The organism is Stenotrophomonas sp. FR012 (assembly GCF_047520565.2).
GTDB lineage: Bacteria > Pseudomonadota > Gammaproteobacteria > Xanthomonadales > Xanthomonadaceae > Stenotrophomonas > Stenotrophomonas sepilia.
Genome location: NZ_JAXBQL020000004.1, coordinates 57,672 through 173,014, shown reverse-complemented (window position 1 = coordinate 173,014; position 115,343 = coordinate 57,672). Strand labels below are relative to the sequence as shown.

The window sequence follows — 115,343 nt, the reverse complement described above, 5'->3', positions numbered from 1 at the left end:
CTCGGTCGGCACCACGGCCATCAGGGCATTGCCCGGCTGCACGCGCTGGCCGACCTGCACCGAACGACGGGCGACGTAGCCGGAGACCGGCGCAACGATGCCGGCGCGGGCATTGTTGAGGAAGGCCTGGCGCAGCTGCGCAGCGGCGGCCTGCACATCCGGCTGGGTGGCGATCACGGTGTCGTCGACCAGCGCACGGTTGCGCTCGACGGTCTCGCGTGAACCGGCCACGGCGGCTTCGGCCGCGGCCAGCTCGTCGCGGGCATGGGCCAGTTCTTCGTTGGAGATGGCGCCGGTGGCGGCCAGGTCCTTGCGGCGGGCGTAGTCTTCGCGCACGCGCTTCAGGGTCACCTGGCGGGCGTTCAGGTCCGCCTGCGCGCCTTCCACGCTGCGGTACAGGCCGCGGGTCTGGCGCACGGTCTTGGCCAGGTTGGCTTCGGCCTGCTGCAGCGCCACTGCGGTGTCGGACGGGTCCAGCTGCACCAGCAGCTGGCCGCGCTCCACGCGCATGCCGTCATCGGCATTGATGGCGACCACGGTGCCGGCCACCAGCGGGGTGATCTGCACCTGGTTGCCCTGCACGTAGGCATCGTCGGTCTCTTCGAACCAACGGCCGAACATGAAGTACCACAGCGCCAAAGCGGCAAGCAGCAGCACGACGATCACGAACAGGCCGCGCAGCAGGTTGCCGCGGCGGTTGGGGGCGGCCGGGGCCGCGGTGTCTTGGGTCTGGCTCATGTCGGAGATCTTCAGGAATGCGAGGAATCGGAATGGGAGGCGATCGGTGCGCGGTCGGCGTCAGTGGGCTGGAAACCACCGCCCAGCGCCTTGCTCAGGCGCACCGAGGACTGCACCTGCTGCGACTGCAGGCCGGCCAGCTGCTGCTGCGACTGCAGCAGGGTGGACTGCGCGGTCAGCACGTCCAGGTAGCTGCCGATGCCGGCACGGTAGCGCTGCTGGGCCAGGTCGAAGGCAGCGCGTGCAGTGTCCACCGCCTGCTGCTGCGACTGCGCCTGCTGTGCCAACGAGCGCACCGCGTTGACCTGGTCGGCCACATCACGCAGCGCATCGAGCACGGTCTGGTTGTAGTTGGCCACCGCCAGGTCGTACTGCGCATCGGTATTGGCCAGGTTGGCGCGCAGCTTGCCGCCCTCGAAGATCGGCAGGCTCAGCGCCGGGCCGATATAGGCAAAGGTGGAGCTGCTCTTCAGCAGGTCGCCCACGTTCGGGGCGACCACGCCGGCCAGCGCGGTCAGGTTGAAGCTCGGGTAGAACTTGGTCTTGGCAACCTTGATCTGCTTGTCGGCCGCTTCAACGCGCCAGCGTGCGGCGACGATGTCGGGGCGGCGGCCAAGCAGTTCGCTGGGCAGCACGCCCGGCAGCTGCAGTGCCACCGGATTCAGCGGCTGCGGGCGCTGGATCGACAGGCCACGGTCCGGGCCCTTGCCGACCAGCGCGGCCAGCGCGGTGCGGGCGGCGTCGATACGCTGCTGGGCGGCCTGCACCTGCTGCTGCGCGGCCGGCACACGGGCCTCGGCCTGGCGCACCTGCAGATCACTGTCGATGCCGGCGCTGCGGCGCTGGCGGGTCAGTTCAAGTGACTTCTGCGAACGGCTCAGCTCTTCCTCGGCCACGTCGTTGAGCTGCCACGCGTAGGCCAGGTCGGCATAGGCCTGGGTGATGCCAGTGGACAGGTTCAGGCGTGCAGCCTGCGCTTCAACGGTGGCGGCGTGCGCACCGTCCACGGCGGCTTCCCAGGCGGCGCGCTTGCCGCCCCACAGGTCCACGCCATAACTGAAGTCGAAGGCGACCTGGCTGCTGCCGCCGTAACGGCCACCCATCTCGCTGCCGACCATCGATTCGGGCAGGCGCAGGCCGGTGTAGCCACCGGACACCGACAGGCTCGGCAGTTCGTCGGCACGTGCGGTGCCGACCTGGGCCTGGGCCTGGCGCAGGCGGGCATCGGCGGCGTCAAGGCTCGGGTGGCCGGCCAGGCCCTCGGCGACCAGCGCGTCCAGCTGCGCATCACCCAGTGCCTTCCACCAGTCCTGCGCCGGGAAGCCGGTGGCGCTCAGGTCGGTGTCGGCCAAGGTGCGTTCGCTGTGCAGGCTGTCCACGTCAAGCACGTGGCCCTGCGGGTTGAGGCCACGACTGCTGGCGCAGCCGGCCAGGGCCAGGGCCAGCGCTGACACCAGCAGCGCGCGCCCGGACCGGCGGAGAGTGGAATGCGGGATCGGGTTCATGGGGTCGTCAGTGAATCGCGGATTCGGGTAAGGAGGGACAGCAGCAGCGTGCGCTCGTCGGCGGAAAGATCACGCAGGGCGTAATCCATCACCGCGTCGCCACGCAGCTTCAAGCGTGCCCACAGCGCGCGGCCTTCGTCGGTCAGCACGATCTGCAATGCCCGCCGGTCCTGCGCATGCGGTTCGCGGCGGACACAGCCCAGCGCTTCGAGCTTGTCCAGCAGCCGGGTCACCGCGCTGGGCACCTGATCGATGGCCTGGGCCAGTTCGTTGGCGGTGCACGGCGCCATGTTCGAAAGCACCTTCAACCCGATGTAGTGGGTGAAGCCGATGCCCAGATCTTCTTCAGCCATGGACGCGTCGAGTTGGCGGACCAGGCCGTCGCGCACCTGGCGCAGCAGCAGGCCGAAGCTGGGGGGAGTGGTTGCAGGACAGATCATGGGGGAGCATTCTCTTCCAAAAAAAATATTTCTCAATGGAAATATTTGATCTGGCATCGAATGCTGTGTTGCAGCAGTGGGCTGGATCAGTGAAGGCGCCTACCTTAATGACCTGGCCAGGTGGCCCGGTAGTACAATCTAGCCAATGGATGACACATTTCAGCCAGCAGACATGATGAACAAGGCAGAAATCCCCGCTCCCAAACGCCTGCTCAGGGACGAGGCACTGGACTGGTTCGAGCGCAACGACGGTCCCCCGGTGGTCGGTTTCCGTTTCGACAGCCCGCAAGGGCTGGTCCGTGAAGTGGATTGGCATCATCACCAGCGCGCGCAGCTGATCTGCGTCGAGCGCGGCCTGCTGACCACCCGTACCTCGCACGGCACCTGGTCGCTGGCGCCGGGCTCGGCCGGCTGGATGCCACCGCTGGAGCCGCACACGGTCACCCTCGACGGCCCCCTGCGTGGCTGGGGCATGGCGCTGGCGGCTCCGGTCTGCGCCACCCTGCCCTCCGATCCCTGCGTGCTGGGCCTGTCCAAGCTGGCGCAGGCGCTCGCCGACCGCATCTGTGACTGGCCACCGGGCTACGACACCACCTCCGAACGCCAGCACATCATCGAGGTGCTGGTGGACGAGATCCGCACAGCGCCACGCCAGCGCATGCACCTGCCGATGCCGCATGACCGGCGCCTGCTGAAGATCGCCTCGCAGCTGCTGGCCGACCCGTCCGACGAACGCAGCCTGGCCGAATGGGCGCACTGGGCCGGCCTGTCACCGCGCAGCCTGACCCGCCACTTCCGCGACGAGACCACGCTCAGCTTCGCCCAGTGGCGGCAGCAGGCCCGGCTCTCCGAAGCCCTGCGCCAGTTGACCGATGGCCGCAGCGTCGCCGACATCGCCCACGCACTGGGCTTCAGCAGCGCCAGCGCCTTCGTCACCGTGTTCCGCCGCCACTTCGGGCTGCCACCGGGGCGCTACCTGGCGCGGGCCGGCCACGGCCTGGAAACCGGGCTGGACCCTGCGCGCGGCTTGGCATCCCCCGCCGCATCCGGATAATCACAGGATTGCGAGCGGCGACCGCCGTCGCCGCCTCCCGACATAGGTAACAACGCCGCATGACCGAACTTGCCCGCCCCGTGTTCCACGGATTCGAACAACTGCCGCTGCGCGAGTACGCCGAACGCGCCTACCTCGACTACTCGATGTACGTGGTCCTGGACCGTGCCCTGCCGTTCATCGGCGACGGCCTGAAGCCGGTGCAGCGCCGCATCATCTATTCGATGAGCGAGCTGGGCCTGAATGCCGCGTCCAAGCCGAAGAAGTCCGCGCGCACCGTCGGCGACGTCATCGGTAAATACCACCCGCACGGCGACAGCGCGTGCTACGAGGCGCTGGTGCTGATGGCGCAGCCGTTCTCGTACCGCTACCCGCTGATCGAGGGCCAGGGCAACTTCGGCTCCAGCGACGACCCGAAGTCGTTCGCGGCGATGCGTTACACCGAATCCAAGCTGACCCCGATCGCCGAAGTGCTGCTGGGCGAACTGGGCCAGGGCACCACCGACTGGGCACCGAACTTCGACGGTACCCTGCAGGAGCCGACCTGGATGCCGGCGCGGCTGCCGCACCTGCTGCTCAACGGCACCACCGGCATCGCCGTGGGCATGGCCACCGACGTGCCGCCGCACAATCTCAACGAGATCGTCAGCGCGCTGCTGCACCTGCTGGACAACCCCGACGCCACCGTGCGCGACCTGTGCGAACACGTGCAGGGCCCGGATTACCCGTCCAGCGCCGAGATCATCACTGCGGCCAATGACCTGCGCAACATCTACGAGACTGGCAACGGGAGCGTGCGTGCACGCGCGACCTTCACCAAGGAAGCCAGCAACATCGTGATCACGGCGCTGCCGTTCCAGGTGTCGCCGTCGAAGGTGATCGAGCAGATCGCCGCACAGATGCGCGCCAAGAAGCTGCCGTGGCTGGAAGACATCCGCGATGAATCCGACCACGCCAACCCGGTGCGCGTGGTGCTGGTGCCGCGTTCGAACAGGGTCGACGCCGACCAGCTGATGGGCCACCTGTTCGCCACTACGGACCTGGAGCGCAGCTACCGCGTCAACCTCAACGTGATCGGGCTGGACGGCCGTCCGCAGGTGAAGAACCTGAAGACGCTGCTCAGCGAATGGCTGACCTTCCGCAGCAACACCGTCACCCGCCGCCTGCAGCACCGCCTGCAGAAGGTCGAGCGCCGCCTGCACCTGCTGGAAGGCCTGCTGGTCGCCTTCCTCAACCTGGACGAGGTGATCCACATCATCCGTACCGAGGACGAACCGAAGGCGGCGCTGATCGCGCGCTTCGGACTGTCCGAGGAACAGGCCGAGTACATCCTGGAAACCAAGCTGAAGCAGCTGGCCCGCCTGGAAGAGATGAAGATCCGCGGCGAGCAGGAAGAGCTGGCCAAGGAGCGCGAGAAGATCCTCGGCATCCTCGACAGCAAGGCCAAGCTGAAGAAGCTGATCCGCGATGAACTGACCGCCGACGCCAGGAAGTTCGGCGACGCACGCCGTTCGCCGCTGGTGCAGCGCCAGGCGGCGCAGGCCATCGACGAGACCGAGCTGGTGCCGAGCGAACCGATGACCGTGGTGCTGTCGGAGAAGGGCTGGATCCGTGCCGCCAAGGGCCACGACGTCGATGCATCTGCCCTGTCCTACCGTGAAGGCGACGGACTGCAGGGCGCGGTTCGCGCACGCAGCACCCAGCAGGTCGCGTTCCTCGACAGCGAGGGCCGCGCCTACTCGACGCCGGTGCACACATTGCCCTCCGCGCGTGGCAATGGTGAACCGCTGACCGGCCGCTTCTCGCCGGCACCGGGCACCAGCTTCGTGACCCTGGCCAGCGCCGAGCCGGACACCCGCTTCGTGCTGGCCTCCAGCCACGGTTATGGCTTCGTCACCCGCTTCGAGAACCTGATCGGCCGCAACAAGGCCGGCAAGGCGATGCTGAACCTGTCTGCAGGTTCGTCGGTGCTGACCCCGTCGGCAGTGGCCAACGTCGCCACCGACCGCATCGTGGCAGTGACCAGCTCCGGCAACCTGCTGGCGATCGCCGCCAACGACCTGCCGGAACTGGACAAGGGCAAGGGCAACAAGATCATCGAGATCCCGAAGGCCAAGCTCGCCACCGAACGCGTGGTCGCCATCGTGGCGATCAGCCCGGGGCAGACCCTGCAGGTCCGCGCCGGCCAGCGCACGATGGGGCTGAAGTTCAACGAGCTCGACGCCTACCTCGGCGCCCGCGCCACACGCGGCCACCTGCTACCGCGCGGCTGGCAGAAGGTGGAAGGGTTGTCGGTGGAGTGAGGAGCACCGGGGTCGGATCCCTTTCCACCGGAAAGGGCTCTGACCCCGGACACCGCCCCTGGCAGGTGTCAACATTGGTTGACACGCATTACCCCGGTCCACGCCAACCTCGGTTGGCGATTTCCATCCCAATGGGGTCAGAGCCGTTTTCGTCGAAAACGGATCTGACCCCGGACACGAAAAAGCCGGGGATTCCCCGGCTTTTTCGTTGTCGGCTGGCGGGCGGTGGAGCAGCTGGCGGGCGAAGGCTGGCTGGCGGTGCTCCGGTGCTGGCGGGCGACATTGCTTTGTGCGCCTGGTAGAGCCGACCGGATCGGGGTGCCGGCTCAGTGCGCCGGGGCGCCGCTGCCGTCGATCTTGCTCAGCTGGTACAGCTCCAGGCCGATGCGCTTGATCAGGCCCAGCTGCTGTTCCAGCCACCAGGCGTGGTCTTCTTCGGTGTCCTTCAACTGCGCCAGCAGGATGTCGCGGCTCACGTAGTCGCCCTTCTCCTCGCACAGCTTCATGCCGGCGGCGAGATTGTTCCGAACGGCGTATTCAGTGTCGAGATCCTTCTGCAGCATCTCTTCGACGGTTTTGCCCGGCTCGGTGGCATGCGGGCGCATGTCCGGGTCGCCGCCCAGGAACAGGATCCGGCGCAGCAGCGCATCGGCGTGCTGGGTTTCCTCTTCCATCTCGTGGTTCAGGCGTTCGTAAAGTGCGAACAGGCCCTGATCCTCGTAGCGGCGGGAATGGATGAAGTACTGGTCGCGGGCAGCGAGCTCGCCACGCAGCAGTTCCTTCAGGCAGGCGATGACGTCCGGGTTGCCTTTCATGGGGGGGCTCCTGTGAATCGATATGGCATAGGGTGCCGCATTTCAGAATACGGTGATCTAATCGGAATCAGTCGCAGTTGCGCCTGCGGCTACAATCGGCCCACAAGTTCGGAAAGGACGTGCGATGCGACGTACATGTCGTTGGGTGCTGGGCGTATTGATCGCCATCGTCCTGGTCACCGCCCTGGTGCTGTGGCTGCTGCTGCGCGGCAGCCTGGCCGATCTGGACGGCGAGCATGCGTTGCCGGGACTGGCCAGGCCGGTCACCCTCGAACGCGATGCGCTGGGCGTGGTCACCATCACGGCCGGCAGCCAGGCCGACGCGATGCGCGCACTCGGCCGCGTACACGCGCAGGAACGCTACTTCGAGATGGACCTGATGCGCCGCAGCGCCGCCGGCGAACTGTCCGCACTGTTCGGACCGAAGGCCATCGACGCCGACAAGCGCATGCGCGTGCACCGTTTGCGCGCACGCACCGAGGCACACATGGACGCTGCATTGGGCGACAACGGCGATGCCGTGCGCGCCTACGTGGACGGCGTCAACGAAGGCCTTGCCGACCTCTCCGTGCGGCCGTGGGCGTACCTGCTGCTGCGGCAGTCACCGCAGCCTTGGCAGGCCAGCGACAGCGTGCTGGCCGGGCTGGCCATGTACGCCGACCTGCAGGATCCCGGCAACCAGACCGAGCTTGCGCTCAGCCGCATCCGCGCGGTGGTGCCGTCGGCGCTGTACGCACTGATCGCCCACGACGGCACTGAATGGGATGCACCGCTGTTCGGCGAACCGACCGGCAACGCCACGCTGCCCGATGCCAGCCAGCTGGACCTGCGCACACTGAAGGGAAAACCGGGCACCGGGCAGGAAGAAGCCGACGCCGTCGGCAGCAACAACTTCGCGGTGGCCGGTGCGCTCACCGCCGACGGCCGCGCCATTGTTGCCGACGACATGCACCTGGGCCTGCGCGCACCCAGCCTGTGGTTCCGCGTGCGCCTGCGCTACCCCGACCCGCAGGCCGCTGGCGGCCAGGTCGACGTCACCGGCCTCTCGCTGCCGGGCCTTCCGGCCGTGATCGTCGGCAGCAACGGGCACGTCGCCTGGGGTTTCACCAACAGCTACATTGACACGGCGGACTACCGCACCGAACCGGCCAATGCCGCAGTGACGGTGCATGAAGAACGGATTGCGGTGGCCGGCCAGGCCGATGTGCGGTTCCCGGTACGCGAAACCGCCTGGGGACCGATCCTGCACACGCATGCCGATGGCAGCGGCGACGCGCTGCGCTGGGTCGCCCAGCTGCCCGGTGCGGTGCGCCTGGACTTCGGTGACCTGGCCCGCGCCGGTGATCTGGACGCAGCCCTGCAGTTCGCCGACCACGCCGGCATTCCCGCACAGAACCTGGTGATCGGCGACCGCACCGGACGCATCGCCTGGCGCCTGATCGGCGCCCGCCCGGATCGCGGTCCGGGCTGCGCGCCGGCCGGCTTCAACGCCGCCCACAACCAGGACTGCGCCCCCTGGCCGATCCGCAGCGATGCCTCGCCGGCATTGATCGATCCCCCCAACCATCGCCTGTGGACCGCCAACGGCCGCGTCCTCGACGGCGAGGCGCTGGCTACCGTCGGCAATGGCGGTTATGACCTGGGTGCCCGTGCGCGGCAGATCCGCGACCTGCTGGCGATCCAGGAGCGCTTCGATGAACACGACCTGCTGGCGATCCAGCTCGACGATCGCGCGGTGTTCCTGCAGCGCTGGTGGGCGCTGCTGCACGACGTCATCGAACGCAGTGACGACCCTGCACTGAAGCGCTTGAAGGAGGCCAGCCATCAATGGGGCGGCCGTGCCTCGGCCAGCTCGGTCAGCTACCGGGTGGTGCGTGAGTTCCGTACGCAGGTGATGAAGACACTGTCCGATGCACTGCTGGCACCGGCCAATGCGCAGCTGGGCGATGACTATCTGGAGCCGCGCCTGGCGCAGCTGGAAGCCGTGGCCTGGCCGATGCTGCAGCAGCGGCCGGCCAATCTGCTGCCACCGGCCTTCGACAGCTGGGATGCACTGCTGATCGACGCCGCACGCCGTACCGAAAACGAGCTGACCAAGCAGGGACCGCTGGCCAAACGCAGCTGGGGCGAACGCAACACCGCGGCGATCTGCCATCCCATCGCACGGGCGCTGCCGGACATCGCCAAACGCTGGCTGTGCATGCCGGCCGACCGCCTGCCCGGCGACCGCGACATGCCGCGCGTGCAGACGCCGGGCTTCGGTGCTTCCGAGCGCATGGTGGTTTCGCCCGGGCACGAGGCCGACGGCATCGTGCATATGCCCGGCGGCCAGAGCGGGCACCCGCTGTCGCCGTACTGGGGCGCCGGCCACGAAGACTGGGTACATGGGCGGCCGACGCCGTTCCTGCCCGGCAAGGCGCAGCACACCATGACGCTGGTGCCAGCGCGGTAGTGCCGGCCGCTGGCCGGCATCCATGCAGGTGCATCCAGCATCATGAGGTTGCCGGCCAGCGGCCGGCACTACCGTTCAACGCTCAGCCCCTGCGCCGCTCGATCAGGTTCAACAGTGGCCCGGTCATCGCCGTTGTCACCAGCGCCATGATCACCAGCACCGCGAACAGCCGGTCACCGAGCAGGCCAAGTTCGTAACCCAGGTTGAGCACGATCAGCTCCATCAGGCCACGGGTGTTCATCAGTGCACCCAGCCGCCACGCCTCACGGGTGGGCATACCGGCACTGCGTGCGGCACTGAAGGTACCCAGCAGCTTGCCCGTCGTGGCTACCGCGATCACCACCACGCACAACAGGACATCGCTGGCCTGCAGCGTATCGGCGCGCATGCGCAGGCCGGTCATGGCGAAGAACAGTGGCAGCAGCAGCGTCACCGCGAACGGTTCGACGCGCGCCATCAGCAGGCCGCGCAACTGTGCGTTGGACGATACCGCTACGCCCGCCGCGAACGCACCGAACAGCGCATGGATGCCGAGCATTTCAGTGACCAGCGCACTGCCCAGCGACAGCAGCAGGATGCCGAGCAGCCAGCGTCCCTCACGGCCCGGCGCGATCTGCTGGCGGGCGAACCACGGCTTCACCAGCCCCAGCATCAGCGCCACGAACGCGACCACGCACAGCAGGTTGAGGCTGGCCGGCAGCCATCCGCTGGCCTGGGCGGCGGCCACGATCAGTGCCAGCAGGCACCATGCGGTGGCATCGCCCAAAGCCGCGCAGGCAATCGCGGTCTGGCCCAGCGACGTCTGCGTGATGCCACGGTCGGCGAGGATGCGCAGCAGCACCGGGAACGCGGTGATGCTCATCGAGATGCCGACGAAAAGTGCGAATGCGGTGAAGCCCCCCCCCTGTGGGCCGTGCTGCGGGTACAGCCAGATCGCCAGGGCGACGCCAAGCACGAACGGCACCGCGATGCCGGCATGACTGACCGTAAAGGCAAAACGCCGGCGTCCACGCAGCGCCGCCAGGTCCAGCTCGGCACCGGCCACCAGCAGGAACATCAGCACACCCAACTGGCTGAGCATGCCCAGCGGGCCCAGCGAGCTGGGCGGGAACAAGGCTCCATGCAGCGGCGGCAACAGGCTGCCGAGCATCAATGGGCCCATCATCAGGCCGGCGGCCATCTCGCCGATCACCGCCGGTTGTCCAAAGTGCTTGAGCAGCGCGCCTGCGCCCTTGGCCACCAGCAGCAGCACCAGCAGCTGCAGCAGGAACAGGCCCAGCGGCGACGCCAGATGCTGCACCCAGGTGGCTTCAGCCGTGGCCGTGGCACGGGCAACAGCTTCGGGCGCCGCCGGCCCGGCATAACGGGCCAGCAGCACGCCAGCCAGCAGCGGGACCCCGGCCCAGGCCAGGTAGCGCCATCCCCACTTCGTCGGTGGCGCCGGGCCCCCGCTGTGTACGTCCATGAACATTCCCCAATGTGCAGGGGGGCGATCATACAAAAAGGGGACGGAGGGGATTAAGTCGTTGGTGGCACAAGCGCCCCGGCCCCCCTCCGTCCCTTTTTCAGGGCTTATGCCAGTGCCTGCTCGTGCACGCCAGCGATCGCGCGCCCCGACGGATCTGCAGCAGCGGCGAAGCTGGCATCCCACGCGATCGCCGCCGGCGACGAGCAGGCGATGGACTTGCCACCCGGCACGGTCTCGGCGGCCGCACGGCTCGGGAAGAACTGCTCGAACAGATGACGATAGTAGTAGGCCTCCTTGGTCTGCGGCGGGTTGTGCGGGAAGCGCTTGTCGGCCGCTGCCAGCACACGGTCGCTCACCTGAGCTTCGGCATGCGCCTTCAGCCCATCGATCCAGCCATAGCCAACGCCATCGCTGAACTGCTCCTTCTGCCGCCACAGGATGCTGTCCGGCAGGTAGCCTTCGAACGCCTCGCGCAGCACCGCCTTCTCGATGCGGCGGCTACCAAAGCCTGCACCGACCATCTTGTGCGCGGCGTCGAAGCGCATCGCCACATCGAGGAATTCGCGATCCAGGAACGGCACCCGCGGCTCCACACCCCAGGCCATCATCGACTTGTTGGCGCGCAGGCAGTCGTAGTTGTGCAGCGCGTCGAGCTTGCGCACCAGCTCGTCGTGGAACTCACGCGCATCCGGCGCCTTGTGGAAGTACAGGTAACCACCGAAGATCTCGTCGCTGCCCTCGCCGGAAAGCACCATCTTCACCCCCATGGCCTTGATCCGCCGTGCCAGCAGGAACATCGGCGTCGATGCGCGGATGGTGGTGACGTCGTAGGTTTCGATATGGCGGATCACTTCCGGCAGTGCATCAAGGCCCTCCTCGAAGGTGTACTCGAAGCCGTGATGCACGGTGCCCAGCGCCTCGGCGGCGATGGCGGCAGCGGCCAGATCGGGAGAGCCCTTCAAGCCGATCGCGAATGAGTGCAGGCGCGGCCACCAGGCTTCGGTCTGCCCCCCATCCTCGATGCGACGACGTGCATAGCGCGCGGCCACCGCCGCCACCAGCGACGAGTCCAGGCCACCAGACAACAGCACGCCGTACGGCACATCGCTCATCAGCTGGCGTTCCACCGCATGCTCGAAGGCCTGGCGCAGTTCGGCCAGATCGGCCTGGCGACCCTGCACGTCAGCGTAGTCGCGCCACGGCTGCTGGTAGTAGCGCACCAGCTCACCGCTGGCACTGTCGAAATAGTGACCCGGCGGGAACTGGGCGACGTCGGCACAGGTATCGACCAGTGCCTTCATTTCCGAGGCCACTCGCAGACGTCCCTGGGCATCGTGGCCCCAGTACAGCGGCACCACGCCGACCGGGTCGCGCGCCACCAGCACACGACCGGCACCACGGTCCCACAGCGCGAACGCGAAGATGCCATTGAGCTGCTCCAGCCACTGCGCCGGCGAAGCGCCCTGGCGGTACAGCGCATTGATCACTTCACAGTCCGAACCGGTCTGGAAGTCATAGGCGGTGGTCAGTGCGGCCTTCAGTTGCTGGTGGTTGTAGATCTCGCCGTTGACCGCCAGCGCCAGCTGGCCGTCGGCCGACAGCAGCGGTTGCGAGCCGCCGGCCGGGTCGACGATGGCCAGCCGCTCGTGGACCAGCAGCGCACCTTCGTCAAGATACACGCCGCTCCAGTCCGGGCCGCGGTGGCGCTGGCGCTGCGACAGTTCCAGCGCATGGCGGCGCAGGGCCGGAAGATCGTCACCGGCCTGCAGGCCGAAGATTCCGAAGATCGAACACATGGGGGAGCTCCTGTTGGGGGAATTTCACGGGTGGGAGGGTGTTCGACCGGCCATCCAGGCCCGGGTGGGGCTGCGCCCGGGCACAAAAAAAACCCGCATCGACCGATGCGGGTTTTCTGGTGTCCGGGCGTGTGTTGCTGTCTATCTACCCAGGGCGCAGTCCCGCATCGGCCGCGCACGATTATTCGCGCGCAGATTATTGCGGTTGTTGTTATTGACGGCGGTGGCCAGGCGGATCGACATGGCATCGACCCTACCCCGGTTTCCGGCACGGCGCAACCGTTGCGTTGGCAACCAGGTGAAGGTGTGCCGACCAACGGTCGGCACCCAGCAGTCGGCCCACAGGGGTAGCGCCGGGCCGTGCCCGGTGCCATGCCTCACACCAGCAGCCGCTCCACCAGCCGCTGGTACAGCCCCGGCAGTGCTTCCAGATCGTCCACGCGCACGTTCTCGTCCACCTGGTGGATGCTGGCGTTGACCGGCCCCACTTCGATGCACTGCGCGCCCAATGGCGCGATGAAGCGGGCATCGGAGGTGCCGCCGCCAGTGCTTTCCTCCGGTGCACGGCCGATGTGCTCGGCCAGCACCGCACGCGCAGTGGCGCGCAGCGTGCCTTCCGGGGTGTAGAACGGTTCGCCGCTGCGATGCCACTTCAGCGTGTACTGCAGGGCATGCCGATCCAGCAGCGCGGTGATCTCCGCTTCCAGTTTCGGCGCATCCCAGTGCGGGTTGTAGCGGATGTTGAAATCCACCTCGAGCTCGCCGGGAATCACATTGTTGGCGCCCGTACCGGCATGGATGTTGGAGACCTGCAGGCTGGTCGGCGGGAAACTCTCGTAGCCGTCATCCCAGCGCCGTGCGCTCAGCTCGGCCAGGGCGGGCGCCGCTTGGTGGATCGGGTTGCGTGCCTTCTCCGGGTACGCCACATGGCCCTGTACGCCCTGCACCCGCAGCTTGGCCGACAGGCTGCCACGACGGCCCACGCGCAGCAGGTCACCCAGCGTCGCGGTCGACGACGGCTCGCCGGTGATGCACCAGTCGATGCGTTGGCCGCGCTCGGCGAACAGCCGTGCGACGTGGCGCACGCCATCGATGGCATCGCCCTCCTCGTCGCTGGTCAGCAGCACCGCCAGCGTGCCGGGATGATCGGGATGCGCGGCCACGAACTGCTCGGCCGCCACCACGAACGCCGCCACGCTGCCCTTCATGTCGGCGGTGCCACGGCCGTACAGCACGCCGTCACGGATCTGCGGCGTGAACGGGTCGCTGGCCCAGGCCTCGCGCGGGCCCGCCGGCACCACGTCGGTGTGGCCCAGCAGCACCAGCACCGGCGCGCCCTGGCCGTGGGTCGCCCACAGGTTGTCGACCTCGCCCAGCCGCAGGTGATCGCACTGGAACCCGGCCTGCTTCAGGCGTGCCGCCAGCAGTGCCTGGCAGCCGGCATCGTCCGGCGTCACCGAGGGCCGTGCGATCAGTTCGCAGGTCAGGTCGAGGACCGCGCTCATGCGTCACCCACGCCGAAGCGGGCCTTGAAGCCATTGTCACTGAAACCCTGGCTGACCGTGCAGTCGGCGGTGACCACCAGCGGGCGCTTGATCAGCTGCGGGTACTCGCGCAGCAGCAGCTTCCATTCCGCTTCGGAATCTGCGGCCTTGCGGTTGTCCGGCAGCTGCCGCCAGGTGGTTGAGGACCTGTTGACCATCGCGGCCAGGCCACCCAGCTGCTCAGCCCACGCCAGCAGTGTTTCCGCGCTCGGCTTGTTGTCGCGGTAGTCGACGAAGGTGTACGGCACGCCGAAGCGGTCCAGCCACTTGGTCGCCTTCTTGCAGGTATCGCAGTTCTTCAAACCGTAGACAGTGGTACTCATGGCCATCTGTGATGCTGGAAAACAGAGGCGCAGAATCTCACAACAGGCGCTCGGACACGACCCGGAACGGTACCCTTGGCAGCCGGAAGGCCAGCCCCTCGTGCAGCGCCACGTCCATCGCCTGCAGGCGCGGGCACTGCAGTTCGCCTTCCAGCTGCAGCGGCTGCAGGCTGTCGACATCCACCTGCAGTGCGATGCGGGTGCTGGCCCAGCGCCGGTCGCAGGTGCGCGCAATGGCCTCATCCTGGCAGGTCAGGAAGCGCAGCAGGGCCTGATGGCCCCCGAAGCCCCCCCGCCACGCCCCGTCCTCCCAGCCCGCAGCGGCCCGCCACTGCAGGTGCAGCGCAGGCGCACTCCCCTGCCCGCCTTCGATCAGGGTGTGCCCATCGCCATCGACGCGCACCACATGCTCGAAGCGCGTGGACAGGTGGGGCTGCATGGCATCGCTGAAAGCGCGCGCGCCGGCGACGAAGGCCAGCTGGTCCATCACGTTGCGATCGAACAGCACGACCGGGGTCCCGCCCGGATCATCGTCACGGCGCAGGTACCAGCGCCAGTTGCTCTGCCCTGGCGACGGCATCAGGCAGCGCAGCGGTCCCGCCAGCGCCGGCCCGAAGTGGCCATGGCGATAGCTGAGAACGGTGTAAGGCGTGCGTCCGGCATGGACCACGTAGTGATGGCCTGGTGGCGCTGGCGGGGCATGGCGCACATCGACCCACCAGCTCGCGTAGACCACGTCGCGCACGTCGCTTACCAGCACCGGCATCGGCCAGCGCCGCGACAGTGCCCGGCGCAACCGGGTCCAGCGCGGAGCGTGCAGCAGGCGCGGCAGCATCCGTCCGAACGCGTTGTCGGACGGATGCCGGTAGATCGCGGACTGCGCCAGGTCCTCCGGCGCACTCACCTTCAGTCGGCCAGGCCGCGCAGCAGGTCGTTGACGCTGGTCTTGCTGCGGGTCCTGGCATCAACCTGCTTGACGATCACCGCGCAGTACAGCGAGTGGGTGCCGTCCTTGCTCGGCAGCGAGCCGGACACCACCACGCTGTACGGCGGGATGTAGCCGTAGCTGATCTCGCCGGTGGCGCGGTTGTAGATGCGGGTGCTCTGGCTGAGGAACACGCCCATGCCGATCACACTGTGGTGGCCCACCACCACGCCCTCCACCACTTCCGAACGCGCACCGATGAAGCAGTGGTCCTCGATGATGGTCGGGCTGGCCTGCAGCGGCTCCAGTACGCCGCCGATGCCGGCGCCGCCGGACAGGTGGCAGTGCTGGCCGATCTGCGCGCAGGAACCGACGGTGGCCCAGGTATCGACCATGGTGCCTTCGCCGACGTAGGCGCCGATGTTGGTGAAGCTCGGCATCAGCACTACGTCCTTGCCGAAGTACGTGCCGCGGCGGGCGATCGCACCGGGCACAACGCGCACGCCGCCACGGCGGAACTTCGCTTCGTCATAGCCGGCGAAGCGCGATTCGACCTTGTCCCAGAACGGTGCCGGTCGTGCATCGACCACCGCCATGTCGTTGACGCGGAAATACAGCAGCACGGCCTTCTTCAGCCACTCGTTGACCTTCCAGCCGCCCTGGCCGTCCGGCTCGGCGACGCGGAATTCACCGCTCTCGAGACCGTCGATCACGCGGTTGACCAGCGGCCTGGTCGAGCCTTCCAGCTCATGCAGGGTCAACGTGGCGCGGCGCTCGAAGGCGCTTTCGATGCCGAACCTGAGTTCTTCCACGCCGGGTGCCGACGGCTTGCGCAGCGACTTGCGGGCGATGGTTTCGGCGCGGACGGCTTCGGCGCTCTTGGCCGGGGCCGGCTTCTTCACAGCACGCTTGACCGCAGCCATTTTCTTCGCCGGGGCCTTCACCGCAGCGGCCTTCTTCGGCGCAGTGGCCTTCTTTGCGGCCGGTGCGGCTGCAGCAGGTTTCCGGGCCGCTGCGCTCTTGGGGGTCGCGGCGGTCTTCTTGGCGGGCTTGGTGGCCATCAGGCGGGGTCTCCGGCGTTTCGATCAGGGTCCAGGCAGGCCAGCATTGCGTCATGCAGCTGCTGCCGGGCAGGTTCAGTCAGGGGGAGGTCGTGTTCGTCACTGATCACGAAGGTGTCTTCGGCGCGCTCGCCGAACGTGGCAATGCGCGCATCATGCACGCGCAGGCCCTGGTTGCGCAGCACGAACGCCACATCGGCCAGCAGGCCGGGACGGTCGGGAGCGACCAGGGCAAAACGGGTTGCGCCCGGTTCATCGCGGAACTCGATGCGCGGAGCGAAGCGGAAGTGCCGCAGTTGCCGCGGTACCACACGGCGCGACGGCCGCAGGCGCGCCAGGTCACCACTGAGTGCCTCGCGCAGCGCCGCCTCCAGGTTGGCACTGCTGCCATCGGCAAACGTGTCGGCCGGGTTCACTTCGAAGGTATCGAAGATGGTATCGGCCGGACCGTCCAGCACGCGTGCGCGGTGAATGCCATAGCCCTTGCGGTCCAGGGTCATCACGATCGCGGCGAACAGGCCGTCGCGGTCGGGCGAGTGCACGAATACTTCCAGCGCCGGGTCATCCACACTGATCCGGCGCACCTTCACCAGCGCCTGGCCCTGCTTCACCGGTACCAGCGCAGCTGCTTGCCAGGCCAGCTGCTCGGGGCGCAGACGAATGAAGCCCTCATCCGGCATCACCGCGAACTGGCGATCGATGGTGGCATCGTCGTAACCCTGCTCGCGCACCAGTGCGCGCACGCTGTCACGTGCCTCGGCCACGCGTTCGGCGGCCGGTACCGGATGCTCCAGCCCCTCGCGCAGCGCGCGCCGGGTGGCGAAGTACAGGTCGGCCAGGAGGCGGTCCTTCCAGGCATTCCACAGCTTCGGGCTGGTGCCGGCGATGTCGGCACAGGTCAGCAGGTACAGGTAGTCCAGGCGGTCGCGGCTGCCGACCAGAGTGGCGAAGCGATGGATCACCACCGGATCGGCGATGTCCTGCTTCTGCGCGGTCACCGACATGCGCAGATGCTGTTCGACCAGCCATGCCACCAGTTCGGTATCGGTGCCACTGAGCGCATGCGCCTGGCAGAACGCACGCGCGTCCACCGCACCCAGTTCCGAGTGGTCGCCGCCGCGGCCCTTGGCGATGTCATGGAACAGGCCAGCCAGCAGCAGCAGTTCCGGCTTGCGCAGGCGTGGCCACACTTCGTGCGCGATCGAGAAGCGCTCGTCGGCACGGCTGCTGGCGAACTGGCCGATGTTGCGCAGGACCATCAGCGTGTGCTGGTCGACCGTATAGACATGGAACAGGTCGAACTGCATGCGCCCGCTGACCTGAGCAAACGCGGGGATCCACTGGCCAAGCACGCCCAGCCGCGCCATGCGCGAAAGCGTGTCGACCGGGCGCTGGCCGCGCAGCAGGGACAGGAACTGCTCGCGTGCATCGGCATCGGCCTGGTCGTAGGCCGGCAACAACGGCAGCGCTTCGGCCAGCGCGCGCGCGGTCAGCGAATGCAGGCCTCGCACCTGTGGATTGTTGGCCCAGCTGGAAAACAGGGCGAACACCTGGCCGATGTCACCGCGCGGCCAGTCGGCCTCGTTGGCGGCCAGGTAGCCGCGGCGCAGGGAGAAGCCCACGGTCAGCGGTTCCGGCTGGGCCTCGCCATCGAACTGTTCCTCGAAGCGCTGCAGCAGGCGGTCGCTGATCCGGCGCACCACCAGCGCGGCGCGGTAGAAGCCCTGCATCATTTTCTCGACACCGAGATTCTCGGCATCGTCTTCGAAGCCCAGGCGCGCGGCCAGGGTCTTCTGGTAATCGAAACGCAGGCGCTCTTCCGGGCGGCGCGCGACCAGGTGCAGGCCGAAGCGCAGCCGCGCCAGCACCGCACGCTCGCGCTTCAGCGCAGCCGCTTCGTCGGCACCCAGGTGGCCCAGGCCGACCAGCGCTTCCAGGTCGCGTACGCCGAAGGCGCGCAGCGCCATCCAGCCCAGCGTGTTGAGATCGCGCAGGCCGCCGGGACCATCCTTGAGATCCGGCTCCAGGTTGTCGGCAGTGTCGCCGAAGCGCTGGTGGCGGTTGCGCAGCTCTTCCAGCTTGGCCAGGAAGAAGGCACGCGCCGGCCACAGCTCGCGGTCGTCGATGGCCTCGCGCAGCGCACGGCGCGCTGCATCATCAGCCAGGATCGGACGCGCCTCGATCAGCGCGGTCAGCACGGTCTGGTCAGCCGCCGCCTCGCGGCACTGCAATGCAGAACGCACCGCATGGCTGACCGCCAATCCGCAGTCCCACAGCAGCGCGAACAGGCGTGCCAATGCCGCTTCATGCGCCCGTTGTGCGGGCGGGTCGCCGAACACCAGCAGGTCGATGTCCGAACGCGGAAACAGTTCCCCCCGGCCATAGCCACCGACCGCGAACAGCGACAGGCCGCTGTCGGCCGGCAGGCAACGCTGCCAGGCCAGGCGGATCAGATGGTCGGCCGCGCGCGCCCGCAGCGCCAGCAGGCGCTCGATGTTGTCGCCCTGGTCGAAGCGGCGATACAGGCGCGCGTCGGCCTGCTGCAGCGCCTGGCGCGCGGCAGCAGCCCAGTCCGGGTCGTTGAGCGACGCGGCCGGCGTGTCCAGCAGCGAACTCGCCGGCAGCATCGTCAGGAGACCTGCGACTCGCCCGGCGACAGCGTCAGCACGTCGACGCCGGTCTCAGTGACCGCGACCATGTGCTCCCACTGCGCCGACAGCTTGCGGTCCTTGGTCACCACGGTCCAGCCATCCGGCAGCACCTTGTTGTAGCGGGTGCCCTCGTTGATCATCGGTTCGATGGTGAAGGTCATGCCGGGCTGCAGCACCAGGCCCTGGCCCGGGCGGCCGTAATGCACCACCTGCGGCTCGTCGTGGTAGACCTTGCCGATGCCGTGGCCGCAGTACTCGCGCACCACGCTGAAACGCTCGCCTTCGGCATAGCTCTGGATGGCATGGCCGATGTCGCCCAGGGTGGCCCCCGGGCGCACCGCGCGGATGCCGCGCCACATGGCTTCGTACGTGGTTTCCACCAGGCGGCGGGCCATCACCGACGGGGTGCCGACGAAGTACATGCGGCTGGTGTCGCCGTGCCAGCCGTCCTTGATGACGGTGACGTCGATATTGATGATGTCGCCATCCTTGAGCACCTTCCCTTCGCTGGGAATGCCGTGGCAGATGACATTGTTGACCGAGGTGCACACGGTCTTCGGGAAGCCGCGGTAGCCGACGTTGGCCGGAATCGCGCCCTGCACGTTCACGATGTGGTCGTGGCAGATGCGGTCCAGTTCCTCGGTGGTGACACCGGGCTTGACGTGGGGGGTGACGATGTCGAGCACTTCGCTGGCCAGGCGGCCGGCGATGCGCATCATCTCGATTTCCTGCGGGGTTTTCAGATTCACGCTCATGGCACCCATTATCGCCGATCCGGCCGCAATCTGAACGAACGCCACCCAACTGCCGATCCGGGTCATGCACGGTTCCGGCAAGGAAAGTGAAAGCGTGATGGCCTCCGCTCTTTCGTCTGCCCAATTATCACGGATTACAGACACTTACGCCTCCTAAGCTGGACCCACCGTCGTCCAAGCGGCACCGAACGTGCCGTCTTCGCCTTGTTCAACGGACCTTCGGGTCAGGGAGGTTGTTCATGCGATCCCCAGTTCGATCCCCGCTGGCATGGGCCGTGGCCGGGTTCCTGCTGTCCAGCCCGGCAATGGCCGCCGACACCACCACCTTCAATGTCACCCTGGTGGTCACCAAGGCCTGCACCATCACGGCGGCGGCCGCGACCAACGTGGACTTCGGCACCGCGGCATCAACCACCACCACGCCCACCCTGGGCCAGGGAACGGTAACCGCCCAGTGCTCGGCACTGACCCCGTACACGATCTCGCTGAATGCGGGCGCCAATGCCAGCACCGCCAATGACGTCACCACCCGGCGGATGAAGAACTCCAATGCGGCGGTGACCGCCAACAACTACGTCGGCTACCAGCTCTACCAGGATGCCGCACATACCCTGGTTTGGGGCGCCACAACCGGCACCAACACTCAGGCCGGCATCGGCACCGGCCTGGCCGTGCCTTACATCGTCTACGGCCAGATCCTGAACCTGAGCACCAACAACCCGGCCGCCGGTAGCTACCTGGATACGGTTACCGCCACGATCACCTATTGATGGAGCACGCCCGCATGGCCGGATCCCGCCCGTGGCGCGCCACCGGCGTGGCGCTGCTCGCCCTGTACCTGCTCGCCATCGCGGCCGCCGGCGCTACCAGCCTGCAGGTGGCCCCGACCAGCCTGCAGCTGGAAGCCCGCCAGCGTGCCGGCGAATTGTGGCTGACCAACAGCGGCACCTCACCGGTGAAGCTGCAGGTACGCGTGTTCCGCTGGGTGCAGCAGGACGGCCAGGAACAGCTGCTGCCCACCGATGCGTTGATGGCCACTCCGCCGATGCAGGAACTGGCCGCCGGACAGCAGCAGCTGGTGCGGGTCATGCGTGCGGACAAGGAACCGCCAGCGGCACAGCAACATTACCGCCTGATCGTTGACGAGGTGCCCGACCTGGCCACCCGCGCGGGTGGCATGCAGTTCGTCCTGCGCTATTCGATCCCGGTGTTCGTGCAGCCCTCGGCCGGCACGCTGGCGCCGCAGCTGCAGGCCCGGCTGGTAAAGCTGGCGGACGGCCGCAACGGCGTCGAAGTAGCCAATTCGGGCAACAGTTACGCTCAGATCGCCGATCTCGCGCTGGGCAGCGCCACGCGCCCGCGCATCGTCCATCCCGGGCTGCTGGGCTACGTACTGCCCGGCCAGGTGATGCGCTGGCCGATCGAACGCACGGCGATCGACCGCGACAACGACCAGATCACGGCCAAGCTCAATGGCGAGTCGGAACAGACGCCACTGTCGCCCCCACCGGCTCGCTGAGGCGTTGATGGGCGCGCTGTTGGCTGCCCTGGCTCCCGCGGCGACCGAGGCCGCCGATGTGTCCGGCGTGGCCACGGCTGCTGATGTATCCGGCGTGTCGGCCGATGCGATCCTGCCCGCCCCCACCCCACTGACCGCCAGCCAGACGCTGTACCTGGATGTGTCGCTCAACAGCACGCCGCGCGGCCTGCTGCCGTTCACCGAGAACCGTGGCCGGCTGCAGGCCAGCCCCGAAGTGCTGCGCCAGCTCGGCTTCAACGCCAGCGGCGATACACCGGTCTACCTGGATCAGATCAGCGGTGCGGTGGTGCGCTACGACGCCCACATGCAGACCTTGGCGCTGGACGTGCCACTGGACCAGCTGACACTGCCCACCACCGTGCTCAGCCGCCCGCAGACGCGCGCCCCCACCGGCAGCGCCTCGCCCGGCGTGCTGCTCAACTACGACGTCTACGGCAGCCGGGTGGACACGCTCGGCACCCTCAGCCTGAGCTCGGAGCTGCGCGTGTTCGGTATCGGCAATGGCACTTTCGAGAACACCGCCATCAGCCGCCGCTACCAGCAACCCGGCGATCGCCATTGGCGCGGCTCCAGCGTGCGCCTGGACACACGCTGGAGCCTGGATTTCCCCGATAGCGCAACGACCCTGGAGGTCGGCGATTTCTACAGTGGGTTCGTCGACTGGACCCGCCCCGTGCGCCTGGGTGGCCTGCAGATCGGCCGCAACTATGGCCTGCAGCCCTACCGCGTGCTGACGCCCACGCCGAGCTTCCTCGGCCAGGCCGTGGTGCCCTCCACGGTCGAGCTGTATGTCGATGGCCTGCGCCAGTACAGCGGGCAGGTGCCGGTCGGTCCCTTCCAGCTCGCAGCACAGCCCGGCATCAGCGGCACCGGCAACGCGCAGGTGGTGGTGACCGACGCATTCGGACGCATGCAGACGCTGGACTTCAGCTTCTACGGCACCCAGCAGCTGCTGGCCAAGGGCCTGTCGGACTGGTCGGTCGGCGTCGGCCACCTGCGCCGGGATTTCGGCGAGCGCTCCTTCGCCTATGACGATCGCACGGTGGCCAGCGCCAGCTGGCGCGGCGGCGTCACCGACGCGTTCACCGGCGAGGCGCATGCCGAAGGCGGCGGCGGCCTGGCCCAGGGCGGCATTGGCGGCTGGTGGCTGCTCGGCGCCGCCGGCGTGTTCAATGCCGCCTATGCGCACAGTGACTACCACGGCCTGCAGGGTGGGCAATGGGCGCTGGGCTACAGCTGGAACAACCGTCGCTTCAACGTCAATCTGCGCAGCGTGCGCAGCCACGGCGACTACCGCGACCTGGGCGCGCTGCAGGGCAACCTGCCACCACGCATCAGCGAGCAGGCCACGGTCGGCCTGGACCTGCTGCGGCTGGGCACGCTCAGCGCCAGCTATCTGCGCCTGCGCTACCCCGACGGCGACGACAACCGCTATGCCAGCCTGTTCTGGTCGCGCACCTGGAGCCAACGCTGGTCGGCCTACCTGTCGGTGAACCAGAACCTGGACCGCAGCGATGACCGCAGCATCTACCTGTCGATGACTGCCAGCCTGGGCAACAATCGCCAGGCCAGCCTCTCCAGCCAGCGCAACGGCGACAGCCGGAGCTGGGTGGCGGACGTGACCCAGCCGGTGCCCGGCGATGGCAGTGCCGGCGGCGTCGGCTGGCGCGCACAGCTGCGCCACGGCGAGGACGGTAACGGCGGCCTGGCCGAAGTTGGCATCCTCAACGATGTCGGCCGCTATTCATTCGGCGCCTCGCGCCAGGGCGGGCTCAACTATGCCTACGCCAGTGCCAGCGGCAGCCTGGTATGGATGGGCGGGCACGCCTTCGCCACGCGCGAGGTATCCGATGCGTTCGCGGTGATCAGCACCAATGGCGTCGGCGGCGTCCCGGTGCGGCTGGAGAACCGCCTGATCGGTGTCACCGATGATCGCGGCCTGCTGCTGGTCAGTCCGTTGCTGTCCTGGCAGCGCAACCGGGTCTCGATCGACACGCTGGACCTGCCCGAAGACATGCGTGCCGACCGCATCGAGGACTGGGTCACGCCGCGCCAGCGCGCCGGCACCCGCGTGACCTTCCAGCTGCGTTCGCGGTCGTCACTGAGCCTGACCCTGCTGGCGATGGACGGCCAGCCTCTGGAGGTGGGCAGCGAGGTGCAGCTGCCTGACGGTCGCCAGGCCACGGTCGGCTACGACGGCCTGCTCTACCTGGAAGATGTCGCCGCCGGAAGCGTGCTGTACGTCACCACCAGCCATGGCCCGTGCCGGCTGAAGGTACCGGACCTGCCCAAGGTGGTGGCGTCCGGTGCCCGCCCGAAGCCGGCACCGCAGCAGTGCATTCCGGAGGTGGCGCCATGAGGGTGCTGCTGCTCTTCCTGCTGCTGTGGGCCGGCCTGCTGGCAGCGGCGCCGGCCGGCGCCACCGCGGTCTGCACGGCGGTCGCCGATCCGACCCTGCCCTTCGGCAACATCAACAGCAATGCACCCGGCCCGAGCACGGCCAACCTCAACATCACGGTGACCTGCACCACCGCCGCGCTGAGCCTGCTGGCCACCACCGGCGTGCGCGTCTGCGTGGGCATCGGCGCAGGCAGTGGCGGCGGCAGCAGTTCCACGTTCCGCACGATGGCCACCTCTACCAGCGACACGATGAATTTCCAGCTGTACAACAACGCAAGCTTCGGCCAGGTCACTGGCCTGGTCCCGCGCGGCACGCCGCCAGCGCAGGAGCTGACCATGAGCTACAACGTACCGCTGCTGACCGGCGGTAGTGGTGCGCAGACTGTGCAGCTGTTCGGTCAGATTCCGGCCAACCAGGTCCTGGCCTCCGGCGCGTACAGCAGCACTTTCAGCGGTGCCAGCGTGGTGCTGACCTGGGCCTGGAACGAGGTGCTGGCCGGTAGCGCCACCGTCCCCGCCACATGCAACGGCGGCGCCACCGGTACCAACAGCGCGAGCGCGGCCTTCAGTTTCACCGCTACCGCCAACGTGCTGCCGCAATGCGGCAGCTACGTCACCACCAACATGAATTTCGGCAACGTCACCGGCGGCATCCCGGCCAACATCGACCAGACCGCCACCCTGACCCTGACCTGCCTGAAGAACACCGCCTTCCAGGTCGGCCTGAACAACGGCCAGAACAATCCCGCCGCCACCACCACCCGGCGCATGGCCACCACCATCGGCAACAGCACCTACTACCTGCCCTACGAGCTGTACCGGGATCCGGCACGAAGCCAGCGCTGGGGCAACACCCTGACGGTCGACACGGCCAGCAGCACCGGCACCGGAAGCGCACAGCAGCTGATCATCTACGGCCGGGTACCGCCGGTCACCGGCCAGCCCCCGGCCGGCACCTACAACGACCTGGTGACGGTGACGATCACCTACTGACCTGCGTGCCGACCAACGGTCGGCACCCACCGGACGAAGGCCGTGCCGAGCGCGGGCTCGGCGCTACAGTTGCGGCGCATCCGGCCGATACCGCGCAGCGAGTCTTTCAGCACGGTGGGTGGCAGGTGGTTCGCGCATTTCTGATCGGGGCGATGCTGGTCGCCGGCACGCCGGCCCGCGCCGAACCGCGCAGCAGCACGCTGCAGATCCGGCTGACCGTGGTCGAATCCTGCAGCGACGATGCCGGCGCTCCCCGTTGCGCGGCGCCACACCAGCGCAGTGACGCCCCCAAGGTGCCGCCCCAGGTCCGCGACCTCGCACCACCGGCGACAGACGACAGCGCAATGCCTTCCGTGACCCTCATCTACTGATGCGCGCGCTGCTGATCCTGCTTGGACTGCTGCTGGCGCAGCCCTCGGCGGCGCTGGAGCTGTTGCCGACCACCCTGCAGCTACCCGCCGAAGGCGGCCGCGCGGAACTGTGGCTGCGCAATCCGGGGCCCGGCCGCTGGCAGGGGCAGGTGCAGGTGCTGGCCTGGGAGCAGCAACTGGACGCCGAACGACTGCAGCCCAGCGACCGGATCCGGGTCAGCCCTGCGCGGCTGGACCTGGCCCCTGGCAGCACCCAGCGCGTCTGGCTGCTGCCAGGCGGTCCGCCAGCATCGGTGGGTGAACAGGCCTATCGGATCGTACTGGCGCCGGCCTTGCCGGGATTGCCCCGCTACTCGCTGCCGTTGTTCCGCAGCCCAGCGGCGCCAGCGCTGCATGCCCGGCTGCAGGCCCGCGTCGAGGCACTTGGGCCTCAGGCCATGCTGCGACTCAGCAATTCCAGTACGCTGCATGGCCGCCTGCACGATCTGCGATTCATAGCGGCCGACGGCCAATCGTCGCTGCTGGTGGCCGGGCTGGCCGGCTATATCCTCGCAGGCCATGAACGCCGCTGGCCCCTGCCTGCCCGCCCCGATGGCTATGTGGGCGGCCACTTCCGGGCCCGTCTGCAGGACGGCCGCGAGGTCGATCTGGCCGCATCTGACCCTGCAATTGCAGCGGACGCCCCCAGCGGGCTATAATCGACCGGATTCCTGCCGCCTGCGTGCGCTGGAGCCCGTCCACACCGGACGTCACCGGTGAATCCACACCTGCTGCCCCCATCCGTGCCGGGGTGCTCCGCGAGGAGTTCGGCCACGGAGGCAACAGGGAAGCCCAACCCCGGAACCGATCGCGCTTCCACGCGTCCCGCATACCTATCCCGCGGGCGGAATCGCTGGTTCCATATCAGGAGTATTGCAATGCCCCAGGTCACCATGCGTCAGATGCTGGAAGCCGGCGTCCACTTCGGCCACCAGACCCGCTACTGGAACCCGAAGATGGCTCCGTACATCTTCGGCGCCCGCGGCAAGATCCACATCATCAACCTGGAAAAGACCGTCCCGCTGTTCAACGATGCGATGAACTTCATCTCGTCGGTTGCCCAGAAGCGCGGCACCGTCCTGTTCCTGGGCACCAAGCGCAGCGCCCGCGAAACCATCAAGGAAGAAGCCGAGCGTTGCGGCATGCCGTTCATGAACCAGCGTTGGCTGGGCGGCACCCTGACCAACTTCCGTACCGTCAAGCAGTCGGTTGCCCGCCTGAAGGAACTGGAAGCCGGTGAAACCGACGGCACCTTCGATAAGCTGGTCAAGCACGAAGTGCTGGGCCTGCGTCGCGAGCGCGACAAGCTGGAAGCCTCGCTGGGCGGCATCAAGGACATGAACCGTCTGCCGGACGCCATCTTCGTGATCGACATCGGCCACGAAGACATCGCGATCAAGGAAGCCAAGAAGCTGGGCATTCCGGTCATCGCCGTGGTCGACACCAACTACAACCCGGAACTGGTGGACTACGCCATCCCGGGCAACGACGACGCCATCCGCGCTGTGCAGCTGTACGCCCGCGCCGCTGCCGACGCCGTGCTGGAAGGCAAGGCCGCTGCCCCGCACGCCGCTTCGGTGCGCGAGGAAGAGTTCGCTGAAGCCGCTGCTGAAGGCGAAGAGAAGCCGGCCCGCCGCGCTCCGGCCAAGAAGGCTGCCAAGAAGGGCGACGACGCCCAGGCCTGATCCAGGCCCCGGGTGGATGCCCGGCGTCCACCCTCCCTGCACGCAGCCCCTGGCGCGTGACAGGACCGTGTCACACGGGCCGGCCACCATGCCGGCCCAACCCCTTTCTTTCGTGAGGTAATCCCGTGGAAATCACTGCTTCCCTGGTCAAGGAACTGCGCGAGCGCACCGGCGCCGGCATGATGGAATGCAAGAAGGCGCTTACCGAAGCCAACGGCGACATCAACGCCGCTGCTGAAGCCATGCGCAAGTCCGGCGCTGCCAAGGCCGACAAGAAGGCTGACCGCGTGGCCGCCGAAGGCCGTCTGGGCCTGGCCCAGGACGGCGGCAAGGCCGTGCTGGTCGAAGTCAACTCGGAAACCGACTTCGTCGCCAACGATGACAATTTCAAGTCCTTCGTCAACGCCGTCGCTGCCGCTGCCCTGGCATCGGGCGCCACCGACGTCGAAGCCGTAAAGGCCGCCACGCTGGCCGACGGCCGCACCGTTGAAGAAGCCCGCGCCACCGCCGTGCAGACCCTGGGTGAGAACATCCAGATCCGCCGCATGGTCAAGGTCGACACCACCGGCAACATCGGTGCCTACGTCCACACCAACGGCAAGGTTGGCGTGCTGGTCGACCTGATCGGCGGCGACGTCGAGCTGGCCCGTGGCCTGGCGATGCACGTGGCCGCGCTGAAGCCGCCGCACAACAAGGCTGCGGACGTTCCGGCCGAGTTCGTCGAAAAGGAAAAGGAAATCGAGCTGGCCAAGATGACCGAGAAGGACAAGGCCAAGCCGGCCGACATCCTGGAAAAGATCATCAGCGGCAAGATCAACAAGATCGTCAGCGACGTGACCCTGTACGGCCAGACCTACGTGCTGGGCGACACCACCGTCGAGCAGGTGGTCAAGGCCGCTGGCGCGGACGTGGCAGGCTTCAAGCTGCTGATCGTCGGCGAAGGCATCGAAAAGGTGGTGGAAGACTACGCCGCCGAAGTTGCCAAGGCGATGCAGGTCTGATTCCAGCCCTTCGGCTGTGAAGCGACCAGAAGGAGCCGCGGGAAACCGCGGCTCTTTTTTTTATGCAAGGGCCTAGGGATTAACCCATGGCCCATCGGTGGGTGCGCACCGTTGGTGCGCACAACCGGCACCTTTGCGTTGCGCTCGAATCAAGCCGATACTCAGTCGCAGGGAATCCTCAGTCACTTAGCAGGAACGAAAATCGCGGACTGTGATGCGTTCCTAGGTATTCTTGTCCCAATGGAATTGAACGACCCGACATGCCTCCCGAGCTGACAGCTGCCCTGGCGCTCTGCCGCAACCTGCCTTCGCCACCCGGTATTGCCCTGCGCATCATCGAACTGGCTCAGGACCCGGAAGCGGACATCGCCACCGCCGCCGACATCATCGCCATCGACATGGCGCTGAGCGCTCGCATGCTGCGCATCGCCAATTCGCCGCTGTATGCCAGCCGCCGCCGCATCGAGAACCTCGGCCAGGCGCTGACCATGCTGGGCCTGAACGCCACGATCAGCCTCGCCCTCGGCTTCACCGTCACCCAGGGCCTGACCGGCGGTGGCACCGATCATGACCTGCGCCAGCGCGCGTGGAAGCGCAGCATCCTCAGTGCCCTGGCGGCCAGCCAGCTGGGCCAGGCGCGCGGCCTGCGCCGGCTGGAGGAGCTGATGCTGGCCGGACTGCTGCAGGACCTGGGCGTGCTGTGCCTGGCCCAGGCCGAGTCGGAGCGCTACCTGCCACTGCTGCGCGAGGCACGCGACAACATCGACCTGGTTTCCCGCGAGCGCGAGGCGCTGGGCTGCAGCCACGCCGACGTCGGCGCCTGGGTGGCCGAGCAATGGGGCCTGCCACGTTACCTGGTGGAGAGCATCAGCCACAGCGAGGACGAGGACGCCGCCGAATCGCCATTCCAGGCCTGCGTGCAACTGTCCGGCGCAGTGGCCGACATCTGGCTGGATAGCGACGCCGATGCCGCGCGCGAGCGCGCCCTGCAGCAGGTGCACGACCGCCTGGAGCTGGACAGCGCGCGCTTCGACCAGGTGCTGGCCCGCATCAGCGAGGCCCTGCCCGACATCGCCAGCCTGTTCGATGCCGGCCTCAATTCTCCGACGCGGGTGCGCGAGCTGATCGATCATGCGCAGGAACTGGCCACGCTGCGCAACCTGCGCGAACTGCAGGATGCCGACCAGGCACGCCGCCGTGCCGACGAATTCGAGGCGCGCGCCAAGCGCCTGGCCGACCAGGCCCATCGTGATGCGTTGACAGGCGTGCTCAACCGCCGCCAGCTGGAAGCGGTGCTGGAGCAGGAATTCCTGCGTGCCGGCCGCCAGGGCTGGCCACTGTCGGTGGCCTTCATCGACCTGGACGACTTCAAGAAGATCAACGACGCCCACGGCCACCTGACCGGCGACGAGGTGCTGCGCGCCTTCGCCGGCAAGCTGCAGGGCCAGTTGCGCAACAGCGACACCGTGGCCCGCTTCGGCGGCGAGGAGTTCGTCGCGCTGCTGCCCAACACCAGCGAAAGCGTGGCCCTGGACGTGATCCGCCGGGTGCTGGCCAACATCGTCGCCACGCCGATGGCCGAGCTGGAGGGTGGTCCGCTGTTCGTCACCTTCTCCGCCGGCGTGGCCACCCAGGGCGGCTACGAGCGCTTCGCCGACGTCCAGGACCTGCTGCGCGCCGCCGACGATGTGCTGTACCGCTCCAAGAACCTGGGCCGCAACCGGGTGATCGCCCGCTCGCCGGGGGCGCTGGGCCATGACGAGCTGTCGGCCACGGCCAGCGCCGAACTGGGCTGAACGGGGCGCCCCGGCAGACCGGGCGAACCACCAGATTCTGCGCCGCAGTGCACAAAACACTTTGGCACAACGCCGCATGCGCGTAGAATCGCCCGCGATTTCCACGCACCCGAGGTCCCCATGTCCAAGCTCGCCTATCGCCGCATCCTTCTGAAACTCTCCGGGGAGGCGCTGATGGGAGACGAGGACTACGGCATCGACCCCAAGATCATCAATCGCCTCGCCCGTGAGGTCATCGAAGCCCAGCAGGCCGGTGCCGAAGTGGCGCTGGTGATCGGAGGTGGCAACATCTTCCGCGGCGCCGGCCTGGCCGCCGGCGGCATGGACCGCGTAACCGGCGACCAGATGGGCATGCTGGCCACCGTCATCAACGCCCTGGCCATGCAGGACGCCCTCGAGAAGCTGGGTGCCAAGGCCCGGGTGATGAGCGCGATCAAGATCAACGACGTGTGCGAGGACTACATCCGCCGCCGCGCCATCCGCCACCTGGAAAAGGGCCGCCTGGTGATCTTCGCTGCCGGCGTCGGCAGCCCGTTCTTCACCACCGACTCCGGCGCCGCACTGCGCGCGATCGAGATCGGCGCCGACCTGCTGCTGAAGGCCACCAAGGTCGATGGCGTGTACGACAAGGACCCGAACAAGCACAGCGATGCGGTCCGCTTCGACAGCCTGAGCTACGACGAAGTGATCCGCCGCGGCCTGGAAGTGATGGACACAGCGGCCTTCGCTCTGGCCCGCGACAGCGACCTGCCGATGCGCGTGTTCGACATGGGCCAGCCGGGCGAACTGCTGAAGATCCTCAACGGCGCGAACATCGGCACCCTGGTCCAGGGCCGCGACCCGGCCTGAGCCTGAGCGCAAAGCGACGACCGGGCCGATTCAGGCCCGGCAGCGTCCCGTATTCGCCTATAATCGCCCGATTCCAGATACATCCAGGACCGGGCGATGCTCAACGACATCAAGAACAACGCGCAGACGCGCATGGCCAAGAGCATTGACGCTCTGAAGCACACCCTCACCTCCATCCGGACCGGCCGTGCCACCCCGGCCCTGCTGGACCGCGTGACGGTCAGCGCCTATGGCAACGCCAGCACCCCGCTGAACCAGGTCGCGTCGATCTCCAACGCCGACGCCCACTCGCTGCTGGTCACCCCGTTCGACAAAGGCATGATCAAGGAGATCGAAAAGGGTCTCTACAACGCCGAGTTCACTCCGAACACGCTGGGCACCGCGATCCGCATCAACATGCCGCCGCCGACCGAAGAGCGCCGCAAGGAGCTGGTCAAGCAGGTGCAGAAGGAAGGGGAAGGCGCCAAGATCGCGATCCGCAACATCCGTCAGGACGCGAACAAGGAAATCGCCAAGCTGGTCAAGGACAAAGCGATCAGCGAAGACGAGAAGAAGCGCGGCGAAGACGACATCCAGAAGCTGACCGACGCCAACATCAAGGACGTCGACAAGGTCGTTGCCGACAAGGAAAAAGAACTGCTGTCGGTCTGAAGTCGATGCCTTCAGTCCCGCCTCCGTTGCCTGCCTCCCTGCCCCGCCACATTGCCATCATCATGGATGGCAATGGGCGTTGGGCACAGCAGCGCCGTCGCCCCCGGGTGATCGGCCACCGTGCCGGCGCGCGCGCGGTCAACCGCACCATCGAGCGCTGCCTTGAACTGGGCATTCCGGCGCTGACCCTGTTCGCCTTCTCCAGCGAGAACTGGGGCCGGCCGCAGGAGGAAGTGGACGCGCTGATGAAGCTGTTCCTCGGTGCACTCGACCGCGAAGTGGACGAGCTGCACCGGCGTGGCGTGCGCGTGCGCTTCATCGGCGAACGCGAGCGCTTCGGCGCCGGGCTGGTCAGCCGCATGCAGCTGGCCGAGCAGCGCACCGCCGACAACACCACCCTGACCCTGTCGATCGCTGCCAGCTACGGTGGCCGCCAGGACATCGCCCGCGCCGCGCGCGCCCTGGCCGTCGAAGTGGCGGCCGGTCGCCTGCTGCCCGAGCAGATCGACGAAGCGCTGCTGGGCAGCCAGGTGGCCCTGGCCGACCTGCCGCCGCCGGACCTGTTCATCCGCACCGGCGGCGACACCCGCATCAGCAACTTCCTGCTGTGGCAGCTCGCCTATACCGAACTGTGGTTCACCGAGGCCCTGTGGCCGGACTTCGACGCCGGGCAGCTGCAGCAGGCGCTCGACGCCTATGCCGGTCGCGAGCGTCGTTTCGGCCTGACCAGCGCCCAGATTGCCGCACTGGCCACCGAGACTTCCAGCCCATGACCAAGACCCGAGTCCTTGCCGCGCTGATCATGGCGCCGCTAGCCATTGCGGCGATCCTGCTGCTGCCCACGCAATGGCTGGCCGCCGCCGCCGCCGCCGTGCTGCTGATCGGCCTGTGGGAATGGCTGAAGCTGGCCGGTATCGAAGACACCCTGGCGCGCACCGTGCTGCTGGTGCTGAACCTGCTGCTGATGGTGCTGCTGGTCTGGGCCGATGGCAGCACCCTGGTCCTGTTCCAGATAACCACGCTGGCCGGCGTTGCCTGGTGGCTGGCCGCGCTGCTCTGGTTGCGCTTCTTCAACTTCGGTGCACAGCCGTCGGCACCCTCGCGGATCCTGAAGATGCTGGCCGGTACCCTGGCCATCGTCCCGGCCTGGGCCGCGCTGGTGCTGATCCATGCCGGCGGCGATCCGCCGGGCCAGCAGGGCCACCTGTGGCTGCTGGCTGCTCTGGCGCTGGTGTGGGCGGCCGACTCGGGCGCCTATTTCGCTGGCCGCCATTTCGGCAAGCACAAGCTGGCGCCGCGGATCAGCCCCAACAAGACCTGGGAAGGCCTGTTCGGCGGCCTGCTGGCCGGTGTCGCCGTGGCCCTCGGCCTGGGCTGGCTGACTGGCATCGATGCCGCACACCTGCCCGGCCTGTTGATCACCGCGGTGGTGGCGGTGTTCGCCTCGGTCCTGGGCGACCTGTTCGAGAGCCTGATCAAGCGCCATGCCGGCGCCAAGGACTCAGGCCACCTGATCCCGGGCCACGGTGGCGTGCTCGACCGGGTCGACGGCGTCCTCGCCGCCGTGCCGGTGTTCGCGCTGGGCAAGGAAATCTTCGGGTTCTGACCATGAATGCTGCTGCAGACCTGCGCCGGGTCGCCGTGTTCGGCGCTACCGGCTCGATCGGCGCCTCCACGCTGGACGTGATCGCCCGCCACCCGCACCGCTACCAGGCCACGGTGCTCGCTGCCGGCCGCCAGGTGCAGGCGCTGCTGGCGCTGTGCCGCCAGCACAGACCCGCGCACGCGGTGATCGCCGACGCATCGCTGTTCGCCGAACTGCGTGACGGCCTGCGCGAGGCCGGCCTTGCCACCGAGGCCCATGCCGGCCAGGCCGCGCTGGACCAGCTGGCCGCCAGCGATGCCTGCGATACCGTGGTCGCGGCCATCGTCGGCGCGGCCGGCCTGTCCTCGACCCTGGCTGCCGCGGCCGCCGGCAAGCGCATCCTGCTGGCCAACAAGGAATCGCTGGTGCTGGCCGGCGAACTGCTGACCCGGACGGCCGAACGTGCCGGTGCCGAAATCATCCCGATCGACAGCGAGCACAGCGCGATCTTCCAGTGCCTGCGCTCGCGCGATGCCAGTGTCGACGGCGCCGGCGTGCGCCGGATCCTGCTGACCGCCTCCGGCGGCCCGTTCCGTGGCCGCAGCCGCGCCGAACTGGCCCAGGTCACGCCGGCCCAGGCCGTTGCCCACCCCAAGTGGTCGATGGGGCCGAAGATCTCGGTCGATTCGGCGACATTGATGAACAAGGGCCTGGAAGTCATCGAGGCCCACCACCTGTTCGGCGTGCCCGGCGAGCGCATCGAGGTGCTGGTGCACCCGCAGAGCCTGGTCCATTCGCTGGTCGAGTTCGTCGATGGCTCGACCCTGGCCCAGATGGGCCTGCCGGACATGCGCACCACTCTCGCCGTCGGCCTGGGCTGGCCGCAGCGCATCGAATCGGGCGTGGCCGGGCTGGACCTGCTGGTCCAGGGCCGCCTGGATTTCGAGGCCCCGGATACTGACGCCTTCCCCTGCCTGGCGCTGGCCTGGCAGGCCATGCAGGCCGGCGGCACCGCACCGGCGGTGCTGAACGCCGCCAATGAAGAGGCGGTTTCAGCGTTTCTTCAGGGCCGGATCGGTTTCCTGACGATCCCGGAGCTGGTTGCTAACGCTCTTTCAACACTGCCGACCCAGCCAGCCGATACACTGGAGATCCTGTTGTCCGCCGACCAGCGGGCACGCCAGCTCACCCTGAACGCCATCGACGCCGCCTGAACGACCGCCTCGCCCAGCATGACGCCGCCGCCCCTGCCCACCACTGTGAGCCTGCATGACTGACTTCATCGGATCGGTCTGGTGGATGATCGTCAGCCTCGGGCTGCTGGTCACCTTCCACGAGTTCGGGCATTACTGGGTCGGGCGCCTGTGCGGGGTCAAGATCCTGCGTTTCTCGGTCGGCTTCGGCCGGCCGCTGTGGTCGCGCCGCGACAGGCACGGCACCGAGTTCGCCATCGCCGCCATCCCGCTGGGCGGTTACGTGAAGTTCCTCGACGAACGCGAGGTCGAAGTCCACCCGCACGAGCGCGGCCAGGCCTTCAACCACAAAACCGTCTGGCAGCGCATCGCGATCGTTGCCGCCGGCCCGATCGCCAATCTGCTGCTGTGCATCCTGCTGCTGTGGGCGATGTTCGTGATTGGCAAGCAGGATTACTCGCCCACCATCGGCCGTGTCAGCGGCATCGCCGCCAGTGCCGGCCTGGCCAGCGGCGACCGCGTGCTGCGCGTGGACGACCGCCAGGTGGTCACCCTCGGCGAGGCCAGCATGGCGCTGACCGCAGCCGCGATGGACCGCCGCGACGTGAAGCTGGAAGTGCTGGATACGGCCGACCAGGTACGCACGCGCACCCTGCCGCTGTCGCAGCTGCCGGCGGGTTTCGATGAGCGGCGGGTGCCGATCCTGGCTGGCCTGCACTGGCAGTCGTGGCTGCAGCCGGCCCAAGTGGAGTCGCTGACTGCGGACTCCGTGGTGGCAGGGCAACTGCAGCCAGGCGACCTGATCGTGGCCATCGATGGCCAGCGCATCGCCAGCGTCGACCAGGTGATCGGCGAGATCCAGGCCCTGGGCCGTGCCGGCGGGCCCGGAATGATCGAGGTCCTGCGTGGCGGCGAGCGCCTGGCGCTGGAAGTCACCCCGCGCCAGGGCAAGGACGGCAAGGGCAATCCGGTCTGGCAGATCGGCGTCGGCTTCCCCACCAGCTACAGCCCCGCCTACGACACCCTGCTGCGCTATGGCCCGCTGGATGCGGTGACCGTGGCGGTGCGCGAGACCGGCCGCCTGGCCGCCGACTCGCTGGGCATGATGGGTCGCATCGTGACCGGCAAGGCCTCGCTGCAGAACGTTTCCGGGCCGGTCACCATCGCCCGCGTGGCCAATGTCTCGGCCAAGCGCGGCCTCGACTGGTTCCTGCAGTTCCTTGCCCTGCTGTCGCTCAGCCTGTGCATCATCAACCTGCTGCCGATCCCGATCTTGGACGGCGGCCACCTGCTGTATTACCTTATCGAGTTGGTCAAGGGCAGCCCGCTGAGCGAGCGTGCCATCGCCGCCGGCCAATACATCGGCCTGGCGTTGCTGGCCGGGCTGATGGGGTTGGCGTTCTACAACGACATCCTCGGCCTGGTCCCGCGATGAACTTTTCCACGTTGTTGCCGTCTACAGCGTCGGCATCCCGCACCAATGAAATCGACCTTCCTACCGGACGTGACATGACGCGACTCCCCAATCGCCGCCTGCTGGCCCTCGCCCTCGCCGCCGTCACCGGCGCTCCCGCCCTGGCCCAGGCAGCCGAGCCCTTCACTGTCAGCGACATCCGCGTCGATGGCCTGCAGCGCATCAGCTCGGGCACGGTGTTCACCTACCTGCCGGTGGAACGCGGCGAGACGATCACCGACAACAAGGTCGGCGAGACGATCCGCGCCCTGTACAAGACCGGCTTCTTCGAAGACGTGCAGCTGGACCGCCAGGGCACGATCCTGGTGGTGACCGTCAAGGAACGCCCGGCGATCAACAAGCTGACCGTGACCGGCAACAAGGACATCAAGTCCGACCAGCTGCTCAAGGGCCTGTCCGACATCGGCCTGACCGAGGGCGGCACCTTCGATCGCCTGAGCCTGGACCGCGTGACCCAGGAACTGCGCCGCCAGTACAACGACCGTGGCAAGTACAACGTCGACATCACCCCGACGGTGAGCCCGCTGGACCGCAACCGCGTGGACATCGCCATCGCCATCAAGGAAGGCAAGGCCGCCAAGATCCGCCACGTCAACCTGGTGGGCACCGAGAAGTTCGAGAGCAAGGACATCCTGGAGACCTGGGAGTCCAAGGAGCACAACTGGGCGTCGTGGTACCGCCGTGACGACCAGTACTCCAAGGAAAAGCTGTCCGGTGACCTGGAAAAGCTCAACTCCTGGTACCTGGATCGCGGCTACGTCGATTTCAGCATCGATTCCACCCAGGTCTCGATCAGCCCCGACAAGCGCGACATGTTCCTGACCGCGGGCGTGACCGAGGGTGCGCAGTACAAGATCTCCGAGATCAAGGTCAGCGGCGACACCATCCTCCCGCAGGAGGACGTCGAGCGCATGGTGATCCAGAAGTCCGGCGACACGTTCTCGCGTGCCCTGCTGGAATTCAGCTCGGACACCATCACCAATTCGCTGTCCAACATCGGCTACGCGTTCGCCAAGGTGAACCCGATCCCGACCACCAACCGCGCCGAGCAGACCGTGGCCATCAACATGCAGGTCGTGCCCGGCCCGCGCGTGTCGGTGCGCCGCATCCTGTTCCGCGGCAACACCCGCACGTCCGATGAAGTGATGCGTCGCGAAATGCGCCAGTTCGAGAACAGCTGGTACTCGCAGGCCGCGATCGACCGCTCCAAGATCCGCCTGCAGCGCCTGGGCTACTTCGAATCGGTGGAAGTGGAGACCCCGGCCGTCAGCGGCAGCAACGACCAGGTCGACGTCGTCTACAACGTCAAGGAAACCACCTCGGGCAGCTTCGTGTTCGGCCTGGGTTACTCGCAGTCCTACGGCATGACCACCTCGGTGCAGCTGTCGCAGAACAACTTCCTCGGTGGCGGCAACCGCGTGTCGGTCGAAGCCTCGCGCAGCAGCTACCTGCAGCGCTACGGTTTCAGCTACACCAACCCGTACTTCACCGATGACGGCGTGTCGCTGGGCTACAACCTGTCCTGGCGCGAACTGGATTACTCCGACTTCAACACCGCGCAGTACAACAGCACCAACGGTGCCGCGCAGGTGGTGTTCGGCGTGCCGCTGACCGAGACCGACACCGTCTCGCTGATGTTCGGCATCGACAGCAACCAGATCACCACCTACGAAGGCTCGACCCCGCAGTCGATCATCGACTACATCAACGCCGTCGGTAAGCGCACCTTCCATGCCTGGCGCACCGAGCTGGGCTGGGCGCGCGACTCGCGAAACGACTACTTCATGCCGACCCGCGGTACCTACCAGCGCGTGGGCCTGGAAACCACACTGCCGGGTTCGACCATCGAGTACTACAAGCTGAACTACCAGATCAGCAAGTACTGGCCGATCATGCCGTCGCTGGTGATCAACACCCGCGCCGAAATCGGCTACGGTGATGCCTACGGCAAGGACTACACCCGTACGCTGACCAATCCGGATGGCACCACCCGCACCGTCACCGCCAGCGGCCTGCCGTTCTTCGAGAACTTCTACGCCGGTGGTACCAACTCGGTACGCGGCTTCGAGGACAACACCCTCGGCCCGCGCGAAGTTACCCGCGGCTACCCAGAAGGCCAGCCGCTGGGTGGCTCGCTGAAGACCGTCGGTTCGGTGGAAGCCTACTTCCCGCGCCTGTTCGACAGCCCGTCGGCGCGCGTGTCGGCCTTCGTCGACTTCGGCAACGTGTATACCGGCGTGGACAACTTCAAGGCCAACGAGCTGCGCGTATCCACCGGTGTGGCCCTGCTGTGGCGCGCCCCGGTCGGCCCGATCTCGATCAGCTACGCCTTCCCGCTGAAGAAGGAAGACGATGACAAGATCGAACGCCTGCAATTCACGTTCGGTGGGCAGTTCTGACGAACCGCGAGGCGGTTCGCCAGAACTGCCCCCGCATTCCACCTATCCCCCGCGCCGCTACGCATGCCATCCATGGCATGCGCCCTTCGGGCCGTTGCATAGCAACGTTGGGAATCGCTCCTGCGATTCCCAGGGGCGCGCCCCCCTTAACAAAGGGGGGCTCTCCACCAGACGGGGTGCGAAGCGCCGGGCTCTGCCCGGCGTTTTCGTTTGGCCTGGATGCCGGAAGCGCCCGCTCTGCTTTTGATCTTTTCTGTTTTTCCGTGGCTGGCACTCGCGCCAGGCCGTCGGAGGTCGGACGGGGTGGGGCTGCGGGGGTGTGAGCCGCATGGATGCGGCGACCAAGGCTACATGGACGTACTTGCGCCGCCCCCCGCAGCCCCGCCCCGTCCGACCCAGCCCATGACACTGGCTCTGCCGGCCGTGAGGGGCCCTGCCGTTGGCTGCATATGCCCCACCGCATGACCGAAATGGCGCCACACGTTAAACTCCCGCCGTGAATACTCCCACCTACACCGCCCAGCAACTCGCCGAGCAGTTCGGCCTGCAGGTCCATGGCGATCCCGCTACCGCCATCCATGGCGTGGCTACCCTCGCCCATGCCGGTCCTGGCCAGCTGACCTTCCTTGCCAACCCCCGCTATCGCGTCCAGCTGGCCGACAGCCGGGCTTCGCTGGTGGTCCTGCGTGCCGATGACGTCGACGCCGCCCCCGGCGCCGCGCTCGTCGCCAAGGACCCGTACACCGCATTCGCCAAGATTGCCGCGCTGTTCGACATCGCGCCGACCCGCCCGCCGGGCATCCATCCCAGCGCAGTGATCGATCCCAGCGCCCAGGTCGCCGCCAGCGCCCATATCGGCCCGTTCGTCTCGGTCGGTGCGCGCAGCGTCGTCGGTGAGAACTGCATCATCGGCACCGGCAGCGTGATCGGCGAGGACTGCAGCCTGGATACCGGCTGTGAGCTGATCGCCCGCGTGACCCTGGTCACCCGGGTCACGCTGGGCAAGCGCGTGCGCGTGCATCCCGGTGCCGTACTCGGCGCCGATGGCTTCGGCCTGGCGATGGACGCCGGCAAGTGGATCAAGGTGCCGCAGCTCGGCGGCGTCCGCATCGGCGATGACTGCGAGATCGGCGCCAACACCTGCGTCGACCGTGGTGCGCTGGAAGACACCGTGCTGGACGAAGACGTGCGCCTGGACAACCTGGTGCAGATCGCGCACAACGTGCAGATCGGCGCGCACTCGGCCATTGCCGGCTGCACCGGCATCGCCGGCAGCGCCAAGATCGGCCGCTACTGCCTCCTCGGCGGCCACGTTGGCGTGGTCGGCCACCTCGAGATCTGCGACAAGGTCGTGATCACCGGCAAGTCGGTGGTCCGCAACTCCATCCATGAGCCGGGCGAGTATTCGTCCGGCACCCCATTGACCGACAACCGCACGTGGCGCAAGAACGCCGCGCGCTTCAAGCAGCTGGACGCATTGGCTCGCCGCGTTCTGGCTGCTGGCAAGGAGAAAGAATGAACGATTCGCTGCAGCTTCCGATCGACGTCTGCCAGATCCAGGAACTGCTTCCGCACCGCTACCCGTTCCTGCTGGTGGACCGGGTGCTTGAACTCGACGTCGAGGCCAAGCGGATCCTGGCGCAGAAGAACGTCAGCATCAACGAGCCGTTCTTCCAGGGCCACTTCCCGGGCCGCCCGATCATGCCCGGGGTGCTGATCATCGAAGCGCTGGCGCAGGCTGGCGGTGTCATGACCCAGCTCACGCTCGGCCGCGATGCGCAGTCCAAGCTGTTCTACATGGTCAAGGTGGAAAACGCTCGCTTCAACAAGCAGGTCGTGCCCGGTGACGTGCTGATGCTGGACGTGCAGATGAAGCGCCTGATCCGCAACATGGGCTGGTACTACGGCGAAGCCAAGGTCAACGGCGAAGTCGTCGCGTCGGCCGAGGTCATGTGTGCCGGCGCCAAGGGCTGATCCACTGGAGGCAGCAATGACTGACAACGCACCGCGGATCCACCCCACCGCCGTCATCGACCCGGCCGCACGCCTGGCTGACGATGTCCAGGTGGGCGCCTTCACCCTGATCGGCCCCGACGTTGAAATCGGTGCCGGCACGGTGGTGGGCCCCCATTGCAGCATCCACGGCCCGACCCGGATCGGCCGCGACAACCGCTTCGTCGGCCATGCCGCGATCGGTGGCGAGCCGCAGGACAAGAAGTTCGGCGGCGAGCGCACCGAACTGGTGATCGGCGATCGCAACGTGTTCCGCGAGTTCGTCACGCTCAACCGTGGCACCGGCGGCGGCGGCGGCATCACCACCATCGGCAACGACAACTGGATGCTGGCCTACACGCACGTGGCACACGACTGCCATGTCGGCAACTTCTGCGTGTTCTCCAACAACACCACTCTGGCTGGCCACGTGACCGTGGGCGACTACGTGATCATCAGCGGCTTCGCCGGTGCCCACCAGTTCTGCCGCATCGGCGCGCATGCCTTCCTCGGCATGGGCGCGCTGACCAATGGTGACGTACCGCCGTTCACCATGGTCGGCACCGATTCGCTGGGACGCCCGCGTGGCATCAACAGCGAAGGCCTGAAGCGGCGCGGCTTTGACGCTGACCGCATTTCGGCCATCAAGCGTGCGTACCGCACGCTGTACGTCGCGGGCCTGCCGCTGGCAGAGGCCAAGGTGCAGCTGACCGAACAGGCGCGTGACAGCGACGACGTGAAGGCGATGCTGGACTTCATCGAGCACGCCGAGAGGCCCCTGCTGCGATGAGCAGCTCGACCGGCCAGGCGCCGGCCGGCGCCGCGGTGATCCCGCTGGCCTCGATGGCCGGCAGCGTTCCCGCGCAGCGGGTGCTCAGCGAGCGCCCGTTGCGGATCGCGCTGGTTGCCGGCGAAGCCTCCGGCGACCTGCTCGGTGCGGGCCTGGTGCGTGAACTGAAGGCACGCTTCCCGAATGCCGAGTTCGCCGGTATCGGCGGCGATGCCATGCGCAGCGCCGGCTGCCAGACCTGGCACGATGCCAGCGAGCTGGCGGTGATGGGCCTGACCGAAGTGCTGCGCCACCTGCCGCGCCTGCTCAAGCTGCGCTCGGCGTTCCGCCAGCGTGCGCTGGACTGGCAGCCGGACGTGTTCATCGGCATCGACGCCCCCGACTTCAACCTGGGCATCGAGCGCTGGCTGAAGCAGCGTGGCGTGCGCACCGTGCATTACGTCAGCCCGTCGGTCTGGGCCTGGCGCGAAAAGCGCGCCGAGAAAATCGGCAGCAGCGCCGACCTGGTGCTGTGCCTGTTCCCGATGGAGCCGCCGATCTATGCCCGGCACGGCATCGACGCGCGCTTCGTCGGCCACCCGATGGCCGATGACATTCCGCTGCAGGGCAACCGCGAGGAAGCACGCGCCGCGCTCGGCCTGCCGGCCTCGGCCAAGGTGCTGGCGGTGTTGCCGGGCAGCCGCCTCGGCGAGATCTCGCGCCTGGGCGAACCGTTCTTCGAAGCCGCCTGGCAGGTCTCCGAACGCATTCCGGGCCTGCATGTGGTGGTGCCTGCCGCCAACCCGGCCTGCAGGCAGCTGATCGAAGAACAGCTGTCGCGCTCGGCGCTGCCGGTGGCCTACTCGCACGTGCTTGACGGCCAGGCGCGCAACGCGATGATCGCCGCCGACGTGGTGGTGCTGGCCTCCGGCACCGCGACCCTGGAAGCCATGCTGGTTAAGCGGCCGATGGTGGTCGGTTACCGCGTCAACGAACTGACCTATCGACTGGTCAAGGCGCTTGGCCTGATCAAGGTCGACCGCTTCGCCCTGCCCAACATCCTGGCCGGCCAGGACCTAGCACCGGAGCTGATGCAGCACGACTGCACGCCGGACAGGCTGGCCGCGGCCATCCAGCAGTGGTTCGACCACCCGCAGCGGGTGATCGACCTGCAGGACACTTATGTGCGCCTGCACGAGCGACTGCGACGCAACGCCTCGGCGCGTGCCGCCGATGCCGTCGGCGAGCTGCTGATGCGCGACCAGGCGCAGGCATGAGCCGCCGCCACGCCGCAGCAGCAAGCCTGGCCCTGTTCGACGGTACGGCAGTGGTCGAGCCGGAGCGCCTGGTCGCCGGTGTCGATGAGGCCGGGCGTGGCCCGCTGGCCGGGCCGGTGGCGGTGGCGGCGGTGGTATTCGATCCGTCACGGCCACGGATCAACGGCCTGGATGATTCCAAGCAGTTGACCGCTGCCCGCCGCGAGCAGCTGCATGACCGCATCGTCGAGCGCGCCCTGGCCTGGCATGTGGTGCTGGTGGACGTGGACACCATCGACCGCCTGAACATCTACCAGGCCACCCTGCAGGGCATGCGTGACGTCGTTGCAGCGGTCGCCCACGTGGCCGGCTTCGCCCGCATCGACGGCAACGTGGTGCCCAAGGGCCTGGTACTGCCGGCGCAGGCGCTGGTCGGCGGCGATGGCATCGACCGCGCGATCATGGCCGCCTCGATCCTGGCGAAGGTCTCGCGCGATCGCTACATGCAGGACGTGCACGCCCGCCACCCCCAGTATGGGTTCGAGCAGCACAAGGGCTATGGCACTCCGGCCCACCTGGCCGCCCTGCGCGAGCACGGCCCCTGCGTGGAGCACCGGCGCAGCTTCGCCCCGGTGCGCGAGTGCCTGGAAGCGCCGGCTGTCGCGGCCATCGCCTGAGCCTGCTGGCGTTGTAGCGCCGAGCTCATGCTCGGCAGCTGTGGACAGCCGAGCATGGGCTCGGCGCTACAGAAGGCGGCCTCCCGCACGCCTGAATCCGGCGCCACGCCGTGCCCCTGTCAAGCCTTGTGGCAACCCCCTGCCCTCGCTACCCTGACCGGGCATTCCAGCGCTTCCCGACCCCGGCGACGAACCTCCGTCAGCACCCGGGGCCCGCGCGCTCCAACCTGGTCCGGCATGTCCAACTCCCGCTTCGTACATCTCCACGTCCACACCGAGTTCTCGCTGGCGGACTCGACCATCCGCGTGCCGGCCAAGCCGGACCAGGCGGACCCGAAGAAGGCCAAGCAGGCCAACCTGCTGTCGCGCTCGGTGGAGCTCGGCCTGCCCGCGCTGGCGGTGACCGATCTCAACAACCTGTTCGCCCTGGTCAAGTTCTACAAGGCCGCCGAAGGCGTAGGCATCAAGCCGATCGCCGGTGCCGACGTGCTGATCGCCGAGGAAGGCCAGGACCCGTGGCGGATGACCCTGCTGTGCCGCGACCGCGAGGGCTACCTGAGCCTGTCGCGGTTGCTGACCCGCGCCTGGATGGAAGGCCATCGCCCGGAAGGCGGTGTGGCCATCCACCCGGACTGGCTGAAGGCCGGCAACGCCAACCTGTTCGCGCTGGCCGGACGGCAGAGCCTGGCCGGGCGCCTGGCACTGGACGGCAAGCATGAACTGGCCGAGCAGCAGCTGGCCGACTGGCAGCGCGTGTTCGGCGATGGCCTGCACCTGGAGCTGACCCGTACCGGCCGCGAGGGCGAGGAAACCTTCAACCAGTTCGCGCTGATGGCCGCCGGCCAGCGCGGCCTGCCGGTGGTCGCCAGCAATGACGTGCGCTTCCTGTCGCCGTCGGATTTCAGCGCGCACGAAGCGCGCGTGTGCATTTCCACCGGCCGCGTGCTGGACGATCCCAAGCGCCCGCGCGAGTACAGCGACCAGCAGTACCTGAAGTCGGCCGAGGAGATGTGCGCGCTGTTCGCCGACATCCCCGATGCGATCGACAACACGCTGGCGCTGGCCGAGCGCTGCAACATCGAGATGCGGCTGGGCACCTACTTCCTGCCCAACTACCCGGTGCCCGACGACGAGACCCTGGACACCTGGATCCAGAAGATGTCGCGCGATGGCCTGGAAGAGCGCCTGGAGAAGAATCCGCTGGCGCCGGGCAAGACCCGTGAGGAGTACTTCGAGCGCCTGGAGTTCGAGCTCAACACCATCATCAAGATGGGCTTCCCCGGCTACTTCCTGATCGTGGCCGACTTCATCCAGTGGGGCAAGAACCAGGGCATCCCGATCGGTCCCGGCCGTGGTTCGGGTGCCGGCTCGCTGGTGGCGTGGGCGCTGAAGATCACCGACCTGGACCCGCTGCCGTACAACCTGCTGTTCGAGCGATTCCTGAACCCGGAACGCGTGTCGATGCCCGACTTCGACATCGACTTCTGCATGGACCGCCGCGACGAGGTGATCGACTACGTCGCGCGCAAGTACGGGCGCGAGCGCGTCAGCCAGATCATCACCTACGGCACCATGGCCGCAAAGGCGGTGGTGCGCGACTCCGGCCGCGTGCTCGGCTTCCCGTATGGCCTGGTCGACGGTGTTTCCAAGCTGATTCCCAACATCCTGGGCATCCACCTGAAGGATGCGCTGGGCAAGGGCAAGGAAGGCCCCAGTTCGGAAATGGCGTCGCCGGAACTGATCCAGCGCTATGAGACCGAGGACGATGTCCGCGACCTGATCGACCTGGCGCTGCAGCTGGAAGACCTGACCCGCAACGCCGGCAAGCATGCCGGCGGCGTGGTGATCGGGCCCGAGCCGCTGAGCGAGTTCTGCCCGCTGTACGCCGAACACGACGAGAACGGCCTGGGCAAGAACCCGGTCACCCAGTTCGACAAGAACGACGTGGAAGAAGTGGGCCTGGTGAAGTTCGACTTCCTCGGCCTGCGCACGCTGACCATCATCGACTGGGCGGTGAAGGCGATCAACAAGCGCCACGAACGCGCGGGCATTCCGCCGGTCGACATTGCCGCGATCCCGCTCGACGATGCGCCCACCTACAAGGACATCTTCGCCAATGGCAACACCGGCGCGGTGTTCCAGTTCGAATCCTCGGGCATGCGCCGCCTGCTGAAGGACGCGCGCCCCGACCGCTTCGAAGACCTGATCGCGCTGGTGTCGCTGTATCGCCCCGGCCCGATGGACCTGATTCCCTCCTTCAACGCGCGCAAGCACGGCCAGGAAGAGATCATCTATCCCGATCCGCGCACCGAAGCGATCCTGAAGGACACCTACGGCATCATGGTGTACCAGGAGCAGGTGATGCAGATGGCGCAGATCGTCGGCGGCTACTCGCTGGGCGGCGCTGACCTGCTGCGACGCGCGATGGGCAAGAAGGTGCCGGCGGAAATGGCCAAGCACCGCGAGATCTTCCGCGAAGGCGCAGCCAAGGGCGGCGTCGACGGCCCCAAGGCCGACGAAATCTTCGACCTGATGGAGAAGTTCGCCGGCTATGGCTTCAACAAGTCGCACGCCGCTGCATACGCACTGGTCAGCTACCAGACCGCCTGGCTGAAGCGCCATTACCCGGCCGAGTTCATGGCGGCCACGCTGTCTTCAGACCTGGACAACACCGACAAGGTGGTCGGCTTCCTCGACGAGGTGCGCAACCTCGGCCTGACCGTGCTGCCGCCGAAGGTGAACCAGTCGGCCTTCATGTTCGAAGCGGTCACACCGGACACGATCCAGTACGGCCTGGGCGCGATCAAGGGCGTCGGCCAGGGCGCCTGCGAAGCGGTGGTCGAGGAACGACTGAAGGGCGGACCGTTCAAGGATCTGCTGGACTTCTGCACCCGCGTCGGCTCGGCCAAGCTCAACCGGCGCACGCTGGAAGCGATGATCAACTGTGGCGCGCTCGATGAGCTCGGCCGCAACCGTGCCTCGCTGATGCTGCAGCTGCCGGAAGTGATCAAGGCCACCGACCAGATGGCACGCGAGCGTGCGTCCGGGCAGAATTCGCTGTTTGGCGGGCCCGATCCGAGCACCGTGTCGATCCAGCTGGACCTGCCCGAGGCCGAAGAATGGCCGCTGCTGCAGCGCCTCAACGGCGAGCGCGACACGCTGGGCTTCTACCTCAGCGGCCACCCGTTCGATCCCTGGCGCGACGATGTGCGCGACCTGGTCGGCAACGACCTGGGTTCGGTGGAGAAGATCTGGAGCGCCAACAGCGGCGGCGGCGGCGGTGGCGGCGAGAAGCGCTGGCGCCCGGAAGTGCAGACCGTGCTGGCCGGCCAGGTGGTCGGCGTGCGCCGCAAGGGTGAGAGCCAGATCTTCATCCAGCTGGAGGACGGTCGCGGCCGCGTGGAGTGCAGCGCGTTCTCCGATGCGATGGCCGAGTTCGGCCACCTGATGACCAAGGACCGCATCCTGGTGGTCAAGGGCGGCCTCCGCGAGGACGAATTCAACGGCGGCTACGCACTGCGCATCCGCCAGTGCTGGGACTTCGACGAAGTCTGCGCCAACTACGCCACGCGGCTGTCGTTGCGCCTGGACCTGCGCCAGCAGCGCCCGGTCTGGGAGCGCATCAATGCCCTGCTCGACCGCCATCGCCCGGGGCGGACGCCGTTGCGCCTGGACCTGCTGCTGAAGGGCCCGCACGGCGGTGTCGCCGGCATGCTGGATGTCTCCGGGCAGAGCGCAGTGCGCATCGATTCCAAGCTGATGGAGGCGCTGCGCGCCGACCCCGCCGTACGTACGCTGAAGGTGCGCTACAGCCCGCCGTGGGCCAGCTGAGGCTGGCTGCTTCGTGTTCCTGTTTTCCCGTTCCAGTCATCAAGGACGATCGCCAATGAAGACCCTGCTGTTCCCGTTCGTTGCCGCACTGGCGCTGGCCGCCTGCTCGCCGTCGAAGATCGAGTTCCAGATCGACAACCCGACCGACACGCCGCTGGCGCTGAGCATCGACGGCCAGGACCTGCCGGTGGCCGCGCACGGCTCGCGCCCGGTCTCGCTGGCCATTGGCGAGCATCGCCTGCATACCGACACGCTCGGCGACGTGCGCTTCATCGTCTACGTCGACGGTCGTGGCGGCCTGATCAACCCGACCCTGAGCGAATACGTGATCGCACGCGAGGTCTACGTCACCGACGAGAGCAAGCTGAAGAACTTCGGCACCGGCAAGGCCGGCATCGAGCTGGGCGGCGTCGACTTCGAGGGCCCCTTCGAGAAGCACCACGACCTGTTCATCGACAAGACCTGGACCTACGGCGTGCGCGAACCGTTCCCGAAGGAAAAGGTGGTCGCCCACGTCGATTCCAGTGGTGGCCAGATCATCGCCAAGGTGTTCACGGCACCGGATTTCATCGCCTACGTCGAGGAAGGCATGGGCGAGCCGGGCGCGTTCAAGCGCGAACAGCCGGCCGGCTACGTGGCCCCGGCATACAGCCTTGAACCGGCACCGGCCAGCCTGCCGGCGCTGGCACCGGCCTTCGAGGCGCATGCCGCGCCGCTTCGCGCGGTCTACGCGCGATGGCTGAAGGCCACCACCGCCGATGAACAGAAGGCCCTGCGCAAGCAGGACTTCGCTGCGCAGATGGCCTTCACCTCGGCCACTGCCACCCTGGGCAGCGGCCTGGGCCGGGAGGCCAACGAGGCCTACAACGACTTCGTTTCCCAGCGCAGCCAGTTGATGGGCCGCAGCGCCCTGGTGGTGCCCTGAGCTGACTGGCGCCGCCTGCCCGGCTGCGCTACCGTCGCCTTCCAGACGAAGGCGTACGGGTGGTTTGCACGCATTCGGCTAGAATTGCCCCCTTCTTTACACGACGGCTTCCGATGAATCCGAACTACCTCGACTTCGAGCAACCCATCGCCGACCTGGAAGCCAAGATCCAGGAACTGCGCAACGCCAGTGCCGGGCCGGCGGTCAATGTCGAGGCGGAAGTGCACGCGCTGCAGGACAAGCTGCGCATGCGCACCGCGCAGATCTTCCGCAACCTGACCTCGTGGCAGGTGCTGCAGCTGGCCCGGCACCCGTCGCGTCCGTACACCGCCGACTACATCCGCGTCATGTTCGATGAGTTCCAGGAGCTGGCCGGTGACCGCGCCTTCGCCGACGACAAGGCGATCATGGGCGGCCTGGCCCGCATCAATGGCCGCGCGGTAATGGTGATCGGCCACCAGAAGGGTCGCGACACCAAGGAAAAGATCAAGCGCAACTTCGGCATGCCCAAGCCGGAGGGCTACCGCAAGGCGCTGCGCCTGATGAAGATGGCCGAGCGCTTCGGCCTGCCGGTGCTGACCCTGATCGACACCGCCGGTGCCTGGCCGGGTATCGACGCCGAATCGCGCGGCCAGTCCGAAGCGATCGCGCGCAACCTGATCGAGATGGCCGAGCTGAAGGTGCCGATCATCTGCACCGTGATCGGTGAAGGCGGCTCCGGCGGCGCGCTGGCGCTGGGCGTGGGCGACCGCACCGTGATGCTGGAATACGCGGTGTACTCGACCATCACCCCGGAAGGCTGCGCCTCGATCCTGTGGAAGGACGCCGGCAAGGCCAAGGAAGCCGCCGAGCAGCTGGGCCTGACCGCGCCGCGCCTGAAGAGCCTGGGCCTGGTCGACAAGGTCGTGCGCGAGCCCACCGGCGGCGCCCACCGCAATCCGACCCAGATGGCCAAGCGCCTGAAGGCCGTGCTGCTGAACGAACTGGACGCGCTGGACAAGCTGTCCACCGAACAGCTGCTGGAGCAGCGCTACACCCGCCTGCGCAGCTACGGCACGTACGAAGCGGCCTGATTCATCGGCTTGTTACTTTCTTGCTCGTGCAAGAAAGTAACCAAAGAACACGCCGCCGAACGCGAGCCGGTGCTATGCACCGGTTCCCTGCGCTTCTCGGTGAATCAGGGGACGGCGCCGAACTCGCTGCGCTCAGACATCGGCGCCTCTTCGCCCCTGTTTCACCTGCGATGCTCGGCTCGCTCATGGCGGACCTGAACATCAAAAGCCACAGCTGCACCCAGTAGATCCACGCCATGCGTGGATGCCTCTGCTTTGGCGAAGAATCACGCGAACCCGTAGAGCCAAGCATGGCTCTACGGATAACGGACGTTCAGAACGGCTTGGCCAGCACCAGCCACACGATCGGAATGAACGCCAGCAGCGGGATCTCGTTGATCCAGCGCAGCGCGCGCGACGACGGCAGCGCCCTGCCCTTGGCCACGCCCTTCAACAGACGGCCGATCCAGCTGAAATACACCAGCAGCACCACCACCAGGCCCAGCTTGGCGTGCAGCCAGCCAGCGCCGCCCGGCGCGACCATGGTCGGGAAATCCGGGATGACCTTGTAGCCCAGCCACAGCACCAGGCCCAGCACAAAGGCCAGGCCGAACATCGAGTGGCCGAAACGGTACAGGCGCAGGCCCATCAGCTGCAGGCGCTCGGTCACCGCCGGCTGGCCTGCGGTCTCGGCCAGGTTGACCAGGATGCGCGGCAGGTAGAACACCGTGGCCATCCACGCCACCACGAACACGATGTGGAAGGTCTTGACCCAGTAGTAGCTCTGCATGCGCTCGCTCCGGCGGCTGGCGTAGATGGGCGCCTATTGTCGCAGTAGAGCCACCTCATGGGTGGCTGCCGCGTCCAATCGCCGCATCAGGACAGCCATGCATGGCGTGGCTCTACTGCGGGTCCGCCACACCCGGGGGCGCAACGCCGTACGATAGGCACCGTTTTCCCTGATCGCGCACCGCCCCATGGACAAGACCTACGACGCCGCCTACTTCCAACGCTGGTACCGCCGCGCCGACATCGGCGGCAGCGCCCGCCTGGCGCGCAAGGTCGCGTTGGCCGTGGCCAGTGCCGAGTACTACCTGGAACGACCGATCCGCAGTGTGCTGGACATCGGCTGCGGCGAAGGCGCCTGGCGCGCACCGCTGCTGAAGCAGCGTCCGAAGGTCGAATACCTGGGCTTCGACAGCAGCGAGTACGCTGTGCGCCGCTATGGCCGCACCCGCAACCTGCACCTGGCCAGCTTCGGCGATTTCGCCTGGCTGCGGCCCTGCGCGCCGGTCGACCTGCTGGTGTGTTCGGACGTGATGCACTACGTGCCCGACCGCGAGCTGCGCGCCGGCCTGGCCGGCGTGGCCGAGCTGACCGGCGGTGTGGCCTTCCTGGAGACCTTCGCCGCCGAGGACGCGTTCGAAGGCGACCACGACGGCTTCCAGGCCCGCCCAGCACGCTGGTATCGGCGGACGCTGGCCCGGCACGGCCTGCAGCCGGTAGGGTCGCACTGCTGGCTCGGCCCCGCCCTGGCAGGCGATGCCGCCGCGCTGGAACGGATGTGAATCCGGATTCATTATTTTCAGCCAACTTAACCTGCGGGACACCCGGATGGGATATGCTGCGCGGCAACATATGACCATACATATTCGGTCGTCATGCTCTATCAACTGCACGAACTGACCCGCAACCTGCTCGCCCCCTGGGTGCACCAGGCCCAGGCCAACGCCAAATTCTTCGCCAACCCGGGCCACTGGTGGTCGCAGATGCCCGGCGCCGATCGTCTGGCGGCGGTCAATGAGCTGTTCCACCGCATCGGCAAGGATTACGAGAAGCCCGAGTGGGGCATCAACGAAATCGAGGTCGACGGCGAGCGCGTGCCGATCGTCGTGCACGAGGAAGTGAGCAAGCCGTTCTGCAAGCTGCTGCGCTTCAAGCGCCACAGCAATGAAGCCGACCAGCTGCACACCATGCTCAACCAGCCGTTCGTGCTGGTGGTGGCACCGCTGTCCGGGCACCACGCCACGCTGCTGCGCGATACGGTGCGCACGCTGCTGCGCGACCACCGTGTGTACGTCACCGACTGGGTGGACGCGCGCATGGTGCCGGCCAACGAAGGCGAGTTCGGCCTGGACGACTACATCGCCTACATCCAGGAGTTCATCCGCCATCTGGGCGTCGAACGCCTGCACGTGGTCAGCGTGTGCCAGCCGACGGTACCGGTGCTGGCCGCGGTTTCACTGATGGCCAGCCGTGGCGAGCCGACACCGCGCACCCTGGTGATGATGGGCGGCCCGATCGATGCGCGCTGCAGCCCGACCGCGGTGAACAACCTGGCCACGCAGAACCCGCTGTCGTGGTTCGAGAACAACGTCATCCACACCGTGCCGGCCAGCTATCCCGGCGCCGGCCGCCGCGTGTATCCGGGCTTCCTGCAGCACGCCGGCTTCCTGTCGATGAACCCCAGCCGCCACTTCAGTTCGCACTGGGATTTCTACACCGACCTGGTCAAGGGCGACCTGGAAGACGCCGACGCGCACCGTCGCTTCTACGACGAGTACAACGCGGTGCTGGACATGCCGGCCAAGTACTACCTGGATACCATCCGCGTGGTGTTCCAGGACTTCCTGCTGCCGCGTGGCGAGTGGGTGGTCAACGGCGAGAAGGTCGACCCGTCGGCGATCCGCGATACCGCGCTGCTGAGCATCGAGGGCGAACTGGACGATATCGCCGGCCTTGGCCAGACCGAAGCAGCGCAGGCGCTGTGCACCGGCATTGCTACTGACCGCCGCGAGCATTTCATCGTCGAAGGCGCCGGCCACTACGGTATCTTCAGCGGCCGTCGCTGGCGCGAGGTGGTGTATCCGAAGGTGCGCGACTTCTTCGCTGCCCATGCCGAGGCACCGGCGGCGAGGGCCACGAAGAAGAAGAGCAACGTCACTCCGTTGCGGCGAAAGGCGGGCTGATTCCCGGCAGGGGGCGGATCCCTTTCCAACGGGAAGGGCACTGACCCAGCATGATGGGATCCGGGGTCAGAGCCCTGTTCTGCGAACAGGAATCCGACCCCTGGCCTGTTACAACCGCACCAGCAGGTTCTTGGCAATCAGCCCGTGCAGCTTGCCGATGCCCCGTGCCAGGTGCATCGTCAACAGCAGCAGCAGCACGCCCACAGCTGCGATCACGATGCCCACCAGCGGCGAGGCGGCCATCGGCAGCACGTTCACGCCATCGACGTAGACACCCGGAATGTCACCGCTGAACAGCGCGGCCACCGGCGCCCAGATGAACCCCAGCGACAGCGACAGCAGCGTCACCGCGATGGTGAAGTAGACCACGCCCAGCGGCAGCATCAGCACGAAGTACAGCAGGGTCAGCCAGGTACGGCCATCGGTGAACATGTCGCCGATGCGCTGCAGCCACGTGCGGCTGCGGTCGGTGTAGCGCGGACGGCGCGGCATGCGCTCGCCCAGCAATGCTTCCACCAGCCGCCCTTCCAGCAGCGCCAGCCCGCGCACCGAGCCGAAGAACAGCACGGTCAGCGGAATGCCGACGATCAGGATCAACAGGCCGAGCGAGAGCGACAGGCCGGTCACCACCCAGGTGAAGAAGAAAATGCCGGTGGCCAGCGACAGCAGCATGTAGAACAGCGCGCCATAGGTATGCGGATCGGCCACCACGCCGAAGAAGCGCGCCAGCAGCGAGCGTTGCACCGGCGCCGGCGGCGGTGAGGCCGGCTCGACGCCACTGGCTTCCGCCGCCGCACGCAGCACCGGCGCGGTATCCGCACGCGGCGTGCGCAGCGCGCGGTTCACTGTCACTTCGGTCTCGCGGTAGATGTCGGCCACTTCGTCCGGCGCGCCATAGCTGCCGGCAACGTCGGCGATCACCTCGGCCTCGCTGCGGCCGGGCTGCGCGGCCAGCTCCGAGCGCAGGTATTCCTCGGCGTCGTACAACGCGTCCTGCACCATCGCCGGATCGGCACCTTCCAGCGCAGCGCGCAGCTGCGCCAGGTACTGCGGAATGGTGGTCGGCAGGGCGCGGCCTGCCAGGCTCGGGTCGTTCATTGCGGTACCCCCTCCAACACGGAATCGACGGAATCGCGGGTGGCCTGCCACGCCTGGCGCCACTGCGCCAGCACCTCGCGGCCACGTTCATTGATGCGGTAGTAGCGCCGCGGCGGCCCGCTGCTGGACGGCTCCACATGGCTTTCCAGCAGGCCGGCGCACTCCAGGTTGCGCAGCACCGGGTACAGCGCGCTCTGCTTGCCGCTCAGCACGCCCTCGCCCACCCGCTCCAGCTCCTTGGCAATGAGGTAGCCGTACAGCGGCTCCCCGGCCCGGGCCAGCACCGCCAGCAGGGCCAGCGACACCGTTCCGGCGCTGAGCTCCTTCTGGAATTTCTTCAGGTGGACATCGTCCTCGGACATGGCCGGCCCTCCACTACGTTGAAGTCCACAGTAGTGCGAAGTTCGGTATAGCGAATGTGTCGTTAGTCACTCTGCCGGTTGGCGTGACCGGATTGCTCGCGCAGAATCGAAGCCTCGTTCATGTTCCGGGGTTCCCATGCCGCACCGCCGTCGCCTTGCCCTGACCGCCCTCGCCCTCGCCTGCCTGCTGCCCGCCATGGCCAGCGCGGCCTCGCCTTACCGCAGCCCGCAGCAGATCTTGGACGCCTCGCCGGCCAGCGACTGGCGCACGCCGGACCCGGCCAACCTGCTGTACATGGACCTGCCGGCCGGGCGCGTGATCATCGAGCTGGCGCCGCAGTTCGCCCCGCGCCATGTCGCCAACATCCAGACCTTCGCCCACGAGCACTTCTGGGACGGCACCAGCATCTACCGCTCTCAGGACAACTTCGTGGTGCAGTTCGGCGATGCCGACGCCGATGACGCGGCCAAGGCCAAGCCGTTCGGCAGCGCCGCGCGCAAGCTGCCGGCTGAATTCGAGCGCGCCAGCGCTGGCCTGAAGGTCAGCGTGCTGCCGGATCGCGATGGCTGGGCCGCGCAGACCGGTTTCGTCGACGGCTTCCCGGTCGGCCAGGACCCGCAGGCCGGCAAGGCCTGGCTGGCACATTGCTACGGCATGCTGGGCGCCGGCCGCAGCAACGAAGAGGACAGCAGCATCGGTGCCGAACTCTACGTGGTGACCGGCCAGTCACCGCGTCAGCTCGACCGCAACATCACCCTGGTCGGCCGCGTGCTGAAGGGCATGGAACTGCTCAGCGCGACCCCGCGCGGACCGGCGCCGATGGGCTTCTACACCGACCCGAATCTGCGCACGCCGATCGTGGCGATCCGCCGTGCCAGGGACGTGCCGGCGGCCGAGCGCACACCGATCCAGGTACTGCGTACCGACTCGAAGACCTTCGCCGATACGGTGGAGGCGCGGCGCAACCGCGTGGATGATTTCTACAAGCGCCCGGCGGGGCATATCGACCTTTGCAATATTCCGGTGCCGGTGCGGTGATGGTTTCCGCACGTTACGCGTGCTGAAGGTACTTCACTGTTCATGGGCGTCACTTTTCTTTTCGCGCGAAAAGAAAAGTAACCAAAAGAAACGCGCCGCCAGGTCGCGAGCCGCCGTGCTTCGCACGTCGGTCCCCTGCGCTTCTCGGTGAATCAGGGGACGGTGTACAGAAGGCAGCCGACTAACAGTCGGCTCTACAGGACATCGGCGCCTCTTCGCCCCTGATTCCCCTGCGATGCTCGGCTCGCTCAAGGCGGACGCAGTTCAAAGGCCACAGCTGCACCCAGTAGATCCACGCCATGCGTGGATGCTCTTGCTGTTGATCTTGACCTTCCAGTCCGCCTTGAGCGAGCCGAGCACCGCAGGTCCGGCGAGGGCGAAGAGGCGCGGGTGTTTGAGCGCAGCGAGTTCCCGCGCCGTCCCTCGACGGGCCGAGGAGCGCAGGGTACCGGTGCGCAGCACCGGCTCGCGACCTGGCGGCGTGTTTCTTTGGTTACTTTCTTTGCACGAGCAAAGAAAGTGACACCTCCCCGCAGGCGCGGAAATGGGCCCGCCGGGCATGGCGCGGTGCTACCGCTGCGCGCGCGCGCTCAGCCCTTCTGACTCACCGCCACGCTACCCAGAATCAACGCACCGGCAATCAGCATCTGCAGCGTCACCGGCTCATCCAGGAACAACCACGCAAACGCCGCACCGAACAACGGAATCAGGTAGGTCACCGTCGACGCCCGCGACGGGCCGATACGACCGATCAGGCGATAGAACATCAGGAACGCCAGGCCGGTACAGGCCACGCCCAATGCGATCGCCGCGCCCCAGGCCTTCAACGGAATCGCCGCCTGCGGCCAGTGGCTGACCGCCATCGGCAGCATCCACAGCGAGGCGCACGACAGCGTTGCCGCCGCGGCGGCGGCCGACGGCAACCCGGTCATGTGCCGCTTCACCAGGTTCACGCCCAGGCCGTACAGCAGCGATGCCGCCGCACCGGCCAGCACTGCGGTGCCGATGCTCAGGCCGGAGACCTTGGCCGTGGCCAGCACCACCACGCCGGCGAAGCCGACCAGCAGCGCCCCGGCACGACGCATGCCGATCTTCTCGCCGAAGAACAGGAACGCGATCAGCGCGGCGAACAGCACCGTCATCGCATTGCAGATCGCACCGATCGCGGCCGGCGCCTGCTCGGCGGCGTAGGCAAACAGCACGAACGGCAGCGCTGAGTTGATCAGGCCGATCGGTGCCAACCACAGCCAGCGGCGCGGCGGGAACTGCGCGCGAGCGCGCCACAGGAACGGCAGCAGCACCAGCGCGCCCAGCACCAGCCGTACCTCGACCAGCGCGAATGGGCCGAACGACGGCACCGCCACCCGCATGAACAGGAACGAGCAGCCCCAGATGGCGCCCAGCAGGGTCAATTCCAGCGGCGTGCGCCAGTCGCGCTCGGCCGCCTGTGGGATCGCATTCATGTCCTGCCTCCGTCCATCGTCTGTTCCTCGCCAAGGCAGACAGGATCAGGCGCAGACGCCCGCCGCACAAGCGCGTAGTATCGCTGTCAGCCACAAATATGGTTTGAGGCTCGACATGCTGCTCCGTCCTTCCCTGCTCCCCGCACTGGCCGTGTTCGCGGTCGCCGCACGCCACCAGAATTTCGCCCAGGCCGCGCAGGAGCTGCACCTGACCGCCAGCGCGGTCAGTCACCACGTGCGCCGCCTGGAAGAAGTACTTGAAGTTCGCCTGTTCCTGCGCCACGCCTGCGGCGTGCGCCTGACCGCCGAGGGCCGGCAGCTGGCCGACGCCGCCAGCGCCGCCTTCACCGATGTCGCGGCGGTGGCCCATCACCTGCAACCGGATGCCGACAGCGTGCCGCTGCGGATCACCACGCTGCGCTCGCTCTCGTACTGCTGGCTGCTGCCGCGACTGCCACGCTTCACCCAGGCCTATCCACACATCCGCATCGAGCTGCACACCGGCAGCGGGCTGGATCGCTACGACGACAACGGACCGGAAGTCGGCATCCGCTACGGGCTGGGCCAATGGCCGGGCCTGCGTGCGCAGCACCTGATGGATGACTACCTGTTCCCGGTGGCCTCACCGGCACTGGCCGGGGTCGAAACGCTGGTCGATCCGGCGCGCATCGCCGAGCTGCCGCTGCTGACCGACCTGTCGCCGCAGGGCTGGCGCGACTGGTTCCGCCACGCCGGCGCGCGCCCGCCGTCGCCGATGCCGCCGATGCACACCTTCGCCGACAGCACCGACGCGATGCGTGCAGCGGTGTATGGCATGGGCGCGGTGCTGGCGCGCACCCACATCGCCCAGCCCTACCTGCAGCGCTACGAGGTGGTACGCCTGCCCGGCCCGGCATTGAAGGCGCGCTATGCCTATCACGTGGTGCACGCAGAAGGGCAACCGCCGAGCCCGGCCGCGCGCCTGTTCATCGACTGGTTGCTGGAACAGGCGCAGGACGAGCGCACGCCGATTCCGGCATTGCCGGACAGCCTGCTCGGGCGGCCGGCAACGCACGCCTGACTGCGCCCTCACCCGTTCTTTGCCTCACGCTGGCTAGGCTGCTGGCGAACCCACAACGTACCTATGCCATGGCCATGCTGCGACTGCGCATCACCGGAACCGAAGACGACGCCCGCGCCATCAGCGACCTGCTGCTCGGCCTGGACGGCATCGAACATGTCGAAGAAACCGACGACCTGATGCCGCACATGGACGACGACGATTCCAGTTCGGCCGGGCTGTCCGATGACATCGGTCCGGGCATCCACGAGCTGGAAGTGGAAGTCGGCAATGAAAGCACCGCGCAGAAGGTGCGCGATGCGGTGCAGGAACTGGCGCTGGAACTCGATGTGTTCGTCGAGTACGAGACCGACGAGGGCTGATGCCGGCTGACGCCGGCATCGGCCTTCATCTCAGGGGTTGGGCGGTAGCTTGCGACGGCGGCGACGCCACCATGCCCGCACACCCCAGGCCGCGATCAAGGCCAGCACCGCCACCGGCAGCAGCGCGGCAGCAGCGCGGATCAGGAACGCAATGCTGGTGCTGAGGATGCTGCCCGACTCGCTCAGCGCCTCGCCGATCTCGCTGCGGCTGCGCTGGCCAGAGGTGGTGTCGAAGTGGATCGCCACCAGCTGGGTATCGATGCGCCGACGCTGCTGCGCGGCGTCCTTGTTGGCCTGCTCGACACCCGCCTCGATCTCCGACAGGCGCGTGGTGATCGCCATCAGGTCGTCGACCTTCAGGTCCTTGCGGTCCTGGTAGGACAGCAGGCGGGCGTGCTCCTTTTCAAGCCGCGCCTTGGTCAATGCCGTGTCGGCCACCGCCTGCGCGAGATCCTCGGCGCGCGTATTGCGGGACTGCAGCTTGCCGCCTTCACCAGCCATCGCGATCAGCGGCTCGGTGCCCTTCGGGGCGATGCGCACCTTCACTTCACCGCTGGGCTGCTCGCCGCCGTGCTGCTCGACCTGCAACACTGCACAGTCACCGAACTTCGCGCTCTGGCAGGCCTGGGCGATCTGCTGGATGCGCGGTGCGATCTGCGCCGCCTCCAGCTGCACCTGCACGTCGTGTTCGTAGGCCAGGAAGGCGCCTTCCGGCGAAGCGATGGCCGCCTCCGCGGCCGTGGCGCCCGCATCCCCCACCATGTCGCCCTGCTTGGCGCAGGCGCCCAGCGCCAGCAGCAGTACCGGCAGCGCCGTCCTGCGCGTCCACGCTCGCACCGGCCTCACAGTGCCGCTCCGTCGTAGGAGGTCACCGAAAGGCCAGCCAGATCCACCTGCGGCACGCAGCGCACGTTCACCGCCACCATCGGTGTGCCGGTGCGAGGGTCGACCGCTTCGCTGTAGGGAGCGATACCACACTGGCGGCAGTGGTGGTGGTCGATGTGGGCCTTGTTGAAGTGGTAGGTGGCCACGTCAGCCGGATCGGTGGCCAGCTGGAACGCCGCACGCGGGGCGAACCACAGCAGGCTGCCGCGACGCCGGCACATCGAACAGTTGCAGTCGATGACGTCGCTGATCGGCGCCTCGGCCTGTACGGTGAATGCGATCCTGCCGCAATGACAGCTTCCTTGGTATTCCATGTCCTGCGCTCCTTTGGAGGGTCCTTGAATCCGCCCATGGTAATCCTATGGCACGGGGACAAAGCAGCGACGGGGCCCTATGCTCAGGGTTTGACCCCGTACAGGAATGCCGATGCGCCCGCATCTTCTTGCCCTCGCCCTGGTCGCCGCGCTGGCCGGTTGCCAGCCGGCCGACGCCCCGACCAATGCTTCCACCCCGGCCGCCAGCCAGCAGGCCGGTGACGCGGCGGTCGACGCCGCCTTCGCCGATCTGTCCAAGCGCGCGCTGGACACCTGGATGCAGCTGTCGCCAGTCAGCGCCACCCAGATCGGTGACCACCGCTACGACAGCGAGCTGGACGACCTGAGTGCCGCCGGCCAGCAGAAGACCGTGGCCGCCTACAAGGCGCTGCTGGGCGAGCTGGACAAGATCGAGGTGGCCAAGCTGGGCCGTGAGAACCAGGTGGACGCAGCGATCCTGCGCAACCAGCTGCAGTCGGAAATCTGGAACGCCGAAGTGCTGCAGTCCGGCAAGTGGGACCCGCAGCTGTACAACGGCATCGCCGGCAGCGCGATCTACGGCCTGATGGCGCGCGAGTTCGCACCGCTGCCGGAGCGCCTGAAGGCGGCCACCGCGCGCATGGAGAAGCTGCCGGCGATCTTCGCCCAGGCCCGCGAGAACCTGGACCCGGCCCGCGTGCCGAAGATCCACGCCGAGACCGTTGCCAAGCAGAACAAGGGCATCCTCAGCATCGTCGATACCTTCATCACCCCGCACATCGGCGAACTGCCGCAGGCCGACCAGCAGCGTCTGCAAGCGGCCATCGACGGCCTGAAGAAGGCCGTGGACGAGCAGCAGACCTGGCTGGACAAGACCCTGGTACCGAACGCCAAGGGCGACTTCCGCATCGGTGCGGAGAAATACGACCAGAAGCTGAAATTCGCGCTGAGCTCCTCGCTGTCGCGCCAGGAGATCGGTGAGCGTGCGCGCGCCGAACTCAAGCGCGTGCGCGAGGACATGTACGGCATCGCGCAGACCGTGCTGAAGGACAAGCCGGGTGCACCTGAGATGCCGGCCCAGCCGACCGACGAGCAGCAGCAGAAGGCGATCGAGGCCGCGCTGGAACTGGCCTACGCCGACAAGCCGGCACGCGACAAGGTGGTCGACGATGCCAAGGCCGCGCTGGAGCAGTCCACCGCGTTCGTACGCGAGCACGATCTGATGACGCTGCCCGATGCGCCGGTGGACATCATCCTGATGCCGGAATTCCAGCGTGGCGTGGCAGTGGCCTACTGCGATTCGCCGGGCCCGCTGGACAAGAACCTGAAGACCTTCTACGCCGTGTCGCCGATTCCGGACGACTGGAACGAGAAACAGGTCGACTCGTTCCTGCGTGAGTACAACTCGCGCATGATCCACCTGCTCAGCATCCATGAAGGTACTCCGGGCCATTACCTGGAAGGCTGGCACTCGGCCAAGTTCCCCTCGACCCTGCGTGCGGTGTTGCGTTCAGGCCTGTTCGCCGAAGGCTGGGCGGTCTACACCGAGCGCATGATGCAGGAGCAGGGTTACCTCAACAACGATCCGCTGTTCCACCTGGTGCAGCTGAAGTTCTACCTGCGCACGATCTCCAACGCGATCCTCGACCAGGGCGTGCACGTGGACAACTGGGATCGCGAGAAGGCGATGCACCTGATGACCCACGACGCGTTCCAGCAGGAAAGCGAAGCGGCGGGCAAGTGGGTGCGTGCACAGCTGACCTCGGCACAGCTACCGACCTACTTCGTCGGTGCGCAGGAACACTTCGACACCCGCAAGGCGGTGCAGGAGAAGCTGGGCGACAAGTTCAACCTGAAGGCGTACCACGACCAGGTGCTGTCCTACGGCGCACCCCCGGTGCGTTTCGTACGCCAGCTGATGCTGGACCAGCCGATCGAGTGATCGGGGTGGTGTAAGTTGGAAACGGAACGGCCCGGGCAAACCCGGGCCGTTTCTGCAGGCCGCCCCGAAATGACGGAACGGAGAACTCAGACGACCACTGCTGAGTAGACTCGAGCGGCGAGATCATGCGCGACGCCCATATTGACCAGTGCAAAATCAGACTCGTCTTCCCCACCGGTCTTTTTGACAATCTCCTGCAACTGGTACCTGCGCTCATACGAGGCCAGCACATCGCCAACGTCGCCTTTCGAACGGGCAGCACAAACGATCACCTTGCATCCTGCCTGTGCAAGTTGGTCGATCAGACCATCCACGGTTCCGGAAACATCACCACGGTTGAAAATTCCGATCTTGCATCCGTTGATCTGAACTATTGCACTGAAGTCGAGCTTGTGGCCAATAGCCTCAAACGAAATCAATCGCGTGGCAGAGTGCGCAGCCAGCAGTCGGTACAACATGAGAAGCGTCGAGCTCTTTCCCGAGTTGCTGGCGCCACGAAGCGCGATCAGCTGTTTTTTCATTTTCGAAGTCCATTTTCAGGGTTGAAATAATGCTGCCGGAACCTGGCAGCGAGCACACACATCATGCCACCGAGTTGCACCGGATTCAGCGGCATTGAATGGCGGCAATCCAAGTGTCGGCACCCGCCTGGTTCACGGGACTCTGCGGTCTTCAGACACCATCGACAGCCCTTTTGCCATCTCCGCTGAAGGCCCTCACTTTAGCTCCAAGTAGTTGCCTAAACTGCGCTTCAGTGCACCCAGTCTTCGCACACCCTTGCGGCACCAGCGTCGCCCGTACCGGCGGCTGCATTTCACTCAGTGGCACCGCGTCACGCAACTGCTCCTTGGTGGGATAGACATATACCAACCGGTAGTGCGCCCTCCCGCTGTGCCCACGCCAGCGTTCGAACTGCAGCAGGCCACCGATCGGTGTCTTCTCGTACTGCCCCGGCAGGCTGTAGTCGCTGATTCCCAACGCCGCCAGCACCGAGCCGATGTTGGAATCGTGACCGACCAGCAGGGTCACCTTCGGCGACGCCGGGTCGTCGAACAACGCATTCACTCTTGTCAGCAGCGGAGCGGCCACATCACGCGCCACCTCGGGCGTTCCGAACAGGATGTCCTGGTAGCGGTTGCGGATCTGCGCCAGCGCCTGCCATTGCGCCTCGGTGGTCAACCGGCCCCAGCCTTCGCGGGGGATGCCACTGCCCTGGTAGTGCTCCATCAACAAGGCATCGACCAGCCCGCTGGCCAGCGCCAGTGATCCGGACGCGCGAGGCTCCTTGCCCGGTTCCGTACTGAAGGTGGTATCGGCCAGCGCCAGATGGCAGTCGCTGTGCCCCTTGCATGCCGCCGACTGCGGATAGCGGGTGATCTCCTCCACCACGGACAAAGCCGGTGCCAGGTCCACTGCGGCCAGCTCTCGCTGCATTGACTCCAGCACGCGCGTGCGGAATGCCGCGTCGTCGTTGTGGATCACCGGATCGAACAGCGGATCCATCGTCCCCAGCGCCATGCGCTGTTCGACCGTGACATGGCAGCCCGGAAACGCACCGGCAATGAAGAACTGCGCGGTGGCCTGGGTGCGCTGCAGGCTGTTGGCGTACGCGTGGAAGTCATCCTCCTGCGGGCAACCCGACACCGGCAACAGCTGCGCCTGGCGCAGCCACTGGCCGATGTAGCGCCCCATGTAGACCTCCAGCACACCGCCCTTGGTGGTCAGCTCGCCCGGTGCCACCTCCCAGCGCGGCCAGTCCTCGGGCGTCGCATTGGCCAGCGCACCGGAGGCGACCACTGGCGCGCGCAGGTTGTGGCGGCTGAGCAGGACGACCTGCTCGAGCTGGTCGCCGTCCATGGGTGCCGGCGCAGCCGTGGCAACCGTGGCAACCAGGCTGAGTGCCAGCAACAGGGAGCGCAGGGGGCGGATCATGCAGGTCTCCGGAAACACGCTAGGGTCAGAGCCCTTTCCTGCGGAAAGGGATCCGACCCCGAAACGATCATTGATCGGCAGCAACAAATCCACCGGTCTGTCGTGCCCACAACCGTGCGTACAGACCACCGGCCGCAATCAGCTCGGCGTGGCTGCCGGTCTCGACGATGCGTCCCTGGTCCATCACCACCAACCGGTCCATGCGCGCGATGGTCGACAGCCGGTGCGCGATCGCGATCACCGTCTTGCCGCCCATCAGCTCATCCAGGCTGTCCTGGATCGCCGCTTCCACTTCCGAGTCCAGCGCCGAGGTCGCTTCGTCCAGCACCAGGATCGGCGCGTCCTTCAGCAGCACGCGGGCAATGGCGATGCGCTGGCGCTGGCCACCGGACAGCTTCACCCCGCGCTCGCCGACATGCGCGTCGTAGCCACGACGCCCCTGCCCGTCCACCAGCGTATCGATGAAGGCTTCGGCACGCGCCTTGGCTACGGCAGCACGCAGCTGCTCCTCGGTCGCATCGGGGCGGCCGTACAGCAGGTTGTCGCGGATCGAGCGATGCAGCAGCGAGGTGTCCTGGGTGACCACGCCGATCTGCTGGCGCAGGCTTTCCTGGGTGACGCAGGCGATGTCCTGGCCGTCGATCAGGATGCGGCCACTCTCCAGGTCGTACAGGCGCAGCAGCACGTTCACCAGGGTCGACTTGCCGGCACCGGAAGGACCGACCAGGCCGATCTTCTCGCCCGGCTTCACCACCAGGTCGAGGCCGGCGATCACGCCGCCCTTCTTGCCGTAATGGAAGTGGATGTCCTGGAACTGCACGCCACCGCGGGTCACCTGCAGCGGCACCGCGTCCCCGCGGTCCTGCACGGTCAGCGGCTGGGCGATGGTGGTGATGCCATCCTGCACCGTGCCGATGTCCTCGAAGATGCCGTTGATGGTCCACATGATCCAGCCGGACATGTTGTGGATGCGGATCACCAGGCCGGTCGCCAGCGTGATCGCGCCCACGGTGATATGGCCGCCATTCCACAGCCACAGCGCGAGCCCACAGGTGCCGGCAATCAGGAAACCGTTGACGATGGCGATGGTCAGGTCCATGCCGGTGGTTACCCGGGTCTGCGCGCGGTGCTTGACCGCCAGTTCCTGGATCGACTCGGCCACGTAGGCCTGTTCGCGCCCGCCATGGGCGAACAGCTTCAGCGTGGGAATGTTGGTGTAGCCGTCGACGATGCGGCCCATCGCCTTGGAGCGCGCTTCGGACGCAATCCAGGCCCGTTCCTTCGCGCGCGGCACGAAGTAGACCATGATCACCGCGTAGGCCAGCAGCCACAGGACCAGCGGCACCATCAACCGCCAGTCCGCCTGCGCGAACAGGTACAGCGCCGTGCCGGTATAGACCACGATGTACCAGAGCGAATCGACCATCTGTACCGCCGACTCGCGCAGCGAGGTACCGGTCTGCATCACCCTGTTGGCGACGCTGCCGGCGAAGTCGTTCTGGAAGAAGCTCAGGCTCTGCCGTACCACGTAGTTGTGCATCAGCCAGCGCGAGCGGTTGCTCAGGCCGGGCACGATCGCCTGGTTGACCAGCAGGTTGTGCAGGCCCACCAGGATCGGCCGCGCGATGACCGTGATGAACAGCATCCAGCCCAGTTCATTGGCATGGCGCTTGAAGAAATCGGCACCGGGCTGCTCGGCGACCATGTCGACGATGCGGCCTAGGTAGTCGAACATGGCCACTTCCACCAGCGCCAGCAGCAGGCCGGCAATCAGGGTCGCCAGCAGCACCGGCCAGACCGGGCGCAGGTAGTGCAGGTAGAACGGCAGCACCTTGCGCGGTGGCATGCGCCCATCCACGGGCGGGAAAACCGGGATCAGGGATTCAAACCAACGGAACATCGCATTCCCTCGCCATCAATAGCCGGCGGAGTATCCCACGCCGGATGTGTACGCCGGCCGACGATGCCGTGGCGCCGGTAGTGCCGGCCGCTGGCCGGCAACCTCGCGACGTTTCCAGGGATCATGAGGTTGCCGGCCAGCGGCCGGCGCTACCCTCATTCTTTGACCGGGGTGAACAGCAGGTCCTGGAAATCGAAACTGAAATCGGTCAGGTCGGAAATCGGCTGCATGCGCACCTCACGCACTTTGCCATCCGGGTCCAGGCTGAAGTTCACGAACGCATCGGCGTTGAGCGAACGGTCGTCCCAACGCACGATGAAGGTGTCGTGCTGCCAGTGCTCCAGCCGCCCGCTCAGCTGCGCGGTCTTCGCAAAGCGCAGGCGCAGGCCCTTGCCTTCGGCGCTGATCTGCATGTCGCCATACCAGCGGTCACGGAAGCTGCCGGTGTAGCCGGCCAGCGCCAGCGAAGGCCTGCTGCCCTTGTCGCGTGCGCTCTGGTGCTTGGCCCAGGCCTCGTCGGCCTTGTCCTGGCCCTTGGCCACGGCCTTGGCATAGGCGTCCACCCAATCGTGCTTTTCTCCGCTCAGGTAAGCGTCAAGCACGCTCAGGGTGATCGCATTGAACGCCGCGCCCACTTCCTGGTTGGTCAGCACCACCACGCCCAGCTTCTCGCCGGGCACCAGGGTCAACCGCGAGACCATACCCGGCCAGCCACCGGTGTGCCAGACCAGCTTCTGCCCGCGGTAGTCGCTCAGGCTCCAGCCTTCGCCATAGCCGGCGAAGTTGGCCCGCGCCGGTGCCAGCTCCGGCACGCTCGGCGCCGGGATCGACTGCGGGGTGATCATCCGCCACATCTGCTGCTGGCTCTTTTCACTGAACAGCACCGTGCCATCGGCGAGCTTGCCTCCGGCCAGCTGCACCTGCATCCAGCGCGCCATGTCGTGCGCGCTGGAATAGATGCCACCGGCGCCGGCATTGTTCGACCATGTCAGCGGTGCAACGGTGCGCAGGTCCTTGAAATCGTACTTGGCGTGGCCGACCGCCGCCTTGTCACCTGGCTTCAGGTGGTCGGCGTTGTAGCGCGTGCCGGCCATCCCCACCTTGTCGAAGATGCGCGTCTGCAGGAACTGCTGGTAGCTCATGCCGGACACGCGCTCGATCACCTGTTGGGCGACCGCGTACAGGATGTTGTCGTAGGCATAGCTCTCGCGGAAGCCGCCCTTCAGCGGCACCCTGCCCAGTCGCTCCACCACTTCGGCGTTGCTGTAGGAGGTGGCCGGCCAGAACAGCAGGTCACCGGCGCCCAGGCTCAGCCCGCTGCGATGCGACAGCAGGTCGCGGATCGTCATCTGCCCGGTCACGAACGGATCGGACATGCGGAACGACGGCAGGTGATCGATCACCTTGTCATCCATCTTCAGCTTGCCGTCCTCGGCCAGCAGGTTCAGCGAGGTGGCGGTGAACGCCTTGGTATTGGAAGCGATGGCAAACAGGGTGTCGGCCTGCACCGGTTCCGGCTTGCCCTGCTCGCGCACGCCCCAGCCACGTTCCAGCACCACCTGGCCATCCTTGACCACGGCCACGGCGATGCCGGGCACGTCGAACTGCGTGCGCACGCGCTCGACGGTCGCATCCAGGTCCTGCAGCTGCTGCGGGGTCGCCGCATTGGCCATGGTCGTGCACGCCAGCAGCACGGCTCCTCCGATCCAGGTTTTCATCCAGCACCATCTCCGAACAGGGGTCGCGGCCATGTGCAGGCCGTCACCGGGGTTTCGCAGGATGGTAACGGTCGCCGATGCACCCTGCCCCGTGCCATAGGAGGGGTGTCATGGGCGGGAACGGCCAATCAAGCAACGGCTCCACCATCATTCCGTGCCTGCGCTACCGCGACGCGCTGGCCGCCATCGACTGGCTGCAGCGGGCCTTCGGCTTCCATGCCCAGGCCGTGTATGCCGATGGCGATACGGTTTTCCATGCCCAGCTCACCTTCGGCAACGGCATGATCATGCTCGGCTCGGCCAACAACCAGAGCGCGTGGAGTGAACACGCGGTCCTGCCCGGAGAAGTCGGCGGCCGCCAGACCCAGAGTGCCTGCGTGATCGTCACCGATGTCGATGCGCACTATGCGCGGGCCAAGGCGGCTGGAGCGCGCATCGTCATCGACATTGCCGACCAGGACTACGGTGGCCGCGGCTACGCCTGTGCCGATCCTGAAGGCTACCTGTGGTGGTTCGGCAGCTACGACCCCTGGCGCGAGGACCACAGCCAGTGACCGCTGCCGGCCGGATGGCGATCCGCTGCGGTATTGGCGGCTGGGTGTTTCCCGAGTGGCGCGGCGGCATGTTCTATCCGGTGGGACTGCCGCAGCGCGAGGAACTGGCCCATGCCAGCCGCGCCCTGCGCTGCATCGAGATCAACGGCACCTTCTACCGCACACCGACTGCGGCCCAGTGCGCGCAGTGGGCCGCGCAGACGCCGGAAGGCTTCCGTTTCTCGATGAAGGCGCCACGCTACCTGGTGCAGCGCCGCGACCTGGCCAGCACCGTGGAAGCGGCCACGCCATTCCTGCAGGCGGCACTTGCGCTCGGTGACCGGCTCGGCCCGCTGCTGTGGCAGTTCGATCCGCACCATCCGGCCGACGCCGATGCATTGGAAGCGCTGATGGCGCAGATGCCGAAGCAGCTCGAGGGCGTGCCGTTGCAGCACGCTCTGGAAGTGCGCAACGCCAAGGCACATGGACCGGCTCTGGTCGCCGCCGCGCGCCGCCACGGCGTGGCGCTGGTGATCGAGGACAGCGACGAGGCGCCATTGCATGGCGATGTCAGTGCGGGCTTCGTCTACGCGCGGATCAAGCGCAGCCAGGCCCGCTTGAACGAGGGCCTGCCTGCGTCCGTCCAGCAGCGCTGGGCTGAACGCGCACGACGCTGGTCACGCGGCGAGCCGGTGGACGACCTGCCCAACCTGGCCGCGCCCGCCCCGGAAACCCCACGCGAGGTCTACCTGCTGTGCATCGGTGCCGGCAAGGCCCGCAACCCGGCCGCAGCGATGGCCCTGCAGCGCCTCATCGACGGCGCCAGCGGTCCAGCCCCCACAGCAGGGTCCAGCCCACCACGAACACGCCCGCAACGCGCAGCACGTTGAGCAGGAAGGCCGCCAGCCCCAGGCGTTGCAGTTCGAGGAATGGATACGTCGCCTGTCCGGTCATTGCAGCGACCAGCATCGCCCAGCCGAGGTAGACCAGTGGTACCAGCAGCACGCCGCCCAGCGCGCGCCAGCGCAGCGCCCCATGCGGCAGCAGCCACCACCACCCGAGCAGGTACAGCGCCGGCACAGCGTAGTGCAGGCCGGCATCGACCCACCATTGCAGCCCGGTGGGCTGCCACAGCCCCTGCAACGCCAGCACGTAGATGGAGGCGGTCACCCCGATGCACAGCGCCAGGCTCGCCGCCACTGTCGGTTTTAGCACGTTGCCGAGGACGACCCACCCACATCCTACGCAGACAGCGAGGTTGCTGAGGATGGTGAAATAGCCAAAGAAGCGCAGCGTCGCCAGGCCGATCCCGGCAGCCGCCCCCGGCCCGTGCACCAGCAACAGGTACTGCAACAGCAATGAGGCTGTTGCCACCAGGGCAGTCAGTGCGGCCCATCCGCGCAGAAAGGAGCGTTCGGCTGCCATGGCTCGGTTCCCTGGGTCGATGCCGCGAGCATGCCACAGTCATCGCCGACAGCCGCGCGATTGCCTCACAATAGGCCGATGAGCACACCCGACACCCGCAAAGCGCTGTGGCAGATCCATTTCTGTGTCCTGCTGTGGGGCATCACGGCCATCCTCGGCAAGCTGATCACCCTGCCCGCACTGCCGCTGGTGTGGTGGCGCATGCTGCTGGTGACGGCGATGCTGGCCCTGCTGCCGCGGGTCTGGCGCGGGTTGCGCACCCTGCCCCCGCGGCTGGTCGCCGGCTACGCCGGTATCGGCGCGCTGGTCGCCCTGCACTGGCTGACGTTCTACGGCGCGGTGAAGCTGGCCAATGCCTCGGTGGCTGCCACCTGCATCGCACTGGCACCGGTGTTCACCTCGATCATCGAACCGTGGGTGGCCAAGCGGCCGTTCCAGCTGCGTGAGCTGGCGTTCGGCCTGGCGGTGCTGCCGGGTGTTGCGCTGGTGGTCGGTGGCGTGCCCGATGGCATGCGCCTGGGTGTGTTGATCGGCGCGATCTCGGCGCTGCTGGTGGCGGTGTTCGGTTCGCTCAACAAGCGCATGGTCAGCCATGCCGATCCGCTCACGGTCACCGCGCTGGAGCTGGGTGCCGGCACCCTCACCCTGACCCTGCTGGCGCCGCTGATGCCCTATCTGCTGCCGGCACTGGCCAGCCCGCTGTGGGTGGTCCCGAATCTGCACGACGGGATCCTGCTGTTGGTGCTGGCCGGGTTCTGCACGCTGCTGCCGTTCGCCCTGGCCCTGGTCGCGCTGCGCCACCTGAGCGCCTACACGGTGCAGCTGGTGACCAACCTGGAGCCGGTCTATGCGGTGGTACTGGCGGTGGTGCTGCTGCGCGAGCAGCACGAAGTCACCCCGTGGTTCTACCTGGGCGTGGCAATCATCGTCGGCGCGGTGTTCCTGCATCCGCTGCTGAACCGCCGCAAGCCGGTGCAGCATCCGGAAATCCTCGGCACGGCCGAAGCGCGCAACATCGCCGATTGAGTGCATCCACGCATGGCGTGGATGGCCGCATCAGCGCTGCGGCCAATGCCAGGCCGGCGCATCCAGCAGGCCCTGCCCGCTCAACAGCGTGCGGCCCTGTTCCTTGTACAGATGCAGCGAATGGCACCCTGGCGCCTGTTCCAACGCCGCGATCAGCCGGCTGGCGTGCGACACCACCCATACCTGGCTGCGCGCACTGGCTGCGATGATGAGCCGCGCCAGCGCCGGCAGCAGGTCCGGGTGCAGGCTGGTCTCCGGTTCGTTGAGCACCATCAGCGGCGGTGGGCGTGGCGTGTGCAGCGCTGCGGCCAGCAGCAGGAAACGCAGCGTGCCGTCGGAAAGCTCGGCCATCGACAATGGCCGCAGCAACCCGGGTTGGTGGAAGCGCAGTGCCAGGCGTCCATCCAGCGCCTCGAAATCGACCGTAGCGCCGGGGAACGCGTCGTCGACGCTGCGTGCCAACGCAACCGGGTCGCCGATCTCGACGATGGTCACCCAGGCCGCCGCCAGGTCCCGGCCATCGTGATGCAGCACCGGCGTGCGCGTGGCCATCGCCGGTTGCCGCGCCGGGGCATCGCCATCGCTGCGAAAATGGTCGTAGAAGCGCCAGCAACGGATGTACTCACGCAGGGTGATCGTTTCGGGCATGCGCTGCGGATCGCCGACCTGGGTGAACAGGCTGTCGAACAGCGACAACCGGTCATCCACCAGATCCCAACCGCGCGCATGACGCTGCCGCACCATCGCCGCGCGACGATCGACCAGCTGGTTGGCGCTGCGCAGGAACGGCCCCGCCCAGATCGCCTCGGCCTTGATCTGCGGGTCCAGCGCAAACGCCGAACGGCTGGGCGGCGGGTAGCCGAGATCGATGGCGTAGCCGAATTCGTCGGTCGTGAAGCCGAGCTTCAATCCCACCGATTCCTGGCGTGGGCCGCCCTGCAAGGGGATTTCGCCGGCAGCAACCCGACGGTCTATTTTTTCCGGGCCCGCCCACAGCGCCGAGCCCAGCCCACCTTCGCGGGCCAGCACCGCCGCGACGCCGCCCTGTGCGGTCTCCGCCAGCAGGCGCAGCGCGCGATACAGGCTGGACTTGCCACTGCCGTTGTCGCCGGTCACCACATTCAACCGCTGCAGCGGCAGTACCAGCCCATGCAACGAGCGATAGTGGGCGATGGCCAGGGTCTGCAGCATGGTCGGCGTCCGGGAAGACAAAGCGTCATGCTGCCCGCTCTTGATCGCAGGCGCTGCGACGCGATGTGAATCGGGAAGAGCATCCACGCATGGCATGGATCTACCGGGCGGGGTACTTCAGCCCGCCACTTCCACCCGGTTGCGGCCATTGCCCTTGGCCCGGTACAGCGCCTTGTCGGCACGTGCCAGCGTGTCGTCCACGCTTTCACCTGGCTGGTGCTGGGCGATGCCGATACTGATCGTGACCGGGACGCCCAGTGGCAGGTCGGCCACGGCCAGGCGCAGGAACTCGCACTGAAGTTCGGCGGTGCGCAGGTCGGTTGCGGGCATCACTGCCACGAACTCCTCGCCGCCGTAGCGCGCCGCCATGCCACGGCCGGCGAAGTGCGAACGCAGCAGTGCGCCCAGTTCGGCCAGCACGCGGTCGCCGGTAGCGTGGCCCTGGAAGTCGTTGATGTGCTTGAAGTGATCGATGTCCAGCAGTGCGACGCAGGCCTCAGCGGGCTGATCCCCGGTTACCGCCACCGCCTCGTCCAGCGCCGCTGCCATCGCGCGGCGGTTCGGCAGGCCGGTCAGCGCATCGGTGCGGCTCTGCTCGGCCAGGTCGGCGTTCTGCGCCAGCAGCACGTCGTGGTACTCCGACAGCAGGCGCTCGTAATCATCGCGTTCCAGCATGTGGTTCTGGATGTCGAGCGCGAATCGGCGCAATTCCATCACCAGCATCACCTGCCGCGACAGTGCGGCCAGCGCCTCGGCCTTGTCGCTGGCCAGGTGCTGCGGCTGTGCGTCGAACACGCACAGCGTACCCAGCGGCAAGCCGTCGGAGCTGATCAGCGGCGCGCCGGCATAGAAGCGGATGTGCGGATCGCCGACCACCACCGGATTGTCGTGGAAGCGCACATCCTGCAGCGCATCCTCGACCACCATGATCTGCTGCGGCTGCAGGATGGCGTGGCCACACATCGATTCGCTGCGCAGGTTTTCCGCCGCATCGATGCCCTGGATCGACTTGAACCATTGCCGTTCGACATCGATCAGGGTCACCGCCGCCATCGAGGTGCCGCAGACCGCCTTGGCGATCACCACCAGGTCGTCGAAGGATTTTTCACGCTCCGAATCGAGGATGCGGTAGCGATACAGCGCCTCGAGCCGAAGGGCTTCGTTGGCGGGCTTGTCGGGCTTGATCATGCAACGTCACGTTCCGGCAGGTCACCGCGAAGTCTAGCGGATGCCGGTGCGCAATCCGCACGACGGGTCGTGCCGGCCGTTGGCCGGCATCCCGGATACATCGCGCGCCCATTGCAGCCGGCCAGCGGCGGGCACTACCAGTCCAGCTGCTTCGGCAGCAGGCCCTGCAGCTCCTGCTCGGTCAGGTTGCGCCACTGGCCCGGCTTCAGCGCACCAATCTTGATGTTGTCGATGCGCACGCGGCGCAGCTGGGTCACGCGATAGCCGAACTCGGCGGCCATCAGGCGGATCTGCCGGTTCAGGCCCTGCTGCAGGGTGATGCGGAAACCGAACTTGGCGATGCGCGAAGTCTTGCATGGCAGCGTCATCTGGTCGTGGATGCGAACACCACGCGCCATGCCGCGCAGGAACTCATCGGTGACCGGCTTGTTCACCGCCACCAGGTATTCCTTCTGGTGGCCGTTCTCGGCCCGCAGGATCTGATTGACGATGTCGCCGTTGCTGGTCATCAGGATCAGGCCTTCGGAGTCCTTGTCGAGGCGGCCGATCGGGAAGATGCGCTGTTCATGGCCGACGAAGTCAACGATGTTGCCCTTGACCGACGTCTCGGTCGTGCAGGTGACGCCGACCGGCTTGTTCAGCGCGATGTAGACGTGGCGGCGGGCGCCGGGCTTGCGGGCCACGCGCGCGCGCAGTGGCTGGCCATCCACCAGCACCTGGTCTTCCTCGCCCACCACCGCGCCGGTGCCGGCCGGATGGCCGTTGACGGTGACCCGGCGGGCGGCGATCAGGCGATCGGCCTCGCGGCGGGAGCAGAAGCCGGTGTCGGCGATGTGTTTGTTGAGTCGGGTGGTCATCGCCCTATTATCCGGCATCGCCGCCCGCCGCGCTTCATGCCAGGCCGGGTGGATCGAGTTCTTCGCCGTCGAACACCCGGTTGCGGCCGGCACGCTTGGCCACGTACATGGCATGGTCGGCCCGGCGCAGCAGCGCGGCGAGATCGTCCTCGCCCGGCCGCCACTGCGCCAGGCCGATGCTGGCGGTGACCTCCAGGCCGGGCACCTGCAGCGCCCGGGCCGCCTCCGTGATGTGCCGGCGCAGGCGATCCAGGCGCGCCGACGCCGCCTCGCGGGGCATGCCCGGCATCAGCAACAGGAACTCTTCGCCGCCCATCCGCACTACCTGGTCCTGGCTGCGTACCGCGGCACGCAATGCGCGCGCCACCGCCACCAGCACCTGGTCCCCCACGGCGTGGCCATGGCGGTCATTGATGTCCTTGAACAGATCGATATCGAGGAAGCCGATCACCAGCGGGCCACGCTCGCGGTCAACCCGCTCCAAGTGGCGGGCCAGCTGCTGCAGGCCGGCACGGCGGTTGGGCAGGCCGGTCAGGCCATCAGTCTCGGCCAGCTGGCGCAGTTCATCGCGCTGCTGGCGCAGGCGACCCAGCCGCTGGTTCAGTGCGTAGGCGGCCATCATCAGCAGCCAGGTCACCGCCAGCTGCAGGGCCTCCACGCGGTATTCCAGCAACCACGCCGCGCGGCAGGCGTCGGCCAGGATCAACACCAGCATCGGCGCCAGCGCCGCCAGCCCCGCCTGCGCCCAGCGGTCACCGCGCAGCCGTGCCCACACCCCGGCCATCAACGCCAGGCCACAGCCCAGCAGATAGGACACCTGCAGGCCCTGCGCCACCCAGGCCAGGCTGTCCCATGGCAGCCAAGGCACCAGTGCAGCCAACGCCAGCAATCCCCAAAGCGCCACCAGCTGGAACGGACGCGAACGCGGCAACAGGCGATCACCGCCATTCAGCCGCCACAGCGCCGGCAGCACCAAGGCCTGCGTGGCCGCAGTCAACACCAGCAGCCACCAGGCACCGCGCTCGCCCACCGGCAACCAGGGTTCCGGATAGCCGCTGAGGCCACCGAGGATGGCCTGCCAAAGCACCAGCACGGTGGTACCGGCGATGTAGACCAGGAAACTGCGGTCGCGGGTGGTGAGGAAGGCCATCAGTGCCGACAACGCCAGTGCGATCGCCACGGCGATGCAGGCCGCGCGCACCAGCAGGCGGGCGGTATCGTTCTGCTGCACGGGACTGGGCGCGCCCAGCCGAAGGGTGGGTACCCAACGCGCCTTCAACGGCGTCTGCCACGACACCAGGAATGGATCGTGACTGCCCGCTGGCGGCACCGCCACCAGCCCGATGCCTGCGCGGAAGCGTGAGTCTCGGGTACGGGCATCGTGCATGTTGCCGCAGATCTCGCGATCGCCATACTGCACGCGGACTTCGCCAGCGAACACATTGAACACGTCCAGGGCCTGCGGTTGCCCCGACCAGCCGCCCGGCGGCGCAGGCACCTGCACCTGCTGCCGGTGACCGGCCAGCATGTCCGGCGTGCATGCGCGATGTGGAGTGGGTTCATCGGTGGCTGCGCCGACCAGCAGGTAATCGCGGCCGGCTTCGACGGCAGCGGCCCACAGCGGCCACGGCGTGGCCAACCACACCAGCAGCACGACCAGCACCGCCCCTGTTCCGTACTGCCACTGCCTGCCGCCCACGCCACGTCCTGTTCCTGCTTACGCCCGCGCCCACTGCGCGTCGCCCCTGGCAGGCATTATCGCAGCCGCGGCTGCAACGCATGTGTAGACCAAAGTCGCCGACGGCGTTCAACCTGCGGCAGGCGGGCCCTGCACCGCCACCAGGCGCACCGGCCGCAGGTCGGCCAGGGTCATCCGTTCCAGTGGCTGCGGTCGCTCGACCGCATAGCCCTGCAGGCCCTGCACCCCAAGCCGGGTCAGCGCGGCGGCGACTTCGGCGGTCTCTACCCATTCGGCCACCACCTCCATCTGCAGCTCGCGCCCCAGTTCACTGATCGCGCGCACGGTGGCGTGGCTGACCGGATCGGTATCCATGTCGCGCACGAAGGCCCCGTCGATCTTCAGGATGTCGGCCGGCAGCTGGCGCAGGTAGCCGAACGAGGACAGCCCGGAGCCGAAATCGTCCAGCGCCATCCGGCAGCCGCGCGCCTTCACCGCATCGATGAACGCGCGCGCCTGGCTGAGGTTGCTGATCGCTGCGGTCTCGGTGATCTCGAAGCACAGCTTGGAGGCCAGCGCGCGATTGCGCTCCAGCAGGTCGCAGACGAAGGCGAGGAAGCCAGGTTCGGCGATCGACTGCGCCGACACGTTGACGTTGCACAGTCCCAGCTGCCGCACATGCGCCGGGCACACCTGCAGGTGCCGGAACAGCAGGCCGAGCACGTGCCGGTCCAGCGCCACGGCCATGCCATAGCGCTCCACCGCCGGCATGAACTGGCCCGGCAGGTGCAGGCTGCCATCGCTGCCGCGCATGCGTACCAGCACCTCGTAGTGCAGGTAGGTGGGATCGCCGACGCGGGCGATGCGCTGCGCATACAGCACCATGCGGTTCTCGGCCATGGCCAGGCTGACGCCCTGCAGCCGCTCGGCTTCCCGGCGCCGTTCCTCCAACGCCATGCGGTTCTCGTTGAAGCAGTGCACGCGGTTGCGCCCGGCCTGCTTGGCCGCATAGCAGGCACTGTCGGCGGCGCTCATCAACCAGTTCACATCCGGTGCATCGGCGCTGACCTCGACCACGCCGATGCTGCAGCTCAACTGCGGGCTGCCCTCGCTCACCGGGAACGTGGCCTGCCCCAGATTGCGGATCACCCGCTGCAGCACGCGCTTGGCCTCGTCCTGCCCGGCATGGGCGAGGAACACCGCGAACTCGTCCGCACCCAGCCGGCCCACCCAGTCACCATCGCGCACCGCGGCCACCAGGTAATCGGCGAAGCTGCGCAGCATCTGGTCGCCGGCGGCATGGCCGAAGCTGTCATTGACCAGCTTGAAATGGTCCAGGTTGATGTAGCACAGCGCGTGCGTACCACCTTCGCTGCGCACCTGCAGCAGCGCGCGTTCGAGCAGGCGTTCGATCTCGCGCCGGTTGATCAGGCCGGTCAGCGGGTCATGGCTGGCGTGGTGCTCGATCTCGCGCGCCAGTGCATGGTTCTGGCTGACGTCTTCGATGATCGCGAACACCGACAGGCCACCGCCGGCGCTGCGCACACCGGTGCCGCTCCAGCGGCCCCAGACCAGGCTGCCATCACGACGGCGGAAGCGCAGTTCGCTCGGCCGCAGCTGGCGGTCCCAATCGATGCGCCCCACCCCATCAATGACCAGCTCGCCGTCCATCAGCAGGTCAGCCAGCGACAGCTGCAGCAGCATGTCACGACGATGGTCGAGGATGTCGGCCATCGCCTGGTTGGCCTCGATCACCTTGCCTTCGGTATCGAGCTTGAGCATGCCGACGTTGGCCTGGTAGAACGCTGCGCGGAAGCGGCTCTCGTGTTCGGTCAGGTCCTTGCCGACGCGGCGCGCCAGGGCCACCGCCATCAGGCTGATCGCCAGCACCGACAGGCCCGCGACCATCAACGTGGCCAGCCTCACCAGCGTCGCCATCCGCAGCAGCGCCTGTGAGAACGCCTGGCTCTGCACCTTCATCCGCTGGTCCAGGTCGCGCAGCTGCTGCAGGTAGTGGTCACGCATGGCTGCCACTACGGGGCCACCCTCGTGCCGCCGCTGCAACTCATCGACCAGGCGCTGCAGCGCCATCAGGTCCCCGTCGGTCTGCCGCCATAACGCGGTCGCTTCGCGGAAGGCACCGATATCCCGCGCGTAGCGGAACGAAAACACCAGGCGCGGAATGTCGGCGTGCGCGTTGCCCCCCTGCAGGAAGCCCTGCCGGGCCTTCTCTTCGTCAGGCTCCGCCTGTTCCAGCGCCAACCGCGCCTGCAGATCGCCCAACGGCACCTGCAGGGCCTGGCGTGCATCGTCCAGGTCCTGGGCATCACCGCGCGCCAGGTAGCGACTGAGCGCGGCGGTCGCATCCTGCTGACCGCGCGACCAGTATCCCTGGCCGGCGATCCAGGCGGTGGAGGCCGCCTGCAGTTCCTGGATCAACGCCGACAGTGCGACCAGTCCGATCGCCATGCCGGTCAACAACGCAAAACGCAGTCCCAGCCCCCGGGTCATCGGCACCCGCCGGCTCTGTTGGTCCGTGCCACTCCTACCCATCCCGGATCCCCCCGAATGTGCTGCGGTGACAACCTCCTTTGGAACCGGGCCAGCCTATGACCGGCAATGTGTTGACCATGCGAAAAAGGGGACGGAGGGGATTAAGTCGTATTTGGCAGGCCATGCGCTTATGCCGAAAACGACTTAATCCCCTCCGTCCCCTTTTCCTGTGCGCCAGCCCGGGGGCTGGCGTTGTTCTTGACGGCTGCGGGTGCGGCTTAGAAGCTGCGCGGGCCGCGCGGCTTGAAGCCGTCACGACGTGGCGGGCGGCTGTCGCGGTCACCGCCGCGGTCGCCCCCATGGCCACCCGGACCACCACGACGCGGGCCACCCGGGCCGCCCGGACCACGCTTGTCGAAGCGCGGCTTGAACGGACGCGGGGCCGGATTGATCTCTTCACCGGCCGCCAGCGGACGCATCTGCAACTGCTGGCCGGACACCCACACCTTCTGCAGGTGCGACAGCACGTCCGGCGGCATCTGTGCCGGCAGGTCCAGCAGCGCGAAGTCGTCGTGGATGTCGATGCGGCCGATGAAGCGGCTTTCCAGGCCGGCTTCGTTGGCGATGGCGCCGACGATGTTGGCCGGCTTCACGCCGTGCTGGTGGCCCACCGAAATGCGGTAGGTCTCCATGCCCTGCTCCGGCGCACCACGCGGCGGAACCTCGCGGCGCGGACGCGGCTCGAAACCACCTTCGGCGTCGTCGCGACGCGGGCCACGCTCGAAGCGCGGCCCCCGCTCGTTGCGGTCGAAGCGATCGCCACGCTCCGGGCGGTCGCCACGGTCGAAGCGCTCGCGCGGCGCGCGCTCTTCACGCGGGGCACGCACCGGCGGCTGCAGCAGGAACGGGGTATCGCCCTGCAGCATCCTGGCCAGCGCGGCGGCGATCTCGATGGCCGGCACGTTCTGCTCGTTCTCGAAGCGCTCCAGCAGCTGGCGGTAGAAGTCCAGGCCGCCGGCGCCGAGCGTTTCGCTGATGCGCGAGGTGAACTTGTTGATGCGGGTGTCGTTGACCGCTTCCACGCTCGGCAGCTGCATCTCTTCGATCGGCTGGCGGGTGGCACGCTCGATCTGGCGCAGCATGCCCTTCTCGCGCGGGGTGGCGAACAGGATCGCCTCGCCGCTGCGGCCGGCACGGCCGGTACGGCCGATGCGATGCACGTAGCTCTCGGTGTCGTACGGGATGTCGTAGTTCAGCACGTGGCTGATGCGCTCCACGTCCAGGCCGCGGGCGGCCACGTCGGTGGCGACCAGGATGTCCAGCTTGCCTTCCTTCAGCATGGCAATGGTCCGCTCGCGCTGGGCCTGCTGCATGTCACCGTTGATGGCGGCAGCGGCCAGGCCACGCGCCTGCAGCTTGCTGGCCAGTTCTTCGGTGCCGGCCTTGGTGCGCGCGAAGATGATCATCGCGTCGAAAGGCTCGACTTCCAGGATGCGGGTCAGCGCGTCCAGCTTGTGCATGCCGCTCACCCACCAGTAGCGCTGGCGGATGTTGGCCGAGGTGGTGGTCTTGGCCGCGATGGTCACTTCCACCGGGTCCTGCAGGTAGGTCTGCGCGATGCGACGGATCTGCGGCGGCATGGTGGCCGAGAACAGCGCCACCTGGCGCTGCTCCGGCAGCTTCTTCAGCACCGCTTCGACATCGTCGATGAAGCCCATGCGCAGCATTTCATCGGCTTCGTCCAGCACCAGGGTCTTCAGCTCGGACAGGTCCAGGGTGCTGCGGTCCAGGTGATCGATCACGCGGCCGGGGGTACCGACCACGATATGCACGCCACGGCGCAGCGCCGACAGCTGCTGGCCGTAGGGCTGGCCGCCGTACACCGGCAGCACGCGGAAGCCCGGGATCTTCGACGAATAGGACTGGAACGCCTCGGCAACCTGGATGGCCAGTTCGCGGGTCGGCGCCAGGATCAGGGCCTGGGGCTTGATCTGCTGCAGGTCGATGTTGGACAGTACCGGCAGTGCGAACGCAGCGGTCTTGCCGGTACCGGTCTGGGCCTGGCCCAGCACGTCGCGGCCTTCCAGCATCGCCGGGATGGTAGCGGCCTGGATCGGCGACGGGGTTTCGTAGCCGATGGCGGTGACCGCCTGCATCACGGGCTCGGACAGGCCGAGCTGCGCGAACTGCAGCGGCGCTTGGGAATCTTGGGACATGGGGAACTCCGAAGGCACTGCCGTCTTCCTGGCAGTGCGATAAAAAGGGTGATGGTCCGCGCTTTGGGCGCCCTTCTTATCGCGTGCCCTGGCGCTGCTCGGTCGGAGGAGATTTCACTCGCTCAGAGCGGAATGATACCGCATTGATCCTGAACGAGGCGTACAGCTTTCCATGCGCGTGCCGTCATGCCCCGTGCTGGCGCACAATACGCGCCCTTCTTTCCGGCCCGGCCGCTGGCCCGCGCCGTCTTTCCAGGACCCCTCGCTCCATGCAGATTCTCGAATTCGACCTCGACGGTGACTACGTCGAACTCAAGCAGCTGTTGAAGCTGGCCGACCTGGTCACCAGCGGCGGCGAGGCCAAGATGGTCATCAGCGAGGGCCAGGTGCGGGTCGATGGTGAGGTCGAACTGCGCAAGGCCTGCAAGATCCGCGCAGGCCAGGTGGTCGAGTTCGCCGACAGCCAGATCCGCGTGCTGGCCGCTGGCTGATCCGAGGGTGTTCAGGCCACACGCTGGGTCAGGTGCGAGGCGATCAGCTGCCTGAACGGCGCCACGCCCTGCGCCAGGCGCAGGCCCGCGGCCCGCAGCAGGCGTGCCGGGCGACGATCGTCGGTGTACAGGCTGGCGATCGCGTTGGTGGCCTCGTACAGCGGCCGCGACGCCAACCGATGACCGCGCTGGTAGCTGGCCAGCATGCCGGCGGCGGCAATGTCGGCACCGCGCCGCTGCTGCGCGACGATGCCCTGTGCCAGCCGCTGTGCGCTGGCCAGTCCCAGATTGAAGCCGTGCGCGGTGACCGGGTGCATGCCCACCGCGGCATCGCCGATCAGCGCGGAACGCTCGCCGACGAAACGGTGCGCGTACACACCTACCAGCGGATACGCCTGCGGCGTGGCCACCGGCTGCATGCGGCCCAGCCGATGCTCAAAGCAGGCACTGATGGCATCGCCGAAGGCCACCTCGTCCATCGCCAGCAGTTCTTCGATCTGCCGCGGCGGCAGCGTGATCACCGCCGATGCCTGGCCCTCGTTGAGCGGCAGCAGCGCCATGGTGCGGCCGTAGCCGAACCACTCCCAGGCCGTGTGGTGATGGTCGCGCTCGACCTGCATGCGGCATACCAGCATCGACTTGCCGAAGTCGCGCATCTGCGCACCGACGCCGAGCATGCGGCGGGTGGCGGAGAAGCGGCTGTCAGCCGCGACCAGCAGTCGCGCGTGCAGTTGACTGCCGTCATCGAGTCTGACCACGTGGCCCTGCGCATCGGCCTGCACGCCCAGCACCTTGCGCCCATCGAACAGCTCCAGCGCATCCTGGCCCTGCACGGCATCCCAGGCGGCGCGGCGGATCAGGTGGTTGGGCACCAGCCAGCCCAGCGGCTGGCCATCAACCTGGCTGCTGGCGAAGGTCAACGCGAACGGCGAGCCGCCGTTCATCACCCTGGCATCGCGCAGCTCGGCGACTTCGGCCTGCGGCAGGCGCTGCCACAGCCCCAGTTGCTCCATGCTCTGCCGCGAGGCATGGGTCAGCGCGATCTCGCGGCCATCGAAGGCGGCTTCGGCCAGGGCCTGGCGCGGCTGCACTTCGACCAGCCCGACCTGCAGGCCACTGCCGGCCAGCGCACGCGCGAAGCACAGGCCCGCCGGTCCAGCGCCGACCACCACCACGTCCATCCTGCGCATGCGCGCCTCCTGCCGTTGATTCAGTCCGGGCCAGCATAGCGCCGCGCGCATGACTGGCCTTGATCTGGATCAGGCCCGGCTACAGCAGTGCGAACACCAGCGCCAGGATCGACAGCAGCGATACGAGCCAGACCAGGCTGCGCACGTAGGGCACGCCTGCGGCATACAGCGGCAGGTAGACCACACGCGCCCAGACGTAGGCCTGCGCAGCCAGCGCCGTGGTGTCGTTGCTGCGCCCGGCCACGACCACCGCGATGGCGGCAGCGGCGAAGAACGGGAACGTTTCCAGGAAGTTGGCCTGCGCACGCTGCAGGCGACCGGCCAGCGCGCTGAGCGGCTTTGCATCGCCATCGCGTGCCGAGGCATTCCACTTCATCCCGCGCTCGCGGGTGACCACGGTGGAGGTGGCGAAGATGTAGACAAAGCCCAGCAGCACCGACCAGGCCAGCATTGTCAGCTCAGTTGCCATCGTTCATCTCCTCAGGGTGCCGACGCGCGCAGGCTGTAACCGGCCAGGCGCCAGACCTGGTCTTCGTCGAAGCGGAACGAGACCAGCTCGCGCACCGGCTGTGCGCTGTTGGCGAAACGGGTCGGGAAGCTGACGTTGATGTACAACCCTTCCGGCACTGCGGCGCCGGGGCTGTACTTGACCCGGGTGATGGTCGGCTGGCCACGCCCGGCCAGCGCACCCAGGCGCGTGCGCTCGGCGGCCAACTGGCTGACGAAGGTGGCTTTCGGCACCGCACGGCGCGCGACGGCCGAAGCGCCATCCCACAATTCGCCGGCGCGGTTGGCATCGACCAGCTGCGCCGCCTTCAACGCAGCCGCGCCCATTTCCGCGTCCTGCTTCTGCACCTGGGCCTGCTGCGCAGCGGTCAACGCCGGGGCACCGGCAGTGGCGGGCTTCGCGGCCGCCGGCGATGCCGGGGCCGGGCGTGCCGGAGCCGGTGCAGGCGTGGCCGGCGCAGGTGCCTGCGCCAACGCAGTCAGGGGCAGCAGGGACAGCAGCAGGAGCACGCGCTTCATGGACACCGCCGGTTTTCTGGAGAGAACCGCAGTCTACGCCAGCGCGGTGACTATGCTGTCAGCGTGCCGGGGCGTCGCCCTCCACCGCTGCCGCATCAGCCTGCGCGGCGGGCGCGGCGGCGTTCACTGGCGCCTGTTCGGCCACCGGCGGGGGCTCCGGCGGCGCTGGTGGCAGCGTCGCCACATCGATCTCCGACAGCGGGCTTTCGTCGGGACAAACTGCGTCCGGGAAGCCGAAGCGCTGCTTCAACGCCTGGCCACAACTGTTGATCGACTCCATGTCGGCGCCTTCGCGCTTGCACTGCTGGTCGAAGGCGACCAGGAAGGCGTCCTTGCGCTGCACGAAATCGTCGCCGCAGGCACGCATCTGCTTGATCCGTTCCAGATCGTCCTGCACCGCATTGGTCCCATCCAGGCCGTACTGGCGCAGCTCGTCCGGAGTCAGCAGGCGCAGGCTGCGGTTGGGCACGGTCATCATCAGATCGGCCACACCCACCGCCACGCCATTGCGCTGCAGATAGTCCTTCACGTTGTCGTAGACCTCGTGCAGCTCGCGGTTGAGCTCGGCACGCGAGGTGGCCTTGGAACTGATGCGCATCATGCGGTGGATGCCGACCTTGCCCGACAGCAGGCGGTTGTCGCCGGCGGCCAGCACGAACACGCAGGCGCTGTGGCAGATCGAGCCTTCGCGCACCCAGATGGTCCAGCCCGATTCACCGATGCTGTCACCGGCGACGATCGCCGACTCCACCTGCCCGCCGCTGGAATCCAGGTCAAGGATGCGCTTGTGGATCTTCTGCTGGTCGGCCACCACCGCCAGACGCCACATCATCTCGGCGAAGCCCGGATTGATCTTGCCGGCGTAGCGCACGCGCATCAGGCCACGCTCGGCGCACGGAGCCAGGGCCTGGGTGATCTGCTCGCGCTGCAGGCCTTCCAGCTCGACACCGTCGCCAGCTTCGCCGGCGTACTCGGTGCTGCAACTGATCCAGGCGCGTCCATTCTCCAGCTGCGCCTGCGGCCACGGCCGGTCCTCCCGGCTGCGCGGCGGTGCCGGCGGCGGCGGTGCGTCAGCCGCATTGATCGACACCATGTTCTCGCCATCGCTGGACGGCGCCCGCGCGGCCTTGTCGGCGGCAGTCACATTGCCCGGATTCTCCAGCTGGCTACAGCCCGCCAGGGCCAGGCACAACAGGGGCAACCAGCGGAGTTTGGCGGACATCGGGCAACCGGTCTTCACGTGAGCAAGAGCCACAGTCTACCCGTCCAGGCCGCGCATTCAGTGCGTGGTGATGAACCCCTTCTGACCCTTGGGGAAAAAGCGTGTCGACCAAGGTCGACACCTACCTGAGCGGGATGCGCTTCCGACAGATCGCAGGAACCTGTCGAAGGCGGGGTGGGTCCAGTTGCGGGAGTGTCCGCGGCATGGATGCCGCGGCCAAGCCCCCAAGGACGGGTTTACGGCGTCTCCCGCAACCGGGCCCACCCCGCCTCCCCACAGAAAACCAGCTTCTGCCGTTGCCGTTGCCGTTGGCCGCCCCCGGCCCGCACTACCGCGGGTGCCGGGCGCAGCCCAGCCTGCCCCCCTTCAGCATCCATGTCCGAATGTGGCGAGTATCGCCGCCCGCGCGGGCCTAGACTGGCGCCATGGACTCCCCTCTCGCCCTCGACACCGCCGCCTGCGACCGCGCCCGCCTGGCCCGCGACGCACGCTTCGACGGCGTGTTCTTCACCGCCGTGCGCAGCACCGGCATCTATTGCCGCCCGGTGTGCCCGGCACCGCCGCCGAAGCCGCGCAACATCACCTACTTCCCCACCGCCGCGGCCGCCGCGGCCGCCGGGTACCGCCCCTGCCTGCGCTGCCGCCCGGAATTGGCACCGCAGGCCCAGCAGGCCCTGGCCGGACAGACCGTGCAGCGCGCACTGGCGCTGATCCACGGCGGCTTCCTGCAGGAGCAGCCGGTGGCCGATCTTGCAACGAAGCTCGGCCTCAGCGCGCGCCAACTGCAGCGCCTGTTCGTCGAACATCTCGGCGCAACGCCCGGGCAGATCCACGCAACCCATCGCCTGTTGCTGGCCAAACAGTTGCTGACCGAAACCACGCTGGCGGTGACCGACGTCGCGCTGGCTGCCGGCTACAACAGCCTGCGCCGCTTCAATACCGCGTTCCTGCAGGGCTGTGGGATGGCGCCGACCGCCCTGCGTCGCCAGCATCAACCGTTGGCTGCAGATGATGGCGGCCTGGTGCTGCGCCTGGGCTACCGTCCACCACTGGACTTCCCACGCATGCTGGCCTTCCTGCGCAAACGCAGCCTGCCCGGCATCGAACTGATCGGCGAAGACAGCTACCAGCGCGTGCTGGGCACGCCCGAACGCCCCACCCTGCTGCGCGTCACCGCCGACCCGAAGCGCCCGGAGCTGCGCCTGCAACTGGGCGCGGTGGATCCACGCCTGATCCCCGACATCGTGCGCCGCGTGCGTCGCGTGTTCGATCTGGATGCCGACCTGCAGCAGGTGCATGCCGCGCTGGGCGAAGAACCGCTGCTCGCGCGTGGCATCGCCGAGCGCCCCGGGCTGCGCGTGCCCGGCGGCTGGGATGGTTTCGAGGTGGGCATACGCGCGGTGCTCGGGCAGCAGGTCAGCGTGGCCGCGGCCACCACCTTCGCGCGGCGCCTGGTCGATGCCTACGGCGCGCACCTGCCGGGCATGCCATCGGAATTCGATCGCCAGTTCCCCGCGCCCGAGGTACTGGCCGAGGCACCATTGGAATCCATCGGCCTGCCGCGCAGCCGCGCCGCCACCGTGCGCGCCCTGGCCGCCGCCTGCGCCAGCGGCCGGCTCGACTTCGGGCCCGGCCAGGCCTTGGAGGAATTCGTTGCGCGCTGCGTTGCACTGCCCGGCATCGGCCCCTGGACCGCGCAGTACATCGCCCTGCGCGGGCTCGGCCAACCCGATGCCTTCCCGGCCGGCGACCTTGTGCTGCAGCAGGTTCTCGGCCACGCACGGGGCCAGCGCCTGAGTGAACGTGCGACCGAAGCGCGCTCGCAACCCTGGCGCCCGTGGCGCGCCTACGCGGTGCTGCACCTGTGGCACCTGTCCGGGACGTTCGTTGGAGAACCGACATGACCCTGTTGTTCGATCGTTTCGACAGCCCGATCGGCGTATTGACCATCGCCGGTGACGAGCGTGGTCTTGCGCACGTGCTGTTTCCGGAGAACCGTCACCCCGCACGCGGGCGCGACGGCTGGCATTACGCACCGGATGCACTGCCGGAGGCACGCGAACAGCTGCTGCAGTTCCTGCACGGTGAACGCAGCCGGTTCGACCTGCAGCTGGCACCACGCGGCACGCCGTTCCAGCTGCGCGTGTGGCAGGCGCTGGCGTTGATTCCGTTCGGCCAGACCTGGAGCTATCTGCAGTTGGCGCAGCACCTGGGCCAACCCAGCGCGACCCGCGCGGTGGGCGCGGCCAATGGCCGCAATCCATTGCCGATCATCCTGCCCTGCCACCGCGTGATCGGCAGCAACGGTGCACTGACCGGCTTCGGTGGCGGCCTGGAAACCAAGGCCGCGCTGCTGCGGCTGGAACAGCGCCAGGCCCCGCTGTTCGCCTGAGAGGGCCGGCCGGGCTGCGCCCGGCACCCGCAGAGGCAACGGCAAGGTCAAGAGCCAATACAGCTCCGATTTTCTACGCGTTGGGTGGGGCGGTATGGGTGGGCAGGACACGCCGTAAACCCATCCATGGGGGCTCGATGGCGCCATCCATGGCGCCAACGGTCCTGCCCACCCACACCGCCCCACCTTCGACAGATTCCCGCGGCGGTGGGTAGGTGTCGACCTTGGTCGACACGGTAGATCCACGCCATGCGTGGATGGAGGCATCTGGAATCTGTCCGGAGAAAAGCCCCCTTCTTATTGAAGGGCGCGCGCCGACAGGCGCGGGGACAAGGAAAAAATGCGCGGACACCGCGCGCGATAGCGCGCCGTGTCTTGGGCGCGTCATTGCGCCGGCTTATCATGCGCGGATGACTTCCGTACGCCTGACCTGTGCGCTGGCGCTGCTGCTGCCCCTGGCTGCCTGCACCACCGCGCCCGCGCCTTCCGCCTCCGTTCCCACTTCCGTCGCTGCGGCGGCACCACCGAAGCTGCTGCTGATCTCCATCGACGGCCTGCGCGCCGATGCGCTGGACCGCAGCCTGACCCCGAACCTGCAACGCCTGATCGATGGCGGCGTGCGCGCACGCTGGATGACCCCGTCCTATCCGTCGCTGACCTTCCCGAATCACTACACCCTCGTTACCGGCCTGCGCCCGGACCACCACGGCATCGTCAACAACAGCATGGACGATGAAGCACTGGGCCGGTTCGAGCTGAGCAATCGCGAAGCGGTTACCACCAGTGGCTGGTGGGGCGGCGAACCGATCTGGGTCGGCGCCGAGAATGCCGGCGTTCGGTCGGCCACCACATCATGGCCGGGCAGCGAATCGGAGATCCGTGGTGTACGCCCCAGCCAGTGGCGCATCTACGACGGCAAGGAACCGCTGGAACAGCGCGCTGGCATCGTGCTCGATTGGCTGTCACAGACCGACGCCGATGCACCCCGCCTGACCACGCTGTACATGGAACACGTGGACAAGGCAGGTCACAACTACGGCCCCGAGTCGAAGCAGTACGCCGACGCCATCGTGCGCGCCGACCAGATCGTCGGCCTTGTGCTCGATGGGCTGCAGCAGCGCGGCCTGGCCTCGACCACCAACGTGATCGTGGTCTCTGACCATGGCATGGCCAGTGTCCCCGCTGGCCAGGTGATCGCCACCGAATCGATGGTCGACCCGGCGATTGCGCGCAATGTCAGCCAGGGCCAGTCGGTCGGCTTCGCACCGGTGGTCGGCCATGAAGCCGCCGCCGAACGCGCTCTGCTCGGCCGCCACGCGCACTACGAATGCTGGAAGAAAGAAAAACTGCCGGCGCGCCTGCACTACGGCACCCATCCGCGCATTCCCGCCATTGTCTGCATGATGGATGAAGGCTGGGATGCCCTGCATCAGGAAAAGATCGCCAAGCGCGAACAGCAGGACCGCGGCTCGCACGGCTACGACAACGCGCTGCCGTCCATGCGCGCGGTGTTCGTGGCCAGTGGCCCGTCGTTCCGCCAGGGCCTGGTGATCGATGGCTTCGACAATGTCGATGTCTATCCACTGCTGGCACACCTTCTGCAGGTACCAGCCGCGCCGAACGACGGCAACCCGGAAACGCTGAAGAAGACCCTGCGCTGATCCGGTTGTAGAGCCGAGCCCACGCTCGGCTGCATTGCGCCAGCCGGGCATGGGCTCGGCTCTGCAAAATCATGCATAAAAAAACGCGGCGCCAGGCGCCGCGTTCTTCCTTGGACCAGTCGCGCGGCCGGATCAGGCCTTGGCGACGGCCTTCTTCGCCACGGCCTTCTTCGCCGGAGCCTTGGCCACGGTCTTCTTGGCAACCGGGGCGGCGGCGCCTACGGCGACCTTGCTCGCGGTATGCGAACGGGCGTTGCCGTAGCTGGCGTTGTAGCGCTTGCCCTTGGCGGTCTTGCGGTCACCCTTACCCATGTCTTCAACTCCTCAAGTGTGAAATCTGGTTACCCCGTACTGACACGGGTTCGGCGGGGCCGCCTTGCTGGGCGCCCCCGCGCACGATCGAAAATCCTATCATGGAGCGCCTAGTGCGCGCAGCTGGCGTCGTGTACGTGGCCGTGGTTCAGGCGCAGGTTGACCAGATGGGCAACGCCCACCAGCAGGCCACCGATGGTCATCACCACCGCATGCGGCACGGCGTTGTGATGCAGCGGCTCGTACAGCACGCCAGCCCACAGCGCGACCAGGCCGGGGATCAGGAAGCCCAGCGCACGCAGCGCGCCATGGCGGCGGTAACCCCAGACCAGGCTGAACAGCCCAAGCAGGGTCACGAACAGCACCAGCGCCTGTTCAACGCCGTCGCTCAGCCAGAACGACAGGCCCAGCGAGGGCGCTGCCGCCAGCAGCACCGGGATGACTGCGCAATGCACCGCGCAAAGCATCGAACCGGTGGCACCGAAACGGTCGAGCAGGTGGCGCAGGCGTGAGGACAAGGACATGACTTCCAGCAGGGTCGGCGAATCGTTATGGAATAATATAACATCCCTTCCCGACCCGCACGCTTTCCCTCCCCCTGTCCCATCGACGGGATTCGTGCGCCCCGCGATTGATACAGTGTAACAAAGGACCCATCCATGCCCGCCCACACCGCACGGCTCAAGCCGCATTCCCTGGCCCTGGCCCTCGCCGCCCTGCTGCCGTCCGTCGCCTTCGCAGCCGGTCAGGACACCGCCCATCGTGACCGCCACCTGACCGAGCTGTCCTCGGTGCAGGTCACCGCGTCGCCGCTGCAGGGCGATGCCGAATCCCTTGCGCGCCCGGTGGAGGTGCTGGCCGGTGAGCGCCTGGACGAACAGAAGGCCGGCACCCTCGGCGATACCGTGGCCAAGCTGCCCGGCGTGCAGAGCACCTTCTTCGGGCCCGGTGTCGGGCGCCCGATCATCCGTGGCCAGGAAGGCCCACGCGTTGCGGTGCTGTCCAACGGCATGGGCAACATGGATGCATCCACCGTCAGTGCGGACCATGCCACCAGCATCGAGCCGTTCCTGGCTGACCAGATCGAAGTGCTGAAGGGGCCGGCCACGCTGCTGTTCGGCAGCGGTGCCATCGGTGGTGCAGTCAATGTGGTCGACGGCCGCATCGCGCGCGAGCTGCCCGAGCGCCCGCTCAGCGGCCGCGCCGAGCTGCGTGGCAATTCGGTGAACAACGAGCGCAGCGGCATGTTCCGCCTCGATGGCGTCAGCGGCAATGTCGTGCTTCATGTGGACGGCCTGGTGCGCAATGGCGACGACTACCGCATTCCCGGCTATGCGGTGATCGACAGCCTGGAAGACCACCACGACGACCACGACCACGATCACGCGGGCGAGGAAGGCGAAGAGCCGCGTCGCGGCCGCCTCGACAACAGCTCCATCCGCACCCGCGCCGGCGGCGTCGGCGCCACCTGGCTGGGCGAAGGCGGCTACTTCGGCGTGTCGGCCAGCACCTACCGCACCAACTACGGCATTCCCAACGGCGCACACGTGCACGCCGACGGCGACGATCACGGCCATGACCACGGCCACGACCACGGCGATGAAGAGGAAGGCGGCGACGAGCATGACGTGCGCATCGACATGGTGCAGAACCGCTTCGAGACCAAGGCCGGCATCTACAACCCGGTCTCGTTCCTGAAGAACATCAACGCACGCGTGGCCTACACCGACTACGAGCACGTGGAGCTGGAGGCCGGCACGCCCTCCACCCGCTTCACCAACCGTGGCATCGAGGCGCGCCTGGAAGCGGTGCAGCAGCAGATCGGTGGGTGGGACGGCGCCTTCGGCCTGCAGTTCGGCAACAGTGATTTCGGCGCCAAGGGTGAAGAAGCGTTCGTACCGGATACCGGTACGAAGAACATCGGCCTGTTTGTACTGCAGGAAAAGCAGTTCGGCCCGTTCAAGCTGGAACTGGGCGGCCGCCACGACCAGGTCAAGCTGGACCCGACCGGTGACTATCGCCGCCGTACGTTCGGTGCCACCAACCTGTCTGCCGCCGGTATCTGGAAGCTCAACGACGCCGTCGACCTGCGCATCGGCGTGGACAGCTCCGAGCGTGCACCGACCAACGAAGAGCTGTATGCCGCCGGCGCACACATCGCCACCCGCTCGCTGGAAATCGGCGACGCCAACCTGAAGACCGAGCGCGGCCAGCGCGTGGAACTGGGCATCCACACCCACAGCGAGCGCCTGGACTTCTCCGCGTCGGTCTACCAGACCAGGTTCAAGGACTTCATCTACCTGGCCGACACCGGCGTTACCGAGGGCCTGCCAGTTCGTGCGTGGACCCAGCAGGACGCGGTATTCCGCGGTGCCGAGGCCGAGGCCCTGGTGCACCTGTTCGAGGGCGGCGCCGGTGACTGGGACCTGCGCCTGTTCGGTGACTACGTGAAAGCCAAGCTGGATGGCAGCGGCAGCCGCAACCTCGACATTGCCGTTCCGCATGGCGACCACAACCACAACTACAGCGTGGAACTTGCCAACACCGGCTACCTGCCGCGCATCGCCCCGGCCCGCGTCGGTGCCGACCTGCGCTGGTCGAAGGACGGCTGGCGCGCCTCGGTCGGTGCGGTGCGTTACAGCCGCCAGAAGGACGTCGCGCAGAACGAGGAGCCGAGCAACGGCTACACCCTGGTCGACGCGCACCTGGCCTATCGTTGGGACCGCAACGCCAGCAACAGCTACGAGGTGTTCCTGGATGGCAGCAACCTGACCAACCGCGAAGTGCGTCCGCATACCTCGCTGCTGCGCGACTACTCGCCGCTGCCGGGCCGTGGTGTCGCGTTCGGCATCCGCGCGTTCTTCTGATCGGCTTACGCCGTCGGAACATTACCCGAGGGGGCCGAAAGGCCCCCTCTTTTTGTCGTATATGGCATGAACTGGTGAAAGCGGCGCACTACCAATGCGTCACCATCTACTACGCGGCTAGACTCAGCCCGGTATCAATCCAATAGAAAAACTGAGCGGAAACACTTGCATGACCATGAGTCTCGATGCCGAACTGAAAGAACGCATCCTTGCAATCGCCAAATGCGGGAGAACCGCTTGGCTGGCCGGTGACATCGCGGAGGCAGAGCATCGCTTCCTTGAAAGCTGGGACATGATTCCAGAGCCCAAGTCATCCTATGACCACGCCCAGAGTTCATCGTATGGAATAGCAGTTTTCTATCGCGATACCGCCCAGTTTGAGAAGGCCAGAGCGTGGGCGATGGTCGCCAGAGAAATTTATGGACAAGGAGAAGCCTCAAGCGAGTACATGGACGAGCTCCTTGCAACGATTGAGTTCGAATCGGGAAACCTTGATGCAGCCTACGCGCTGTTCGAACCGCAGCACCGCAAGTACGGCAGACGTGCCTTTGAGGGCCATGAGAAGGGGTTCATTGATTTCATCAAGAGCAGGAAGAAGGCCAGATGAGCGGATCAGCCACCGGCTAGCCGCATCCGTTCCGGCTCCAAGCCTTTTCATCCACGCATGGCGTGGATCTACAGCAACTCCAGCGGTGGGCCTTCGGGCCCCGTTTTCGTTCAGATTTTCACCATCACGCATCCGTCACAAAGATGTGCGTACCACAACAAGCGGACAATCCCGTCACTCAATGTCTCGCCAAACGGACACCTTTGTCCGAAAATAACTCCATGACCGCCCAACGTGCCGATGCTGCTGCCCGCCGTGCCCTCATCCTCGACGCCGCCGATCATGTCTTCGGCCAACATGGCGTCACCGCCCCGCTGGATCTGGTGGTCGAACGCGCCCAGGTGGGCCGCGCCACCCTGTACCGCAACTTCCCCGACCGCACCGCGCTGATCCAGGCGCTGCTGCAGCGTACGGTCGACCGCATCCGGCGCCAGGTCGAACAGCTCGGCGACCGCGACGACGCCCTGTTCGAGGTGTTCGAGGGCATGGCCCAGCGCATCATCGATTCGCCGGCGCTGGCCGATTACTGGCGTGCGGTCGATTCGGACGTGCCGGCCATGCGCGCGGCGCGCGAGACCGTGCGCGACCTGCTGGAGGAGCCGATCGCCCGCGCCAAGGCCGCCGGGCTGTGCCGTGCCGATCTGGAGAAGACGGATATTTCACTGATCTCGGGCATGCTGGGCGCAGCCCTGCGCGGCAAGACCCGCGACGAGCGCGCCCACCTGGCCGGGCGTGCCCTGCAGCTGCTGCGCGGGGGTCTTCAGGGAGCAACCAGCGAGGCCCGCTGATGGTCCAGCCGTATCTGAAGCCGGTTCCGGATTGGGAGGAGCACGAGAAGCCGACCATGCCCGGCTCGGCGTCGATGCCCTGGCACCCACCGTACCGGCGTGTGGCTTATGCGCTGGTATCGCTGCTGGTGGCGATCACCGGCGGGCTGGGCAATGCGCTGGTCACTGCCAACCTGCCGTTCCTGCAGGGCCAGCTGGCGCTGACCCCGACCCAGGGCAGCTGGCTGGTGGCGGCCTATGCAATGGTCAATGTCACCGCCAACCTGCTGGCCTTCAAATTCCGCCAGCAGTACGGCATCCGCCTGTTCGCCGAAATCGGGCTGGGCCTGTACGCGGCGCTGGCGGTGCTGCACCTGTTCGTCGGCAGCTTCGAGACCACGATGCTGACCCGTGCCGCCAGCGGCTTCGCCGGCGCGGCCTGTTCGACCTTGGGCACGCTGTACATGCTGCAGGCCCTGCCCCGCCGCTTTACCGGCAACCTGCTGGTGGTCGGCGTCGGCCTTTCGCAGCTGGCGGTGCCGATCGCCTGGATCGTTTCACCAGGCTTGGTGGATACCGGCCAGTGGCACCAGCTGTATTCGTTCGAGGCCGGCCTTGCGTTGTGCGCATTCGCCGCCGTAGTGGTGTTGAAGCTGCCGCCCGGCATCCAGGTGAAGGCCTTCGAGCCGCTGGATTTCCTTACCTTCGCGTTGCTGGCGCCGGCGGTTGCGCTGCTGGTGATCGTACTGGCGCAGGGCTACACCCGTTGGTGGCTCAACACGCCGTGGCTGGGCTGGGCGCTGATCGCCTCGATCGTGCTGTCCACCACCGCCTTCATCATCGAACACTACCGGCGCAATCCGCTGCTGCAGACACGCTGGCTGGCCAGCCTGCCCGTACTGCATTTCATCGTCGGCGCGTTCCTGATCCGCTTCCTGACCACCGAGCAGTCCTACGGCGTGGTCAACCTGATGCGCACGCTCGGCATGGGCCCTGATCAGTTGCGGCCGCTGTTCGTGGTGATTCTTGCCGGCGTGATCACCGGTATCGCCGGCACTGCACTGACTTTCGGGCCCAAACGGCTGATCCCGCAGCTGCTGATGGCGATCCTGCTGCTGGGCGCTGCCGCCTTCTTCGACCAGCACCGCACCAGCCTGGATCGGCCGCACGACTTCTACGCCAGCCAGTTCCTGGCCTCGGTCGGTGCCGGCATGTTCATGGGCCCGCTGATCATGCTCGGCATTTCCGCTGCGTTGAAACAGGGTGTGGACCACATGATCACCTTCCTGGTGACGCTGTCGATCACGCAGACGCTGGGCGGCCTGGCAGGTTCGGCGGTGCTGGGGACCTTCCAGCTGCATCGCGAGCAGTTGTACTCCAGCGCGTTGACCAGCCAGCTCGATCCCGCCGATCCGGTGGTGGCGCAGCGCCTGCGCATCCAACAGCAGCTGTATGCCGCCCAGATCACCGACCCGGTGCTGCGCAGCGCGCAGGGCAGCGCGCAGCTGGCGCAGACCACTCGCCGCGAAGCCAACGTGCGCGGCTTCAATGATGTGTTCACGCTGAGCGGCTGGCTGGCGATCGGCTTCCTGTGCTGGTTGCTGCTGCTGTCGCTGCGCACCGCCGTGCTCAAGCAATGGCGCAAGCGCCACCCCGCCCTTTCCACTGCGGCCACGCCAGCCGCGCCCCGCTGAGTTCTCGACCATGCCCCCCGTCCCGCCCCGATCCGACGACGCCGACAACGTGACCCCACCGCCGCCGACCGACGCGGCGCCTGCGCCCACGCCCGTTGAACCGGCGGTCGCGCCGAAGTACCTCAAGCCCAGCGCGCGCAGCGTGGTAGTGATGGTGGTGGTCGCCCTGCTGGGCATCGCGCTGATCCTGCGCGCCTGGCACCTGTGGCCGTTCACCAGCAGCGTGATGGTGACCGACAACGCCTATGTGCGCGGACAGATCACGGTGATGGCGCCGCAGGTGAATGGCTATGTGACTGAAGTGCTGGTGAAGGATTTCCAGCACGTAAGTCACGGCGAGCCGCTGCTGCGCATCGATGACCGCATCTATGCCCAACGCGTCGCCCAGGCGCAAGCGACGCTGGACAGTGCGCGCGCGGCGCTGGCCAACTCCGACCAGTCGCAGGCGCAGAACCGTGCGCAGATCGCCTCGGCGCGCGCCACGCTCTCGGCTGGCCAGGCCGAACTGCAGCGCGCGCGCAACGAGCTGAAGCGCTACGAGGAACTGGCCGCGCAGCAGTTGGTGTCGATCAATGACCGCGACAAGTTCCGCACCAGCCAAGCCTCGGCGCAGGCCAGCGTGCAGCAGTCGCAGGCGCAGATCCGAATCGCCGAGGAAACACTGGTGTCGACCCAGGTCGCGCGCAAGAGCCTGGAGGCCCAGGTGGAAAGCGCACAGGCGCAGCTGGAACTGGCCCGCATCGACCTGGCCAATACGGTGATCCACGCACCGCGCGACGGCCAGATCAGTGAAGCCAGCGTGCGCGTGGGCCAGTATGTCGCCGCCGGTTCGCAGCTGCTGTTCCTGGTACCTGACACACTGTGGGTGGTGGCCAACTACAAGGAAGGCCAGACCTGGGGAATGGCGATCGGCCAGCCGGCCACGTTCTCGGTGGACGCGTTCCAGGGCCAGGTGCTGCGCGGCCGCGTGCAGGAGATCGCGCCCGCCACCGGATCGGAGTTCAGCGTGTTGCGCCCGGACAATGCCAGCGGCAACTTCACCAAGGTGGTGCAGCGGCTGCCGGTGCGGATATCGATCGATGAAGGCCAGAAGCTGGCCGCGCAGCTGCGGCCCGGCATGTCGGTGATCGTGCGGGTGGATACCGCAGGCAAGCCGAAGGACTAGCCCTTGTCATGAAACGGGGTCAGATGCCTTTGCCAATGGCAAAGGGATCTGACCCCACTCAGGATGCCGGCCAGCGGCCGGCACTACCATTGCGTTACCCCGCGCAGCGCGCGCAGAGACCGTGCACTTCCAGGGTCTGTGCCTGCGGCTGGAAGCCCAGTTCCTTGGCCCGCTTCTCCAGCTGGCTGACGATCTCGCGGTCTTCCAGCTCCACTGCGCTGTGGCAGCTGTTGCAGATCAGGAACGGCACCGAATGCGCAGCGCTGCTTGGATGATGGCAGGCCACAAAGGCATTCACCGACTCCAGCTTGTGCACGAAGCCATTGGCCATCAGGAAGTCCAGCGCGCGGTACACGGTGGGCGGGGCATCAGCGCCCACGCCCTTGCCGTTGCGCACCCATTCCAGCAGCTCGTAGGCCTTGACCGGCTTGCCGGCCTCGGCGATCAGCTTCAGCACGTTGGCGCGGATCGGGGTCAGGCGCAGCCCGCGTTCGCGCGAGACACGCTCGACCACCGCCACGAAATCCGATGCGTCGTGGACGTGGTGGTGCGGGGCGGTACAGGCAGTGGCGGTCTTGGCGGGCATGCGTGTTCTCCGGTTCGGGCCTGGCAAGGATGCCTCAGGCCGTTGCTACCTTGGTGATGGCCACATCAATGCGTTTCAAGGCCTGCTCGCGGCCGGCCAGGTACACGGTATGGGAAATGTCAGGGCTGACCTGGGTGCCGGTGATGGCCACGCGCAGCGGCTGGGCGACCTTGCCCATGCCGATCTCCAGCGCTGCGGCCGCGTCATGCAGGGCGACGCCCACCGACTCGGCGGTCCATTCCGGCAGCGCGGCCAGCAGCTCGCGGGCCTTGCCCAGCGCCACCTCGGCACCGGCCTTGAAGTGCTTGGCCACCGCCGCTTCATCGTACTCGGTCAGCGGCTGGTACCAGACCACGGCCTTCTCGGCCATTTCCTTCAGGGTCTGCACGCGTTCACGCAGGGCGATCACCACATCCTCCGGAGCCGGGCCGGCGGCCACGTCCAGCCCCAGCTTCTGCAGCTGGTAGACCAGGTGCGGCACGATCGCGGCCACGTCCTCGGTCTTCAGGAAGTGCTGGTTGACCCAGCCCAGCTTGGCCATGTCCAGGCGCGAGGCCTTGGAATTGCAATCCTTCACGTCGAACAGGTCGATCAGTTCCTGGCGGCTGAACAGCTCCTGGTCACCATGCGACCAGCCCAGGCGGGCCAGGTAGCTCAGCAGCGCATCGGGCAGGTAGCCGGCGTCCTTGTACTGCATCACGTCAGCCGCACCGGTGCGCTTGGACAGCTTGGCGCCCTGCTCGTCCAGGATCATCGGCATGTGGCCGAACCTGGGCACCGGCGCGCCGATGCCTTCATACAGGTTGATCTGGCGCGGGGTGTTGTTGATGTGGTCGTCGCCGCGGATGACCTCGGTGATGCCCATGTCCCAGTCGTCCACCACCACCGCGAAGTTGTAGGTGGGGTAGCCGTCCGGGCGGAAGATGACCATGTCATCCAGCTCGCTGTTGGCGATCTCGATGCGGCCCTTGATCAGGTCATCGAACACCACCGTGCCTTCCAGCGGGTTCTTGAAGCGGATGACGCGGTTCGGGTCGTCCCGGTAGGGCAGGCCCAGATCGCGCGCAGCGCCGTTGTAGCGCGGCTTTTCCTGCCTGGCCATGGCGGCCTCGCGCATGGCATCCAGCTCCTCGCGGGTCTCGTAGGCGTAGTACGCCTTGCCCTCGGCGATCAGCTGCTCGGCCACTTCCTGGTAACGGGCGACGCGGTCGGTCTGGTAGATCGGGCCTTCGTCGTAGTCCAGGCCCAGCCACTCCATCGCCTCCAGGATGGCGTCGATTGCGCCCTGGGTGCTGCGTTCGCGGTCGGTGTCCTCGATGCGCAGCACGAACTCACCGCCGCGGTGACGGGCCTCCAGCCAGCAGTACAGCGCGGTGCGGGCACCACCGATGTGCAGGTAGCCAGTGGGACTGGGGGCGAAGCGGGTGCGGCAGGTCATGGACGGCTCGAGGAACGGGAATCCCCCGATTTTACCAGCCCACCGCCCCCGACGGAAAAAGGGGACGGAGGGGATTAAGTCGCGATTGCCCAGCCCTGGGGTGCTGCAACCGGGAAGCGGAGGGGAGATGCGACTTAATCCCCTCCGTCCCCTTTTACGGTTCTGCCTTTCGCGGGAAGGACGGCTCGCGCATTGCGGCGTTGTAGGCGAACGAAGCGACGATGGCCGCGGCCTGCTTCAGGTCTTCCGGTTCGGCGTGGTCCCAGGTGTCCAGGTGGCTGTGGTGGACGTTGGTGAAGTAGTCCAGCCGGTCCTGGATGAACTGGAAGCCCGGCAGGCCGATGCGATCGAAGCTGATGTGGTCGGTACTGCCGGTGTTGCGGGTGGCCACGGTGGTGGCGCCCACGTCATGGAACGGCGCCAGCCAGGCTTCGAAGATCGGCATCGCCGCCAGGTTTTCCTGCGCGTAGATGCCACGGAAGCGGCCCGAGCCGTTGTCCATGTTGAAGTAAACCTGGAACTTGCTGTAATCGCGGGTCTTCTGCAGTGCACCGGTCGGCTCGCGCAGCGACGCCGGCAGCGCCTTCTGCGCCGCGTCAGTGGGTTCGGGGAAGCGACCGAAATGCTTGGCGACGTAGGCCTGCGAGCCGATCAGGCCCTGCTCCTCGCCGCTCCACAGCGCCACGCGGATGGTGCGCTTGGGCTTGGCGCCGGTGGCCTTGAGGATGCGCATCGCCTCCATCATCACCGCCACGCCGGCCGCGTTGTCGGCCGCACCGGTGCCGCTGTGCCACGAATCCAGGTGCGCACCGATCATCACCACTTCATCGGGCTTGCTGCTGCCGCGGATCTCGGCCAGCGTGTTGTAGCCGGGCTGGTCGGCCTCGTCGGTGAAGCGCGCCGCTACATCCACGCGCAGGCGCACCGTCTGCTTGGCCTGAAGCGCGCGCACCAGCGGATTGAAGTGTTCGCTGATCATCGCCAGTTCCGGGATGCCCACCGGCTCACCGGCCTTGCGCGAACCGCCGCCGGCAACGCGGATGATGCCGTTGTCCCAGCTGCTGATGCTGATCGAGGCCAGCGCGCCCTCTTCGACGAAAAACGCATTGACCTTGGCCGCCAGCTGCTGGCGTTCCTGGTACTCCTTGACCCGCTTGGCGCGCTCGGCGGTAGCGTCCTTGTCCTTGGGCAGGGTGAACTCCTGCAGGCCCTCGAGCGAGGTCGCGTCGTGGCGGTGCGAATCGGGCTCGGTGCCCCGCTTGTATTCGCGTGCCTCGCCCAGCAGGAGGATCTTGCCGCGCAGCTTGCCGCGGTACTTCTCGATGTCTTCGGGCTTCTTGATGTCGACCTGCACCAGCTCGCCTTCGACCGGGCCCTTCGTACCGCGGGTCCAGGCTTTGGGCAGCGCATGCAGCGGCTGCACGCGGTCACCCAGCATTTCCACGCTCGCCGAGGTGAATTCCCAGCCACGGCCGAAATCATCGAAGGCTTCGTCGTGGACGTTGTCCAGCTTCCATTCGTTGAACTTGCCGCGGGTCCACGCATTGGCGCGGCCCATCGCCGGCGAATTGCTCAGGCGCGGGCCGATGCGCTCGGTGAGATAGCTGAAGGTGTCCATCACCTGCGAACGGTGGAATGCCTCCTGGCGGATGCGGCTGACCATGTCCAGGTCCACCGTTTCGCGCTGCTGCGCCGCTGCATTGCCACCCATCGCCAGCGCTACGGCCAGCACGCCCCACTTCAACACATCGCACCCCTGCCCTTCGGCTCGATCATCAACCCATCGAGTCTAGCCAGCCGGGGCGCGGCGATACCGTCCCATCGGTCATGGGCGGCGCGGAAGCGTGCGAACCGAGGTTCGCACCCACAGGAGAGTGGTTGGTTCGCACCCACAGCAGAGTCTTGGTTCGTACCCGCAAAAGCCGAATCACCCGCTCCATCCCAACCACAACTGCGCCCGCTCCGGCAGCAACAGCAACCAGTGCCGCCGGTCGACGCTGCTGCAGCCGTACACCGCCGCGTGTGCCGGCCAGTCATCCGGAAGGCCGCCGATGCCGATCTCGGCCAATGCCTCCGCGCCGGCCTTCCATGGCCGATAGCGCGGCACCCGCCCGGCCACCGCGCCGCGTCCCTGCCGCGCACCCTGCAGCCAACGCAATCCCTGCCCCTGCAATCCTTCGCAGGTCACCGCCGCCAGCTGGAAGCGGACCAGACCGGGGGCGATCCGCGCCCCCGGCAGGGCCGCCAGCACGCCATGTGCCTGCAGCAGCGCATCCACTTCCAGCAGGGCCGGAATGCCCTGCCGTGCCCGTTGCCGCAATCCCTGGCGCCAGCCCATGGCGTGCTCCTTACTTCAGGTCCGCGCCGAGCGCGTACCAGTCGACCCGGCGGGTCACCCACATCGCAAGCGCCAGGATCACGAACAGCAGCAGCGACCCCATCAGCAGTGCGTTGTTCTCCGACACCAGCAGGCCATACAGCGCGCCGTACAGCACGGTCAGCAGGGCCGCGAAGCCGAGGCCGCGCCTCCAATGGCCCAGCACGTTGGCCAGATACACCGCCTGCAGGCCGATACAGGCCACCGCCGAAACCAGGTAGGCCTTCCAGAACGCGATGTGCTCGGACAGGCTGATCAGCAGCAGGAAGAAGATCGCCAGCGCCAGGCCGACCATGAGGTACTGCAGCGGGTGGATGCGCAGCGACTTGATCAGCTCGAACAGGATGAATCCGACGAAGGTCAGCAGCACGAACAGCACCCCGTACTTGGACGCACGGTCGGCCTGGGTGTAGGTATCGACCGGATCGACCAGCGACACCGTCACCGCCTGCGAGTCGACCGAACCTTCATTGCGCAGCTGCCGCTGTGCGTCGGAGGCCAGCGATGACACCGCCCAGCGCGCGTCGAATCCCTGTGCATCAACGCGCCGCTCGTTGGGCAGGAACGCACCGCTGAACGACGGATGCGGCCAGCTCGAACGCAGCGCGATGTGGGTGTCATCGCCCACCGGCACCACCGACAGCATGCGGCTGCCATCCAGGCGCAGCTCCAGTTCAACGGTGCTGGCCGCCAGCGTGCCGCCCTGATCCGCAGCGAAACCGGCCACCGGCGCATGCAGGCCACGGCCAACTTCGCTGGCCACGCCGACGCCCGGCAGCAGGCGCAGCTGCTTGCCATCCACGCGCAGGTTCGGTGTACCGACCAGGCCGCGCACATCGGAAACGCCCACCGCCACATACGGCTGGCCATACGTGCGCCCTGCCTTCACGGGATAGTCGTCAGCGGCGAAGCTCGCCTTCATCTGGCCGTTCCAGCTGTACACCGGCACCTTGAACAGGCCGACTTCGCGCTGGCTCGGCAGCATCTCACCGCCCACCTCCAGCGACGCCGGCATCTGCAGCCAGTGCCCCTCGGTGACCTGCACCTCGGTCTTCTTGACGCCCAGCGGGTCAACCAGTTCAACCTGCTTGCGTTCCACCCACGGCACCACCCGCACCGGGCCAACCAGCTGCTGCGTGCCGGCACGGCTGTCGGCCACCCGCGCAAAGGCCTCGTCGCGGTACTGGCTGCGCTCGGTGATCACCCCGCGGATCATCATCAGCGGCACCAGCAACAACAGGATCAGCCCGCCGACAATGGCGAACCGCAGCAGCATCTTCAGGGATTTCATGGTCCATCCTCGTTGGAGAGGGCTGCAGGATGGACCGCTGCGGTGAGCAGGGTTTGTGGCGAATTTGAAGCGAGTGTGAAGTCAGCGGCGCGGGCGCTGGCCCGCTGCACCCAACGGCAGCCACAGGCTGGCCACCGTGCCACCGCCATCGCGGGCGTCGAGGCTGGCGCGTCCGTCATGCAGGCGAGCCACTTCCTGCACGAACGGCAGGCCCAGGCCGGAACTGCGCCGGCCGCTGCCGGGGCGGGCCAGCGAATAGAAGCGTTCGAACACCCGTTCGCGCGCGTAGTCGGGAATGCCGGCGCCGCGATCCGCTACCTGCAGGCGCACGCCCTGCCCGTCCACCTCGGCCTGCAGCGCGATGTCCGCGCCGGGCGGTGAGAAGGCAATGGCGTTGTCGATCAGGTTGTGCAACGCCTGCCGCAGCAGATAGGCATCACCCTGCACGCGCATGTCGGGCACGCTGCCGATGCGAACCTGCACGCCGGCCGCCTGCGCACGCACCTGCGCCGCCGCCGCCGCATCGGCCAGCAAGGTTGGCAGCGCGATCGGATCGCGGGTCTGCAGCCAGCCGTGCTGTTCCACTTCGGCCAGCGCCAGCAGCTTGTCGATCGTCTCGGTCAGCCGCTCCTGCTGATCGACGATGCTGCGTGCGAAATGCACGCGGTCGGCCTCCGGCAGCGGCTCCTGCAGCAGCTCGGCGGCACCGCGGATCGCCGCCAACGGGCTTTTCATTTCATGCGTCAGCGACTGCACGTACTGCTCGACGTAGGCCTTGCCCTCCAGCTTGCGGCGCATTGTTTCCAGTGCCTGGCCCAGGTCGCCGATCTCGTCGCGGCGCCGCCGCGGCGGTGGCACCGGTTCGCCGGCGCTGACCGCCCGTGCATAGCGGCTGAGCTGGCCAAGGCCCGTCGTGAGCCACATCGTCACCAGCACGCCGACCAGCGCCGACAATCCGATCAGCCAGGCGCCGCGCTCGATGATGGCGCGCTGGCTGGCCGCAATGAACGGATCGATGCTGCGATTGGGCTGGGCCAGGCTGAGCACGCCGATCAGGGTGCGGCCATCGGCCGGGTCGTATACCGGCGCCGCCACATGCATCACCGTATCGCCTTCTTCGCCTGGCACTTCCGGGCTGGAGCGGGCGCCGTACTCGCCACGCAGGGTGCGGTAGACATCGTTCCAGCGCGAATTGTCACGCCCCAGGTCGCGGCCCAGCGAGTCGTAGATGACGATGCCCTTGGCATCGGTGATGGTCACCCGGTAGTCCAGTGAGCGCTTGGGAAAGCGCCAGACCATCGCTTTCAGGTCACGCTGCCGCGCCTTGGCGAGGTTGCGGGTGAAGCTGCCGCTGCGGATGGTGCCGTCCTTGACATCGGCCGCCGCCATCTCGGCCAGCACGTTGGCGGCATCGACCAGGGTCGATTCCATCGCCTGGCGCACACCCGGCTTCACTTCGTTGACGAACACGCGCATCACGAAGAACGCGGCGATGCCGGTGATCAGGAAGAAGCCGAGGAACAGCTTCAGGACCAGGCGCATCGGCTAGACCTCCAGCGCGTAGCCGAGGCCACGGTGGGTGCGGATCGGGTCGTCGCTGGCACCGGCTGCGCGCAGCTTGGCGCGCAACGTCTTTACATGGGTGTCGACGGTACGGTCGGCACTATCGGCGCTGCTGTCCCAGCCGCGATCCATCAACTGGGCACGACTGAGGATGGCACCCGGCCGCTGCAGCAACGCTTCCAGCAACGCGTACTCGTAGCGGGTCAGGTCCAGCGCGTGGCCGCGGAAGCGGATGCGCCGGCCTTCACGGTCGATGGCGAAGGCACCATGTTCCTGCCAGCCCGTATCGGCGCCGGGGGCTGCCGCGACCGGTGCGGCGCGACGCAGGCGCGCACGCACCCGCGCCACCAGCTCACGCGGCGAGAACGGCTTGGTCATGTAATCGTCGGCGCCCAGTTCCAGGCCGAGCACGCGGTCCACTTCATCGTTGCGGGCGGTCAGGAAGATCACCGGCAGCTGCGCCGCCGGACCGGGCTGCGCGCGCAGCCGGCGGCACACCTCGAAGCCACCCAGGTCGGGCAGGCCCACGTCCAGCACCACCACGTCGATATCCCCGGCCTGCAGCCGTTGCAGCGCCTCGCCACCGAGCAGGCAGTGGCTGGCGGCATAGCCCTCGCTGCGCAGCGCATAGAGCACGGTTTCGGCGATGGCGGCTTCGTCCTCGACCACCAGGACATGGGCAACAGGAGCTGTCATGGCGCGCAGCATAGCCGCTGCGGCCGCCGCCCCGTACACTGCGGCCCATGAACTATCGCCACGCCTTCCATGCCGGCAACCACGCCGACGTGCTCAAACACATCGTGCAGCTGGCCCTGATCGACAGCTTCAAGCGCAAGGACAGCCCGTTCTTCGTGCTCGACACCCACGGCGGTGCTGGCCGCTACCTGCTGGCCAGCGAAGAGAGCCGCAAGACCCTGGAGGCCGAATCCGGGATCATGCGGCTGATGGCCCAGCCCAGGCTGCCGGAGGTAGTCGAGCGCTACCTGAAGGCGGTGCAGGCCGACAATCCGGTGGGCGCACTGACCAATTATCCGGGCTCGCCGCTGCTGAGCGCGCAGGCCATGCGCCCCCAGGACCGCATGGCGGTCTGTGAGCTGCAGGAAGCCGAAACGGCCACGCTGAAGGCCCTGTTCGCCCATGACAGCCGCGTCGACGTTCGGGCGGGCGATGGCTATGCCCTGCTGCGTTCGCTGCTGCCGCCGAAGTTCAACGGCAGCAAGATCGGCCGCGGCCTGGTGCTGATCGACCCGCCCTACGAAGCCCAGGATGCCGAGTACCAGGCGGTGCTGGCCGCCCTGGCCGAAACCCTGGCACGCTGGCCGCAGGCCACCTGTGCGGTCTGGTTCCCGATCAAGCAGCGCCGCACCATCCTGCACTTCCTGCGCAAGGCCACCGCCCTGCCGGTGAAATCGGCGATGACGATCGAGTTCCTGGTGCGCCCGGACGACTCGCCGCTGCGCCTCAACGGCAGCGGCATGCTGCTGCTCAACCCGCCGTGGCAGTTCGACCGCGTGGTCGGTCCGGCCCTGCCGGCGCTGCGCCAGCACCTGGGCGAACCCGGGGCCAGCACCCGCCTGGACTGGCTCAAAGCCCCCGAATAACGGCCTTCACGAGGCTGTACCGCCGTGAGCCTTTCGTTCACGGAACGCAGCCCCGGTGATGCCACAATCGATGGACCACCAAGGAATCACCCGGTATGGCCACTCGCAACCGCATGCCGCCCTGGCATGAGATCTTCAAGGCTCCCAGCGGCCACGAGCTGCTGATCCGCCCCATCCGCCCGGAAGATGGCGCACCGCTGCAAGCGGCATTCAGCCTGTTCGGGCCGGAAGAAATCCGTGATCGTTTCCTGCAGGCGGTGACCGAGCTGTCGCCGGAAACCACCCAGCGTCTGACCCACCCCAACCCCAAGACCGAGATCACCCTGGTCGCAGCCGAGTCCCTGCCCGCGGGCGAAGCGGTGGTCGGCGCGGTCGCCCGGGCCTCGATCATCCCCGGCACCCGTGAAGCCGAGTACGCGATCCTGATCAGCCGCTTCCTGATCGGCCAAGGCCTGGGACGGCAGCTGATGCGCAAGCTGGTGAAGTGGGGCCGTGGCAAGTACCTGGACCGCCTGTACGGCGACGTTGCCGCCGAGAACGAACCGATGAAGCAGCTGGCCGCGTCGCTGGGCTTCAAGCCGGTGCCGCACCCGACCGGAGCCGAAGGCCTGGTCCGGATGGTGCTGGAGCTGGACAACTGACGGATGCGCCGGGCCCTGCCCGGCCACGTCTCCCGGTAGTGCCGGCCGCTGGCCGGCATTCCGCTGCCCCAACGGCAGATGAGGCTGCCGGCAACGGGCCGGCACAATGCACCGGGACCGGATCGGGCTTCTGCTAAAATCCGGGGTCCATGTCGCGTACCTCATACCCCGCCCCGCCGCTGCCGCGCGCCGGCCAGCTCCGCGCCTGGTGGCGCGCCCCCGCCTCGCCCACCGCACTGGCCTGGTACCTGGCCCAGGCATCGCGCGTGCACGACGCTCCGCTGCTGGTGATCGCCCGTGACAACCACGGCGCAAACCAGTTTGAAGCCGATCTGCAGACCCTGCTCGGTGGTGACCCGGCCCTGCCGGTGGTCGCCTTCCCGGACTGGGAAACCCTGCCCTACGACCGCTTCAGCCCGCATCCGGACATCATCTCGCAGCGTCTGGCTGCCCTGCACCGCCTGCCCACGCTGAAGCGTGGCCTGGTGATCGTGCCGGTGCAGACCCTGCTGCAGCAGCTGGCCCCGCGCAGCTACGTCATTGGTGGCAGCTTCGACCTGAAGGTCGGCCAGCGCCTGGATCTGGAAGCCGAGAAGCGCCGCCTGGAAAGCGCCGGCTACCGCAACGTGCCGCAGGTGATGGACCCGGGTGACTTCGCCGTGCGCGGCGGCCTGCTCGACGTGTTCCCGATGGGCGCCGACGAGCCGCTGCGGGTGGAACTGCTGGACGAGGACATCGATTCGATCCGTGCCTTCGATCCGGAAAGCCAGCGTTCGCTGGACAAGGTCGAGGCCGTGCACATGCTGCCGGGCCGCGAAGTGCCCATGGACGAGGCCAGCATCGCCCGCGTGCTGTCCACGCTGCGCGAGCGCTTCGATGTCGATACCCGGCGCAGCGCGCTGTACCAGGACCTGAAATCCGGGCTGGCCCCGGCCGGCGTCGAGTACTACCTGCCGCTGTTCTTCGAGCGCACCGCAACCCTGTTCGACTACCTGCCCAGCGGCAGCCTGCCGGTGGTCTGTGCCGGTGCCGGCGAAGCCGCCGAGGCGTTCTGGGCGCAGACCGGCGAGCGTTATGAGCAGCGCCGCCACGATGTGGAACGGCCGCTGCTGCCGCCGTCGGCGCTGTACCTGTCGCCGGAGCTGCTGCGCGAGCGCCTGAACGATGCACCGCGCATCGAGGTATGGGCCGCCGACCACGCACGCATCGCCGACGCGCACGCGCTGGGCGACCAGCCGCTGCCCCCGCTGCCGGTGGCCGCACGCGAAGCCCCCGCCGGCGATGCGCTGAAATCCTTCCTCGGCCATTATCCGGGCCGGGTACTGATCGCCGCCGATTCGCCCGGCCGCCGCGAGGCACTGCTGGAAGTGCTGCAGGCCGCCGAGCTGAAGCCGCCGGTGGTGGCCGACCTGCCCGGTTTCCTCGCTAGCGATGCGCGCTTCGCGATCGCAGTGGCGCCGCTGGAAGATGGCTTCGCGCTGGACGACCCGCGCATCGCGGTGCTGACCGAGCGCCAGCTGTTCCCCGAGCGCGCCGGCAGCACCCGCCGCACGCGCCGTGCCGGCCGCGAGCCGGAGGCGATCATCCGCGACCTCGGCGAGCTGACCGAGGGTGCGCCGATCGTGCACGAGGACCATGGCGTCGGCCGCTACCGTGGCCTGATCGCGATGGACGTCGGCGGCATGCCCGGCGAGTTCCTCGACATCGAATATGCCAAGGGCGACCGCCTGTATGTACCGGTCGCCCAGCTGCACCTGATCAGCCGCTACTCCGGCGCTTCGGCGGAAACCGCACCGCTGCATTCGCTCGGTGGCGAGCAGTGGAGCAAGGCCAAGCGCAAGGCCGCCGAGAAGGTGCGCGATGTCGCCGCCGAACTGCTGGAAATCCAGGCCCGCCGCCAGGCGCGTGCCGGCCTGGCACTGCAGGTCGACCGCGCGATGTACGAGCCGTTCGCCGCCGGTTTCCCGTTCGAGGAAACCCCCGACCAGCTGGCTGCGATCGATGCCACCCTGCGCGACCTGGCCAGCAGCCAGCCGATGGACCGCGTGGTCTGCGGCGACGTCGGCTTCGGCAAGACCGAGGTGGCGGTGCGCGCTGCATTTGCTGCGGCCAGTGCCGGCAAGCAGGTGGCGGTGCTGGTGCCGACCACGCTGCTGGCCGAGCAGCATTATCGCAACTTCCGCGACCGTTTCGCCGATTACCCGCTGAAGGTCGAAGTGCTGTCGCGCTTCAAGACCAGCAGGGAAATCAAGGCCGAACTGGAGAAGGTGGCCGCTGGCACCATCGACGTCATCGTCGGCACCCATCGCCTGCTGCAGCCTGACGTGAAGTTCAAGGACCTGGGCATGGTCATCGTCGACGAGGAGCAGCGATTCGGCGTGCGCCAGAAGGAGGCGCTGAAGGCGCTGCGCGCCAACGTACACCTGCTGACGCTGACCGCCACGCCGATCCCGCGCACGCTCAACATGGCCATGGCCGGCCTGCGCGACCTGTCGATCATCGCCACGCCGCCGCCGAACCGGCTGGCGGTGCAGACCTTCATCACCCAGTGGGACAACGCGCTGCTGCGCGAAGCCTTCCAGCGCGAGCTCGCGCGCGGTGGCCAGCTGTACTTCCTGCACAACGATGTGGAGAGCATCGGCCGCATGCAGCGCGAGCTGTCCGAGCTGGTGCCGGAGGCACGCATCGGCATCGCCCACGGGCAGATGCCCGAGCGCGAACTGGAAAAGGTGATGCTGGATTTCCAGAAGCAGCGTTTCAACGTGCTGCTGTCGACCACGATCATCGAATCGGGCATCGACATCCCCAACGCCAACACCATCATCATCAACCGTGCCGACCGTTTCGGCCTGGCCCAGCTGCACCAGCTGCGTGGCCGCGTCGGCCGTTCGCACCACCGTGCCTACGCCTACCTGATCACCCCCGACCGTCGCGCGATCACCCCCGACGCCGAGAAGCGCCTGGAAGCGATCGCCTCGATGGACGAGCTGGGCGCCGGCTTCACCCTGGCCACCCACGATCTGGAAATCCGCGGCGCCGGTGAACTGCTTGGCGAGGACCAGAGCGGGCAGATGGCCGAGGTTGGCTTCAGCCTGTATACCGAGCTGCTGGAACGCGCGGTACGCAGCATCAAGCAGGGCAAGCTGCCCGACCTGGATGCCGGTGAGGAAGTGCGCGGCGCCGAGGTCGAGCTGCATGTGCCGGCACTGATCCCGGAAGACTACCTGCCGGACGTGCACACCCGCCTGACCCTGTACAAGCGCATTTCAAGCGCGCGCGACAGCGATGCACTGCGCGAACTGCAGGTGGAGATGATCGACCGCTTCGGCCTGCTGCCGGATGCAGCCAAGCACCTGTTCGCCATCGCCGAGCTGAAGCTGAAAGCCAATACGCTGGGCATCCGCAAGCTCGACCTGGGCGAGAACGGCGGCCGCATCGTGTTCGAGTCCAAGCCGAACATCGATCCGATGGCGGTGATCCAGCTGATCCAGAAACAACCGAACCTCTATGCCATGGAAGGGCCCGACAAGCTGCGCATCAAGCACCCGCTGCCGTTGCCGGAAGACCGCTTCAACGCGGCCCGCGCCCTTCTGACCACCCTCGCCCCGGGTTGATCCCCCCCCCGAACACCCCGCACCGGCCCCCACCCGGTGCGGGCGGATGACAATGTTCCCTGACGCCGTACCCGCCCCCGACCTGCTGCACGCGCAGGCCTGCCTGATCGATGCCCTCGCGATGTCGCTGCAGATGCGCGACGCCTATACCCGCCACCACTGCGACCGCGTTGGCCTGCTCGCGCAGTGTCTGGCCACGCACTGCGATCTTGATGACGAGGCCCGTGCGCAGATCGGCCTGGCCGCGCGCTTCCATGACATCGGCAAGATCGGCATACCCGATGATGTGCTGCTGGCACCCCGCCGGCATACCGATGAGGAGCGCGCGATCATGCGCGAGCATCCGGTACGCGGCGAACACATCTTCCTGGCCACCGGCCGCAGCGACGCCTTGCCGGTGGCGCGGCTGATCCGCGCCCATCACGAGGCCTTCGATGGCAGCGGCTACCCCGATGGGCTGCGCGGCGAATCCATCCCGCTGGGTGCGCGCATCGTCACCATCGCCGATGCCTACGATGCGATGACCAGCGTGCGCCCGTATCGCAATGCGATGGAGCATGAGGCCGCATTGCGGATCATCGACGAGCAGGCCGGCGGGCTGGTGGATCCGTACGTGCTGCAACGCTTCCATCGCATGCTGGAGCGGGAACCGGCGCTGGCCTGAGATCTTCCCGACGGTGAAACGACCCGCCGGTAGAGTCGACTGTTAGTCGACTGCTCTTCGTCCAGATCGCGAAAATCCCGCGCTGCGCGCGATAGTCGACTAACAGTCGACTCTACCAGCCGGCGCTGCGCTGCCGGCCTGGAAGACAAAAGGCCCGGCGTTCGCCGGGCCTTTCGCTCCACGCATCACGGGTGATCGATTACCAGATCACCACGCGCTTGTCGTCGGCGCGCACCATCGCATCACCCGCCTTGCACTGGAATGCAGCAGCGAACGAGGGCATGTTCGACGGCGCACCGTTGGCACGGAAATTGGCCGGCGCGTGCGGATCGGTGTTCAGGCGCACGCGCAGCTCGCCATCGGTGAAGTTGCGGCGCCACACGGTGGCCCAGTTCATGAAGAAGCGCTGGTCCTGGCTGTGGCCGTCAACCTCGACGTTCGCCTTCGGGTCTTCCTTCAGCGCCATCTGCAGCGCGTCGTAGGCCACGGTCAGGCCGCCCAGGTCGCCGATGTTCTCGCCCAGGGTCAGCTTGCCCTTCACGAACACGCCCGGCACCGACTCGTAGCCGTCGAACTGGGCGACCAGCTGGTCGGTACGCTCGGTGAAGGCCTTGCGGTCGGCGTCCGTCCACCAGTTGTCGAAGTTGCCGTTGGCGGCGAACTGGCTGCCCGAGTCGTCGTAGCCGTGCATCATCTCATGGCCGATGACTGCACCGATGCCGCCGTAGTTCAGCGCCGGATCGGCCTTGGCGTCGAAGAACGGCGCCTGCAGGATCGCCGCCGGGAACACGATCTCGTTCTTGGTGGCGTTGTAGTACGCATTGACGGTCTGCGGGGTCATGCCCCACTCGGTCTTGTCCACCGGCTTGCCGATCTTGTCCAGCATGTAGCGGTAGTTGAACGCGCGTGCTGCCTGCATGTTGCCCAAGTAGCTGTCGCCGTTGGTCTGCAGGCCCGACCAGTCACGCCACTTGTCCGGGTAGCCGATCTTCGGGGTGAAGCTGGCCCATTTTTCCAGTGCCTTCTTCCTGGTTTCCTCGCCCATCCACGGCAGCTGCTCCAGGCGCGCCTTCAGCGCCTGCGACAGGTTTTCCACCAGGTGCTGCATGGCGACCTTCGACTCGGCCGGGAACACGGCGTCGACGTACAGCTGGCCCAGGGCTTCACCCATGCCACCATTGACCGACTCCAGCACGCGCTTCCAGCGCGGCTGCATTTCCTTCTGGCCACGCAGGGTGGTGCCGTAGAAATCGAAGTTGGCCTTCTCGAACTGGCTGCTCAGGTACGGCGCGGCATCATCGATGGTGTGGAAGCGCAGGTAGGCCTGCCAGGTGCTGGCGGGCACATCGGCCAGCATCTTGTCCATTTCACCGAAGAAGCCCGGCTGCGCCAGCGAGAACTTCTGCGCGGCCGGTACCTTCAGGGTGTCGAACAGCGCGGTCCAGCTGAAGTTCGGGGTCAGCCTGTCGGCGTCGGCGGCGCTGAGCGGGTTGTAGCGCTTGGCCGGGTCACGCATTTCGATGCGCGACATCGAGGCCTTGGCCAGGCGGGTTTCGAAGGCCATCACGGCCTTGGCCTGCTCGGCGGCCTGCGCCGCGTCCACACCGGACAGGGTCAGCACCTGTGCGATGTAGGCCACGTAGGCGTCGCGGATCTTGGCCTGCGCATCGTCGAAGTAATAGCCCTTCTCCGGCAGGCCCAGGCCGCCCTGGCCGACATAGGCGATGACGTTGGCCGAATCCTTGTAGTCGGCATTGGCGAACAGCGAGAACAACACGCCCTTGCCTTCGGCCTGGCTGTCGCGCAGGTACTGGGTGATGGCGGCGGTGTCGTTCAGCGCGGTGATCTTGTCCAGCTGCGGCTGCAGCGGCGCCAGGCCGGCGGCTTCGATCTTGGCCTCGTCGTTGCCGGTCTTCCAGATGTCACCGATCTTGGCTTCCACCGAGCCGGCCTTGGCCTGGCTGGCGGCGGCCTGCTGCACCAGCGCGTGCTGCACTTCCAGCGAGCGCTCGCGCAGGATCTCGAAGCTGCCCCAGGTGGTCTGGTCGCCCGGCACCGGGTTGGCCTTCAGCCACTTGCTGTTGACGAAGCCATTGAGGTCGGTACAGGCCGAAATGGCCGGATCGAGGTCGGCGCTGTTGAGCGAGATCAGCGGCGTCTTGATCTGCGACAGGTCGAAGGCCGGCTTGGCGTCGGCACTGGCCGCCGGCGCGGTTTCGTTCTTGCCACAGGCGGCCAGCGAGGCAGCGATGGCGATGGTCAGGCCCAGCGGGACCAGGTTGCGGACGTTCATGAGGCTCTCCTGCGGGTAATTTCACAGGGTAGCCGGGGGCGTGAGGTTGGGGACCGGCCAAAGGTCACAGAGCCCACGGCGCAGCTCCCGCCGCGCGCCGGTATGCTCTGGCCTCTGCGATCACTGGACCTCATGACCATGGACGAACCTGCGCTGCTGCTGGCCCTCGACACCTGTGAGTTTCTGTTTCTTGCTGAGATTGGCGAGCCGGAAGCGAATCGTCTGCGCCTGGTCGTCGAGGAGGGCCGGGTGGTCGGAAAGCCCTCCCGGGTGGAGCTCGGTCATGGACGTTCAATCGATGATGTGCGTGCGATAGAGGTGGTGCCCCACTCGCAGCGGTTTGAACTGATCTGGGACCACTACATCAGCTACGCCGTGCACAACGAGTCCTACCAGAGCTGGGACGACTCCGAAGCCTGGAGCGGCAACCTGTTCCGCCGCTACAGCCATTCGAAGTTCCTTGAATATCTGGGCCGTGCCACCTTCGCTGATACCCGTTACCCGGGCCCATTCACGCATTATCAGGTGATATGCCAGGACCACGTCATCGACATTGCTGCGCTGCAGTCGCCGAAGGTGCGCCTGCTGGGTCCTTCGTAGCTGGCACATGCAGCCCCAATGAAATGGCTCTACCGGGTTGCGACAGCGTCAGCCGAGCGTGGGCTCGGCTCTACAAAAAGAAGGGCCGGCTTGCGCCGGCCTTCTGTTTCTTATTTCGCCTTGCCCTGGTTGGCTACGGCTTCGGCGGCCTTGCGCGCCGCTTCCGGGTCGCCCAGGTAGCGGAACGACTGCACGGTCAGGTCATCGTTCAGTTCGAACAGCAGCGGGATGCCGGTCGGGATGTTCAGCTCGAGGATTTCCTCGCGCGAGACGTTGTTGAGGTACTTGTACAACGCACGCAGCGAGTTGCCGTGGGCGGTGACCAGCACGGTCTTGCCGTCCTTCAGCTGCGGCGCGATGGCGTCGTGCCAGTACGGCAGCACGCGGTCCAGGGTGGTGGCCAGCGATTCGGTGCCCGGCAGCGCGTTGCGGTCCAGGCCGGCGTAACGGCGGTCATGGATCGGGTGGCCCGGATCTTCCAGGTCCATCGGCGGCGGCGGGATGTCGTACGAACGACGCCACACCTTGACCTGCTCTTCGCCGTGCTTGGCAGCGGTCTCGGCCTTGTCCAGGCCCTGCAGGCCGCCGTAGTGGCGCTCGTTGAGGCGCCAGGACTTGTTCACCGGCAGCCAGTCCTGCTCCAGCTCGGCCAGCGCACCCTGCAGGGTGTGGATGGCGCGCTTCAGCACGGAGGTATGGGCGACGTCGAACTGCAGGCCTTCCTCGCGCATCAGGCGGCCGGCGGCGGCCGCTTCCCGGCGCCCCTGCTCGGTCAGGTCGACATCGACCCAGCCGGTGAAGCGGTTGTCCAGGTTCCACTGGCTCTGGCCATGGCGCAACAGTACGAGTCTACGGGTCACTGCAGGGTCTCCAACGCGAGGAAAGGCAGGCCGCCATTGTAGCCCCGGCGGCCGCTCACCGTGCCGTGGCGCCACGCATGCGATGCTGCAGCCAATGAATACGGTGATCGACCCCGGGCGCTGGGAAGGCAGCGTCACCGCCGCTCGAGCGCAACAGCTGCAGCTGGCCGGCCGCGTGGAACGCCAGGACCGCCTGCCACGCAAGGTGCGCTGGCTGGCCGGGCTGGATGTCGGATTCGAGGACAACGGTGCCATTACCCGCGCCGCGGCGGTGCTGCTGGATGCAAGGACGCTGCAGCCCGTGGCGCAGGAGATCGCGCGGATTCCTACACTCATGCCCTATATCCCGGGCCTGCTCAGCTTCCGCGAGCTGCCGGCACTGCTGGCCGCACTGGCACTGCTGCCACGAACGCCGGACCTGGTGTTCGTCGATGGCCACGGCATCAGCCATCCACGCCGGCTGGGCGTCGCCGCGCATCTGGGCGTGGTCACCGATCTGCCGAGCATCGGCGTGGCGAAATCGAAACTGGTGGGAAGGTTCGTCGAACCGGGCGCCGAAGCTGGTGCGCATACACCGCTGCTGGATGGCGACGAGCAACTGGGCTGGGTGCTGCGCAGCAAGGTGCGCTGCAAGCCGCTGTTCGTGGCCGGTGGCCATCGGGTCAGTGCCGATACCGCGCTGGGCTGGGTGCAGCGCACCCTGCGCGGCTACCGGTTGCCGGAGCCAACCCGGCTGGCGGATCGGCTGGCCTCGCGGCGGGACGAATAGCTGCGCCGGCCATCTCCCGGCGCGCGCGTCAATCGTCGATCAACGATGCACGTGGCCACGATGGCCCTGCGCGTCCTCGCCGTGGTCGTGGCCCTCATGGCCCTTGTGTCCGCCGCCATTGGCCGGCGCCGGTTCGCCACAGGCTTCGCCGCAGTGGTCCGCCTCGATCTGCAGCGTCACGTGCTCGATACCGAAGTCATCATGCAGGCGACCGCCCAGCTCGCGGCGCAACGCATCGGCGTCGGTGCCGTCGCGCATCACAATGTGCGCGGTCAGCGCCGGCGTGCTGGAAGCCAGCGCCCACACGTGCAGGTCATGCACGTCCAGGACTGCGACGTGGCCGGACAGGCTGTCGCGCACCCTGGCCACGTCCATGCCCTTGGGCACGCCTTCCAGCAGTACGTTGATCGCCTCACGCATCAGCACGTAGGTACGCGGCAGCACCCACAGGCCGATCAGCACGGCCAGGATCGGGTCGATCGGTTTCCATCCGGTCCACTTGATCAACAATGCGCCCGCAATCACTGCCACCGAGCCGAGCATGTCGGCCCATACTTCCAGGTAGGCGCCCTTCACGTTGAGACTCTCGCCACTGCCCGCCTGCAGCAGGCGCATCGAGATCAGGTTGATGACCAGGCCCGCAGCCGCGATCACCAGCATGCCGGAGGACGCGATCTCCTGTGGCTGGCGGAAACGGCCGACCGCCTCCCACAGGATGTAGGCGGCGACCACGAACAGCATGGCACCGTTGATCATCGCGCCCAACGCTTCCAGCCGTGCATAGCCGTAGGTGCGGCGCGCATCCGGCGGGCGCCGGCTCAACCGTACCGCGACCAGCGCGATCATCAGCGCCAGCGCATCGGTGGCCATGTGTGCGGCGTCGGACAACAGCGCCAGGCTGTTGGTCCAGAACGCGCCCACCACTTCGACGACGAGGAAGGTGGTGGTCAGGCCGAGTGCCCACCACAAGGGCTTCTCGTGGCGGATCTGGGACGGCAGGTGGTCGTGGTCGTGGCCCATGGCAACAGCTCCTTTGCGATGCGGTGCAGGCTACGCGGTGCCGGCGGAGGAGACTATTACGATGTTTATAACATTGCAGGCCACACGAGCCCTCGCCGGGCATGGCCCGGCGAGGGTTGCAGACCGACGACCGCCTGCGGTCAGAAGCCGAAGCGCAGGCTGGCCCAGTATGCGCGGCCCGGCTCGTTGTAGGTCGCCGCGCCGGCATCGCTGCTGTTGGCCTCGCGGAACAGGCGCTTGTCGGCCAGGTTGTTCACGCCGAAGCCGAAGCTGACCGTCTCGGTCACCTTGTAGCGCGCGCTCACGCCCCAGATGTTGTACGCGCCACGATCCTGCAGCGCGATCGATGCATCGCAGCTGCCGGTGCAGCGGGGGTCGTTGTTGATGTTGGTCGTGGCCGGTTCCTGCTTGCCGTAGAAGGTGCCGGTCAGCAGCATGGACAGCCTGTCGGTGGCCTGCCAGTCCAGCATGGTGTTGATCGTGTACTTCGGGATCACCGACAGCGGCTGGTGCGTGGTCTTGTTCTCGTTTTCCACCATGTAGGTGAAGTTGTTGCTCCACTTCAGGCGGTCGCCCTGCTCGCCCAGCAGCGGAATGACCAGATTGCCTTCCAGCCCCTGCACGATCGCCTTCGGCGCGTTCTCCCAGCGGAAGATGCGGCCCTTGGTGTCGGCGGTCAGCCCGATCTGGGTGTAGCCGGCCTGGATCTTGTCCTTGTAGTCGTTGTGGAAGTAGGTCAACGACGCCTGCCAGCCGCTCTGCGGTGCCCACTCGATGCCCAGTTCCTTGTTCAGGCTGGTTTCCGCCTTCAGGTCCGCGTTGCCGCGCATGTAGCAACCGGCGCCCAGGCTCGGCAGCGCATTGGGGCAGCCGTTGCCGCGGGTGTAGTAGAGATAGTCCGGATTCGACTGGTACAGGTTCGGCGCCTTGAACGCGCGGGCAATGCCGCCCTTCACCACCCAGTCGCTGCTGATACGGAACTGCGCGTTGAGGCTGGGGCTGGTGTTGTTGCCGAACTGGCTGTGGTGGTCGAAGCGCAGGCCCGGGGTAACGATCCAGCGCTCGCCCAGGTAGATGTTGTCTTCCACGAACACCGCCGTGGTCTGCGCATCGGCCTTGCCGCGCGCACGATCAGCCGACAGCCCCGGGATGCCACCGCCGCTGCTGCTGGACTGGCTCATCGAGTACGGGTCCGTCAGGCGGCTGTCCAGGTATTCAAAGCCCAGCGTCCAGATGTTCTCGGCACCACCCAGCGTGGTCGGGAAGCTGACTTCACCGTCCAGCTGGTAGTTGCGCAGGCGCGAGGTCGACCAGTCGGTGCCGTTGAAGCTGCCTTCCGGGCCACCGGCCAGGCCTTCGTTGATGCGCGAGTTGTTCACCGCTTCCACCGCAGCCGTCACCCGCGAGGTGACATCGCCCCAGCGACCACGATGGCTGATCGCGCCGGTGTTGCGGTACATGCGGTTGGTCTCCGCCTTGCCGTCGGCCAGCGCCGCCAGGTCAACGCCGGTCGAGGTGCCGGTGGTGCTGACCGCACGGTCGCCGGCGTAGATGTTGCCCTGGCGGCTGGTGCCCGCCTCGAACTCGACCACCTGGTTGGCGGTCACGTCCCAGCGCAGCAACGCGTTGACGTCACGGTTCTTGACGCCCTCGCGGCCAGCCGGTGGCACTGCGTTCGGCTGGGTGGCGTACTGACGGTTGAGATCGAGTGAATCGGCGTCGGTCTTGTTGAGGTTGCCGTAAAGGCGGAACGACAGCGTGTCGGTCATCGGCCCACTCAGCTGCAGGCCGACGCGCTCGCTGCCACCTTCGGCGCTGTGTTCAGGCACCAGCCCGTACAGGTCGACCGCACCGGCAAGGTCGCCGGTCGGGCGCTTGGTGATGATGTTGACCACGCCACCGGAAGCACCGGAGCCATAGCGTGCCGCCGCCGGTCCGCGCAGCACTTCGATGCGCTCGATCATCTCCGCCGGCACCCAGTTGGTGTCGCCGCGTGTGTTGCGCTCGCCGCTGCGCCCCATGCGCACGGCATCGCGCGCACCGATACGCTTGCCGTCGACCAGGATCAGGGTGTTTTCCGGGCCCATGCCGCGCAGGTCGATCTGGCGGTTGTTGCCGTACTGGCCCGAGGCGCTGTTGCCGGTGAGGTTGACGCCCGGCATGGTGCGCAGCAGTTCGGCGATGTCGTTGGCCGGTGGGCGCCTGGCGATGTCCTCTGCGGTGATGGTCGAGGTACCCAACGCCTGGCGGGCAATCTGCGAAGCGGTGACGTGCACCGTGTCGATATCGGTGGCGTCGGCTTCAGCCTGGGCGGTCAGGGCGCTGCCCGCCAGCAGGGCGGCAACGGCGAGCGCCAGCGGGCGCGGCGAGAGGACAACGGCAGGAGACATGATCTGGACCTTCTGGCAGGGCAACGGGGCCTCTGGCAAAGGGCTTGAGGCAACGACGAGGGGGAGGCGGAGCGTCGCTGCAGTCGCCTGCGGCCCGATCCGTGCGCGCATTCTCCCATCAATGCGAGTGATTCTCAAATGCGTTCGCTCATTGCTACCGCAGGCCTGATGTGCCCTGCGTGCCGGACGACCCTGCATCGCGCTTAAACTGGCCGGCTTGCCCACCATCAACCGCACGCCACCGCGGCCGATACCCGTGGTTTGGCGTACGCAGTCAGAGATCGACGTGGAACCACCCCAACTG

98 protein-coding genes (2 of these 98 cut by a window edge) are annotated in these 115,343 nt (G+C 67.2%); 52 read left to right on the top strand and 46 right to left on the bottom strand.

From position 1 onward, the window contains the following. The 3 genes in view from emrA to emrR are tightly spaced (at most 11 nt apart) and all read right to left on the bottom strand, a layout consistent with a single transcriptional unit that may run on beyond the window. A protein-coding gene (gene emrA / locus ACM0O9_RS08950; protein ID WP_021204129.1) for a multidrug efflux MFS transporter periplasmic adaptor subunit EmrA crosses the window boundary here: on the bottom strand, window positions 1-738 show its 5' portion. It extends 444 nt beyond the left edge of the window; 738 of the gene's 1,182 nt are visible here — the first part of the coding sequence; its start codon is at window positions 736-738; the stop codon falls past the left edge of the window. A gap of 11 nt (window positions 739-749) precedes the next feature. Continuing rightward, window positions 750-2,243 (bottom strand): multidrug efflux transporter outer membrane subunit EmrC, encoded by a 1,494-nt coding sequence (emrC, locus tag ACM0O9_RS08945; RefSeq protein WP_235649759.1) that lies wholly within the window; start codon window positions 2,241-2,243, stop codon window positions 750-752. Next, window positions 2,240-2,683 (bottom strand): multidrug efflux system transcriptional regulator EmrR, encoded by a 444-nt coding sequence (gene emrR, locus ACM0O9_RS08940; protein WP_005415875.1) that lies wholly within the window; start codon window positions 2,681-2,683, stop codon window positions 2,240-2,242. The genes emrC and emrR overlap by 4 nt, the downstream gene beginning before the upstream one ends. 172 nt (window positions 2,684-2,855) lie before the next feature. On the opposite strand from emrR, the gene ACM0O9_RS08935 reads away from it, so the two are divergent. Both ACM0O9_RS08935 and parC read left to right on the top strand, forming a co-directional pair. Next, the gene (locus ACM0O9_RS08935; protein ID WP_171958382.1) at window positions 2,856-3,737 is read left to right on the top strand and encodes a helix-turn-helix domain-containing protein; all 882 of its coding nucleotides are present in this window, start codon (window positions 2,856-2,858) and stop codon (window positions 3,735-3,737) included. Between the two features lie 59 nt (window positions 3,738-3,796). Then, window positions 3,797-6,040 (top strand): DNA topoisomerase IV subunit A, encoded by a 2,244-nt coding sequence (parC, locus tag ACM0O9_RS08930; RefSeq protein WP_005415873.1) that lies wholly within the window; start codon window positions 3,797-3,799, stop codon window positions 6,038-6,040. A gap of 326 nt (window positions 6,041-6,366) precedes the next feature. Here parC and bfr read toward each other — a convergent pair whose 3' ends face one another. After that, window positions 6,367-6,855: a bacterioferritin gene (bfr, locus tag ACM0O9_RS08925; RefSeq protein WP_005415872.1), complete on the bottom strand. Its 489-nt coding sequence runs from the start codon at window positions 6,853-6,855 to the stop codon at window positions 6,367-6,369. Between the two features lie 124 nt (window positions 6,856-6,979). Here bfr and ACM0O9_RS08920 point away from each other — a divergent pair, with 124 nt between their 5' ends. Beyond that, window positions 6,980-9,307, top strand: coding sequence for a penicillin acylase family protein (locus tag ACM0O9_RS08920; protein WP_414603895.1), 2,328 nt, complete (start codon window positions 6,980-6,982; stop codon window positions 9,305-9,307). Window positions 9,308-9,389: 82 nt separating this feature from the next. Here ACM0O9_RS08920 and ACM0O9_RS08915 read toward each other — a convergent pair whose 3' ends face one another. From ACM0O9_RS08915 to map, 8 genes are all read right to left on the bottom strand, one after another. Next, a complete protein-coding gene (locus ACM0O9_RS08915) occupies window positions 9,390-10,778 on the bottom strand; it encodes a cation:proton antiporter domain-containing protein (protein WP_414603896.1) in 1,389 nt (462 codons plus the stop codon). A 101-nt stretch (window positions 10,779-10,879) separates the two neighbouring features. Beyond that, a complete protein-coding gene (gene asnB, locus ACM0O9_RS08910; RefSeq protein ID WP_005415869.1) occupies window positions 10,880-12,571 on the bottom strand; it encodes an asparagine synthase B in 1,692 nt (563 codons plus the stop codon). Between the two features lie 377 nt (window positions 12,572-12,948). After that, a complete protein-coding gene (gene dapE / locus ACM0O9_RS08905) occupies window positions 12,949-14,076 on the bottom strand; it encodes a succinyl-diaminopimelate desuccinylase (RefSeq protein WP_065177428.1) in 1,128 nt (375 codons plus the stop codon). Continuing rightward, window positions 14,073-14,444: a Spx/MgsR family RNA polymerase-binding regulatory protein gene (locus tag ACM0O9_RS08900; RefSeq protein WP_414603897.1), complete on the bottom strand. Its 372-nt coding sequence runs from the start codon at window positions 14,442-14,444 to the stop codon at window positions 14,073-14,075. Before ACM0O9_RS08900 ends, dapE begins: the two co-directional genes overlap by 4 nt. Before the next feature lie 31 nt (window positions 14,445-14,475). After that, complete coding sequence (locus ACM0O9_RS08895) at window positions 14,476-15,342, bottom strand: hypothetical protein (protein ID WP_414603898.1); 867 nt, start codon at window positions 15,340-15,342, stop codon at window positions 14,476-14,478. 2 nt (window positions 15,343-15,344) lie between these two features. Further along, window positions 15,345-16,286, bottom strand: coding sequence for a 2,3,4,5-tetrahydropyridine-2,6-dicarboxylate N-succinyltransferase (gene dapD / locus ACM0O9_RS08890; protein ID WP_414603914.1), 942 nt, complete (start codon window positions 16,284-16,286; stop codon window positions 15,345-15,347). A 137-nt stretch (window positions 16,287-16,423) separates the two neighbouring features. Then, entirely contained in the window at window positions 16,424-19,033 is a 2,610-nt protein-coding gene (locus tag ACM0O9_RS08885) for a [protein-PII] uridylyltransferase (RefSeq protein ID WP_491731972.1), read from the bottom strand. A gap of 20 nt (window positions 19,034-19,053) precedes the next feature. Then, window positions 19,054-19,839: a type I methionyl aminopeptidase gene (gene map, locus ACM0O9_RS08880; protein ID WP_032955117.1), complete on the bottom strand. Its 786-nt coding sequence runs from the start codon at window positions 19,837-19,839 to the stop codon at window positions 19,054-19,056. Between the two features lie 230 nt (window positions 19,840-20,069). Between map and ACM0O9_RS08875 the strand changes: the two genes are divergently transcribed. The 24 genes from ACM0O9_RS08875 (at window position 20,070) to ACM0O9_RS08760 (ending at window position 48,329) form a co-directional block, all read left to right on the top strand. Beyond that, window positions 20,070-20,600 (top strand): spore coat protein U domain-containing protein, encoded by a 531-nt coding sequence (locus tag ACM0O9_RS08875; RefSeq protein WP_495495885.1) that lies wholly within the window; start codon window positions 20,070-20,072, stop codon window positions 20,598-20,600. Next, on the top strand, window positions 20,600-21,349 hold the full coding sequence (locus ACM0O9_RS08870; RefSeq protein WP_053497108.1) for a fimbrial biogenesis chaperone: 750 nt from the start codon (window positions 20,600-20,602) through the stop codon (window positions 21,347-21,349). The genes ACM0O9_RS08875 and ACM0O9_RS08870 overlap by 1 nt, the downstream gene beginning before the upstream one ends. A 7-nt stretch (window positions 21,350-21,356) precedes the next feature. Further along, on the top strand, window positions 21,357-23,729 hold the full coding sequence (locus ACM0O9_RS08865) for a fimbria/pilus outer membrane usher protein (protein WP_414603899.1): 2,373 nt from the start codon (window positions 21,357-21,359) through the stop codon (window positions 23,727-23,729). After that, window positions 23,726-24,763, top strand: coding sequence for a Csu type fimbrial protein (locus tag ACM0O9_RS08860; protein ID WP_414603900.1), 1,038 nt, complete (start codon window positions 23,726-23,728; stop codon window positions 24,761-24,763). Before ACM0O9_RS08865 ends, ACM0O9_RS08860 begins: the two co-directional genes overlap by 4 nt. 125 nt (window positions 24,764-24,888) lie before the next feature. Then, window positions 24,889-25,134, top strand: a complete 246-nt coding sequence (locus ACM0O9_RS08855) for a hypothetical protein (protein WP_414603901.1) — start codon at window positions 24,889-24,891, stop codon at window positions 25,132-25,134. Next, window positions 25,134-25,832, top strand: coding sequence for a fimbrial biogenesis chaperone (locus ACM0O9_RS08850; protein WP_138952848.1), 699 nt, complete (start codon window positions 25,134-25,136; stop codon window positions 25,830-25,832). The genes ACM0O9_RS08855 and ACM0O9_RS08850 overlap by 1 nt, the downstream gene beginning before the upstream one ends. 219 nt (window positions 25,833-26,051) lie before the next feature. Next, the gene (gene rpsB, locus ACM0O9_RS08845; RefSeq protein ID WP_111177147.1) at window positions 26,052-26,858 is read left to right on the top strand and encodes a 30S ribosomal protein S2; all 807 of its coding nucleotides are present in this window, start codon (window positions 26,052-26,054) and stop codon (window positions 26,856-26,858) included. Between the two features lie 125 nt (window positions 26,859-26,983). Continuing rightward, window positions 26,984-27,859 (top strand): translation elongation factor Ts, encoded by an 876-nt coding sequence (gene tsf / locus ACM0O9_RS08840; protein ID WP_005415856.1) that lies wholly within the window; start codon window positions 26,984-26,986, stop codon window positions 27,857-27,859. A 260-nt stretch (window positions 27,860-28,119) separates the two neighbouring features. Further along, window positions 28,120-29,655, top strand: a complete 1,536-nt coding sequence (locus tag ACM0O9_RS08835) for an HDOD domain-containing protein (RefSeq protein WP_414603902.1) — start codon at window positions 28,120-28,122, stop codon at window positions 29,653-29,655. Between the two features lie 120 nt (window positions 29,656-29,775). Continuing rightward, a complete protein-coding gene (gene pyrH / locus ACM0O9_RS08830; protein WP_005415854.1) occupies window positions 29,776-30,504 on the top strand; it encodes a UMP kinase in 729 nt (242 codons plus the stop codon). Between the two features lie 96 nt (window positions 30,505-30,600). After that, window positions 30,601-31,155, top strand: coding sequence for a ribosome recycling factor (gene frr, locus ACM0O9_RS08825; protein WP_005415853.1), 555 nt, complete (start codon window positions 30,601-30,603; stop codon window positions 31,153-31,155). Between the two features lie 5 nt (window positions 31,156-31,160). Further along, complete coding sequence (gene uppS / locus ACM0O9_RS08820; protein WP_032954050.1) at window positions 31,161-31,928, top strand: polyprenyl diphosphate synthase; 768 nt, start codon at window positions 31,161-31,163, stop codon at window positions 31,926-31,928. Then, window positions 31,925-32,761 (top strand): phosphatidate cytidylyltransferase, encoded by an 837-nt coding sequence (locus tag ACM0O9_RS08815; RefSeq protein ID WP_139726932.1) that lies wholly within the window; start codon window positions 31,925-31,927, stop codon window positions 32,759-32,761. The genes uppS and ACM0O9_RS08815 overlap by 4 nt, the downstream gene beginning before the upstream one ends. 2 nt (window positions 32,762-32,763) lie before the next feature. Beyond that, on the top strand, window positions 32,764-33,954 hold the full coding sequence (locus ACM0O9_RS08810; RefSeq protein WP_164229798.1) for a 1-deoxy-D-xylulose-5-phosphate reductoisomerase: 1,191 nt from the start codon (window positions 32,764-32,766) through the stop codon (window positions 33,952-33,954). 55 nt (window positions 33,955-34,009) lie between these two features. After that, window positions 34,010-35,368: an RIP metalloprotease RseP gene (gene rseP / locus ACM0O9_RS08805; protein ID WP_414603903.1), complete on the top strand. Its 1,359-nt coding sequence runs from the start codon at window positions 34,010-34,012 to the stop codon at window positions 35,366-35,368. 74 nt (window positions 35,369-35,442) lie between these two features. Continuing rightward, window positions 35,443-37,806, top strand: coding sequence for an outer membrane protein assembly factor BamA (bamA, locus tag ACM0O9_RS08800; protein ID WP_065177435.1), 2,364 nt, complete (start codon window positions 35,443-35,445; stop codon window positions 37,804-37,806). Window positions 37,807-38,302: 496 nt separating this feature from the next. After that, the gene (gene lpxD / locus ACM0O9_RS08795; protein ID WP_095378988.1) at window positions 38,303-39,325 is read left to right on the top strand and encodes a UDP-3-O-(3-hydroxymyristoyl)glucosamine N-acyltransferase; all 1,023 of its coding nucleotides are present in this window, start codon (window positions 38,303-38,305) and stop codon (window positions 39,323-39,325) included. After that, window positions 39,322-39,780 carry a 3-hydroxyacyl-ACP dehydratase FabZ gene (gene fabZ / locus ACM0O9_RS08790; RefSeq protein WP_005415845.1) on the top strand — a complete coding sequence of 153 codons (459 nt, stop codon included), beginning with the start codon at window positions 39,322-39,324 and terminating at the stop codon, window positions 39,778-39,780. Before lpxD ends, fabZ begins: the two co-directional genes overlap by 4 nt. A 16-nt stretch (window positions 39,781-39,796) precedes the next feature. Then, window positions 39,797-40,588 carry an acyl-ACP--UDP-N-acetylglucosamine O-acyltransferase gene (lpxA, locus tag ACM0O9_RS08785; RefSeq protein WP_005415844.1) on the top strand — a complete coding sequence of 264 codons (792 nt, stop codon included), beginning with the start codon at window positions 39,797-39,799 and terminating at the stop codon, window positions 40,586-40,588. A gap of 53 nt (window positions 40,589-40,641) precedes the next feature. Next, a complete protein-coding gene (lpxB, locus tag ACM0O9_RS08780; protein WP_231109109.1) occupies window positions 40,642-41,844 on the top strand; it encodes a lipid-A-disaccharide synthase in 1,203 nt (400 codons plus the stop codon). Beyond that, window positions 41,841-42,500, top strand: a complete 660-nt coding sequence (rnhB, locus tag ACM0O9_RS08775) for a ribonuclease HII (protein WP_005415842.1) — start codon at window positions 41,841-41,843, stop codon at window positions 42,498-42,500. The genes lpxB and rnhB overlap by 4 nt, the downstream gene beginning before the upstream one ends. A gap of 237 nt (window positions 42,501-42,737) precedes the next feature. After that, complete coding sequence (dnaE, locus tag ACM0O9_RS08770) at window positions 42,738-46,331, top strand: DNA polymerase III subunit alpha (RefSeq protein WP_065177437.1); 3,594 nt, start codon at window positions 42,738-42,740, stop codon at window positions 46,329-46,331. A gap of 55 nt (window positions 46,332-46,386) precedes the next feature. Then, a complete protein-coding gene (locus ACM0O9_RS08765; RefSeq protein ID WP_171955921.1) occupies window positions 46,387-47,256 on the top strand; it encodes a YajG family lipoprotein in 870 nt (289 codons plus the stop codon). A gap of 113 nt (window positions 47,257-47,369) precedes the next feature. Beyond that, window positions 47,370-48,329, top strand: coding sequence for an acetyl-CoA carboxylase carboxyltransferase subunit alpha (locus tag ACM0O9_RS08760; protein WP_019659134.1), 960 nt, complete (start codon window positions 47,370-47,372; stop codon window positions 48,327-48,329). Between the two features lie 313 nt (window positions 48,330-48,642). Here the strand turns inward: ACM0O9_RS08760 and ACM0O9_RS08755 are convergent, their stop codons facing one another. Further along, window positions 48,643-49,098, bottom strand: coding sequence for a CopD family protein (locus ACM0O9_RS08755; RefSeq protein WP_053497082.1), 456 nt, complete (start codon window positions 49,096-49,098; stop codon window positions 48,643-48,645). A 187-nt stretch (window positions 49,099-49,285) separates the two neighbouring features. Between ACM0O9_RS08755 and ACM0O9_RS08750 the strand changes: the two genes are divergently transcribed. Both ACM0O9_RS08750 and ACM0O9_RS08745 read left to right on the top strand, forming a co-directional pair. Next, window positions 49,286-49,876, top strand: a complete 591-nt coding sequence (locus tag ACM0O9_RS08750) for a class I SAM-dependent DNA methyltransferase (protein WP_065186374.1) — start codon at window positions 49,286-49,288, stop codon at window positions 49,874-49,876. A gap of 93 nt (window positions 49,877-49,969) precedes the next feature. Next, window positions 49,970-51,277 carry a polyhydroxyalkanoate depolymerase gene (locus tag ACM0O9_RS08745; protein ID WP_065177441.1) on the top strand — a complete coding sequence of 436 codons (1,308 nt, stop codon included), beginning with the start codon at window positions 49,970-49,972 and terminating at the stop codon, window positions 51,275-51,277. A 108-nt stretch (window positions 51,278-51,385) separates the two neighbouring features. On the opposite strand, the gene ACM0O9_RS08740 is transcribed toward ACM0O9_RS08745, so the two are convergent. Then, entirely contained in the window at window positions 51,386-52,375 is a 990-nt protein-coding gene (locus tag ACM0O9_RS08740; protein ID WP_065177442.1) for a sensor domain-containing protein, read from the bottom strand. Then, window positions 52,372-52,737, bottom strand: coding sequence for a PadR family transcriptional regulator (locus tag ACM0O9_RS08735; protein ID WP_414603905.1), 366 nt, complete (start codon window positions 52,735-52,737; stop codon window positions 52,372-52,374). The genes ACM0O9_RS08740 and ACM0O9_RS08735 overlap by 4 nt, the downstream gene beginning before the upstream one ends. Before the next feature lie 136 nt (window positions 52,738-52,873). Between ACM0O9_RS08735 and ACM0O9_RS08730 the strand changes: the two genes are divergently transcribed. Then, a complete protein-coding gene (locus tag ACM0O9_RS08730) occupies window positions 52,874-53,776 on the top strand; it encodes a peptidylprolyl isomerase (RefSeq protein ID WP_065186375.1) in 903 nt (300 codons plus the stop codon). Window positions 53,777-54,366: 590 nt separating this feature from the next. Here ACM0O9_RS08730 and ACM0O9_RS08725 read toward each other — a convergent pair. Next, entirely contained in the window at window positions 54,367-55,239 is an 873-nt protein-coding gene (locus ACM0O9_RS08725) for a DMT family transporter (RefSeq protein WP_065177444.1), read from the bottom strand. A 115-nt stretch (window positions 55,240-55,354) separates the two neighbouring features. Between ACM0O9_RS08725 and ACM0O9_RS08720 the strand changes: the two genes are divergently transcribed. After that, window positions 55,355-56,299 (top strand): LysR substrate-binding domain-containing protein, encoded by a 945-nt coding sequence (locus tag ACM0O9_RS08720; protein ID WP_414603906.1) that lies wholly within the window; start codon window positions 55,355-55,357, stop codon window positions 56,297-56,299. A 68-nt stretch (window positions 56,300-56,367) separates the two neighbouring features. Beyond that, window positions 56,368-56,661 (top strand): hypothetical protein, encoded by a 294-nt coding sequence (locus ACM0O9_RS08715; protein ID WP_005415831.1) that lies wholly within the window; start codon window positions 56,368-56,370, stop codon window positions 56,659-56,661. A 30-nt stretch (window positions 56,662-56,691) separates the two neighbouring features. Here ACM0O9_RS08715 and ACM0O9_RS08710 read toward each other — a convergent pair whose 3' ends face one another. Together ACM0O9_RS08710 and ACM0O9_RS08705 are read right to left on the bottom strand one after the other, a co-directional pair. After that, a complete protein-coding gene (locus ACM0O9_RS08710; protein WP_262220197.1) occupies window positions 56,692-57,507 on the bottom strand; it encodes a DUF4349 domain-containing protein in 816 nt (271 codons plus the stop codon). Further along, a complete protein-coding gene (locus tag ACM0O9_RS08705; protein WP_053497067.1) occupies window positions 57,504-57,860 on the bottom strand; it encodes a GFA family protein in 357 nt (118 codons plus the stop codon). Before ACM0O9_RS08705 ends, ACM0O9_RS08710 begins: the two co-directional genes overlap by 4 nt. A 112-nt stretch (window positions 57,861-57,972) precedes the next feature. Between ACM0O9_RS08705 and ACM0O9_RS08700 the strand changes: the two genes are divergently transcribed. Beyond that, a complete protein-coding gene (locus tag ACM0O9_RS08700; protein WP_065186377.1) occupies window positions 57,973-59,781 on the top strand; it encodes a DUF885 domain-containing protein in 1,809 nt (602 codons plus the stop codon). Between the two features lie 86 nt (window positions 59,782-59,867). Here the strand turns inward: ACM0O9_RS08700 and ACM0O9_RS08695 are convergent, their stop codons facing one another. From ACM0O9_RS08695 to ACM0O9_RS08680, 4 genes are all read right to left on the bottom strand, one after another. Continuing rightward, the gene (locus ACM0O9_RS08695; RefSeq protein WP_005415827.1) at window positions 59,868-60,302 is read right to left on the bottom strand and encodes a hypothetical protein; all 435 of its coding nucleotides are present in this window, start codon (window positions 60,300-60,302) and stop codon (window positions 59,868-59,870) included. Window positions 60,303-60,453: 151 nt separating this feature from the next. Next, entirely contained in the window at window positions 60,454-61,713 is a 1,260-nt protein-coding gene (agp, locus tag ACM0O9_RS08690) for a bifunctional glucose-1-phosphatase/inositol phosphatase (RefSeq protein WP_065186379.1), read from the bottom strand. Window positions 61,714-61,780: 67 nt separating this feature from the next. Then, window positions 61,781-63,613: a multidrug efflux ABC transporter SmrA gene (smrA, locus tag ACM0O9_RS08685; protein ID WP_262220198.1), complete on the bottom strand. Its 1,833-nt coding sequence runs from the start codon at window positions 63,611-63,613 to the stop codon at window positions 61,781-61,783. Between the two features lie 155 nt (window positions 63,614-63,768). Then, a complete protein-coding gene (locus ACM0O9_RS08680; protein ID WP_414603908.1) occupies window positions 63,769-65,331 on the bottom strand; it encodes a serine hydrolase in 1,563 nt (520 codons plus the stop codon). A gap of 110 nt (window positions 65,332-65,441) precedes the next feature. On the opposite strand from ACM0O9_RS08680, the gene ACM0O9_RS08675 reads away from it, so the two are divergent. Further along, window positions 65,442-65,885, top strand: a complete 444-nt coding sequence (locus tag ACM0O9_RS08675; RefSeq protein ID WP_005415823.1) for a VOC family protein — start codon at window positions 65,442-65,444, stop codon at window positions 65,883-65,885. Then, the gene (locus ACM0O9_RS08670) at window positions 65,882-66,754 is read left to right on the top strand and encodes a DUF72 domain-containing protein (protein ID WP_414603909.1); all 873 of its coding nucleotides are present in this window, start codon (window positions 65,882-65,884) and stop codon (window positions 66,752-66,754) included. The genes ACM0O9_RS08675 and ACM0O9_RS08670 overlap by 4 nt, the downstream gene beginning before the upstream one ends. On the opposite strand, the gene ACM0O9_RS08665 is transcribed toward ACM0O9_RS08670, so the two are convergent. After that, window positions 66,675-67,289, bottom strand: coding sequence for a Pr6Pr family membrane protein (locus ACM0O9_RS08665; RefSeq protein WP_414603911.1), 615 nt, complete (start codon window positions 67,287-67,289; stop codon window positions 66,675-66,677). The genes ACM0O9_RS08670 and ACM0O9_RS08665 overlap by 80 nt on opposite strands. 78 nt (window positions 67,290-67,367) lie before the next feature. Between ACM0O9_RS08665 and ACM0O9_RS08660 the strand changes: the two genes are divergently transcribed. Beyond that, window positions 67,368-68,315, top strand: a complete 948-nt coding sequence (locus ACM0O9_RS08660) for a DMT family transporter (RefSeq protein ID WP_005415820.1) — start codon at window positions 67,368-67,370, stop codon at window positions 68,313-68,315. 30 nt (window positions 68,316-68,345) lie between these two features. Here the strand turns inward: ACM0O9_RS08660 and ACM0O9_RS08655 are convergent, their stop codons facing one another. From ACM0O9_RS08655 to ACM0O9_RS08630, 6 genes are all read right to left on the bottom strand, one after another. After that, window positions 68,346-69,506, bottom strand: coding sequence for an AAA family ATPase (locus ACM0O9_RS08655; protein ID WP_329846417.1), 1,161 nt, complete (start codon window positions 69,504-69,506; stop codon window positions 68,346-68,348). A 117-nt stretch (window positions 69,507-69,623) separates the two neighbouring features. Continuing rightward, entirely contained in the window at window positions 69,624-70,694 is a 1,071-nt protein-coding gene (locus tag ACM0O9_RS08650; protein WP_414603912.1) for a sensor domain-containing diguanylate cyclase, read from the bottom strand. A gap of 134 nt (window positions 70,695-70,828) precedes the next feature. Beyond that, complete coding sequence (locus tag ACM0O9_RS08645; protein WP_019659152.1) at window positions 70,829-71,551, bottom strand: pseudouridine synthase; 723 nt, start codon at window positions 71,549-71,551, stop codon at window positions 70,829-70,831. Window positions 71,552-71,585: 34 nt separating this feature from the next. Continuing rightward, the gene (locus ACM0O9_RS08640; RefSeq protein WP_065177455.1) at window positions 71,586-73,250 is read right to left on the bottom strand and encodes a sensor domain-containing diguanylate cyclase; all 1,665 of its coding nucleotides are present in this window, start codon (window positions 73,248-73,250) and stop codon (window positions 71,586-71,588) included. 108 nt (window positions 73,251-73,358) lie between these two features. Next, window positions 73,359-75,782, bottom strand: a complete 2,424-nt coding sequence (locus tag ACM0O9_RS08635) for a putative bifunctional diguanylate cyclase/phosphodiesterase (RefSeq protein WP_188248345.1) — start codon at window positions 75,780-75,782, stop codon at window positions 73,359-73,361. A gap of 218 nt (window positions 75,783-76,000) precedes the next feature. Beyond that, window positions 76,001-77,938, bottom strand: a complete 1,938-nt coding sequence (locus ACM0O9_RS08630) for a DEAD/DEAH box helicase (protein WP_235649755.1) — start codon at window positions 77,936-77,938, stop codon at window positions 76,001-76,003. 269 nt (window positions 77,939-78,207) lie between these two features. Between ACM0O9_RS08630 and ACM0O9_RS08625 the strand changes: the two genes are divergently transcribed. Next, window positions 78,208-78,429 carry an RNA-binding S4 domain-containing protein gene (locus ACM0O9_RS08625; RefSeq protein ID WP_014036469.1) on the top strand — a complete coding sequence of 74 codons (222 nt, stop codon included), beginning with the start codon at window positions 78,208-78,210 and terminating at the stop codon, window positions 78,427-78,429. A gap of 11 nt (window positions 78,430-78,440) precedes the next feature. Here the strand turns inward: ACM0O9_RS08625 and ubiM are convergent, their stop codons facing one another. The 4 genes from ubiM to ACM0O9_RS08605 form a co-directional block, all read right to left on the bottom strand. Then, window positions 78,441-79,619, bottom strand: a complete 1,179-nt coding sequence (gene ubiM / locus ACM0O9_RS08620; protein WP_235649754.1) for a 5-demethoxyubiquinol-8 5-hydroxylase UbiM — start codon at window positions 79,617-79,619, stop codon at window positions 78,441-78,443. A gap of 79 nt (window positions 79,620-79,698) precedes the next feature. Next, window positions 79,699-80,088, bottom strand: coding sequence for an MAPEG family protein (locus ACM0O9_RS08615; protein ID WP_095379034.1), 390 nt, complete (start codon window positions 80,086-80,088; stop codon window positions 79,699-79,701). Between the two features lie 11 nt (window positions 80,089-80,099). Further along, a complete protein-coding gene (locus ACM0O9_RS08610) occupies window positions 80,100-80,645 on the bottom strand; it encodes a DUF4019 domain-containing protein (protein ID WP_005415810.1) in 546 nt (181 codons plus the stop codon). A gap of 58 nt (window positions 80,646-80,703) precedes the next feature. Then, window positions 80,704-81,867: a COG3904 family protein gene (locus tag ACM0O9_RS08605; RefSeq protein WP_414603913.1), complete on the bottom strand. Its 1,164-nt coding sequence runs from the start codon at window positions 81,865-81,867 to the stop codon at window positions 80,704-80,706. 425 nt (window positions 81,868-82,292) lie between these two features. On the opposite strand from ACM0O9_RS08605, the gene ACM0O9_RS08600 reads away from it, so the two are divergent. The 3 genes from ACM0O9_RS08600 to ACM0O9_RS08590 all read left to right on the top strand — a co-directional run bounded on the left by ACM0O9_RS08600 (window position 82,293) and on the right by ACM0O9_RS08590 (window position 85,920). Further along, a complete protein-coding gene (locus ACM0O9_RS08600; protein WP_414603939.1) occupies window positions 82,293-83,771 on the top strand; it encodes a DNA-3-methyladenine glycosylase 2 family protein in 1,479 nt (492 codons plus the stop codon). Then, window positions 83,768-84,259, top strand: coding sequence for a methylated-DNA--[protein]-cysteine S-methyltransferase (locus ACM0O9_RS08595; protein WP_005415806.1), 492 nt, complete (start codon window positions 83,768-83,770; stop codon window positions 84,257-84,259). Before ACM0O9_RS08600 ends, ACM0O9_RS08595 begins: the two co-directional genes overlap by 4 nt. A gap of 410 nt (window positions 84,260-84,669) precedes the next feature. Beyond that, a complete protein-coding gene (locus tag ACM0O9_RS08590; protein ID WP_414603940.1) occupies window positions 84,670-85,920 on the top strand; it encodes an alkaline phosphatase family protein in 1,251 nt (416 codons plus the stop codon). A 132-nt stretch (window positions 85,921-86,052) separates the two neighbouring features. Here ACM0O9_RS08590 and ACM0O9_RS08585 read toward each other — a convergent pair whose 3' ends face one another. Both ACM0O9_RS08585 and ACM0O9_RS08580 read right to left on the bottom strand, forming a co-directional pair. Continuing rightward, window positions 86,053-86,232, bottom strand: a complete 180-nt coding sequence (locus ACM0O9_RS08585; protein WP_004150462.1) for a 30S ribosomal protein THX — start codon at window positions 86,230-86,232, stop codon at window positions 86,053-86,055. Between the two features lie 110 nt (window positions 86,233-86,342). Next, entirely contained in the window at window positions 86,343-86,756 is a 414-nt protein-coding gene (locus ACM0O9_RS08580) for a MerC domain-containing protein (RefSeq protein WP_005415804.1), read from the bottom strand. A gap of 135 nt (window positions 86,757-86,891) precedes the next feature. Between ACM0O9_RS08580 and ACM0O9_RS08575 the strand changes: the two genes are divergently transcribed. From ACM0O9_RS08575 to ACM0O9_RS08555, 5 genes are all read left to right on the top strand, one after another. Continuing rightward, window positions 86,892-89,099 (top strand): TonB-dependent receptor, encoded by a 2,208-nt coding sequence (locus ACM0O9_RS08575; RefSeq protein WP_065177463.1) that lies wholly within the window; start codon window positions 86,892-86,894, stop codon window positions 89,097-89,099. Between the two features lie 169 nt (window positions 89,100-89,268). Then, window positions 89,269-89,706 (top strand): hypothetical protein, encoded by a 438-nt coding sequence (locus ACM0O9_RS08570; RefSeq protein ID WP_065186389.1) that lies wholly within the window; start codon window positions 89,269-89,271, stop codon window positions 89,704-89,706. A 221-nt stretch (window positions 89,707-89,927) separates the two neighbouring features. Continuing rightward, window positions 89,928-90,494, top strand: coding sequence for a TetR/AcrR family transcriptional regulator (locus ACM0O9_RS08565; protein ID WP_005415802.1), 567 nt, complete (start codon window positions 89,928-89,930; stop codon window positions 90,492-90,494). Next, window positions 90,494-92,167, top strand: a complete 1,674-nt coding sequence (locus tag ACM0O9_RS08560; RefSeq protein WP_065177464.1) for an MFS transporter — start codon at window positions 90,494-90,496, stop codon at window positions 92,165-92,167. Before ACM0O9_RS08565 ends, ACM0O9_RS08560 begins: the two co-directional genes overlap by 1 nt. A 10-nt stretch (window positions 92,168-92,177) precedes the next feature. Further along, the gene (locus ACM0O9_RS08555) at window positions 92,178-93,332 is read left to right on the top strand and encodes an HlyD family secretion protein (RefSeq protein WP_414603941.1); all 1,155 of its coding nucleotides are present in this window, start codon (window positions 92,178-92,180) and stop codon (window positions 93,330-93,332) included. A 94-nt stretch (window positions 93,333-93,426) separates the two neighbouring features. On the opposite strand, the gene ACM0O9_RS08550 is transcribed toward ACM0O9_RS08555, so the two are convergent. The 7 genes from ACM0O9_RS08550 to creB form a co-directional block, all read right to left on the bottom strand. Further along, window positions 93,427-93,918 (bottom strand): Fur family transcriptional regulator, encoded by a 492-nt coding sequence (locus tag ACM0O9_RS08550; protein ID WP_005415799.1) that lies wholly within the window; start codon window positions 93,916-93,918, stop codon window positions 93,427-93,429. A gap of 34 nt (window positions 93,919-93,952) precedes the next feature. Beyond that, window positions 93,953-95,356: a glutamate--tRNA ligase gene (gene gltX / locus ACM0O9_RS08545; protein WP_005415798.1), complete on the bottom strand. Its 1,404-nt coding sequence runs from the start codon at window positions 95,354-95,356 to the stop codon at window positions 93,953-93,955. A gap of 154 nt (window positions 95,357-95,510) precedes the next feature. Further along, window positions 95,511-97,103 (bottom strand): M20/M25/M40 family metallo-hydrolase, encoded by a 1,593-nt coding sequence (locus ACM0O9_RS08540; RefSeq protein WP_065177467.1) that lies wholly within the window; start codon window positions 97,101-97,103, stop codon window positions 95,511-95,513. A gap of 180 nt (window positions 97,104-97,283) precedes the next feature. Next, window positions 97,284-97,694, bottom strand: a complete 411-nt coding sequence (locus tag ACM0O9_RS08535; protein ID WP_005415796.1) for a hypothetical protein — start codon at window positions 97,692-97,694, stop codon at window positions 97,284-97,286. Between the two features lie 10 nt (window positions 97,695-97,704). Then, window positions 97,705-99,024, bottom strand: a complete 1,320-nt coding sequence (creD, locus tag ACM0O9_RS08530; RefSeq protein ID WP_065177468.1) for a cell envelope integrity protein CreD — start codon at window positions 99,022-99,024, stop codon at window positions 97,705-97,707. Window positions 99,025-99,105: 81 nt separating this feature from the next. After that, window positions 99,106-100,566 carry a two-component system sensor histidine kinase CreC gene (creC, locus tag ACM0O9_RS08525; protein ID WP_065177469.1) on the bottom strand — a complete coding sequence of 487 codons (1,461 nt, stop codon included), beginning with the start codon at window positions 100,564-100,566 and terminating at the stop codon, window positions 99,106-99,108. A 3-nt stretch (window positions 100,567-100,569) separates the two neighbouring features. Then, complete coding sequence (creB, locus tag ACM0O9_RS08520; protein ID WP_080375099.1) at window positions 100,570-101,295, bottom strand: two-component system response regulator CreB; 726 nt, start codon at window positions 101,293-101,295, stop codon at window positions 100,570-100,572. A gap of 35 nt (window positions 101,296-101,330) precedes the next feature. Here creB and ACM0O9_RS08515 point away from each other — a divergent pair, with 35 nt between their 5' ends. The 4 genes from ACM0O9_RS08515 to ACM0O9_RS08500 all read left to right on the top strand — a co-directional run bounded on the left by ACM0O9_RS08515 (window position 101,331) and on the right by ACM0O9_RS08500 (window position 107,107). Next, complete coding sequence (locus ACM0O9_RS08515; RefSeq protein ID WP_053499314.1) at window positions 101,331-102,188, top strand: 23S rRNA (adenine(2030)-N(6))-methyltransferase RlmJ; 858 nt, start codon at window positions 101,331-101,333, stop codon at window positions 102,186-102,188. A gap of 95 nt (window positions 102,189-102,283) precedes the next feature. Further along, window positions 102,284-102,829: a GNAT family N-acetyltransferase gene (locus tag ACM0O9_RS08510; RefSeq protein WP_004150340.1), complete on the top strand. Its 546-nt coding sequence runs from the start codon at window positions 102,284-102,286 to the stop codon at window positions 102,827-102,829. A 149-nt stretch (window positions 102,830-102,978) separates the two neighbouring features. Beyond that, window positions 102,979-106,443: a transcription-repair coupling factor gene (gene mfd / locus ACM0O9_RS08505; RefSeq protein ID WP_414603942.1), complete on the top strand. Its 3,465-nt coding sequence runs from the start codon at window positions 102,979-102,981 to the stop codon at window positions 106,441-106,443. Between the two features lie 46 nt (window positions 106,444-106,489). After that, entirely contained in the window at window positions 106,490-107,107 is a 618-nt protein-coding gene (locus tag ACM0O9_RS08500; protein ID WP_005415790.1) for an HD-GYP domain-containing protein, read from the top strand. Between the two features lie 199 nt (window positions 107,108-107,306). Here ACM0O9_RS08500 and ACM0O9_RS08495 read toward each other — a convergent pair whose 3' ends face one another. Beyond that, window positions 107,307-109,400 (bottom strand): M13 family metallopeptidase, encoded by a 2,094-nt coding sequence (locus tag ACM0O9_RS08495; protein ID WP_235649751.1) that lies wholly within the window; start codon window positions 109,398-109,400, stop codon window positions 107,307-107,309. 138 nt (window positions 109,401-109,538) lie between these two features. On the opposite strand from ACM0O9_RS08495, the gene ACM0O9_RS08490 reads away from it, so the two are divergent. Beyond that, window positions 109,539-110,000 carry a hypothetical protein gene (locus ACM0O9_RS08490; protein ID WP_231109140.1) on the top strand — a complete coding sequence of 154 codons (462 nt, stop codon included), beginning with the start codon at window positions 109,539-109,541 and terminating at the stop codon, window positions 109,998-110,000. 110 nt (window positions 110,001-110,110) lie between these two features. Here ACM0O9_RS08490 and gpmA read toward each other — a convergent pair whose 3' ends face one another. Further along, a complete protein-coding gene (gpmA, locus tag ACM0O9_RS08485) occupies window positions 110,111-110,860 on the bottom strand; it encodes a 2,3-diphosphoglycerate-dependent phosphoglycerate mutase (protein ID WP_005415787.1) in 750 nt (249 codons plus the stop codon). 94 nt (window positions 110,861-110,954) lie between these two features. Between gpmA and nfi the strand changes: the two genes are divergently transcribed. After that, window positions 110,955-111,629, top strand: a complete 675-nt coding sequence (nfi, locus tag ACM0O9_RS08480; protein ID WP_188241156.1) for a deoxyribonuclease V — start codon at window positions 110,955-110,957, stop codon at window positions 111,627-111,629. Window positions 111,630-111,668: 39 nt separating this feature from the next. Here the strand turns inward: nfi and ACM0O9_RS08475 are convergent, their stop codons facing one another. Both ACM0O9_RS08475 and ACM0O9_RS08470 read right to left on the bottom strand, forming a co-directional pair. After that, window positions 111,669-112,649, bottom strand: a complete 981-nt coding sequence (locus tag ACM0O9_RS08475) for a cation diffusion facilitator family transporter (protein WP_138952884.1) — start codon at window positions 112,647-112,649, stop codon at window positions 111,669-111,671. Window positions 112,650-112,789: 140 nt separating this feature from the next. Next, window positions 112,790-115,039 carry a TonB-dependent siderophore receptor gene (locus ACM0O9_RS08470; protein ID WP_414603943.1) on the bottom strand — a complete coding sequence of 750 codons (2,250 nt, stop codon included), beginning with the start codon at window positions 115,037-115,039 and terminating at the stop codon, window positions 112,790-112,792. 286 nt (window positions 115,040-115,325) lie between these two features. On the opposite strand from ACM0O9_RS08470, the gene ACM0O9_RS08465 reads away from it, so the two are divergent. Next, a protein-coding gene (locus tag ACM0O9_RS08465) for a GGDEF domain-containing protein (protein ID WP_235649748.1) crosses the window boundary here: on the top strand, window positions 115,326-115,343 show its start. Its footprint extends 1,398 nt past the window's final position; only the first 18 of its 1,416 coding nucleotides appear in the window; it begins with the start codon at window positions 115,326-115,328; its stop codon lies beyond the right edge, outside the window.

Coding starts and splice junctions, on each gene's coding strand:
- ACM0O9_RS08645 (WP_019659152.1), bottom strand. CDS start 71,551: ATGACCACCCGACTCAACAAACACATCGCCGACACCGGCTTCTGCTCC.
- fabZ (WP_005415845.1), top strand. CDS start 39,322: ATGAACGATTCGCTGCAGCTTCCGATCGACGTCTGCCAGATCCAGGAA.
- mfd (WP_414603942.1), top strand. CDS start 102,979: ATGTCGCGTACCTCATACCCCGCCCCGCCGCTGCCGCGCGCCGGCCAG.
- ACM0O9_RS08650 (WP_414603912.1), bottom strand. CDS start 70,694: ATGATCAAGCCCGACAAGCCCGCCAACGAAGCCCTTCGGCTCGAGGCG.
- ACM0O9_RS08750 (WP_065186374.1), top strand. CDS start 49,286: ATGGACAAGACCTACGACGCCGCCTACTTCCAACGCTGGTACCGCCGC.
- map (WP_032955117.1), bottom strand. CDS start 19,839: ATGGGTGCCATGAGCGTGAATCTGAAAACCCCGCAGGAAATCGAGATG.
- ACM0O9_RS08900 (WP_414603897.1), bottom strand. CDS start 14,444: ATGGCCATGAGTACCACTGTCTACGGTTTGAAGAACTGCGATACCTGC.
- ACM0O9_RS08550 (WP_005415799.1), bottom strand. CDS start 93,918: ATGCCCGCCAAGACCGCCACTGCCTGTACCGCCCCGCACCACCACGTC.
- ACM0O9_RS08870 (WP_053497108.1), top strand. CDS start 20,600: ATGGAGCACGCCCGCATGGCCGGATCCCGCCCGTGGCGCGCCACCGGC.
- ACM0O9_RS08495 (WP_235649751.1), bottom strand. CDS start 109,400: ATGAACGTCCGCAACCTGGTCCCGCTGGGCCTGACCATCGCCATCGCT.
- asnB (WP_005415869.1), bottom strand. CDS start 12,571: ATGTGTTCGATCTTCGGAATCTTCGGCCTGCAGGCCGGTGACGATCTT.
- ACM0O9_RS08590 (WP_414603940.1), top strand. CDS start 84,670: ATGACTTCCGTACGCCTGACCTGTGCGCTGGCGCTGCTGCTGCCCCTG.
- ACM0O9_RS08860 (WP_414603900.1), top strand. CDS start 23,726: ATGAGGGTGCTGCTGCTCTTCCTGCTGCTGTGGGCCGGCCTGCTGGCA.
- ACM0O9_RS08555 (WP_414603941.1), top strand. CDS start 92,178: ATGCCCCCCGTCCCGCCCCGATCCGACGACGCCGACAACGTGACCCCA.
- ACM0O9_RS08575 (WP_065177463.1), top strand. CDS start 86,892: ATGCCCGCCCACACCGCACGGCTCAAGCCGCATTCCCTGGCCCTGGCC.
- ACM0O9_RS08675 (WP_005415823.1), top strand. CDS start 65,442: ATGGGCGGGAACGGCCAATCAAGCAACGGCTCCACCATCATTCCGTGC.
- rnhB (WP_005415842.1), top strand. CDS start 41,841: ATGAGCCGCCGCCACGCCGCAGCAGCAAGCCTGGCCCTGTTCGACGGT.
- pyrH (WP_005415854.1), top strand. CDS start 29,776: ATGTCCAAGCTCGCCTATCGCCGCATCCTTCTGAAACTCTCCGGGGAG.
- ACM0O9_RS08760 (WP_019659134.1), top strand. CDS start 47,370: ATGAATCCGAACTACCTCGACTTCGAGCAACCCATCGCCGACCTGGAA.
- emrR (WP_005415875.1), bottom strand. CDS start 2,683: ATGATCTGTCCTGCAACCACTCCCCCCAGCTTCGGCCTGCTGCTGCGC.
- parC (WP_005415873.1), top strand. CDS start 3,797: ATGACCGAACTTGCCCGCCCCGTGTTCCACGGATTCGAACAACTGCCG.
- dnaE (WP_065177437.1), top strand. CDS start 42,738: ATGTCCAACTCCCGCTTCGTACATCTCCACGTCCACACCGAGTTCTCG.
- ACM0O9_RS08610 (WP_005415810.1), bottom strand. CDS start 80,645: ATGAAGCGCGTGCTCCTGCTGCTGTCCCTGCTGCCCCTGACTGCGTTG.
- ACM0O9_RS08595 (WP_005415806.1), top strand. CDS start 83,768: ATGACCCTGTTGTTCGATCGTTTCGACAGCCCGATCGGCGTATTGACC.
- ACM0O9_RS08920 (WP_414603895.1), top strand. CDS start 6,980: ATGCGACGTACATGTCGTTGGGTGCTGGGCGTATTGATCGCCATCGTC.
- ACM0O9_RS08740 (WP_065177442.1), bottom strand. CDS start 52,375: ATGAACGACCCGAGCCTGGCAGGCCGCGCCCTGCCGACCACCATTCCG.
- ACM0O9_RS08560 (WP_065177464.1), top strand. CDS start 90,494: ATGGTCCAGCCGTATCTGAAGCCGGTTCCGGATTGGGAGGAGCACGAG.
- uppS (WP_032954050.1), top strand. CDS start 31,161: ATGCCTTCAGTCCCGCCTCCGTTGCCTGCCTCCCTGCCCCGCCACATT.
- dapD (WP_414603914.1), bottom strand. CDS start 16,286: ATGGCTGCGGTCAAGCGTGCTGTGAAGAAGCCGGCCCCGGCCAAGAGC.
- ACM0O9_RS08580 (WP_005415804.1), bottom strand. CDS start 86,756: ATGTCCTTGTCCTCACGCCTGCGCCACCTGCTCGACCGTTTCGGTGCC.
- ACM0O9_RS08680 (WP_414603908.1), bottom strand. CDS start 65,331: ATGAAAACCTGGATCGGAGGAGCCGTGCTGCTGGCGTGCACGACCATG.
- smrA (WP_262220198.1), bottom strand. CDS start 63,613: ATGTTCCGTTGGTTTGAATCCCTGATCCCGGTTTTCCCGCCCGTGGAT.
- ACM0O9_RS08835 (WP_414603902.1), top strand. CDS start 28,120: ATGCCTCCCGAGCTGACAGCTGCCCTGGCGCTCTGCCGCAACCTGCCT.
- ACM0O9_RS08865 (WP_414603899.1), top strand. CDS start 21,357: ATGGGCGCGCTGTTGGCTGCCCTGGCTCCCGCGGCGACCGAGGCCGCC.
- ACM0O9_RS08625 (WP_014036469.1), top strand. CDS start 78,208: ATGCAGATTCTCGAATTCGACCTCGACGGTGACTACGTCGAACTCAAG.
- ACM0O9_RS08735 (WP_414603905.1), bottom strand. CDS start 52,737: ATGTCCGAGGACGATGTCCACCTGAAGAAATTCCAGAAGGAGCTCAGC.
- ACM0O9_RS08755 (WP_053497082.1), bottom strand. CDS start 49,098: ATGCAGAGCTACTACTGGGTCAAGACCTTCCACATCGTGTTCGTGGTG.
- ACM0O9_RS08815 (WP_139726932.1), top strand. CDS start 31,925: ATGACCAAGACCCGAGTCCTTGCCGCGCTGATCATGGCGCCGCTAGCC.
- ACM0O9_RS08720 (WP_414603906.1), top strand. CDS start 55,355: ATGCTGCTCCGTCCTTCCCTGCTCCCCGCACTGGCCGTGTTCGCGGTC.
- bfr (WP_005415872.1), bottom strand. CDS start 6,855: ATGAAAGGCAACCCGGACGTCATCGCCTGCCTGAAGGAACTGCTGCGT.
- ACM0O9_RS08565 (WP_005415802.1), top strand. CDS start 89,928: ATGACCGCCCAACGTGCCGATGCTGCTGCCCGCCGTGCCCTCATCCTC.
- ACM0O9_RS08765 (WP_171955921.1), top strand. CDS start 46,387: ATGAAGACCCTGCTGTTCCCGTTCGTTGCCGCACTGGCGCTGGCCGCC.
- ACM0O9_RS08875 (WP_495495885.1), top strand. CDS start 20,070: ATGCGATCCCCAGTTCGATCCCCGCTGGCATGGGCCGTGGCCGGGTTC.
- ACM0O9_RS08660 (WP_005415820.1), top strand. CDS start 67,368: ATGAGCACACCCGACACCCGCAAAGCGCTGTGGCAGATCCATTTCTGT.
- ACM0O9_RS08695 (WP_005415827.1), bottom strand. CDS start 60,302: ATGAAAAAACAGCTGATCGCGCTTCGTGGCGCCAGCAACTCGGGAAAG.
- creC (WP_065177469.1), bottom strand. CDS start 100,566: ATGCGCCTGGTCCTGAAGCTGTTCCTCGGCTTCTTCCTGATCACCGGC.
- ACM0O9_RS08635 (WP_188248345.1), bottom strand. CDS start 75,782: ATGGGTAGGAGTGGCACGGACCAACAGAGCCGGCGGGTGCCGATGACC.
- ACM0O9_RS08715 (WP_005415831.1), top strand. CDS start 56,368: ATGGCCATGCTGCGACTGCGCATCACCGGAACCGAAGACGACGCCCGC.
- ACM0O9_RS08605 (WP_414603913.1), bottom strand. CDS start 81,867: ATGTCCGCCAAACTCCGCTGGTTGCCCCTGTTGTGCCTGGCCCTGGCG.
- ACM0O9_RS08725 (WP_065177444.1), bottom strand. CDS start 55,239: ATGAATGCGATCCCACAGGCGGCCGAGCGCGACTGGCGCACGCCGCTG.
- lpxB (WP_231109109.1), top strand. CDS start 40,642: ATGGCCGGCAGCGTTCCCGCGCAGCGGGTGCTCAGCGAGCGCCCGTTG.
- frr (WP_005415853.1), top strand. CDS start 30,601: ATGCTCAACGACATCAAGAACAACGCGCAGACGCGCATGGCCAAGAGC.
- ACM0O9_RS08630 (WP_235649755.1), bottom strand. CDS start 77,938: ATGTCCCAAGATTCCCAAGCGCCGCTGCAGTTCGCGCAGCTCGGCCTG.
- lpxA (WP_005415844.1), top strand. CDS start 39,797: ATGACTGACAACGCACCGCGGATCCACCCCACCGCCGTCATCGACCCG.
- ACM0O9_RS08655 (WP_329846417.1), bottom strand. CDS start 69,506: ATGCTGCAGACCCTGGCCATCGCCCACTATCGCTCGTTGCATGGGCTG.
- ACM0O9_RS08500 (WP_005415790.1), top strand. CDS start 106,490: ATGACAATGTTCCCTGACGCCGTACCCGCCCCCGACCTGCTGCACGCG.
- rseP (WP_414603903.1), top strand. CDS start 34,010: ATGACTGACTTCATCGGATCGGTCTGGTGGATGATCGTCAGCCTCGGG.
- ACM0O9_RS08935 (WP_171958382.1), top strand. CDS start 2,856: ATGATGAACAAGGCAGAAATCCCCGCTCCCAAACGCCTGCTCAGGGAC.
- ACM0O9_RS08470 (WP_414603943.1), bottom strand. CDS start 115,039: ATGTCTCCTGCCGTTGTCCTCTCGCCGCGCCCGCTGGCGCTCGCCGTT.
- dapE (WP_065177428.1), bottom strand. CDS start 14,076: ATGAGCGCGGTCCTCGACCTGACCTGCGAACTGATCGCACGGCCCTCG.
- emrC (WP_235649759.1), bottom strand. CDS start 2,243: ATGAACCCGATCCCGCATTCCACTCTCCGCCGGTCCGGGCGCGCGCTG.
- ACM0O9_RS08475 (WP_138952884.1), bottom strand. CDS start 112,649: ATGGGCCACGACCACGACCACCTGCCGTCCCAGATCCGCCACGAGAAG.
- ACM0O9_RS08705 (WP_053497067.1), bottom strand. CDS start 57,860: ATGGAATACCAAGGAAGCTGTCATTGCGGCAGGATCGCATTCACCGTA.
- ACM0O9_RS08615 (WP_095379034.1), bottom strand. CDS start 80,088: ATGGCAACTGAGCTGACAATGCTGGCCTGGTCGGTGCTGCTGGGCTTT.
- ACM0O9_RS08490 (WP_231109140.1), top strand. CDS start 109,539: ATGGACGAACCTGCGCTGCTGCTGGCCCTCGACACCTGTGAGTTTCTG.
- ACM0O9_RS08810 (WP_164229798.1), top strand. CDS start 32,764: ATGAATGCTGCTGCAGACCTGCGCCGGGTCGCCGTGTTCGGCGCTACC.
- ACM0O9_RS08515 (WP_053499314.1), top strand. CDS start 101,331: ATGAACTATCGCCACGCCTTCCATGCCGGCAACCACGCCGACGTGCTC.
- ACM0O9_RS08600 (WP_414603939.1), top strand. CDS start 82,293: ATGGACTCCCCTCTCGCCCTCGACACCGCCGCCTGCGACCGCGCCCGC.
- creD (WP_065177468.1), bottom strand. CDS start 99,024: ATGAAATCCCTGAAGATGCTGCTGCGGTTCGCCATTGTCGGCGGGCTG.
- agp (WP_065186379.1), bottom strand. CDS start 61,713: ATGATCCGCCCCCTGCGCTCCCTGTTGCTGGCACTCAGCCTGGTTGCC.
- ACM0O9_RS08510 (WP_004150340.1), top strand. CDS start 102,284: ATGGCCACTCGCAACCGCATGCCGCCCTGGCATGAGATCTTCAAGGCT.
- ubiM (WP_235649754.1), bottom strand. CDS start 79,619: ATGCGCAGGATGGACGTGGTGGTGGTCGGCGCTGGACCGGCGGGCCTG.
- ACM0O9_RS08700 (WP_065186377.1), top strand. CDS start 57,973: ATGCGCCCGCATCTTCTTGCCCTCGCCCTGGTCGCCGCGCTGGCCGGT.
- ACM0O9_RS08665 (WP_414603911.1), bottom strand. CDS start 67,289: ATGGCAGCCGAACGCTCCTTTCTGCGCGGATGGGCCGCACTGACTGCC.
- ACM0O9_RS08535 (WP_005415796.1), bottom strand. CDS start 97,694: ATGGGCTGGCGCCAGGGATTGCGGCAACGGGCACGGCAGGGCATTCCG.
- bamA (WP_065177435.1), top strand. CDS start 35,443: ATGACGCGACTCCCCAATCGCCGCCTGCTGGCCCTCGCCCTCGCCGCC.
- ACM0O9_RS08745 (WP_065177441.1), top strand. CDS start 49,970: ATGCTCTATCAACTGCACGAACTGACCCGCAACCTGCTCGCCCCCTGG.
- nfi (WP_188241156.1), top strand. CDS start 110,955: ATGAATACGGTGATCGACCCCGGGCGCTGGGAAGGCAGCGTCACCGCC.
- ACM0O9_RS08850 (WP_138952848.1), top strand. CDS start 25,134: ATGCGCGCGCTGCTGATCCTGCTTGGACTGCTGCTGGCGCAGCCCTCG.
- ACM0O9_RS08730 (WP_065186375.1), top strand. CDS start 52,874: ATGCCGCACCGCCGTCGCCTTGCCCTGACCGCCCTCGCCCTCGCCTGC.
- ACM0O9_RS08915 (WP_414603896.1), bottom strand. CDS start 10,778: ATGTTCATGGACGTACACAGCGGGGGCCCGGCGCCACCGACGAAGTGG.
- ACM0O9_RS08585 (WP_004150462.1), bottom strand. CDS start 86,232: ATGGGTAAGGGTGACCGCAAGACCGCCAAGGGCAAGCGCTACAACGCC.
- rpsB (WP_111177147.1), top strand. CDS start 26,052: ATGCCCCAGGTCACCATGCGTCAGATGCTGGAAGCCGGCGTCCACTTC.
- creB (WP_080375099.1), bottom strand. CDS start 101,295: ATGCTGCGCGCCATGACAGCTCCTGTTGCCCATGTCCTGGTGGTCGAG.
- gltX (WP_005415798.1), bottom strand. CDS start 95,356: ATGACCTGCCGCACCCGCTTCGCCCCCAGTCCCACTGGCTACCTGCAC.
- ACM0O9_RS08570 (WP_065186389.1), top strand. CDS start 89,269: ATGACCATGAGTCTCGATGCCGAACTGAAAGAACGCATCCTTGCAATC.